General features: G+C 63.3%; 112 protein-coding genes and 2 pseudogenes (2 of these 114 only partly in view). 61 read left to right on the top strand and 53 right to left on the bottom strand.

Annotation, left to right across the window (positions count from 1 at the left end; translation table 11 throughout):
* On the top strand, positions 1-1,654 hold the 3' portion of the coding sequence (locus WDS16_RS11540; protein WP_338892789.1) for an acyl-CoA dehydrogenase family protein. It extends 68 nt beyond the left edge of the window; 1,654 of the gene's 1,722 nt are visible here — the last part of the coding sequence; its start codon lies off the left edge, out of view; its stop codon occupies positions 1,652-1,654.
* On the opposite strand, the gene WDS16_RS11535 is transcribed toward WDS16_RS11540, so the two are convergent.
* Positions 1,651-2,247 carry a TetR/AcrR family transcriptional regulator gene (locus WDS16_RS11535; RefSeq protein ID WP_338892788.1) on the bottom strand — a complete coding sequence of 199 codons (597 nt, stop codon included), beginning with the start codon at positions 2,245-2,247 and terminating at the stop codon, positions 1,651-1,653. The genes WDS16_RS11540 and WDS16_RS11535 overlap by 4 nt on opposite strands.
* 92 nt (positions 2,248-2,339) lie before the next feature.
* Here WDS16_RS11535 and WDS16_RS11530 point away from each other — a divergent pair, with 92 nt between their 5' ends.
* On the top strand, positions 2,340-3,836 hold the full coding sequence (locus WDS16_RS11530) for a DHA2 family efflux MFS transporter permease subunit (RefSeq protein WP_338892787.1): 1,497 nt from the start codon (positions 2,340-2,342) through the stop codon (positions 3,834-3,836).
* Here WDS16_RS11530 and WDS16_RS11525 read toward each other — a convergent pair.
* Both WDS16_RS11525 and WDS16_RS11520 read right to left on the bottom strand, forming a co-directional pair.
* Complete coding sequence (locus WDS16_RS11525; protein ID WP_338892786.1) at positions 3,751-4,191, bottom strand: ferritin-like domain-containing protein; 441 nt, start codon at positions 4,189-4,191, stop codon at positions 3,751-3,753. The genes WDS16_RS11530 and WDS16_RS11525 overlap by 86 nt on opposite strands.
* A complete protein-coding gene (locus tag WDS16_RS11520) occupies positions 4,188-4,688 on the bottom strand; it encodes a hypothetical protein (protein WP_338892785.1) in 501 nt (166 codons plus the stop codon). The genes WDS16_RS11525 and WDS16_RS11520 overlap by 4 nt, the downstream gene beginning before the upstream one ends.
* 134 nt (positions 4,689-4,822) lie before the next feature.
* Here WDS16_RS11520 and rimP point away from each other — a divergent pair, with 134 nt between their 5' ends.
* The 8 genes from rimP (at position 4,823) to WDS16_RS11480 (ending at position 13,023) form a co-directional block, all read left to right on the top strand.
* Positions 4,823-5,398, top strand: a complete 576-nt coding sequence (rimP, locus tag WDS16_RS11515) for a ribosome maturation factor RimP (protein WP_338892784.1) — start codon at positions 4,823-4,825, stop codon at positions 5,396-5,398.
* A complete protein-coding gene (gene nusA / locus WDS16_RS11510; protein WP_338892783.1) occupies positions 5,395-6,405 on the top strand; it encodes a transcription termination factor NusA in 1,011 nt (336 codons plus the stop codon). Before rimP ends, nusA begins: the two co-directional genes overlap by 4 nt.
* A 7-nt stretch (positions 6,406-6,412) precedes the next feature.
* Positions 6,413-6,817 (top strand): YlxR family protein, encoded by a 405-nt coding sequence (locus WDS16_RS11505; protein ID WP_422395780.1) that lies wholly within the window; start codon positions 6,413-6,415, stop codon positions 6,815-6,817.
* A gap of 98 nt (positions 6,818-6,915) precedes the next feature.
* Positions 6,916-9,810: a translation initiation factor IF-2 gene (gene infB, locus WDS16_RS11500; protein WP_338892782.1), complete on the top strand. Its 2,895-nt coding sequence runs from the start codon at positions 6,916-6,918 to the stop codon at positions 9,808-9,810.
* Between the two features lie 125 nt (positions 9,811-9,935).
* Positions 9,936-10,226: a DUF503 domain-containing protein gene (locus tag WDS16_RS11495; protein ID WP_068375593.1), complete on the top strand. Its 291-nt coding sequence runs from the start codon at positions 9,936-9,938 to the stop codon at positions 10,224-10,226.
* Between the two features lie 32 nt (positions 10,227-10,258).
* Positions 10,259-10,726, top strand: coding sequence for a 30S ribosome-binding factor RbfA (gene rbfA / locus WDS16_RS11490; RefSeq protein ID WP_068375595.1), 468 nt, complete (start codon positions 10,259-10,261; stop codon positions 10,724-10,726).
* 13 nt (positions 10,727-10,739) lie between these two features.
* Positions 10,740-11,690, top strand: a complete 951-nt coding sequence (locus WDS16_RS11485; protein WP_338893358.1) for a bifunctional oligoribonuclease/PAP phosphatase NrnA — start codon at positions 10,740-10,742, stop codon at positions 11,688-11,690.
* Positions 11,677-13,023 carry an MATE family efflux transporter gene (locus WDS16_RS11480; RefSeq protein WP_338892780.1) on the top strand — a complete coding sequence of 449 codons (1,347 nt, stop codon included), beginning with the start codon at positions 11,677-11,679 and terminating at the stop codon, positions 13,021-13,023. The genes WDS16_RS11485 and WDS16_RS11480 overlap by 14 nt, the downstream gene beginning before the upstream one ends.
* Here the strand turns inward: WDS16_RS11480 and WDS16_RS11475 are convergent.
* Genes WDS16_RS11475 through WDS16_RS11455 form a run of 5 tightly spaced genes read right to left on the bottom strand, consistent with a single transcriptional unit; the run spans position 13,005 to position 16,247 of the window.
* Positions 13,005-14,102, bottom strand: a complete 1,098-nt coding sequence (locus tag WDS16_RS11475; protein WP_338892779.1) for a sulfate/molybdate ABC transporter ATP-binding protein — start codon at positions 14,100-14,102, stop codon at positions 13,005-13,007. The two genes, WDS16_RS11480 and WDS16_RS11475, sit on opposite strands and share 19 nt — an antisense overlap.
* Entirely contained in the window at positions 14,099-14,857 is a 759-nt protein-coding gene (locus WDS16_RS11470; RefSeq protein WP_338893356.1) for an ABC transporter permease, read from the bottom strand. The genes WDS16_RS11475 and WDS16_RS11470 overlap by 4 nt, the downstream gene beginning before the upstream one ends.
* A gap of 20 nt (positions 14,858-14,877) precedes the next feature.
* The gene (gene modA, locus WDS16_RS11465; RefSeq protein WP_422395779.1) at positions 14,878-15,642 is read right to left on the bottom strand and encodes a molybdate ABC transporter substrate-binding protein; all 765 of its coding nucleotides are present in this window, start codon (positions 15,640-15,642) and stop codon (positions 14,878-14,880) included.
* Positions 15,639-16,043: a TOBE domain-containing protein gene (locus WDS16_RS11460; RefSeq protein WP_338892778.1), complete on the bottom strand. Its 405-nt coding sequence runs from the start codon at positions 16,041-16,043 to the stop codon at positions 15,639-15,641. The genes modA and WDS16_RS11460 overlap by 4 nt, the downstream gene beginning before the upstream one ends.
* 33 nt (positions 16,044-16,076) lie before the next feature.
* A complete protein-coding gene (locus WDS16_RS11455; protein WP_338892777.1) occupies positions 16,077-16,247 on the bottom strand; it encodes a hypothetical protein in 171 nt (56 codons plus the stop codon).
* Between the two features lie 95 nt (positions 16,248-16,342).
* Here WDS16_RS11455 and WDS16_RS11450 point away from each other — a divergent pair, with 95 nt between their 5' ends.
* The 3 genes from WDS16_RS11450 to truB are packed head-to-tail and all read left to right on the top strand — an operon-like array spanning position 16,343 to position 18,878.
* On the top strand, positions 16,343-17,266 hold the full coding sequence (locus tag WDS16_RS11450) for a metallophosphoesterase (RefSeq protein ID WP_338892776.1): 924 nt from the start codon (positions 16,343-16,345) through the stop codon (positions 17,264-17,266).
* Positions 17,263-17,925, top strand: a complete 663-nt coding sequence (gene npt, locus WDS16_RS11445) for a 4'-phosphopantetheinyl transferase Npt (protein ID WP_338892775.1) — start codon at positions 17,263-17,265, stop codon at positions 17,923-17,925. The genes WDS16_RS11450 and npt overlap by 4 nt, the downstream gene beginning before the upstream one ends.
* 26 nt (positions 17,926-17,951) lie before the next feature.
* Positions 17,952-18,878: a tRNA pseudouridine(55) synthase TruB gene (gene truB, locus WDS16_RS11440; protein WP_338892774.1), complete on the top strand. Its 927-nt coding sequence runs from the start codon at positions 17,952-17,954 to the stop codon at positions 18,876-18,878.
* Here truB and WDS16_RS11435 read toward each other — a convergent pair whose 3' ends face one another.
* Genes WDS16_RS11435 through WDS16_RS11420 form a run of 4 tightly spaced genes read right to left on the bottom strand, consistent with a single transcriptional unit; the run spans position 18,879 to position 22,181 of the window.
* Positions 18,879-19,586, bottom strand: coding sequence for a metal-dependent transcriptional regulator (locus WDS16_RS11435; protein ID WP_338892773.1), 708 nt, complete (start codon positions 19,584-19,586; stop codon positions 18,879-18,881).
* A gap of 53 nt (positions 19,587-19,639) precedes the next feature.
* Positions 19,640-20,455: a metal ABC transporter permease gene (locus WDS16_RS11430; protein ID WP_422395826.1), complete on the bottom strand. Its 816-nt coding sequence runs from the start codon at positions 20,453-20,455 to the stop codon at positions 19,640-19,642.
* A 47-nt stretch (positions 20,456-20,502) separates the two neighbouring features.
* On the bottom strand, positions 20,503-21,252 hold the full coding sequence (locus WDS16_RS11425) for a metal ABC transporter ATP-binding protein (RefSeq protein WP_422395778.1): 750 nt from the start codon (positions 21,250-21,252) through the stop codon (positions 20,503-20,505).
* On the bottom strand, positions 21,249-22,181 hold the full coding sequence (locus WDS16_RS11420) for a metal ABC transporter substrate-binding protein (protein WP_338892771.1): 933 nt from the start codon (positions 22,179-22,181) through the stop codon (positions 21,249-21,251). Before WDS16_RS11420 ends, WDS16_RS11425 begins: the two co-directional genes overlap by 4 nt.
* 102 nt (positions 22,182-22,283) lie before the next feature.
* Between WDS16_RS11420 and WDS16_RS11415 the strand changes: the two genes are divergently transcribed.
* The 5 genes from WDS16_RS11415 to WDS16_RS11395 all read left to right on the top strand — a co-directional run bounded on the left by WDS16_RS11415 (position 22,284) and on the right by WDS16_RS11395 (position 28,161).
* Positions 22,284-23,252, top strand: a complete 969-nt coding sequence (locus WDS16_RS11415; RefSeq protein WP_338892770.1) for a bifunctional riboflavin kinase/FAD synthetase — start codon at positions 22,284-22,286, stop codon at positions 23,250-23,252.
* 87 nt (positions 23,253-23,339) lie between these two features.
* On the top strand, positions 23,340-23,609 hold the full coding sequence (gene rpsO, locus WDS16_RS11410; protein WP_068375622.1) for a 30S ribosomal protein S15: 270 nt from the start codon (positions 23,340-23,342) through the stop codon (positions 23,607-23,609).
* A gap of 198 nt (positions 23,610-23,807) precedes the next feature.
* A complete protein-coding gene (locus WDS16_RS11405) occupies positions 23,808-26,072 on the top strand; it encodes a polyribonucleotide nucleotidyltransferase (protein WP_338892769.1) in 2,265 nt (754 codons plus the stop codon).
* 19 nt (positions 26,073-26,091) lie between these two features.
* Complete coding sequence (locus WDS16_RS11400; RefSeq protein WP_338892768.1) at positions 26,092-27,426, top strand: pitrilysin family protein; 1,335 nt, start codon at positions 26,092-26,094, stop codon at positions 27,424-27,426.
* Between the two features lie 63 nt (positions 27,427-27,489).
* Positions 27,490-28,161: a lysophospholipid acyltransferase family protein gene (locus WDS16_RS11395; RefSeq protein ID WP_338892767.1), complete on the top strand. Its 672-nt coding sequence runs from the start codon at positions 27,490-27,492 to the stop codon at positions 28,159-28,161.
* On the opposite strand, the gene WDS16_RS11390 is transcribed toward WDS16_RS11395, so the two are convergent.
* The 18 genes from WDS16_RS11390 to WDS16_RS11305 all read right to left on the bottom strand — a co-directional run bounded on the left by WDS16_RS11390 (position 28,162) and on the right by WDS16_RS11305 (position 46,153).
* A complete protein-coding gene (locus WDS16_RS11390; RefSeq protein WP_338892766.1) occupies positions 28,162-28,905 on the bottom strand; it encodes a polyprenol monophosphomannose synthase in 744 nt (247 codons plus the stop codon).
* Between the two features lie 89 nt (positions 28,906-28,994).
* Positions 28,995-29,183 (bottom strand): hypothetical protein, encoded by a 189-nt coding sequence (locus tag WDS16_RS11385; protein WP_338892764.1) that lies wholly within the window; start codon positions 29,181-29,183, stop codon positions 28,995-28,997.
* 17 nt (positions 29,184-29,200) lie between these two features.
* Entirely contained in the window at positions 29,201-30,289 is a 1,089-nt protein-coding gene (locus WDS16_RS11380; protein WP_338892763.1) for a GGDEF domain-containing protein, read from the bottom strand.
* 121 nt (positions 30,290-30,410) lie between these two features.
* On the bottom strand, positions 30,411-31,967 hold the full coding sequence (gene nuoN, locus WDS16_RS11375; RefSeq protein ID WP_338893350.1) for an NADH-quinone oxidoreductase subunit NuoN: 1,557 nt from the start codon (positions 31,965-31,967) through the stop codon (positions 30,411-30,413).
* Positions 31,967-33,466: an NADH-quinone oxidoreductase subunit M gene (locus WDS16_RS11370; RefSeq protein WP_338892762.1), complete on the bottom strand. Its 1,500-nt coding sequence runs from the start codon at positions 33,464-33,466 to the stop codon at positions 31,967-31,969. Before WDS16_RS11370 ends, nuoN begins: the two co-directional genes overlap by 1 nt.
* Positions 33,460-35,340: an NADH-quinone oxidoreductase subunit L gene (gene nuoL / locus WDS16_RS11365; protein ID WP_338892761.1), complete on the bottom strand. Its 1,881-nt coding sequence runs from the start codon at positions 35,338-35,340 to the stop codon at positions 33,460-33,462. The genes WDS16_RS11370 and nuoL overlap by 7 nt, the downstream gene beginning before the upstream one ends.
* 1 nt (position 35,341) lies before the next feature.
* Positions 35,342-35,641 carry an NADH-quinone oxidoreductase subunit NuoK gene (gene nuoK / locus WDS16_RS11360; protein ID WP_068375643.1) on the bottom strand — a complete coding sequence of 100 codons (300 nt, stop codon included), beginning with the start codon at positions 35,639-35,641 and terminating at the stop codon, positions 35,342-35,344.
* Positions 35,638-36,357 (bottom strand): NADH-quinone oxidoreductase subunit J, encoded by a 720-nt coding sequence (locus tag WDS16_RS11355; protein WP_338892760.1) that lies wholly within the window; start codon positions 36,355-36,357, stop codon positions 35,638-35,640. The genes nuoK and WDS16_RS11355 overlap by 4 nt, the downstream gene beginning before the upstream one ends.
* Positions 36,354-36,857, bottom strand: coding sequence for an NADH-quinone oxidoreductase subunit NuoI (nuoI, locus tag WDS16_RS11350; protein ID WP_338892759.1), 504 nt, complete (start codon positions 36,855-36,857; stop codon positions 36,354-36,356). Before nuoI ends, WDS16_RS11355 begins: the two co-directional genes overlap by 4 nt.
* The gene (gene nuoH / locus WDS16_RS11345; RefSeq protein ID WP_338892758.1) at positions 36,850-38,097 is read right to left on the bottom strand and encodes an NADH-quinone oxidoreductase subunit NuoH; all 1,248 of its coding nucleotides are present in this window, start codon (positions 38,095-38,097) and stop codon (positions 36,850-36,852) included. Before nuoH ends, nuoI begins: the two co-directional genes overlap by 8 nt.
* Complete coding sequence (locus tag WDS16_RS11340; protein WP_338892757.1) at positions 38,094-40,445, bottom strand: NADH-quinone oxidoreductase subunit G; 2,352 nt, start codon at positions 40,443-40,445, stop codon at positions 38,094-38,096. The genes nuoH and WDS16_RS11340 overlap by 4 nt, the downstream gene beginning before the upstream one ends.
* Positions 40,442-41,755 (bottom strand): NADH-quinone oxidoreductase subunit NuoF, encoded by a 1,314-nt coding sequence (gene nuoF / locus WDS16_RS11335; protein WP_338892756.1) that lies wholly within the window; start codon positions 41,753-41,755, stop codon positions 40,442-40,444. Before nuoF ends, WDS16_RS11340 begins: the two co-directional genes overlap by 4 nt.
* 18 nt (positions 41,756-41,773) lie before the next feature.
* Positions 41,774-42,601 carry an NADH-quinone oxidoreductase subunit NuoE gene (gene nuoE / locus WDS16_RS11330; RefSeq protein ID WP_338892755.1) on the bottom strand — a complete coding sequence of 276 codons (828 nt, stop codon included), beginning with the start codon at positions 42,599-42,601 and terminating at the stop codon, positions 41,774-41,776.
* Positions 42,598-43,914: an NADH dehydrogenase (quinone) subunit D gene (gene nuoD, locus WDS16_RS11325; protein WP_338892754.1), complete on the bottom strand. Its 1,317-nt coding sequence runs from the start codon at positions 43,912-43,914 to the stop codon at positions 42,598-42,600. The genes nuoE and nuoD overlap by 4 nt, the downstream gene beginning before the upstream one ends.
* Positions 43,914-44,546: an NADH-quinone oxidoreductase subunit C gene (locus WDS16_RS11320; protein ID WP_338893348.1), complete on the bottom strand. Its 633-nt coding sequence runs from the start codon at positions 44,544-44,546 to the stop codon at positions 43,914-43,916. Before WDS16_RS11320 ends, nuoD begins: the two co-directional genes overlap by 1 nt.
* A gap of 17 nt (positions 44,547-44,563) precedes the next feature.
* Positions 44,564-45,118 (bottom strand): NuoB/complex I 20 kDa subunit family protein, encoded by a 555-nt coding sequence (locus tag WDS16_RS11315; RefSeq protein WP_068375664.1) that lies wholly within the window; start codon positions 45,116-45,118, stop codon positions 44,564-44,566.
* A gap of 57 nt (positions 45,119-45,175) precedes the next feature.
* Positions 45,176-45,535 (bottom strand): NADH-quinone oxidoreductase subunit A, encoded by a 360-nt coding sequence (locus WDS16_RS11310; RefSeq protein ID WP_338892753.1) that lies wholly within the window; start codon positions 45,533-45,535, stop codon positions 45,176-45,178.
* Between the two features lie 210 nt (positions 45,536-45,745).
* Positions 45,746-46,153: a hypothetical protein gene (locus tag WDS16_RS11305; RefSeq protein ID WP_338892752.1), complete on the bottom strand. Its 408-nt coding sequence runs from the start codon at positions 46,151-46,153 to the stop codon at positions 45,746-45,748.
* Between the two features lie 303 nt (positions 46,154-46,456).
* Between WDS16_RS11305 and WDS16_RS11300 the strand changes: the two genes are divergently transcribed.
* Positions 46,457-46,636 (top strand): hypothetical protein, encoded by a 180-nt coding sequence (locus WDS16_RS11300; protein WP_068375691.1) that lies wholly within the window; start codon positions 46,457-46,459, stop codon positions 46,634-46,636.
* 2 nt (positions 46,637-46,638) lie between these two features.
* On the opposite strand, the gene WDS16_RS11295 is transcribed toward WDS16_RS11300, so the two are convergent.
* Positions 46,639-47,181, bottom strand: a complete 543-nt coding sequence (locus WDS16_RS11295) for a dihydrofolate reductase family protein (RefSeq protein ID WP_338892751.1) — start codon at positions 47,179-47,181, stop codon at positions 46,639-46,641.
* 90 nt (positions 47,182-47,271) lie between these two features.
* Between WDS16_RS11295 and WDS16_RS11290 the strand changes: the two genes are divergently transcribed.
* The 6 genes from WDS16_RS11290 to WDS16_RS11265 are packed head-to-tail and all read left to right on the top strand — an operon-like array spanning position 47,272 to position 57,596.
* Positions 47,272-48,801, top strand: a complete 1,530-nt coding sequence (locus WDS16_RS11290; RefSeq protein ID WP_422395777.1) for an aldehyde dehydrogenase family protein — start codon at positions 47,272-47,274, stop codon at positions 48,799-48,801.
* A gap of 38 nt (positions 48,802-48,839) precedes the next feature.
* Positions 48,840-50,360: an APC family permease gene (locus WDS16_RS11285; protein ID WP_338892750.1), complete on the top strand. Its 1,521-nt coding sequence runs from the start codon at positions 48,840-48,842 to the stop codon at positions 50,358-50,360.
* The gene (locus WDS16_RS11280) at positions 50,357-51,910 is read left to right on the top strand and encodes a GMC family oxidoreductase (protein WP_338892749.1); all 1,554 of its coding nucleotides are present in this window, start codon (positions 50,357-50,359) and stop codon (positions 51,908-51,910) included. Before WDS16_RS11285 ends, WDS16_RS11280 begins: the two co-directional genes overlap by 4 nt.
* Positions 51,894-53,777 carry a putative nucleotidyltransferase substrate binding domain-containing protein gene (locus WDS16_RS11275; RefSeq protein WP_338892748.1) on the top strand — a complete coding sequence of 628 codons (1,884 nt, stop codon included), beginning with the start codon at positions 51,894-51,896 and terminating at the stop codon, positions 53,775-53,777. The genes WDS16_RS11280 and WDS16_RS11275 overlap by 17 nt, the downstream gene beginning before the upstream one ends.
* A 24-nt stretch (positions 53,778-53,801) precedes the next feature.
* Positions 53,802-56,468 (top strand): MGH1-like glycoside hydrolase domain-containing protein, encoded by a 2,667-nt coding sequence (locus WDS16_RS11270; protein WP_338892747.1) that lies wholly within the window; start codon positions 53,802-53,804, stop codon positions 56,466-56,468.
* Positions 56,469-56,492: 24 nt separating this feature from the next.
* On the top strand, positions 56,493-57,596 hold the full coding sequence (locus WDS16_RS11265) for an alcohol dehydrogenase catalytic domain-containing protein (protein ID WP_338892746.1): 1,104 nt from the start codon (positions 56,493-56,495) through the stop codon (positions 57,594-57,596).
* Here WDS16_RS11265 and WDS16_RS11260 read toward each other — a convergent pair.
* From WDS16_RS11260 to WDS16_RS11250, 3 genes are read right to left on the bottom strand one after another with little or no spacing between them, the layout of a single operon-like run.
* On the bottom strand, positions 57,586-57,912 hold the full coding sequence (locus WDS16_RS11260) for a hypothetical protein (protein WP_338892745.1): 327 nt from the start codon (positions 57,910-57,912) through the stop codon (positions 57,586-57,588). The two genes, WDS16_RS11265 and WDS16_RS11260, sit on opposite strands and share 11 nt — an antisense overlap.
* Complete coding sequence (locus tag WDS16_RS11255) at positions 57,909-58,736, bottom strand: DUF692 domain-containing protein (RefSeq protein ID WP_338892744.1); 828 nt, start codon at positions 58,734-58,736, stop codon at positions 57,909-57,911. The genes WDS16_RS11260 and WDS16_RS11255 overlap by 4 nt, the downstream gene beginning before the upstream one ends.
* Positions 58,733-59,587 (bottom strand): TIGR04222 domain-containing membrane protein, encoded by an 855-nt coding sequence (locus WDS16_RS11250; RefSeq protein ID WP_338892743.1) that lies wholly within the window; start codon positions 59,585-59,587, stop codon positions 58,733-58,735. The genes WDS16_RS11255 and WDS16_RS11250 overlap by 4 nt, the downstream gene beginning before the upstream one ends.
* A gap of 184 nt (positions 59,588-59,771) precedes the next feature.
* Here WDS16_RS11250 and dapB point away from each other — a divergent pair, with 184 nt between their 5' ends.
* From dapB to zwf, 6 genes are read left to right on the top strand one after another with little or no spacing between them, the layout of a single operon-like run.
* Positions 59,772-60,530, top strand: coding sequence for a 4-hydroxy-tetrahydrodipicolinate reductase (dapB, locus tag WDS16_RS11245; RefSeq protein WP_338892742.1), 759 nt, complete (start codon positions 59,772-59,774; stop codon positions 60,528-60,530).
* 7 nt (positions 60,531-60,537) lie between these two features.
* Entirely contained in the window at positions 60,538-60,999 is a 462-nt protein-coding gene (locus WDS16_RS11240; protein ID WP_338892741.1) for a hypothetical protein, read from the top strand.
* Between the two features lie 2 nt (positions 61,000-61,001).
* Entirely contained in the window at positions 61,002-61,451 is a 450-nt protein-coding gene (locus WDS16_RS11235) for a flavodoxin (protein WP_338892740.1), read from the top strand.
* A 14-nt stretch (positions 61,452-61,465) separates the two neighbouring features.
* Positions 61,466-62,389, top strand: coding sequence for an alpha/beta hydrolase (locus tag WDS16_RS11230; RefSeq protein WP_338892739.1), 924 nt, complete (start codon positions 61,466-61,468; stop codon positions 62,387-62,389).
* Positions 62,377-63,597, top strand: a complete 1,221-nt coding sequence (locus WDS16_RS11225) for a winged helix-turn-helix domain-containing protein (RefSeq protein ID WP_338892738.1) — start codon at positions 62,377-62,379, stop codon at positions 63,595-63,597. Before WDS16_RS11230 ends, WDS16_RS11225 begins: the two co-directional genes overlap by 13 nt.
* Positions 63,598-63,650: 53 nt before the next feature.
* Entirely contained in the window at positions 63,651-65,105 is a 1,455-nt protein-coding gene (zwf, locus tag WDS16_RS11220) for a glucose-6-phosphate dehydrogenase (RefSeq protein WP_338892737.1), read from the top strand.
* A 1-nt stretch (position 65,106) separates the two neighbouring features.
* Here the strand turns inward: zwf and WDS16_RS11215 are convergent, their stop codons facing one another.
* A complete protein-coding gene (locus tag WDS16_RS11215; protein ID WP_338892736.1) occupies positions 65,107-65,574 on the bottom strand; it encodes a hypothetical protein in 468 nt (155 codons plus the stop codon).
* Positions 65,575-65,672: 98 nt separating this feature from the next.
* Between WDS16_RS11215 and thyX the strand changes: the two genes are divergently transcribed.
* Genes thyX through WDS16_RS11200 form a run of 3 tightly spaced genes read left to right on the top strand, consistent with a single transcriptional unit; the run spans position 65,673 to position 69,200 of the window.
* Complete coding sequence (thyX, locus tag WDS16_RS11210) at positions 65,673-66,425, top strand: FAD-dependent thymidylate synthase (RefSeq protein ID WP_338892735.1); 753 nt, start codon at positions 65,673-65,675, stop codon at positions 66,423-66,425.
* Positions 66,426-66,468: 43 nt separating this feature from the next.
* Positions 66,469-67,377: a 4-hydroxy-tetrahydrodipicolinate synthase gene (dapA, locus tag WDS16_RS11205; RefSeq protein ID WP_338892734.1), complete on the top strand. Its 909-nt coding sequence runs from the start codon at positions 66,469-66,471 to the stop codon at positions 67,375-67,377.
* Entirely contained in the window at positions 67,374-69,200 is a 1,827-nt protein-coding gene (locus WDS16_RS11200; protein ID WP_338892733.1) for a ribonuclease J, read from the top strand. The genes dapA and WDS16_RS11200 overlap by 4 nt, the downstream gene beginning before the upstream one ends.
* Positions 69,201-69,235: 35 nt before the next feature.
* Here the strand turns inward: WDS16_RS11200 and WDS16_RS11195 are convergent, their stop codons facing one another.
* Positions 69,236-70,015 (bottom strand): sulfite exporter TauE/SafE family protein, encoded by a 780-nt coding sequence (locus WDS16_RS11195; RefSeq protein WP_338892732.1) that lies wholly within the window; start codon positions 70,013-70,015, stop codon positions 69,236-69,238.
* Positions 70,016-70,076: 61 nt separating this feature from the next.
* On the opposite strand from WDS16_RS11195, the gene WDS16_RS11190 reads away from it, so the two are divergent.
* Positions 70,077-70,700 carry a TIGR03085 family metal-binding protein gene (locus WDS16_RS11190; RefSeq protein ID WP_338892731.1) on the top strand — a complete coding sequence of 208 codons (624 nt, stop codon included), beginning with the start codon at positions 70,077-70,079 and terminating at the stop codon, positions 70,698-70,700.
* A gap of 46 nt (positions 70,701-70,746) precedes the next feature.
* Here WDS16_RS11190 and WDS16_RS11185 read toward each other — a convergent pair whose 3' ends face one another.
* Entirely contained in the window at positions 70,747-71,082 is a 336-nt protein-coding gene (locus WDS16_RS11185) for a hypothetical protein (protein ID WP_338893648.1), read from the bottom strand.
* On the opposite strand from WDS16_RS11185, the gene WDS16_RS11180 reads away from it, so the two are divergent.
* The 3 genes and pseudogenes from WDS16_RS11180 to WDS16_RS11165 all read left to right on the top strand — a co-directional run bounded on the left by WDS16_RS11180 (position 70,988) and on the right by WDS16_RS11165 (position 76,132).
* A complete protein-coding gene (locus tag WDS16_RS11180) occupies positions 70,988-73,423 on the top strand; it encodes an FtsK/SpoIIIE family DNA translocase (RefSeq protein WP_338892730.1) in 2,436 nt (811 codons plus the stop codon). The genes WDS16_RS11185 and WDS16_RS11180 overlap by 95 nt on opposite strands.
* Positions 73,424-73,672: 249 nt before the next feature.
* Positions 73,673-75,084: pseudogene (locus WDS16_RS11175) on the top strand (hemolysin family protein).
* A pseudogene (locus WDS16_RS11165) lies at positions 75,084-76,132 on the top strand (CNNM domain-containing protein). Before WDS16_RS11175 ends, WDS16_RS11165 begins: the two co-directional pseudogenes overlap by 1 nt.
* A gap of 39 nt (positions 76,133-76,171) precedes the next feature.
* On the opposite strand, the gene WDS16_RS11160 reads toward WDS16_RS11165, so the two are convergent.
* Positions 76,172-76,453, bottom strand: coding sequence for a YciI family protein (locus WDS16_RS11160; protein WP_338892727.1), 282 nt, complete (start codon positions 76,451-76,453; stop codon positions 76,172-76,174).
* A 48-nt stretch (positions 76,454-76,501) separates the two neighbouring features.
* Positions 76,502-76,990, bottom strand: a complete 489-nt coding sequence (locus WDS16_RS11155) for an amino-acid N-acetyltransferase (protein ID WP_422395825.1) — start codon at positions 76,988-76,990, stop codon at positions 76,502-76,504.
* 182 nt (positions 76,991-77,172) lie between these two features.
* Here WDS16_RS11155 and pgsA point away from each other — a divergent pair, with 182 nt between their 5' ends.
* The 5 genes from pgsA to WDS16_RS11130 all read left to right on the top strand — a co-directional run bounded on the left by pgsA (position 77,173) and on the right by WDS16_RS11130 (position 80,511).
* Positions 77,173-77,811, top strand: coding sequence for a CDP-diacylglycerol--glycerol-3-phosphate 3-phosphatidyltransferase (pgsA, locus tag WDS16_RS11150; protein WP_338892725.1), 639 nt, complete (start codon positions 77,173-77,175; stop codon positions 77,809-77,811).
* A 219-nt stretch (positions 77,812-78,030) separates the two neighbouring features.
* A complete protein-coding gene (locus WDS16_RS11145; protein WP_338892724.1) occupies positions 78,031-78,387 on the top strand; it encodes a helix-turn-helix domain-containing protein in 357 nt (118 codons plus the stop codon).
* A gap of 136 nt (positions 78,388-78,523) precedes the next feature.
* Entirely contained in the window at positions 78,524-79,339 is an 816-nt protein-coding gene (locus WDS16_RS11140) for a PspA/IM30 family protein (RefSeq protein ID WP_338892723.1), read from the top strand.
* Positions 79,340-79,387: 48 nt separating this feature from the next.
* Positions 79,388-80,179 (top strand): phage shock envelope stress response protein PspM, encoded by a 792-nt coding sequence (pspM, locus tag WDS16_RS11135; protein WP_338892722.1) that lies wholly within the window; start codon positions 79,388-79,390, stop codon positions 80,177-80,179.
* Positions 80,180-80,337: 158 nt separating this feature from the next.
* Positions 80,338-80,511 carry a hypothetical protein gene (locus tag WDS16_RS11130; protein WP_338892721.1) on the top strand — a complete coding sequence of 58 codons (174 nt, stop codon included), beginning with the start codon at positions 80,338-80,340 and terminating at the stop codon, positions 80,509-80,511.
* A 4-nt stretch (positions 80,512-80,515) separates the two neighbouring features.
* On the opposite strand, the gene WDS16_RS11125 is transcribed toward WDS16_RS11130, so the two are convergent.
* Both WDS16_RS11125 and WDS16_RS11120 read right to left on the bottom strand, forming a co-directional pair.
* A complete protein-coding gene (locus WDS16_RS11125; protein WP_338892720.1) occupies positions 80,516-81,406 on the bottom strand; it encodes a diacylglycerol kinase in 891 nt (296 codons plus the stop codon).
* The gene (locus tag WDS16_RS11120; protein ID WP_338893345.1) at positions 81,403-82,956 is read right to left on the bottom strand and encodes an FAD-binding oxidoreductase; all 1,554 of its coding nucleotides are present in this window, start codon (positions 82,954-82,956) and stop codon (positions 81,403-81,405) included. The genes WDS16_RS11125 and WDS16_RS11120 overlap by 4 nt, the downstream gene beginning before the upstream one ends.
* 120 nt (positions 82,957-83,076) lie before the next feature.
* On the opposite strand from WDS16_RS11120, the gene WDS16_RS11115 reads away from it, so the two are divergent.
* The 6 genes from WDS16_RS11115 (at position 83,077) to WDS16_RS11090 (ending at position 88,407) form a co-directional block, all read left to right on the top strand.
* Positions 83,077-83,664, top strand: coding sequence for a helix-turn-helix domain-containing protein (locus WDS16_RS11115; protein ID WP_338892719.1), 588 nt, complete (start codon positions 83,077-83,079; stop codon positions 83,662-83,664).
* Positions 83,664-85,229 (top strand): glycerol-3-phosphate dehydrogenase/oxidase, encoded by a 1,566-nt coding sequence (locus WDS16_RS11110; protein WP_338892718.1) that lies wholly within the window; start codon positions 83,664-83,666, stop codon positions 85,227-85,229. The genes WDS16_RS11115 and WDS16_RS11110 overlap by 1 nt, the downstream gene beginning before the upstream one ends.
* 22 nt (positions 85,230-85,251) lie before the next feature.
* Positions 85,252-86,400: a nucleotide disphospho-sugar-binding domain-containing protein gene (locus WDS16_RS11105; protein ID WP_338892717.1), complete on the top strand. Its 1,149-nt coding sequence runs from the start codon at positions 85,252-85,254 to the stop codon at positions 86,398-86,400.
* Positions 86,400-86,594, top strand: a complete 195-nt coding sequence (locus WDS16_RS11100) for a DUF3046 domain-containing protein (RefSeq protein ID WP_338892716.1) — start codon at positions 86,400-86,402, stop codon at positions 86,592-86,594. The genes WDS16_RS11105 and WDS16_RS11100 overlap by 1 nt, the downstream gene beginning before the upstream one ends.
* A gap of 201 nt (positions 86,595-86,795) precedes the next feature.
* Positions 86,796-87,833, top strand: coding sequence for a recombinase RecA (gene recA, locus WDS16_RS11095; protein WP_338892715.1), 1,038 nt, complete (start codon positions 86,796-86,798; stop codon positions 87,831-87,833).
* Between the two features lie 16 nt (positions 87,834-87,849).
* Entirely contained in the window at positions 87,850-88,407 is a 558-nt protein-coding gene (locus tag WDS16_RS11090; protein ID WP_338892714.1) for a regulatory protein RecX, read from the top strand.
* 38 nt (positions 88,408-88,445) lie between these two features.
* Here WDS16_RS11090 and WDS16_RS11085 read toward each other — a convergent pair whose 3' ends face one another.
* The 5 genes from WDS16_RS11085 to WDS16_RS11065 all read right to left on the bottom strand — a co-directional run bounded on the left by WDS16_RS11085 (position 88,446) and on the right by WDS16_RS11065 (position 93,290).
* Positions 88,446-89,666 carry an IS110 family transposase gene (locus WDS16_RS11085; protein WP_338886216.1) on the bottom strand — a complete coding sequence of 407 codons (1,221 nt, stop codon included), beginning with the start codon at positions 89,664-89,666 and terminating at the stop codon, positions 88,446-88,448.
* Positions 89,667-90,001: 335 nt separating this feature from the next.
* A complete protein-coding gene (locus WDS16_RS11080; protein WP_338892713.1) occupies positions 90,002-90,883 on the bottom strand; it encodes an amino acid ABC transporter permease in 882 nt (293 codons plus the stop codon).
* Positions 90,883-91,560 carry an amino acid ABC transporter permease gene (locus WDS16_RS11075; RefSeq protein ID WP_338892712.1) on the bottom strand — a complete coding sequence of 226 codons (678 nt, stop codon included), beginning with the start codon at positions 91,558-91,560 and terminating at the stop codon, positions 90,883-90,885. The genes WDS16_RS11080 and WDS16_RS11075 overlap by 1 nt, the downstream gene beginning before the upstream one ends.
* A 75-nt stretch (positions 91,561-91,635) precedes the next feature.
* Positions 91,636-92,463, bottom strand: coding sequence for a glutamate ABC transporter substrate-binding protein (locus WDS16_RS11070; RefSeq protein ID WP_338892711.1), 828 nt, complete (start codon positions 92,461-92,463; stop codon positions 91,636-91,638).
* A gap of 98 nt (positions 92,464-92,561) precedes the next feature.
* A complete protein-coding gene (locus WDS16_RS11065) occupies positions 92,562-93,290 on the bottom strand; it encodes an amino acid ABC transporter ATP-binding protein (RefSeq protein ID WP_338893343.1) in 729 nt (242 codons plus the stop codon).
* A gap of 207 nt (positions 93,291-93,497) precedes the next feature.
* Here WDS16_RS11065 and miaB point away from each other — a divergent pair, with 207 nt between their 5' ends.
* Both miaB and WDS16_RS11055 read left to right on the top strand, forming a co-directional pair.
* Positions 93,498-95,015 (top strand): tRNA (N6-isopentenyl adenosine(37)-C2)-methylthiotransferase MiaB, encoded by a 1,518-nt coding sequence (gene miaB / locus WDS16_RS11060; RefSeq protein WP_338892710.1) that lies wholly within the window; start codon positions 93,498-93,500, stop codon positions 95,013-95,015.
* On the top strand, positions 95,012-95,614 hold the full coding sequence (locus WDS16_RS11055) for a hypothetical protein (RefSeq protein WP_338892709.1): 603 nt from the start codon (positions 95,012-95,014) through the stop codon (positions 95,612-95,614). The genes miaB and WDS16_RS11055 overlap by 4 nt, the downstream gene beginning before the upstream one ends.
* Before the next feature lie 19 nt (positions 95,615-95,633).
* Here the strand turns inward: WDS16_RS11055 and WDS16_RS11050 are convergent, their stop codons facing one another.
* Positions 95,634-97,016 carry a DUF349 domain-containing protein gene (locus tag WDS16_RS11050; RefSeq protein ID WP_338892708.1) on the bottom strand — a complete coding sequence of 461 codons (1,383 nt, stop codon included), beginning with the start codon at positions 97,014-97,016 and terminating at the stop codon, positions 95,634-95,636.
* 153 nt (positions 97,017-97,169) lie between these two features.
* On the opposite strand from WDS16_RS11050, the gene WDS16_RS11045 reads away from it, so the two are divergent.
* The 5 genes from WDS16_RS11045 (at position 97,170) to WDS16_RS11025 (ending at position 102,363) form a co-directional block, all read left to right on the top strand.
* A complete protein-coding gene (locus WDS16_RS11045) occupies positions 97,170-97,889 on the top strand; it encodes a class III extradiol dioxygenase subunit B-like domain-containing protein (RefSeq protein WP_338892707.1) in 720 nt (239 codons plus the stop codon).
* A complete protein-coding gene (gene miaA, locus WDS16_RS11040) occupies positions 97,871-98,794 on the top strand; it encodes a tRNA (adenosine(37)-N6)-dimethylallyltransferase MiaA (RefSeq protein WP_338892706.1) in 924 nt (307 codons plus the stop codon). Before WDS16_RS11045 ends, miaA begins: the two co-directional genes overlap by 19 nt.
* A 39-nt stretch (positions 98,795-98,833) precedes the next feature.
* The gene (gene dapF / locus WDS16_RS11035) at positions 98,834-99,703 is read left to right on the top strand and encodes a diaminopimelate epimerase (RefSeq protein WP_338892705.1); all 870 of its coding nucleotides are present in this window, start codon (positions 98,834-98,836) and stop codon (positions 99,701-99,703) included.
* 195 nt (positions 99,704-99,898) lie between these two features.
* Positions 99,899-101,338 (top strand): GTPase HflX, encoded by a 1,440-nt coding sequence (gene hflX, locus WDS16_RS11030; protein WP_338893341.1) that lies wholly within the window; start codon positions 99,899-99,901, stop codon positions 101,336-101,338.
* Between the two features lie 5 nt (positions 101,339-101,343).
* Positions 101,344-102,363, top strand: a complete 1,020-nt coding sequence (locus tag WDS16_RS11025; protein WP_338892704.1) for a hypothetical protein — start codon at positions 101,344-101,346, stop codon at positions 102,361-102,363.
* A gap of 10 nt (positions 102,364-102,373) precedes the next feature.
* On the opposite strand, the gene WDS16_RS11020 is transcribed toward WDS16_RS11025, so the two are convergent.
* Genes WDS16_RS11020 through WDS16_RS11005 form a run of 4 tightly spaced genes read right to left on the bottom strand, consistent with a single transcriptional unit; the run spans position 102,374 to position 106,521 of the window.
* On the bottom strand, positions 102,374-102,631 hold the full coding sequence (locus tag WDS16_RS11020) for an HPr family phosphocarrier protein (protein ID WP_068375808.1): 258 nt from the start codon (positions 102,629-102,631) through the stop codon (positions 102,374-102,376).
* A 46-nt stretch (positions 102,632-102,677) separates the two neighbouring features.
* Positions 102,678-104,747: a fructose-specific PTS transporter subunit EIIC gene (locus tag WDS16_RS11015; protein WP_338892703.1), complete on the bottom strand. Its 2,070-nt coding sequence runs from the start codon at positions 104,745-104,747 to the stop codon at positions 102,678-102,680.
* Positions 104,748-104,755: 8 nt separating this feature from the next.
* A complete protein-coding gene (locus WDS16_RS11010) occupies positions 104,756-105,760 on the bottom strand; it encodes a 1-phosphofructokinase family hexose kinase (RefSeq protein WP_338892702.1) in 1,005 nt (334 codons plus the stop codon).
* The gene (locus tag WDS16_RS11005; RefSeq protein WP_338892701.1) at positions 105,757-106,521 is read right to left on the bottom strand and encodes a DeoR/GlpR family DNA-binding transcription regulator; all 765 of its coding nucleotides are present in this window, start codon (positions 106,519-106,521) and stop codon (positions 105,757-105,759) included. Before WDS16_RS11005 ends, WDS16_RS11010 begins: the two co-directional genes overlap by 4 nt.
* Before the next feature lie 154 nt (positions 106,522-106,675).
* Here WDS16_RS11005 and ptsP point away from each other — a divergent pair, with 154 nt between their 5' ends.
* The 3 genes from ptsP to WDS16_RS10990 all read left to right on the top strand — a co-directional run bounded on the left by ptsP (position 106,676) and on the right by WDS16_RS10990 (position 110,960).
* Positions 106,676-108,385 carry a phosphoenolpyruvate--protein phosphotransferase gene (gene ptsP, locus WDS16_RS11000; RefSeq protein ID WP_338892700.1) on the top strand — a complete coding sequence of 570 codons (1,710 nt, stop codon included), beginning with the start codon at positions 106,676-106,678 and terminating at the stop codon, positions 108,383-108,385.
* 57 nt (positions 108,386-108,442) lie between these two features.
* Positions 108,443-109,708 carry a uracil-xanthine permease family protein gene (locus tag WDS16_RS10995; protein WP_338892699.1) on the top strand — a complete coding sequence of 422 codons (1,266 nt, stop codon included), beginning with the start codon at positions 108,443-108,445 and terminating at the stop codon, positions 109,706-109,708.
* Positions 109,709-109,817: 109 nt separating this feature from the next.
* Positions 109,818-110,960 (top strand): acyl-CoA dehydrogenase family protein, encoded by a 1,143-nt coding sequence (locus tag WDS16_RS10990; RefSeq protein ID WP_338893339.1) that lies wholly within the window; start codon positions 109,818-109,820, stop codon positions 110,958-110,960.
* A gap of 61 nt (positions 110,961-111,021) precedes the next feature.
* On the opposite strand, the gene lexA is transcribed toward WDS16_RS10990, so the two are convergent.
* Positions 111,022-111,786, bottom strand: coding sequence for a transcriptional repressor LexA (lexA, locus tag WDS16_RS10985; protein WP_338892698.1), 765 nt, complete (start codon positions 111,784-111,786; stop codon positions 111,022-111,024).
* Positions 111,787-112,059: 273 nt separating this feature from the next.
* Here lexA and WDS16_RS10980 point away from each other — a divergent pair, with 273 nt between their 5' ends.
* Together WDS16_RS10980 and nrdR are read left to right on the top strand one after the other, a co-directional pair.
* Complete coding sequence (locus WDS16_RS10980; protein ID WP_338892697.1) at positions 112,060-112,422, top strand: hypothetical protein; 363 nt, start codon at positions 112,060-112,062, stop codon at positions 112,420-112,422.
* Between the two features lie 156 nt (positions 112,423-112,578).
* Entirely contained in the window at positions 112,579-113,043 is a 465-nt protein-coding gene (gene nrdR / locus WDS16_RS10975) for a transcriptional regulator NrdR (protein ID WP_068375850.1), read from the top strand.
* An 11-nt stretch (positions 113,044-113,054) separates the two neighbouring features.
* Here nrdR and hrpA read toward each other — a convergent pair whose 3' ends face one another.
* On the bottom strand, positions 113,055-115,343 hold the 3' portion of the coding sequence (gene hrpA, locus WDS16_RS10970) for an ATP-dependent RNA helicase HrpA (RefSeq protein ID WP_338892696.1). The gene runs 1,611 nt beyond the window's last position; only the last 2,289 of its 3,900 coding nucleotides appear in the window; the start codon falls outside the window, past its right edge; it ends in the stop codon at positions 113,055-113,057.

Here is a 115,343-nt window from a genome sequence, read left to right as displayed (position 1 = left end):
GCAGTTGCGCGCGCTGATCGATTGGTTCGAAGGTCGTGGCAAGGCGCGGTTGCTCGCCGACGATCTGGGCGCAGTCTGGACCAGTGACTTTCTCGATTTCGTCGCTAAGGAGAAGTTGTTCGCGAACTTCTGCACTCCTGCCGCGTACTCCGATGGCGATCCGAACAAGCGCTGGGATGCATTCCGTAATGCGGCTCTGAGCGAGATACTCGGGTTCTACGGGTTGTCCTACTGGTATGCCTGGCAGGTCACCGTTCTCGGTCTCGGACCGATCTGGATGAGCGCGAACGACGCGGCAAAGTCCCGCGCGGCCCGTCTGCTGGACGAGGGCGGTGTCGCGGCGTTCGGGTTGTCCGAGCGGGCACACGGTGCCGACGTCTACTCCACCGACATGGTGCTCGAGCCGACGGGCGAGAGTGACGTCGAGTTCACCGCAGCGGGGGAGAAGTACTACATCGGCAACGGCAACATCGCCGGTATGGTGTCGGTCTTCGGTCGGCGTAGCGACATGGACGGTTCACCGGCCTATGTCTTCTTCGCCGCAGACAGCGGTCACGAGAAGTACTCGTTGCGAGACAATGTCGTCCACGGTCAGATGTTCGTCAGCACGTTCGTGTTGGAGGACTACCCGGTTCGCGCCGAGGATATTCTGCATTCCGGCGCGGACGCGTTCTCGGCGGCGCTGAACACCGTAAACGTCGGGAAATTCAATCTGTGCACCGGATCCATCGGAATCGCCGAGCACGGGTTCCACGAGGCGATCACGCACGCGCACAACAGAATCTTGTACGGAAATCGCGTGACCGACTTTCCGCATGTACGCGCAAGCTTCGTAGATGCCTACGCACGCTTGATCGCGATGAAACTGTTCAGCGCGCGGGCTCTGGATTACTTCCGAGCTGCAGGCCCCGACGACCGCCGCTATCTGCTCTTCAATCCGATGACGAAGGCCAAGGTGACCTCGGAGGGTGAGATCGTGGTGCGGACTCTGCACGATGTGATTGCTGCCAAGGGATACGAGAAGGACACATACTTCCGCGAAGCGGCCCAATTGATCGGGACGCTGCCGAAGCTCGAGGGCACCGTCCACGTCAATGTCGCGCTGATGCTGAAGTTCATGCCCGCGTACATGTTCACGCCCGTCGACTTTCCCGCGGTCTCGACGCACGACGACGCTTCCGACGACTCGTTCTTCTTCGCTCAGGGTCCGGCTCGTGGGGCAGGAAAAGTGCGTTTCCATGATTGGGCGCCGATGTACGAGAAGTACTCCGGCGTTCCGAACGTCGCGCGCTTCTACGAACAGGCGCTGGCCTTCAAACAGTTTCTCGCGGATGCGGCACCCGACGAGGGGCAGCAGAAGGACCTCGACTTCCTGCTGAACGTCGGGCACCTGTTCTCGTTGGTGGTCTACGGGCATCTGATCCTCGAGAGCGCGGACGCGGTGTCCACCGAGGTGCTGGATCAGATCTTCGACTTCCAGATTCGCGACTTCTCGGCGTATGCCGTTGCGTTGCACGGCAAGCCGTCCTCGACCGAGGATCAGCAGTCGTGGGCGCTGGGTGCAATTCGCAAACCCGTCGTCGACAGAGGGCGGTTCGATGCCGTGTGGGCGGAGGTCCTCGGTTACGACGGTGCGTACGAGATGAATCCCTAGGGCGCGTTCTTCAGCTGGTCCAGGTCCGAACCGAATGCGCAGATCGCCAGTTCGCCGAGTGCGGGGTCGTCTTCGGCGAACTGGGGTGCCTGCATGGCGAGAAGGCAATTCAGTAGCATGCCGTTGGCGATGAAGTCGCGGGCTTCATCGGGCGTGCAGCCAGTGCTGTCCTTGATCTGGGTGTAGATGGCGGCCATACCTGCGCGGCCCTGTGCTCCGATCTCGGGAGTGCTCCCTGCCGTGAACCCGTGCATCATCACCAACAGCAAGTCCTGGTCGGCGACGAGTTCGGTGTAGGCCCCGCCGAGTGCTGCCCATACGTCGCCGTCCGGATACGGTCCGGTTCCGTTCAGCACGGCGTCGAAGGCCTCCATGATTCCGTCGATGGCTCGTTGAAACGCCAGTCTGAACAGCTCGCTCTTGGTGCCGAACATGCGCACGACGTAGGGCTGTGACACGCCTGCCTCTTTGGCCACGGCGTCCGTGCTGGTGCCGGCGTACCCGCCCTTGGCGAATGCGCGGGTGGCCGCGTCGAGCACCAGCTCACGACGGTCGGATGCGTCCATGCGGGTGGTCTTCGTCGGAGCTGCCATGTTGACAGGTTATCAGTCGATAACTAGCGTCTGTCGCGTAAGTAATCATTCGATGCTTACTAAAGAAGTTGCTTCACGCGAAAGGATCGACGATGGCCGCTACCGCCGAAACCCAGCACTCACCGTCACGCACTGTCCCCATCTGGGTTGGGATCGTCGCGGCCTCGCTACCGATGTTCATGGCAACCCTCGACAACCTGGTGATGACGAGCGCGTTGCCGGTGATTCAGGCCGATCTGTCGGCGTCGGTCGGCGAACTTCAATGGTTCCTCAACGCGTACACCTTAAGTTTCGCGACCCTGATGCTCGCGGCAGCTACGTTGGGCGATCGGTGGGGTAGGCGAAACGTCTTCCTCGGCGGCATAGCGATCTTCACCCTCGCCTCCATTGCTTCGGCTCTGGCGACCACCCCTGCTCTACTGATCGCCGCGCGGGCAATTCAAGGCGCCGGCGCAGCGGCGATCATGCCACTGTCACTCACGCTCCTTGCCGGTGTTGTTCCAGCCGCGAAACGTGCTCTGGCCATCGGAATTTGGGGAGGGGTATCCGGACTCGGGGTCGCGCTGGGTCCTGTGGTCGGCGGCGCGGTCGTCGACGGCATCTCCTGGGAGGCAATTTTCTGGATCAACGTGCCGGTCGCCCTCATCGCCGTGCCGCTCGCACTCGTCACGTTGAAGGAATCGTTCGGCCGCAGGCAACCTCTCGACTATCTCGGGATCGTGCTCGCGGGCGTGAGCGTCTTCCTACTCGTCTGGGCCGTCGTCCACGGCAACGATGATGGTTGGGCCTCCAGTACGGTGCTGTTGTCGTTCTTGGTGTCGGCGCTCGCGTTGGTGGGCTTCGTCCTTCGGCAACGGCGTGGCGCGTTCCCCGTCGTGCCACTGAGGCTGTTCCGCTCGCGCAGTTTCTCGATCGCGAACATCATCGGTGTCACCTTCACGCTCGGAATGTTCGGTGCTGTCTTCCTCCTGTCTCAGTACCTGCAGATCGTCATGGGGTATTCCCCGTTCCAAGCGGGACTGCGCACTTTGCCGTGGACGGCGGCGCCGATGATCGTGGCGCCGCTCGCAGGTCTCCTCGCGCCGAGGCTCGGTCTTCGCGCACTGCTCGTGGGTGGACTCACGCTGCAGGCCGGGGCGCTGGTCTGGATGGCCGCCATTCTGCAACCCGGGACGTCCTACGCGAGCATGGTCCCCGCTCTGGCGATGGCCGGCATCGGAATGGGGCTGACCTTCGCGCCATCTGCAACTGCGGTACTCACCGACATGGCCGAGGTCGATCACGCTACGGCGAGCAGTACCAACTCCACCATCCGCGAGATCGGTGTCGCGCTCGGAATTGCGGTTCTGACGGCGGTGTTCCTCGGTGCGGGAGGCTCGTTGACACCGACCGGCTACACCGATGCGCTTGCACCGGCGCTCCTCGTCGGCGCAGGAGCGGTCGCGGTGGGAATTCTCGCCGCGCTGTTCATGCCGTCAGGGACCACAGCTGCCCAGGAAACGATCAGGGCTGGCCGGGAAACGGAGTCGAGGACGGAACCACTCCCAGGATCTCTCGCCAGTTCGCCAGTCGCAGCGCAGCTTCCGTGAGTGCAGTGATTCCGGTCTCTCTGGTGGGGCCGGACTTACTGCGTTCGATCACAGACCGCCATGCGATCGAGGTGTCCACCTCCGCTTGCGCGGCCAACTGAGCCGCAGTGATCGGATCGGTGACCGGGAAAGGCGTCGTATAGGCGGTGGCAGGTGGGGGTGCGGTGACACTTGCCGCCTTCAGGGCATCGATCGTCGCGTCCCGCCGGGCCCGGTGCGCTGCGGCGTTGACCGCAACGAGATCGGCCCGCGCTGGATTCGAGAATGCCCCGACGATTCCGTACGCGAACACGGCGGCGTACTCCGAGTGCAGTGCGTCGACCAGAGCTTGCTGCTCCTCTCCGAGTTCGTTCATGCCAGTACTACGATCGACTGAACGGTGCACGCGGCGCTGATCGAGCCGAGAAGCCCGGCTCGATATCCCGACTCGTTCCGGGCCGAGTCCGCTGCGCTGCGCCCCGATTCGGACAAGCCGGTCAACAACTCCTCCAACGTCGGCGGTGGGACCTGCGTAGTTGTAGTCGTAGACGGGGTGGACGGGGGGATGCTCTCGCCGCCCGAGACGCGGTCGATCTCCGCGGCCAACGAATCGGCGTGTGCGCTTCGCTCGGACTGAATCACCGAGAGTTCGTTCACGCGTTCGGGAAGGATCGCGATCAACGCTGCCGCCATGTCCGCGTCCTTGCGGGCTCGCCGAAGGTGCGTCGTCAGAGTGTCGACCGTCGCAGCAGTGTCCTCGCCGGAAGAGCATCCGGCGGTCGTGACGAGACCGACGGTCGCGAGCGCTGCGCCCGCCGCAAGCCGGATCGCCGAGCGGCGACTGAGGGAAGGGGCGATTGCGGACGTCGGCACGTTCACATGGTGCCAGGTACGCCCTCGGCCATGCGCACCCGCACCTGGTCACGGACGCGTCTCGATGGCGCTAGGCTGTACGTTCACCGTCTGACGATGATTCGCCCACAACTTCACGAGGAGTGCACACCGCGATGCCTGTTCCGTCCAAGGAGAGGGTCATCGCGCTCCTGTCCGATCTGATTCATGCTCAGGGCTTCGACCTCGAGGACGTCAACGTCGTGTCTGCGGGCAAGCACAGCGCTGTTCGGATCATGGTCGATCGCGAGCAGGGCATCGATTTGGACACTCTGCCGATTCTCAGTCGTGAGATCTCGGAGGTGTTCGACGCCGTGTCGGACTTCGGCGAAGCGCCGTACACGCTCGAGGTCACCACTCCTGGTATCGACCGACCGTTGACGGAAGAGCGGCATTGGCGCCGTGCTCGGGGCCGGTCGGTGCGTATCGAGTTGGCCGAGGAAAAGTTCGACGGGCGAATCGGGGTACTCGACGGCGGTGTCGTGACCATTGTCACGCGCACGAAGGGCGTTCTGGCCACTCGGGCTGTCGAACTCTCCAGCGTCGTCAAGGCTGTTGTACAAGTAGAGTTCTCGCGGCCCAAGGTCGAAGAGATGGAGTTGGCGGGCGGCGTCGTGGACGGTCGGCCTGCGCCTGCGGACTCCGATGAGATCGTGAATGTGGAAGCACCGGAAGAAGGGTCCGACAAGTGAATATCGACATTGCTGCGCTGCGTGCGATCGAGGCCGAAAAGGGCGTCTCGATCGACACTGTCATCTCGACGATTCAAACTGCACTGCTGACCGCGTACCGGCACACCGAGGGCCATCAGCAGCACGCGTGGATCGATGTCGATCGTAAGAGCGGTTCGGTCAAGGTTATGGCCAAAGAGATCGACGAGGACGGCAACACCATCTCGGAGTGGGACGACACTCCGGAAGGATTCGGTCGTATCGCCGCGACGACAGCGCGTCAGGTCATCTTGCAGCGCTTGCGTGACGCCGAGCACGAGCGTTCCTTCGGTGAGTACTCCACTCACGAAGGTGAGATCGTCAACGGGGTCATCCAGCGCGATACCAGGGCCAATGCCAAAGGCACCGTCATCGTCCGCATCGGCAGTGAAGCCAACGGGGCGGACGGTCTGCTTCCGCCGGCCGAGCAGGTTCCGGGCGAAAGCTACGAGCACGGCGAGAGAATCAAGTGCTACGTCGTCGGAGTCGCGCGTGGTCAGCGTGGGCCGCAGATCACGCTGTCCCGCACGCACCCGAACCTCGTTCGGAAGCTGTTCGCACTCGAAGTGCCCGAGATCGCCGACGGGTCGGTGGAGATCATCGCTGTCGCCCGTGAATCGGGCCATCGCTCCAAGATCGCCGTGTTTTCCACCGTCTCCGGTCTCAATGCCAAAGGTGCGTGCATCGGACCCATGGGACAGCGCGTGCGCAACGTCATGAGCGAGCTCGCGGGGGAGAAGATCGACATCATCGACTTCGACGAGGACCCGGCGACGTTCGTCGGGAATGCGCTGTCGCCGTCGAAGGTTGTGTCTGTGACGGTCGTCGACGCAGCTGCCCGCGCAGCTCGCGTCATCGTCCCGGATTACCAGCTGTCCCTGGCGATCGGCAAGGAGGGCCAGAACGCCCGGTTGGCTGCTCGGCTGACCGGTTGGCGGATCGATATCCGAAGCGACGCGGCCGCGGCACCCGAGTCCACCAGCGGGTAAGTGCAGAATGCGGAGTTCGGAGCAATACAGCGGTAGAGTAGGAGTTGGTTCGGAATTGAACTCCATGCCCCGCAGTCATGTGAGCACCGGTTCGACGCCTATACGTCTACCGGTGCGAACTTGTGTCGGGTGCAAGGAGAAAGCTCCGACCGCCGATCTGCTGCGTGTCGTGGTCAGTCGTTCGGGCGGTGAACCGCAATCTTTCGATTGCATCGTCGTCCCGGATGCCGAGCACCGACTTCCTGGTCGAGGCGCATGGTTGCACCTCGATCGGACTTGTCTCCACAACGCGGAGCGGCGCCGAGCCTTCGGCAGAGCACTACGAGTACCTGGAGCGATCGACATTTCCGCAGTCGACGCCTTCGTAGAGCGCAGAGTTCTACCCGACGAGAAGAACAGGCAACAGCACTGATGAGCACACCGTGAAGCACCGACGATGAACGTCCATCGGAATTAACCCGAGGTCGTGCAGGCACCAATGCCTCGCTCGGCCTCTCAGTGAGGAGAGCAGTGGCAGGCAAGGCCCGCGTGCACGAGTTGGCAAAAGAACTCGGTGTCACCAGTAAGGAACTACTCGCACGGCTCAAAGAGCAAGGCGAGTTCGTCAAATCAGCGTCGTCCACCGTCGAGGCGCCGGTAGCGCGTCGTCTACGTGAATCATTCCCGTCCGAGAAGTCGGACTCGCCGTCCGAGAACGGCAGCGCGAACGCGAGCGCACCCAAGCCGAGTACAGGCGCCAAGCCTGGCGGTCCGCGTCCGGGCCCCAAGCCTGCTGCGCGTCCGACGCCCGCAGCTGTGGAACCCGAAGTTCCGGCAACCCCGGTACCAGCAGCTCCGGCACCAGCAACGCCGGCACCAGCAGCTCCGTCCCCCGCCGCACCGGTAGAACCGGCTGCTCCAGCGGCCGCGACCCCGTCTCCGGCTCAGCCGACACCGGCTCAGCAGGCACCGGTCGCCGCAGAGACGGAATCGGCACCTGCCGGACCGAAGCCGGGCGCACCGGGACCGAAGCCAGGCCCCAAGGCGCCTCGGGTCGGTAACAACCCGTACTCCTCGGCGCCAGTGGAGCGTCCGGCTCCACGCCCGGCTCCAGGCAGTCCCCGCCCCGGCGGCGGACGGCCGACTCCTGGTCAGGGCGGAGCTCGTCCGGCCGCAGCGCAGGGCGGAAGCCGCCCAGCTCCCGGACAGGGCGGTCCCCGTCCGGCTCCGGGCCAGGGTGGACCTCGTCCGAGCCCCGGTTCTATGCCTCCCCGTCCGAATCCAGGTGCAATGCCGACACGTTCGGCACGACCGAGTCCGGCAGCAGGGGGCCGCCCCGGTCGTCCAGGTGGCGCGCCAGGTGGACGTCCGGGTGGCGGCGCAGGCGGTGGCGGATACCGCGGCGGCGGCGCACCGGGTGCGCCCGGTGGTGCTCCCGCAGGTGGTGCTCCCGCAGGTGGCTTCCGCGGTCGTCCAGGTGGCGGTGGCCGTCCCGGTCAGCGCGGAGCGGCTGCAGGCGCATTCGGTCGTCCGGGTGGAGCTGTCCGCCGTGGACGCAAGTCGAAGCGAGCGAAACGCGCCGAGTACGAAAGCATGCAGGCTCCGGCAGTCGGCGGCGTCAGGTTGCCTCGCGGCAACGGTGAGACCATCCGTCTCGCTCGCGGCGCATCGCTGTCGGACTTCGCGGACAAGATCGACGCGAACCCCGCAGCGCTCGTGCAGGCCCTGTTCAACCTCGGCGAGATGGTGACGGCGACTCAGTCGGTCAACGACGAGACGCTCGAACTGCTCGGCGGCGAAATGAACTACGTCGTCCAGGTCGTCAGCCCCGAGGACGAGGATCGCGAACTTCTCGACAGCTTCGACCTCACCTACGGCGAGGATGCGGGTGGCGAGGACGATCTCGAGCAGCGTCCGCCGGTCGTCACGGTCATGGGTCACGTCGACCACGGCAAGACGCGACTGCTGGACTCGATCCGTAATACCGCTGTTCGCGAAGGTGAAGCCGGTGGTATCACGCAGCACATCGGTGCCTACCAGGTGCTGACCGAGCTCGAAGGCAACGAGCGTCTCGTGACGTTCATCGACACCCCCGGTCACGAGGCCTTCACGGCCATGCGTGCTCGTGGTGCCAAGGCCACGGATCTCGCGATCCTGGTCGTCGCTGCCGACGACGGCGTCATGCCTCAGACGGTGGAAGCGATCAACCACGCGCAGGCAGCAGATGTGCCCATCGTGGTCGCGGTCAACAAGATCGACAAGGAAGGCGCGAACCCGGACAAGATCCGTCAGCAGCTGACCGAGTACGGCCTGGTTGCCGAGGAGTACGGCGGCGACACCATGTTCGTCGAGATCTCCGCCAAGCAGGGCACCAATATCGATGCCCTTCTCGAAGCGGTGCTGTTGACTGCAGATGCGTCGCTCGACCTGCGTGCGAACCCGGACATGGATGCTCAGGGTGTCGCCATCGAGGCACACCTCGACCGTGGACGCGGACCGGTTGCCACGGTCCTCATCGCCCGCGGAACGCTCCGCGTCGGTGACTCGATCGTGGCGGGAGACGCGTACGGACGCGTTCGCCGCATGGTCGACGAGCACGGCGAAGACGTCACCGAAGCGCTGCCGTCACGTCCCGTCCAGGTCATCGGTTTCACATCGGTTCCAGGTGCAGGCGACAACCTCCTGGTTGTCGACGAGGACCGAATCGCCCGTCAGATCGCGGATCGACGAAATGCACGCAAGCGCAACGCGCTCGCAGCGAAGAGTCGCAAGCGCATCAGCCTGGACGATCTCGATGCAGCTCTGAAGGAGACTTCGCAGCTCAACTTGATCCTCAAGGGTGACAACTCGGGAACCGTCGAGGCGCTGGAAGAGGCCTTGCTGGGTATCGAGATCGACGACGAGGTCGAGTTGCGCGTCATCGACCGCGGAGTCGGTGGCGTCACGGAGACCAACGTCAACCTGGCGTCGGCGTCGAATGCGATCATCATCGGCTTCAACGTTCGTGCGGAGGGCAAGGCCACCGAGCTTGCCAACCGCGAAGGCGTGGACATCCGGTACTACTCGGTTATCTACCAGGCGATCGACGAGATCGAGAAGGCCCTCAAGGGCATGCTCAAGCCCGTCTACGAAGAGGTTGCTCTCGGCCAGGCCGAGATCCGCGCGCTGTTCCGTTCGTCCAAGGTCGGAAACATCGCAGGTTGCCTGGTCACCTCCGGTACGATCCGTCGCAATGCCAAGGCACGACTGTTGCGTGACAGCACAGTGGTCGCCGAGACCGTCACGATCTCCTCGCTTCGCCGCGAGAAGGACGATGCGGTAGAGGTACGCGAGGGTTATGAGTGTGGTCTCACGGTGACGTACTCGGACATCAAGGTCGGCGATGTCATCGAGGCGTACGAACTGCGTGAGAAGCCGCGCGACTAGCACGTGCTCGGCTGTGGTGGATCAAGGGGAGTGACACTGCACTGATTCGAACGAGGCCCGGCGGCGGTACTGATCGGTACCGCCGCCGGCATCGTTGGGGTCTAACCGATTCGAAGGATGGCCGCGTGTACCTGGGTGCTCTCGAGCTGGACGTGTTGTTGGGGGATGTCCGTTCGCTCGCCGACAAGCGTTCGACGGTGTTGCCGGTTCTGTCGGAGCTGCAACGGTTCGGAGTGTCGGCAGCGGAGACGGGGGAACGAGATCGGTTTCGACGTTCGTTGTTCGGCATCGCGGCCGTCGGCTCCGATGTCGAAGGTCTGCACGACAAGCTGGACGAATGCGAGCGACATGTCGCCGAGCGTCACGATCTGGAATTGTTGGCAGTCAGAAGAAGAATTTTCGGTCCCGAGGACTGACTCGGCACCGCGTGTGAGGAGCGTGAAAGTTCATGGTGGATCAGGCAAGAGCTCGTAGGCTCTCGAAGCGAATTGCCGCCATCGTTGCGACGGCCATCGACCACGAGATCAAAGATCCGCGGCTGGCGTTCGTGACGATCACCGACTGCAAGGTCACGGCCGACTTGCACGATGCGACGATCTATTACACGGTTATGGGCGAGGATCTCGACACCCCTCCCGATCTTCAAGCCGCGTCCGCAGGTCTCGAGAAGGCCAAGGGTGTACTGAGGTCGAAGGTGGGTGCAGGAACGGGCGTCAGGTTCACCCCGACGTTGACGTTCATGACGGACACGGTCCCCGATACCGCGCGTCACATGGAAGAGCTGCTGGAGCGGGCTCGACAGGCTGACAGCGAAGTCGCACGGGTGGCTGCCTCGGCCAAGCCCGCGGGCGACCCCGACCCATACAAAGCTCCACGCGAGTCCGTCGAGGATTCCGAGTCCACCGACGTGGACTGATCGAGTGGACGACATGTTCGCTTCTGCGATCTCGCTGCTCGAGACTGCGCGGAGTGCGACGGTGCTGTGCCACGTGCAGCCGGACGCCGACACGATCGGCAGCGGTCTTGCGATCGGAACGGTATTGGCTCGGCGTGGCGTCGAGGTGCAGGTTGCATTTGCAAGTCCCAGTGAGCTTCCCGAGTCGATGAACGAACTGCCCGGCCGTGACATGCTTACTGCGCCCGAGGACGTTCGGTCTCGAGTCGATCTGGTCGTCACGGTCGACGCGGGTAGTCGTGGCCGACTGGGTGCGCTGGCCGACCGAATCGACATGGCCGACGCCTGTCTGGTAATCGACCACCACCGGTCCAACACGAGATTCGGCACGCTGAACGTGGTCGACGACGGTGCGGAGTCCACGACGGCTGTCATTACGCGCCTGCTCGACGCGTGGAACGTTGCCGTCGATACTGACCTGGCGCACTGTCTGTTCGCCGGCCTCGTCACCGACACCGGATCATTCCGATGGGTTCGTCCGGGGTCACACCTGCTTGCCGAGCGGCTTCTTGCGACCGGCATCGACGGTGCCGCGATCGCGCGCAAACTGCTCGACAATCACCCGTTCGGATGGCTTCCGATGCTCGGTTCCGTTCTCGGTTCCGCCGCTCTCGTACAGGATGCGGTCGGTGGTCTCGGCCTCGTGTACGCGGTAATTCTGCGTGAAAATTCCGAGGGTATGCGATCCGAGGAGATCGAGAGCGTCATCGACATCGTTCGGACGACGTCCGAGGCCGAGGTGGCTGCCGTTTTCAAACAGCAATCCGGTGACGAGTGGACCGTGTCGCTGAGGTCGAAGACCGCAGTGGACGTCTCGACAGTGGCTGCGACGCTCGGGGGCGGCGGCCACCGCAACGCGGCGGGGTTCACAGCACACGGTGCGAAGACCGATGTGATCGACTTGCTGGTCGATGCGCTCGGCTGAGACGAGCGCAGCCGGAGATGCATCACCGCGTCGCATTCTCGGTCTCGCGCTGCCCGCCCTCGGCGTGTTGGCAGCCGAGCCGATCTACTTGCTATTCGACGCCGCTGTCGTCGGACGTCTCGGTGCCCTACCTCTTGCGGGTCTGGCGGTAGGCGGCCTCGTTCTTGCGCAGGTGAGTACTCTGACGTTTCTCTCCTACGGCACGACGGCGAGAGCCGCTCGTTTGCACGGGGCAGGGCGTGATCGAGACGCGGTCGGGGAGGGCGTCCAGGCGACCTGGCTCGCGCTGGCACTCGGTCTGATCATCGTCGGTGTGATGCAAGTGCTGTGCGTACCGATTCTCTCGGCCATCGGCGGCGGTGGTGAGATCACGACCGAGGCCACCACGTGGTTGAGGGTGGCGATACTCGGCGTGCCGTTCATCCTCGTGTCGCTCGCGGGCAACGGTTGGATGCGAGGACTTCAAGACACCGCACGGCCACTCCGTTTCGTGCTTGCGGGGCTTGGCCTGTCAGCGATTCTGTGCCCGGTGCTGGTCCACGGTCTGCTGGGTGTCCCGCATCTCGGCCTGGTCGGCTCGGCCGTTGCGAACGTCCTCGGGCAAGCCGTGGCCGGTGGGTTCTTCGTGGTCGCGATCATTCGCGCAGGAGTGCCGCTGCGTCCGTCGTGGTCGATCATGCGAGCGCAGTTGATACTCGGCCGAGACCTGATCATTCGAACGCTTGCTTTCCAAGCATGCTTCTTGTCGGCCGCCGCGGTGGCGTCGCGATTCGGTGCAGCGTCGGTCGCCGCCAATCAGGTCGTCCTGCACATGTGGAATCTCGTTGCGCTCACTCTCGACTCGTTGGCGATCGCAGCGCAGTCACTGGTCGGCGCAGCTCTCGGCCGAGCTGACGCGAGCGGCGCGACTCGGCTCGGGTGGCGTCTGACCGTCTGGTCCACGGTGTTCGCGATCGCACTTGCAGCGCTGTTCGCGGCCGGTTACACCGTAATTCCGGGGCTGTTCACAACGGACCTCTCGGTTGTTGCGGCGATGCACTCCATCTGGTGGATTTTCGTGGCGATCGTTCCGATCGCGGGAGTGGTGTTCGCACTCGATGGGGTGTTGCTCGGAGCGGGGGATGCCGCGTTCCTGCGCACGGCGACGCTGGGGTGCGCACTGATCGGCTTCCTGCCATCGATCTGGATGGCGCTGGCGTTCGACTGGGGTGTGCGCGGAATTTGGGTCGGGCTGAGCATCTTCGTGATTCTTCGCATGATCACCGTCGTCGTGCGGATGATGTCCGGCCGCTGGGCGCTGGTGGGTGCGGACATTCAGCGCGTCGCGGAGTGAAGCGCTACTTCTTGACTCTTCACGACGAAGAAGACGGTTAGACCGGGTTCGAGGTCGAGTTCGGCAACGGCGGCGGGCGTGACGTCCGCTGCGATTCCGGGACTCCCATCCGGATGCTGATCCGCCCTGATACGGACTGTTGCACCGTGGACGTCCATCGATGCGATGGTCACCGGAAAGACGTTGCGCGGGCTGGCGTGTGGCGGTTCGAGGTGCACCGCGACGGCGGCGGGTGCGAAGACCGCGACACCGCTGCCGGCGCTGTCGATTCCGCCTAGCCTCGAAACGGTTAGCCCCGACACGGTCAGCCCCCAGGACGTGCTCAGCGAATCGGCGCCGTCCATGGTTCCCGATAGGAGGTTGACGCCCGCGATCCGTGCAGCGAAGGCGCTGCGGGGAGCCGTGAGTACCTCGGTGGTCGGGCCGCGCTCTACGATCCGTCCACTCTCGACGACCACAACGGTGTCCGCAAGTGCCAACGCGTCGAGCAGGTCGTGAGTGACGATGACGGCCGTCCGTCGTTGTTCGCGCAGGACCCTCCGCAGCACGCGTCGAAGGGCAGGTGCGGTGTCGACGTCGAGGGCCGACATCGGCTCGTCGAGGAGGAGGACCCGAGGATTGGCTGCCAGGGCACGTGCGACGGCGACGCGCTGCGCTTGGCCCCCGGAGAGTTCACCTGGCTTGCGCCCGGCGAGTTCGATCGCGTCGACGGACTCGAGCCATGTGCGGGCTCTGAAGTGTGCTTCGCGTTTGCGCAGGCCGCGACTGCGGGGACCGAAAGCGACGTTCGCTTCGACAGAGAGGTGCGGAAACAGAAGGGCGTTCTGCGTCAGGCTTGCGACCCCACGGGCATGGACAGGGACGAAGGTTCCTTTGTCGGTGTCGGTGTCGGTGACGACGTCGTCTCCGAGCAGTACGCGTCCGGTGTCGGGTCGGATCAATCCTGCGATCACGGACAGCAAGGTCGACTTTCCTGCGCCGTTGGGCCCGAGAACTGCCACGACTTCGCCGTCGGCGCAGTCGAACTCGAAGGACACGTCACGACCGATGACGTCGGCAGTGAGCGATATCGAACTCACAGTGCACCCGCCACACGCCGACCGCGAGCAGCGACGACGACTATGGCCGCCACGACGATGAGCAACAGCGACAGTGCGACGGCCGCGTCGGCGTCGGTCTCCCGCTGAAGGTAGATCTCCAGCGGGAGGGTCCGAGTCACCCCTTCGAGCGAACCAGCGAAGGTCAGGGTCGCGCCGAACTCACCGAGAGCGCGTGCGAAGGCGAGGACCGATCCTGACACGAGGCCGGGCAAGACGAGTGGAATGGTGACACGTCGAAGTACGGTGGTGGGACGAGCGCCCAGCGTGGACGCGACCGTTTCGTATTCGCTACCGGAACTGCGCAGTGCCCCTTCGAGACTGACGACGAGAAACGGCAGTGAAACGAATGTCTGGGCGAGTACCACCGCCGTGGTGGAGAACGCAATGGATAGTCCCCATCCCTCGAGATATTCACCGAGAAGACCGAGCCGGCCGAACGTGTACAGCAAGGCGATACCACCCACCACCGGTGGCAAGACAAGGGGCAGCAGAACGAGAGCTCGCAGTATCGACAACCCGGGAAAGTCAGTGCGGGACAACACCATAGCCATCGGTACGCCGAGGATTACGCACAACAAGGTGCTCGTTGCCGCGGTTCTCAGGCTGAGTATCAGGGCAGTGCGCGAGGACTCGGACGTCACGAGCGGAACGAAGTTCGTCCAGTCGATCTTCAGCAGGATCGCGAGAAGTGGCGTGAGAACGAACAACGCGCCCAGTGCTGCGGGAACGAACATCCACCTCGGGAGTGCAGGCCTCACGGAGCCGCGAACCCGGCTTCGATCAGTACTTGCCGGCCGGTCGGGCCGGTGAGCAGTGCTTCGAATGCCGACGCCGCGGCAACATTTCGACTGCTCTTCAGAACAGCAATGGGATAGGTGTTGACGGCTTCTCGGGCTTCGGGGAAGTCGACGGTCGTCACCTGGTCGCCGGCGCCTGCTGCATCGGTGACGTAGACCAGGCCCGCATCTGCCTGCCCCGACGTGACCTTGCCCAGGACGTCGGTCACCGAAGCCTCCTCGCTGACCGCCGGAACTGTGGTGCCGGTTGCTTTCTCGAGAGTGGCGGTGGCGTTGCCGCACGGAACCTGTGGTGCGCAGACCACCGTCAGGATGTCGGGGTCGGCCAGGTCGGCGAACGACGCCACGTCCTTGGGATTGCCGGGCGCGGTGACGATCGTGAGGGTGTTTTTCGCGAAGTTCACGGGCTCGCCATCGACGAGGTTCGCCTCGACAGCCTTGGTCATGTTGATGGTGTCCGCCGAAGCGAAGACGTCTGCCGGTGCGCCCTGCGCAAGCGCAGTGACGAGGTCCGAGGACCCGGCGAAGTTGAATTCCACGGTCACTGCGGGATTCTGGGCCTCGAACGTCTCACCCAGCTCTGTGAACGTCGATTTCAGCGATGCAGCTGCAAAGACGGTGATGGTGTCCGTCGCGGAGCCGGCGCCTTCGGAATTGCCACATCCCGCCAGCAGGATGACAGCTGCGCCGAGGACGAGAAGACTGATCGGTGTTCGCGTCACGAGGCCGTTGCTTCGACGATGACGGTGGTTGCTTTGACGACGGCGACCGAAATCTTCCCCGGCTCCAGACCGAGGTGTCGTACCGATTCGGTGCTCATGAGCGAGACGACAGTGAAGGGTCCACACTGCATCTCGACCTCGCTCATGACGGTGTCCGAAGTCACTTTCGTGATCAGTCCGACGAAACGGTTGCGGGCCGAACTGCCGGTCCCGGTCGGATCCGGTGGTGGTGTTGCGTGCTGACGGGCAAACCGAGCCAGTTCGGCGCCGTCGATGACCTTGCGTCCCGCGTCGTCCTTCTGTGCGGGCAGTGCACCGCTGTCGATCCATCGACGGACGGTGTCGTCACTGACCCCGAGTAGTTCTGCAGCGTCTTTGACGCGAATCCGTGGATGCGGCACAAATCAAATAATAAACCAGCAAATGCGTAGGTTCTAGCGGTTTCGACGAGAAATGACTGCACGGGCCAGGAAGTGGGCGGCTGCCAGCGCCACGGCGCAGACGACTGCAGTGATCGCGAAGCCTGCCACGAAGTTGTCGGAGGCGATTCCCGCTAGAAACGCAGCCATCACGGAGAGCAGCACACCTGCTGGAAGAATTCCCATGGCCCGATTGTCGCACCGTCAGGAATCGCAGGAGACAATGAAGCGTTGGTAGTGATTCGGAACCCACACACACGCAATCGGAAGGACTGTGGCCTGTGACAGCCAAGCTCTGGGCAGTCAGTGACATCCACGTAGGTCACCGCGGCAATCGTCCGGTCACCGAGGATATTCACCCCGAATCGCCTGAAGACTGGCTTATCGTTGCCGGCGACGTCTCCGAGAAGACCGACGACATCAAATGGGCCCTCCAGTTGTTGCGCAGCAGGTTCGCGAAAGTGATCTGGGTGCCCGGCAACCACGAGCTGTGGACTACCGCCAAGGATCCCGTACAGATTCATGGTGTCGCGCGGTACGAGTACCTGGTGAACCTCTGTCGTGAGATCGACGTGGTGACGCCGGAGGATCCTTATCTCGTGTGGGAAGGCCAAGGTGGCCCAGCCACCCTCGTGCCGATGTTCCTGCTGTACGACTATTCGTTCCTGCCGCGAGGTGCGCTCGACAAAGAACACGGTCTGAAAATCGCACGAGACAAGAATGTGGTCGCAACGGATGAGTTCCTGCTCTCTCCGCAACCCTTCGCGACGCGAGATGCGTGGTGCCGCGCGAGAATATCGGCCACCGAGGAGCGACTCGACGGCCTCGACCTGTCGATCCCGACGGTCCTGATCAATCACTTTCCGATGGTTCGCCAGCCGACAGACGTCCTGTTCTACCCGGAATTCGCGCTGTGGTGCGGTTCGACGCTGACGGCCGATTGGCACACCCGCTACAACGCAGTGTGTTCGGTGTACGGGCACCTCCATATTCCGCGCACCACGTATTACGACGGTGTGCGCTTCGAAGAGGTTTCCGTCGGCTATCCCCGCGAGTGGAAGCGTCGTGGTTTGCCCAGCAACGTACTTCGTCAGATACTCCCGGTGCCCGAGTACCCCGAGGGAACGCTGAACAAGTGGGGCGGGCACTTCACCGTCACGCCCGAGATGGAAGCCGAGGTCGAGAAGATGAGGGCAAACAAGTGATCGAGTCGATCCTGCCGAACGGCGTCGTCGCTGCGGAGCTCTTCGAGGATCCTCCTGGCCTTCAGCCGCATCCGCTGGAAGCACCTCTCGTCGCCAAAGCAGTCGACAAGCGCAAGCGTGAATTCACCTCGGCTCGGCACTGCGCGCGCGTGGCGATGGACAAACTCGGGGTCGAGCCGGCTCCGATCATGAGGGGCAAGTCCGGCGCCCCTCAGTGGCCGAAGGGCGTCGTCGGCTCGTTGACCCATTGCGACGGCTATCGCGGCGCAGTCCTCGGATACGCACTGCAAGTGCGGTCCGTGGGTATCGACGCCGAACCACACGGGCCGCTGCCCGACGGCGTTCTGGACGCCGTGAGTCTGCAAGCCGAACGCGAGTGGCTCGGCACGACCGATTCCGGCATGCACTGGGACCGTTTGTTGTTCTGTGCCAAGGAAGCGACCTACAAGGCGTGGGAGCCGCTCACCGGCCGCTGGCTCGGGTTCGAGGATGCCCACATCACGTTCGAGCGGACGTCGACGGGAAGCGAATTCTCCGGCACATTCCACTCGAAACTTCTGGTGCCTGGACACACCGAATCGGGCGCTCCGTTGTCCTCGTTCGACGGTCGTTGGCTGATCTCCGATGGGCTGATCGTCACGGCGATTGCAGTGATGTGATTCCCCGCCTGGCAGAATGATCACTCGTGTCTGCACGCGGAAAATTGTCCTCCGGCCTCGTCGGCGCCGGGTTGTTGATCGTGGACAAGGGTCCCGGGGTGACGAGCCACGACGTCGTGGCCTCGTGTCGCAAGTTGTTGGGCACCCGGAAGGTCGGGCATGCCGGGACTCTCGACCCGATGGCCACGGGGGTTCTCGTCCTCGGCATCGAACGAGCGACGAAGATGTTGGGTCTGCTGGCGCTGACCACCAAGGCGTACACCGCAACCATTCGGCTCGGCCGAACCACGTCGACGGACGACGCAGAGGGCGAGACCGTCGCGGACGCCTCGGCAACGGCGCTCGAGGACGCGGACATTGCCCGGCAGGTCGCGCTGCTCACGGGCGATATCGAGCAGGTTCCCTCCAGCGTCAGTGCCATCAAAGTGGACGGACAGCGCGCACACAAGCTGGTGCGCGCCGGCGAGGAGTTCACGATCCCGGCGCGACGGGTGAGCGTCACTCGCTTCGACGTGCTTGCTCGGCGTGACGTCCCCGGCACCGGGTTCGTCGACCTCGATGTCGAGGTCGAGTGTTCGTCCGGCACCTACGTACGTGCGCTCGCTCGCGATCTCGGCGCCGCGCTCGAGGTCGGCGGCCACCTGACGGTATTGCGCCGCACGCGTGTCGGGCCGTTCACACTCGAGCACGCGCGGACGCTCGAGCAACTTGCGGATGCACCCGGTGTCAGTCTCGACATCGACGAGGCGGCTCGCACCGCGTTTCCGCACCGGCAGGTCGACGCGGAGGAAGCCGAAGCGATCAGTCAGGGACGGTGGCTCGATCCGATCGGGCTTGCTGGGGTGTATGCGGCAATCGACCCGACCGGCCACACCATTGCGCTGCTCCAGGAGAAGGGGAAGCGGGCGAGTTCGGTCATGGTGGTCCGACCGGCGACACTGCGAGGTCTGTAGCTACGCGGGAATCATCCAGATGGCTTCGGCAGCGCGTTGGCCGAGGTCGATCGAGTTACGTTCGCCGTGCCCGAGCTCGATGGCCACCGTGCCGGCGTAATCGCGCCGCTCGACGACCGTGATCGACAGGTCGAGCGAGATCCCGACGGAGTCGAAATACCTGAGCATTGCGGGATCGGAGTCGGAGATGCGCGCAACCCGTCCGCACTGACCGTCGGTGTAGTCGCTGAGGCGAGTCGCCTCGGGTGAGGAGATCGCGCCGTCGACGGAGGGGATCGGGTCGCCGTGTGGATCCCGTTCCGGGAAACCGAGTTTCGCGTCGATGCGCGACATCATGAGGTCGGAGACGGCGTGCTCGAGTATCTCTGCTTCGTCGTGAACCTCGTCCCATCCATAACCGAGTTCGCGCACCAGATACGTTTCGATGAGCCGGTGTCGGCGAACCATGGCGATAGCTGCGGCACGCCCGCGATCGGTGAGAGAGATCGCCCCGTACCGCGCATGATCGACCATTCCCTGATCGGCGAGCTTTCGAATCGCCTCGGACACGGTCGAGGCGGAGACACCGATGCGCTCGGACAGCATCTTGGTGCTGACCGAATCCTCGCTCCACTCGCTGGCAGTCCAGATGACCTTCAGATAGTCCTGCGCGACAGCCGACAGCTGCACTTCGTCGGCAGTGGACGGGTCCTCGGTACGTTCAACCACGCAATGGAGCTTAGGCAATCCATCCAGAAATGACACGTCAGCGTGCTCGACGCTCACACGGCGGCGGCCTCGCGGCGTCGAAGTGCGCGCGTCACTATGCCCTGCGTCGGACTGAACAGGTACGCAAGCGTGAACACCGATCCCTGTGCAAGTACGACGGTTCCGCCCGAGGACACGTCGAGATAGAAGCTGACGTAGATCCCGACCACCGCGCAGCCGACGCCGATAGCCGGTGCCAGTAGGAGCATGCGCCTGAAACTCTGGGTGAGCAGATACGCCGTCGCACCGGGTGTGATGAGCATCGCGACGACCAGAATGACTCCAACTGCTTGCAGTGCGACCACCGTCGTCAGTGCCAAGAGTGTCAGCATCAGCCCGGACAGGAATGTCGGGGAGATACCGACTGCTCGCGCCTGCGTGCGATCGAACGCGAACAACGTGAAATCTCGTCGTTTGACGATCATGACCACGAACGCAAGTCCGCCCAATACGACGACCTGCCACATGTCGCTCTGCGATACGCCGAGCAGATTTCCGAACAGGATGTGATTGAGGTCGATCTGACTGGGGAACTTCGAGATGAGTACCACGCCGAGTGCGAACAACGTAGTGAAGACAACCCCGATGGCCGCATCCTCCTTGACCTGGGTGGTGTTGCGCACGACTCCGATGGCGCCGACCGCGACGAGTGCGAACAGCAACGCTCCGATGGCGAACGGAGCGCCGAGCAAGTAGGACAGAGCGACGCCCGGCAGGACCGCGTGCGAGACGGCGTCGCCCATCAGGGACCAGCCGATCAGCACGAGCCAGCAACTCAGAACCGCGCACACGATGGATGCGACGATCGTGACGAGCAGGGCACGTTGCATGAAGGTGTATTGCAACGGCTCGACGAAGAAATCTACGAGATACACGGTCAGCTCGCTTCCGAGGTGCGCAGGGGGTCGACGCCGAAGGCCATCGCGAGATTTTCCGGACGTAGTACGTCCTGTGGCGTGCCATTCATCAGCACTCGTTGCTGCAGTAGCACGGCTTCGTCACACAGGTCGGGCAGAGCATGCAAGTCGTGCGTGGACACCAGGACCGAAGCGCCTGCTGCGGTCAGTTCACGGAGCAATCTCGTGATGGTGGCCTCGGTCCGCTTGTCGACGCCCGCAAACGGCTCGTCGAGCAGAAGCAGTGACGCCTCCTGCGCGATCGCGCGCGCCACGAACGCGCGTTTGCGTTGTCCGCCGGACAACTGACCGATCTGGCGACCGGCCAGTTCGGTCAGATCGACCCGTTCGATCGCTGCGGCGACTGCCTCGCGGTCCACGGCGCGGGGGGTGCGCATCCAGTTCTGTTTGCCGTAGCGCCCCATCATCACCACCTCGCGGACGCTGACCGGGAAGGTCCAGTCGACCGATTCGCTCTGCGGGACGTAACTTACGGTCCCGTCCTTGCGTGCTTTGGACGGGAGTCCGCCGAAGATGCTGATCGATCCGGTGTCCGGCCGAACGACGCCCATGATCGCTTTGAACAGGGTGGATTTGCCGGAGCCGTTCATGCCGACAAGACCGCATACCCGGCCGGGTTCGAGTGTGAGCGAGGCGTCGATGAGGGCGGTGACGTCGCGGTAGGCGACGCTGACTCCGGATACGTGCAGGGCTGGTGTCATCTCGTTCATTCCGGCTTTCCCAATAGAGCGTCGGTAATGGTGCGGGCGTCGTAGGTCAGAAGGTCGAGATAGGTCGGAACTGGTCCACCTTCCTCGCTCAGTGAATCCACGAATAGCTTTCCGCCGAACAGGGCGCCGGTGTCCTCGGCGACCTGAAGTTGGGCCTTGTCCGACACGGTGGACTCGCAGAACACCGCCGGTACGTCGTTGTCTTCGACGAAGTCGATCGCCGCGACGACTTGCTTGGGAGTGCCCTCCTGCTCGGCATTGACCGGCCAGAGGTACATCTCCTGCAGGTCGAAATCCCGAGCCAGATAACTGAATGCGCCTTCGCACGACACGAGTGCACGCTGGTTCGGCGGCAGCTTGTCCAGATCGGTCTTCAACTCGGCGCTCACGGCGCGGATTCGAGTCTTGTAGTTCTCCGCATTGGCGCGGTAGTCCACCTCGTGGTCGGGATCGAGGCGAACGAACGCCGCGGCGATGTTGTCGACGTAGGTCTCCGCCACGACCGGTGACATCCAGGCGTGCGGATTGGTCTTGCCCGCGTAGGCGTCCCCACGAATGAACACCGGGTCCACGTTCTCGCTGACGACGGCGTGTGGGGCCGGGACGCGTTCGACGAACTTCTCGAACCAGGCCTCGAGGCCGAGGCCGTTGTCGAGGATGAGGTCCGCCTGCTCAGCGGTGCGGAGATCTCCGGGAGTGGGCTCGTAGCCGTGGATCTCGGCTCCGGCCTTGGTGATCGATTGAACCGTCATGTGCTCACCCGCGACATTGCGTGCCATATCTGCCAGGACCGTGAAGGTGGTGAGAACGAGAGGCTTGGATTCGTCGATCTGTCCGACATCGTCCTCTCCGACCGCACGAGCGCACCCGCTCGACGCAGCGACGCACACGAGCATTACTGCGACGATGCGAAAAAATAAGTTCGGCACACCGAAATATTGGCAGACCGTTCGAAGGTTTGTCCACAGGTGTTTGCCGAGACACACCGATCCGGAAGTGACCGCTCGAGGTGTGGGCCGTAGGCTTCGCTTGTGCTGAGATGGCGAGGTCTCGACGATGTACCTGCCGACTGGGGTCGCTGCGTTCTCACGATCGGCGTATTCGATGGCGTGCACCGCGGTCATGCCCAGCTGATCACCCGGGCGGTGACCTCGGCTCGGGAACGTGGGGTGCCGAGTGTGCTGATGACATTCGATCCGCATCCCATGGAAGTAGTCCGTCCGGGAAGCCATCCGGCGCAACTGACTACGCTCACCCGCCGGGCGGAGTTGGCCGAGGAACTCGGCATCGATGTCTTCTGTGTGATGCCGTTCACGCCCGAGCTCATGAAGCTGACACCCGAGCGCTACGTGCACGAAATTCTGGTGGAGCGGCTTCACGTGGCAGAGGTGGTCGTGGGGGAGAACTTCACCTATGGCAAGAAAGCGCTCGGCAACGTCGCCCTGCTGCGCAAGATCGGTGAAAGATCAGGGTTCGCAGTGGACGGTGTCAACCTTCTCGCCGAGCATGCGGTGACGTTCTCGTCGACCTACATTCGTTCGTGTGTCGACGCGGGTGACGTCGCCGCCGCCGCTGCAGCTCTCGGGCGCCCACATCGGGTCGAGGGAGTCGTGGTTCACGGTGACGGCCGTGGTCGACAGCTGGGATATCCCACAGCCAACGTCGCTCCGCCGATGTACTCCGCCATTCCTGCAGACGGCGTGTACGCCGCGTGGTTCACCGTGCTCGGCCCTGGACCGATCATGGGTACGGTCACTCCGGGTGAGCGGCACCGCGCCGCAGTGTCGGTCGGGACCAATCCGACGTTCTCCGGGCGGACTCGCACTGTGGAGGCGTTCGTTCTGGACAGCGACGGCGACCTGTACGGCCAGCATGTGGCCGTGGACTTCGTCGAGCGCCTACGCGGTATGGAGAAGTTCGACTCGATCGACGACTTGGTCGAAGAGATGGGCAGGGACTCCGAACGGGCACGCGCAGTCCTGTCCCGGCAACCCTCCTGATAGGCTGTCTCTTCGGTGCACGCTGCGGTCCGTGGTGGCTGCACCGCTTTCCTTTCCCGCGGACGTCAGTGATCAGGAGTAGTACCAGTGGCATTGACCACCGAACAGAAGAAGACCGTTCTCGGCGAGTACGGCTTGCACCCGACCGACACCGGTTCACCCGAGGCTCAGGTCGCGATGCTCACCAAGCGCATCGTCGATCTCACGGAGCACCTCAAGAAGCACAAGCACGACCACCACTCCCGCCGCGGCCTCCTGCTGCTGGTCGGACGTCGTCGTCGCCTGCTGAAGTACATCGCCAAGGTCGACGTCACGCGGTACCGTTCGCTCATCGAGCGTCTGGGACTGCGTCGCTAGTTTCCAAGTTCGAAATATGCAGTAGCCAACGAGGCAGTGCTTAGACTGTTCCTCGTTGGCTTTCTGTGTTTGCAACGCCAGCAGGACATCGCGAGCACATGGGTGCTCGCGCATCGCCGTGCCCACCCGACGCTGTCGCAGTGTCGGTCGTAAGTGCTGGTTCGGGCACGGCAAAGACGAGAGGACGAGAAGAAGAGTATGACGGAAACAACAACGATAGAAGCCGAAGAGGGCGTCTACGAAGCCACCGCCGTGATCGACAACGGCACCTACGGCAAGCGCAGCATCCGTTTCGAGACCGGCCGCCTCGCGCAGCAGGCCGCCGGCGCAGTCGCTGCCTACCTCGACGAAGACACCATGCTCCTGTCGGCCACGACGGCCGGCAAGCACCCCCGTGAAGGATTCGACTTCTTCCCACTGACGGTCGACGTCGAAGAGCGGATGTACGCCGCGGGACGCATTCCCGGATCGTTCTTCCGCCGTGAAGGCCGTCCGTCCACCGACGCCATCCTCACCTGCCGCCTCATCGACCGGCCGCTGCGCCCGACGTTCGTCGACGGACTGCGCAACGAGATCCAGGTCGTCATCACGGTCCTGAGCCTCAACCCCGCCGATCTGTACGACGTCGTCGCGATCAACGCGGCCTCTGCCTCGACGCAGATCGCCGGCCTGCCGTTCTCCGGCCCGATCGGTGGCGTTCGCGTCGCGCTGATCGACAAGCAGTGGGTCGCGTTCCCGACCAACGAGCAGCTCGAAAAGGCTGCGTTCAACATGGTCGTCGCCGGCCGCATCGTCTCCGGATCCGGTGCCGACGCAGACGTCGCCATCATGATGGTCGAGGCCGAGGCAACCGAGAACGTCATCGAGCTCATCGAGGGTGGCGCAACAGCTCCCAACGAGTCCATCGTCGCCGAAGGACTCGAAGCATCGAAGCCGTTCATCGCAGCGCTGTGCACCGCACAGCAGGAACTGGCCGCCAAGGCCGCAAAGCCCACCGGCGACTACCCGGTCTTCCCGGCATACCAGACCGACGTGTTCGACGCCGTCGAGAGTGCCGCGAAGATCCCGCTGAACGAGGCACTGACGATCGCGGGCAAGGCCGAGCGTGAGGCCAAGCTCGACGAGGTCAAGGCTCAGGTCCTCGCCTCGGTCGGCGACAGCTTCGTCGGCCGCGAGAAGGAGATCGGTGCCGCATTCCGCGCACTGACCAAGAAGTCGGTTCGCCAGCGCATCCTCACTGATCACTTCCGCATCGACGGCCGCGGCATCACCGACATCCGTTCGCTGTCCGCCGAGGTTGCGATCATTCCGCGGACACACGGATCGGCTCTGTTCGAGCGCGGCGAGACCCAGATCCTGGGCGTCACCACGCTGGACATGGTGAAGATGGCGCAGCAGGTCGACTCGCTCGGGCCCGAGACGTCCAAGCGTTACATGCATCATTACAACTTCCCGCCGTACTCCACCGGTGAGACCGGTCGCGTCGGTTCGCCCAAGCGTCGCGAGATCGGCCACGGCGCGCTCGCTGAGCGCGCTCTGTTGCCGGTTCTGCCGAGCCAGGCAGAGTTCCCGTACGCCATCCGCCAGGTTTCGGAGGCGCTCAGCTCCAACGGTTCGACGTCGATGGGCTCGGTCTGTGCTTCGACTCTGTCGCTGCTCAACGCCGGTGTGCCGCTGCGCGCGCCGGTGGCGGGCATCGCCATGGGTCTCGTGTCCGACGAGGTCGACGGCGAAACCCGCTACGTCGCTCTGACCGACATCCTCGGCGCTGAGGATGCGTTCGGTGACATGGACTTCAAGGTCGCGGGCACGAAGGACTTCGTCACGGCTCTGCAGCTCGACACCAAGCTCGACGGCATTCCTTCCAAGGTGCTCGCCGGTGCGCTGGCGCAGGCAAAGGACGCTCGCGCCACGATCCTCGAGGTCATGGCCGAGGCCATCGACACCCCGGACGAGATGAGCCCCTACGCTCCTCGCGTCACCGCGATCAAGGTGCCCGTCGACAAGATCGGCGAGGTCATCGGGCCCAAGGGCAAGATGATCAACTCCATCACCGAGCAGACCGGTGCCAACATCTCGATCGAAGATGACGGCACGGTCTACGTCGGTGCAGCGGACGGCCCGTCCGCACAGGCCGCGATCGACATGATCAACGCCATCGCCAACCCGCAGCTGCCGAAGGTCGGCGAGCGTTTCCTGGGAACCGTTGTCAAGACAACGGCTTTCGGTGCATTCGTCTCGCTGCTCCCGGGCCGCGACGGACTGGTGCACATCTCCAAGCTCGGTAACGGCAAGCGCATCAACAAGGTCGAGGACGTCGTGAGCGTCGGATCCAAGTTGCGCGTCGAGATCGCCGATATCGACAACCGGGGCAAGATCAGCCTCGTCCCTGTCGAGGACGACTCTGCCGCTGCGCCAGTGGAGGCTCCGGCCGACGTTCCTGTCGAGGCAAACGCTGAGTAACACGACTCGCGGCAGAACGGTGCGTCCCTATGGGACGTACCGTTCTGCCGTTTCGGATCCCGCCGGGCAGAACCTCGGCGTTCGGCGTACAACTCTGCCTGGTGGTCTTCGCGTCGTCACCGAGTTCGTACCTGGAGTTCGGTCCGCGTCGGTGGGCGTCTGGGTAGCAGTGGGCTCCCGTGACGAGGGGCCGAGTGTGGCAGGCGCCGCGCACTTTCTCGAGCATCTCCTGTTCAAGTCGACGCCGACGCGAAGCGCACTCGAAATCGCTCAGGTCATGGACGGTGTCGGTGGCGAGTTGAACGCCTTCACGTCCAAGGAAAGTACGTGCTTCTACGCACACGTCTTGGACGATGACGTCGAATTGGCCATCGACCTGGTCAGCGACGTGGTTCTGCGTGGTCGGTGCCGGTCTGCCGATGTCGATGTCGAGCGTCAGGTAGTGCTCGAGGAAATCTCGATGCGTGACGACGACCCCGAGGATCTTCTGGGCGATCTGTTCCTCGAAGCCATGTTCGGCGACCATCCAGTCGGCAGGCCCGTCATCGGCACGGTCGAATCGATCGAATCGATGACACGTGCTCAGCTTCGCTCGTTTCACAGCCGTCGCTACACCCCAGATCGGATGGTCGTGGCGGTCGCAGGCAATGTGGACCACCGACGGACCGTCGCACTGGTCAAACGAGCCTTCGCGCAGCATCTGCACAAGGGCGTGCACCCGGTGCCGCGCCGTGAAGGCGCTGTGCGGCTGCGTGATCGTCCGGAACTTCGGTTCATCCGTCGCGACAGCGAGCAAGCTCATCTGGCCCTAGGCGTCCGCGCGTTCGGGAGGCACGAGGGGCATCGGTGGGCTCTGTCGATCCTCAACGCGGCGGTCGGTGGGGGACTGTCGTCGCGGTTGTTCCAGGAGATCCGTGAGGAGCGCGGGTTGGCCTATTCGGTGTACTCCTCGGTGGACACGTTCGCCGATTCCGGCGCGTTCTCGGTGTACGCGGGATGTCAGCCGGAGAACTTGGCCGAAGTGACCACCGTGATACGGGAGGTCCTGGCTCAGGTCGCTTCCGACGGCATCACCGACGACGAGTGCGCGCGAGCGAAGGGTTCGCTTCGCGGGGGGCTCGTTCTCGGGCTCGAGGACTCGGGTTCGCGAATGAACCGTATCGGCCGGAGCGAACTCAACTATGCCAACCACCGGGATATCTCCGACACGCTGTCTCGAATCGATCAGGTGACGGTCGAGGAGGTGCGGGACGTGGCGAGGGTGCTGCTGACTCGCCAATTCGGCGCAGCCGTCGTCGGTCCGTACAAGAACGTCCGCCAGTTGCCGGCGTCGGTCAAGTCGATCGTAGGTTGAGGGCCCGGGCGACTACAGTTGAAGAGACTTGCGCCATACATCTCTTCAAGAGTGGGGTTCCACATGTGGTACTGGATATTCAAGTACGTGCTCATCGGACCCATACTCCGCGTTCTGGGAAGGCCTCGGGTCGAAGGTGCTCACCATCTACCGGAATCTGGGCCCATCGTCTTGGCCGGCAATCATCTGACCGTGGTCGATTCGTTCTTCCTGGTTCTCGTTGTCAAGCGCCGGATCAGGTTCGTGGCGAAGAGCGAGTACTTCGAAGGCGGAGGAATCAAAGGGCGGTTCATTCGCTGGTTCTACACCAGCGCCGGCCAGGTTCCGGTGGACAGATCCGGCGGTGGCGCCGGAGACGCAGCATTGGATGCGGCGCGAAAGATACTGGCCGACAACGGGATCTGGGCAATCTATCCCGAGGGAACCCGGTCGCCTGACGGTCGGCTCTACAAGGGCAAGACCGGAATGGCGCGGGTCGCCCTCGAATCAGGGGCACCGGTTGTGCCGGTTGTGATGTTCGGTACCGAGAAGTTCAACCCGGTCGGCACTCGCATGTGGCGTCCGGCGAAGATCGTCGTCAGATTCGGTCCAGCGCTCGACTTCTCACGTTACCGCGAGTTGTCCGCGCATCACGCGGTCGTACGGTCGGCAACGGACCAGGTCATGTCAGCCCTGATGGATCTGTCCGGGCAAGAGTACGTCGACACCTACGCTGCAAAGGCGAAGGCGGCCTGATCAGCCTTTGCGGCTCATCAACAACTTCCACGGCACGAGTGCCGATTCGAGTTGGACGGACAAGCTCATCTTCGACTCGCCATCGTTGCGTTCCTCGAAGCGAATCGGCACCTCGGCGATCTCGAGACCCTGGCGGACCGTTCGGTAGTTCATCTCGACCTGGAATGCGTAGCCGTTGCTCTCGACCGAGGTGACGTCGATAGCGCGCAGCGTGGAGGCATGCCACGCCTTGAAGCCCGCAGTCGCATCCTTGACCTTCAGTCGAAGAATCGTGTTGACGTAGAAGTTGGCCCAGGCGGAGAGAGCCTTCCGATGCCAGGGCCAGTCGCTCGCCACTGCGCCACCCGGTACGTAGCGGGATCCGAGCACCACAGCGGCGTCGGTCTCGCTGAGGGTCCGGATCATCAACGGAATGACGTCGGCGGGATGCGAAAGGTCGGCGTCCATCTGCACGACGATGTCGGCACCGTCGGACAGAGCGCGGGTCATCCCCGCTACGTACGCCCGGCCGAGGCCGTTCTTCTCGGTGCGGTGTAGCACGCTCACCGGCGGAGTCGAACCTGATTCCGCCATCTCGTCGGCGATTTTTCCGGTGCCGTCCGGAGAGTTGTCGTCCACGACGAGAACATGGAGGTTCTCCAGTTTCAAGTCTGCGAGCATGCCCACGAGCTTGGGGAGGTTCTCGCGTTCGTTGTACGTGGGTACGACAACGGTCGTCTTCGGAGCGCCGCTGGGATAAGTCACGCTCGTATGATCCGTGATCGGGGTAGCTAGAACCAAATAACGGACATCTCGGCCGTGGCCGGTTCAGTGTTTTCCCAGCTCGAAGCGGCCTAGCTCGGAGGCGGTGTTGTGCAGGTCACACTACTGGAGGTCGATTCGTACGGTGACTGGCCCTCCGGTGGGCCCAACAGGTGGCGCACGAGGAGGGTGGCGAGTGCGGCCAGAACGGCTACGACGACGATCACGGCGACAACTGACAGAATTCTCTTCGGACCTCCGAAGAGTTCGTTCGAACTCATTCCTCCATCATGGGCCATCACGACGTGAAACGTACCTCGTCGTCAGTGTTGTCGATCACCACGGAGTTGCCGCCGCGGCGCTTGGCCTCGTACATCGCTGCATCCGCGCTGTCGAGCAGCTCGCCGAGCAGAGCGCTGATCGGCTGAGACACCACGCTTCGATAGTGAATACCGATGCTCGTCGTCGTGTGTCCGGCTGTATTGCACTCGGGGATTTGTTGCCTGAGTTGCTCGGCAGCGATCGAAGCCTTGTCGAGGGAATCGGTAGTCACGACGACGAATTCCTCGCCGCCGGTCCGTGCAGTGATTGCGGGCGCGGGGAAGAACCGGTTCAAGGTTTCTGCCGTTCCCCGAAGCACGTCATCGCCGAAGCTGTGTCCGAAGTTGTCGTTGACCGACTTGAAGTTGTCGAGGTCGGCGACGAGTACCGCAATGGTCGATACATCGTCGAACAGCGAGTCGACCGCAGATTCGAGCCCACGACGGTTACGAAGTCCGGTCAACGGATCGAAATGCGCAACGACGGCGTCCCGCCTGAGGAACGTCAGATATGCCTGCGTCAGGACCGGCGAGGTGACGAGGACCATCACGAGAACGATGAGGTACGCCGTGCTCTGGCCGGCCGGAACATCGGTGTACAGCAGCGATTGGGCGTAAAGGACGCCGCAGGTTGCCAACGCCCACACTTGGTGAGCCACGAACACAGTCGTGTTGTGGAAACCCGCGAGGTAGTTGCCCACGACACCGAGAAGTGCCGCGCACAGCATCGCGACCTGCGGATCTTCGAGAGCAATCAGCACGCTTGTGACGCCGACTTCCGCGTACGCGATGAACATGAGTGAGCCCCGGTACGTGGGCCAAGGGCGACAAACCCACCTGAACCCGACGACGACGGTGCTGAGGGCAAAGACTCCGACGACTGCGGGCGGCAGCCAGCCCGGTGACAGGACGGGAGTGATGAGCGCAAGCACGCAGACGAGGCCGTAGGCCCAACAGCACACGCCTATTGCGACCTTTGTTCGGCGGAGTATTGGATGTGACTGGGCATACGCGACGTTCCACGTGTAATCGGTCGGCTGCGACCACCACTCGCGCAACGCGTTCATCGATGGGCCTCTGCACTCCCCGAGCGAAGTGATACGCGGTAGTTCGATAGTCCATTGAACCAGAGGGGGAGACTGTTCGGTCGGGAAGCCTATGATCGGATCGGCTACGAACCCGGCATCGTCAACGGACGAACACAGCCGCGCTCTCCGCCATGCTCAGTAGTGGTTGCGGAAACACACCGAACGCGACAGTCGTGAGCACGCCGAGGCCGATGGCGAGGGACGTTGCGGGCCCGGGGGCGACGACGGTAGGGCTGTCGTCGGCGTCCGAGAAGAACATCAGCACGACGACACGCACGTAGAAGACAGCGGCGATCGCGCTGCTCAGCACGCCGACGATGACGAGAGGGGTAGCGCCGTTCTCGGCTGCCGCCTGGAATACGGCGAGCTTCCCGATGAATCCGCCCGTCAGCGGTATTCCGGCGAAGGAAAGCAGAATCAACGCGAATGCGGCGGCGATCACGGGTGATCGGCGTCCGATCCCGGCCCAGCGCGCAAGCTCGGTTACTTCGCCGTCGTCGTCGCGCACCACGGTCACGATCGCGAACGCGGATACCGTGGTGAACCCGTATACGAACAGGTAGAACAGGATTGCAGCAAGGCCCTGGGTGTCGAAGGCGATGAGTCCGGTGAGTATGAACCCCGCGTGCGTGATCGAGGAGTAAGCGAGCATGCGTTTGATGTCGGTCTGAGTGACAGCGAGGACGGCACCGATCAGCATCGTGACGATGGCAACCGCCCACAATGCCGGGCGCCAGTCGTCTCGCAGTCCGGGCAGGGCCACGTAGAACAGGCGCACCATTGCTCCGAAGGCGGCGATCTTCGTTGCGGCGGCCATGAACGCAGTGATCGGCGTCGGCGCGCCCTGATAGACATCGGGAATCCAGGAGTGGAACGGAATGGCCCCGACTTTGAACAACAGGCCGACACCGACGAGCGCAGTGCCCAGGACGGCAAGTACGTCGTTGCCTGAACCGATCGCGATGGCGTCGCCGATGGCACCGAACTCGAGCGTGCCCGCATACCCGTAGAGCATCGCGGTGCCGAAGAGGAAGAACGCCGACGAGAATGCGCCGAGGAGGAAGTACTTCATCGCAGCTTCCTGCGACAAAAGGCGGCGCCGTCGTGCCAGTCCGCACAGCAGGTAGAGCGGCAGAGAGAACACTTCCAGCGCGACGAACATCGTCAGAAGGTCGTTCGAAGCGGGAAAGAGGAGAAGTCCGCCGAGCGCGAACATCGTCAGGGGAAACACTTCGGTCAGTGCTGCCCCCGCCTGTGATGCTTGGCGCTCAGCGAGGCTGCCGGGGACGGCCGACGCCTGGGGCGCAAAGGCATCGGCATGCGTTCTCTCCAGCGAGCGCTCTCCGACCATCAGCAGCGATGGCACTGCGACGAGCAGCAGCGTTCCCTGCAGAAACAACGTCGGTTTGTCGATGGCCACTGCGCCCATGGCGGCGCGTGTTCCCGGCGATCCGGACTCGGCCACGGCAACTGCCACTACTGCCGCGAGCGCGCCGACGGTTCCGCCGAGGGCGAGTGTCATCTGGAGTCGGTAGCGAATCGAGGACGGCGCGAACGCTTCGACCAACACTCCGATCAGCCCGACAGCGAACACGATCAGCATCGGTGACAACAGTCCGTACTCGATACTCGGCGCGGTGAGGATGCCGTCGTTCATCATGGGCCTCCGGTCTCGACTGCGGTGATCGTCGTCTCCACAGCGGGTGAGACGATGTCCAGCAGGGGCTTGGGGTAGACACCGAGAATGATCAGCAGTGCGATCAACGGCGCCATGACCGCAAGCTCACGCGGAACGAGGTCTTTCATGCCGTCGTTCTCGGCGCGCCGTGGGCCCGTCATCACTCGTTGGTAGAGCCACAGAACATAGATCGCCGACAGTACGAGCGCGGACGATGCCACTACCGCCGCGACGTGGTACTTCGCGAATGTCCCTATCAGCACCAGGAATTCGCTGACGAACGGTGCCAGGCCGGGTAGCGAGAGTGTAGCGAGACCGGCGACGAGAAAAGTGCCGGCGAGAACGGGCGCAACCTTTTGAACGCCGCCGTAGTGCGCGATGACGCGGGTGCCTCGGCGAGACACCAGGAAGCCGGCCACCAGGAAGAGTGCAGCGGTCGAGATTCCGTGGTTCACCATGTACAGCGCCGAACCTGCCTGACCCTGGCTCGTCATGGCGAAGATGCCGAGGATGATGAATCCGAAATGCGAGATGGATGTATACGCGATCAGTCTCATGACGTCGGTCTGCGCGATCGCGAGAACAGCGCCGTAGACGATGCCGACCACGGCGAGCGTGACGATCACCGGCGCGAAGTATCGCGAGGACTCCGGGAACAGTTGCAGACAGTATCGGAGCATGGCGAACGTTCCGACCTTGTCGACCACCGCCATCATCAGGACCGCGGTGGCGGGCGTCGACTCGACAGCGGCATCGGGAAGCCACGAATGGAACGGCCACAGTGGCGCTTTGACGGCGAATGCGAACATGAAGCCCAGGAACAGCGCATTGAGTACGCCTGGACTGACATCGAGTCCTTCGTTCGCTGCCATGACTGATATCTCCCGGAACGAGAAGGTTCCGACGACGACGTACAACCCGATCACGGCAGCGAGCATGACCAGTCCGCCTACGAGGTTGTAGAGCAGGAACTTCACCGCAGCTGCGGCTCGCCCTGGGCCACCGAATCCGCCGATCAGGAAATACATCGGAATGAGCATCGCTTCGAAGAACACGTAGAACAGCAGTACGTCGAGAGCGCAGAAAGACATCAGCACCATCGACTCGACGATCAGTATCGACGCGACGTACACGTGTGCCGACTCGCCCAATCGTGGATCGTTCCATCCGGCCACCAGTAGCAGCGGAAGGAGCACAGCGGTCAGCAGAACGAGAACCAATGCAATGCCGTCGACGCCGAGTTCGTATCGTGCTCCGAAAGATTCTATCCACCAGTGTGATTCGACGAACTGATAGTTCTCCCCGCCGGGATCGAACTGCACGACGAGGACGATCGCGACGGCGAGCGTCACCAGCGACGCAGACAGTGCGCAGGTCTTTGCGAGCTGGGGCCGTGACCGCGGAGTCACGAGCGTCAGCACAGCGCCGATCACCGGCAACAACCAGAGCGTCGTCAACCACGGAAAGTCGGTCACCACACCATCACCGCCAACATCATGGCGAGGACGACAGCCGTACCCGCGAGCATCGTGAGTGCGTACGAGCGCACGTAACCCGTCTGTAGCCTCCGGATTCGTATGGACAAGCCGGCGAGACCCGTCGTCACACCCCGAGTGACACCTGAAACGGCGATCTCGTCGAATCGTTCGGTTGCGCGGGTCAGCTTCACCCCTGGTCGCATCAGCACAGCTTCGTTCACGGCGTCACCGTAGAGATCTGCTCGTGCTGCCGATGTGAGAGCCGACACCGATTCGGGCGCGAGCGCGGGTACCGGAGTGCGCGCATATCGGTTGTACGCGAACGCAACTCCGATGGCGACGACGGAGAGCGCCAGTACCGTCACCACCCACGCGGGAATTGCGTGTGCCTCCTCGGCCTCACCGACCACAGGCTCCAGCCAGTGCGTCAATGATCCACCGAGAGTGAACAATGCTCCCGCGGCAACCGAACCGACAGCGAGAACCATCATCGGCCCGGTCATGATCGAGGGCGATTCGTGTGGATGCGCACCGGATTCCCACCGCGGCGTACCGAAGAAGGTCATCAGCATCACACGCGTCATGTAGAACGCGGTGAGTCCGGCACCGGCCAATGTGATGACACCGAGCGCGGCACCCTGCAAGCCTCCCGCACCGAATGCGACCTCGATGATCTTGTCCTTGGCAAAGAAGCCCGAAAACGGTGGTACGCCGATGATCGCCAGATAGCCGAGCCCGAACGTCACGAAGGTGATCGGCATTGCGGTTCTCAGCCCGCCGTACTTGCGCATGTCGACTTCGTCGTTCATACCGTGCATCACCGATCCAGCCCCGAGGAAGAGCCCCGCCTTGAAGAAACCGTGCGCGAGCAGCAGCATGATTGCGAACGTGTATCCAGCGGGGCCGAGCCCGGCAGCGAGGACCATGTAGCCGATCTGGCTCATCGTCGATGCAGCGAGTGCTTTCTTGATGTCGTCCTTGGCGCAGCCGATGATTGCGCCGAACAGGAGGGTGACCGCGCCGACGATCACGACGGCCGTCTGCGCCGCTGGAGCTGCCTCGAAGATCGGACCGGATCGCACGATCAGGTAGACGCCGGCGGTGACCATGGTGGCGGCGTGGATGAGCGCTGAGACTGGCGTCGGTCCCTCCATGGCGTCGCCGAGCCAGCTCTGCAGGGGAACCTGCGCCGACTTACCGCATGCAGCAAGCAGGAGAACGAATCCGAGGGCGGTGAGCGTGCCGGTAGAGGCACTGTCCACCCCTGCGAAGACGTCGGTGAAGGACACACTCCCGAAGTTCGCGAACATGATCATCAGCGCGATCATCAGTCCGATATCACCGACACGATTGACGACGAACGCCTTCTTCGCGGCAGTGGCGGCGGACGGCTTGTGCTGCCAGAACCCGATGAGCAGGTACGAGGCGAGGCCGACACCCTCCCACCCGACATACAAGCCGAGGAAATTGTCGGCGGTAACCAGCAGGAGCATTGCTGCGAGAAACAGATTGAGATACGCGAAGAATTTGCGCCGATCGGGATCGGTGGACATGTACCCGATCGCGTACACATGGATCAATGTGCCTACACCGGTGATCAGTAGTACGAAACACATCGATAGCTGGTCGAGTCGAAAACCGAAGTCCACTTGCAGCTCGGAGACGGGAACCCAGCTGTACAGGGTGTCCGACACTGCGCGGTCGTCGGCGTTACGAGAGAGCATGTCGAGGAACAGCATCACCGCGAATGCGAAAGCTGCTCCCGACATCACTGTGCCGAGGATGTGGCCGAAGCGATCGGATCGCCGGCCGGCGAGGAGCAGCACTACGGCCCCGACGAGCGGCAGTCCGGGGAGAATCCAGATGGCGTTCATGTCAGTTCTTCAGCAGGTTGGCGTCGTCGACGGAAGCCGAACGGCGAGTACGGAAGATGGTCATGATGATGGCAAGGCCAACAACGACTTCGGCTGCCGCAACCACCATCGTGAAGAACGCGAACACTTGTCCTTCCAGGTTTCCGTGCATGCGGGCGAACGTCACGAATGCGAGGTTCGCCGCGTTGAGCATCAGCTCGATGCACATGAACACAACGATGGCGTTGCGGCGAAGTAGAACCCCGGCCGCGCCGATCGAGAACAGAAGTACCGACAGATAGAGATAGTTCTCCGGATTCACATCTCACCGTCCCGATGTCCTCGGTGCATCGGATTCACCGACAGTTCCGACGGTGACCCGTCGGGCAGGCGTGCAGGCCAATCGACGGCGTTGTGGCGTGCGTACACGCCGGGACTCGGCATCGGGGTGACGTGAGTGCCGTCCTTGAAGCGTTGTATCGACAACTCACGCTGGCCCTGTCGTTCCTCGAACCGTTCACGGTGGGCCAGAACCATTGCCCCGACTGTCGCGATGATGAGCAGTGCGCCGGTGAGCTCGAACGCCCACAAGTACTTGATGAAGATGAGTTCGGCTAGGCCTTCGACGTTTCCGCCTGCGTTCGCCTCGTCGAGACCGACGAACTCCGGTCGGCCGGACTGGACCGATGCGTTGCCGATTGCTCCGATGACGACTAGACCGAATCCGATCCCGGCGGCAATAGCTGCGGACCGCTGGCCTTTCAGGGTCTCCGTGAGCGAATCCGCGGAATCGACACCGACGAGCATCAGCACGAACAAGAACAGCATCATGACTGCACCCGTATAGACCACGACCTGCACGACGCCGAGGAAAACGGCACCCTGCGCAATGTAGAAGACCGCGAGGATGATCATGGTGACCGCGAGGAACAGTGCCGAGTAGACAGCCTTCGTCGCGCAGACCATTGCGACGGCCCCGATCACGGCAAGCCCGCCGAGTAGCCAGAACTGGACTGCCTCGGCCGTCGAGGTGGTCACTGGACCGTTCCTCGGTAGTAGTCCGCGGCCGTTGCATTCTCGGCCATGTCGTGTGGCGCGGGTTCCATGCCGGGTTCGAGCGGAGCGAGTAACCGGTCCTTCTCGTAGATGAGGTCGGCGCGGTTGTCGTCGGCGAGTTCGTATTCGTTGGTCATCGTCAGTGCGCGTGTCGGGCACGCCTCGATGCACAATCCACAGCCGATGCACCGGAGGTAGTTGATCTGATAGACCTGGCCGTATCGCTCACCTGGGGAGTAGCGCTCCTCCTCGGTGTTGTCTGCGCCCTCGACGTAGATGGCATCGGCAGGGCATGCCCAGGCGCACAGTTCGCAGCCGATGCACTTCTCCAGGCCGTCGGCGTATCGATTGAGCTGGTGTCGCCCGTGATACCGCGCGGCCGTCGGCGTCTTCTCTTCCGGGTAGTTCTCGGTGACCGGCTTCTTGAACATCGTCGCGAACGTGACCCCGAAACCTGCTACTGGGCCTAGAAATTCAGGCATCGCTGCGCTCCTTCTCGGGTTTCGGTGCGGTTTGGCCAGGAAGCGGCGGGACTGGGAACCCGCCCGCCATCGGATCGAAGGGTTGGCGCTCGGTCGGCGGGCCGTCCGGGTCGCGTTCACGGTGAAGTCGACGCCATGCGAGGGCCCCAACCAGCAGTGCGACGAGTGCGCTGACCACTACCAGCGCCACGGCGAGCGAACCGTATCCCTCGATGCGGAAGGCACGCACAGTGGCGACGAGAACGATCCACACCAGGGATACCGGGATGAGCACCTTCCATCCCAGGTTCATGAACTGGTCGTAGCGCAGACGGGGGAGTGTCGCCCGCAACCAGATGAACACGAACAAGAAGACCCACACCTTGAGCGTGAACCACAGGACCGGCCACCACCCGGCATTGGCGCCCTCCCACAGGCTGATCGGGAACGGTGCGTGCCAACCGCCGAGGAACAGCGTCGTAGCCAGCGCCGACACCGTCACCATGTTGACGTATTCCGCGAGCATGAACATCGCGAAATTCAGCGACGAATACTCGGTGTGGAAGCCTCCGACCAATTCGCCCTCGGCCTCGGGGAGGTCGAAAGGTGCGCGGTTGGTTTCGCCGACCATCGAGGTCAGATAGATCAAGAACGACGGGAACAGAAGGAAGATGTACCAGGTACTCGACTGTGCAGCAACGATTCCCGACGTGGACATGGTCCCCGCATGCAGGAACACCGCAACGAACGAGAGTCCCATCGCGATTTCGTACGAGATCACCTGCGCGGTGGAGCGGAGGCCACCCAGTAGCGGGTAGGTCGAGCCCGACGCCCATCCTGCCAGCACGATTCCGTACACCCCGACCGAGGTGACCGCCAGGATATACAGCACACCGACGGGAAAGTCGGTCAGCTGCAGTGGAGTTCGCTGGCCGAAGATCGACACCTCGGGACCGAAGGGAATCACCGCGAATGCCATGAACGCGGGAACTGCTGCGATCACTGGTGCAAGAAGATAGATCGGTTTGTCGACTCCCTTGGGGACGATGCCCTCTTTCAGAGCCAGCTTCACGCCGTCGGCGAGGCTCTGCAGGATCCCGGCCGGACCGACTCGATTGGGGCCGACGCGCATCTGCATCCGAGCCATCACTTTGCGCTCGGCAAGAATCGCGACAAGTGGTGTCAAGATGAGAAAGACGAAGATCGCGACCGCTTTGCCGACGACGAGCCACCATGGATCGGTGCCGAAGCCGGGAATCACGACTCCACTCCTGTGATACGGACTACTCCGCCGTTGCCGACGCCGAGTGCGGCGTTCACTTCGGAGCCGGGCGATCGAAGCGGTAACCACACCACGCGGTCGGGAAGATCGGTGATCGTCAACGGCAACGTTATCGAGCCTCTGTCCGACGTCACCGTTACCCAGTCGCCGTCCGACACGCCGATCTCGAGGGCGGTCGCGTCGGAAAGCCGGACAACCGGAGTGCGCGCCGTACCTGCGAGGTGCGGTTCACCGTCCTGCATACGCCCGGAATCGAGCAGCATCCGCCAGGTCGCGAGCCGTGCTTCACCTGCTGCAGGTGTCGGGACCTGCTCGGACGGCCATGTCGGGACCGTAGTTCCGGCGCCGCTCCAGGTCGGGAGTGAGGCGATCTCGTCCTGTGCCGACGTCACGTCGGGAAGTCCGATGGGGCGACCCATGTCGGCGGCGAGCGCATGAAGCACGCGACCGTCTGGCAACGAGCGCGTACCGTGCACCGCCGAATCGAAGGATCGTGGACGTCCCTCCCAGTCGACGAACGTCCCCGCCTTCTCCGTCACCGGTGCGACGGGAAACACGACGTCCGCGCGATCGGTGATTCCGCTGTGCCGCAATTCGAGGCTGACGACGAACGATGCGCTGTCGATTGCAGCGGCCGCTCCAGCAGGATCGGGAAGATCGGCGAGTTCGACGCCGCCGATGATGAGCGCGGACCCTGACCGTGCGGCCTCGAGAATCTCCGACGTGCCGAGACCATCGGCAACAGGGAGGGAGTCGATGTGCCAGTGATTCTCGAGTTCGGCCCGCGCGTCGGGGTCCGAGACCGGTCGCCCACCTGGCAGCAGGTTCGGCAGTGCTCCTACGTCGAGCGCGCCGCGGTCGCCGGCTCGGCGAGGAATCCACGCGACTTGCGCACCGAACTTCGCTGCCGATCGCGCGACTGCAGAGTATCCGCCCGGCGTCTCGGCAAGGCGTTCGCCGACGAGGATTACTGTGCCCGGTTCGAGGTCCGTCAGCTCGTCGAGGACCGCGGCTTCGCCGGTCGGAACACACCGAAGCAGTGCGGCACCGAGTTTGGTGACGCCGGGAGATGCCCACGGGGCGATGGCAAGGACCTTCTGGCCCCTCGTACGGACGGCCTTGCGGAGTCTCAGGAAGACGATCGGAGACTCTTCTTCGGGCTCGAAGCCGACCAGAACCACCGTCGGAGCGTGTTCCAGGCTGTTGTAGGTGACGTCCATGTTGCGACCGGCTACGCACGAGGCAAGAAACTCTGCCTCCTCTGCGCTGTGTGCCCGAGCTCGAAAGTCGATGTTGTTGCTGTTCAGCGCAACTCGTGCGAACTTGGAGTATGCATATGCGTCTTCCAGCGTCGAGCGCCCACCGACCAGGACGCCGACGTCAGATCCCGCAGCCTTCAGGCCGTCGGCAGCGAAAGCTATTGCCTCGGACCAGGACGCCGGCTCGAGCGATCCATCCTCAGTCCGGACGAGGGGGGTATCGAGTCGGTCGCGTTCGGTGATGTACGCGAACGCCCAGCGTCCCTTGTCACAGTTCCACTCCTCGTTGACCGCTGGGTCGTCTCCGGCCAGCCTGCGCAGTACTTTTCCGCGACGGTGATCGGTGCGTTGGGCGCACCCACTCGCGCAGTGCTCGCAGGCGCTCGGCGTCGAGACGAGGTCGTACGGACGGGCGCGGAATCGATACGCCGCGCCCGTCAGTGCGCCGACCGGGCATATCTGGACGGTGTTTCCGGAGAAGTACGATTCGAAGGGCTCGTTTTCGTAGATTCCCACCTGCTGCAAAGCGCCACGTTCGATCAACTCGATGAACGGGTCCCCGGCGATCTGTTGCGAGAAGCGTGTGCACCGGGCGCACAGCACGCAGCGTTCACGATCGAGGAGAACCTCCGAAGACAGCGGAACAGGCTTCGGGTACGTGCGCTTGACGTCGGTGAAGCGTGTATCCGATCGCCCCGATGACATCGCCTGGTTCTGCAGGGGGCATTCACCGCCCTTGTCGCATACCGGACAGTCCAACGGATGATTGATCAGCAGAAGCTCCATGACGCCGTCCTGTGCTTTGGCGGCGACCGGGGAACTGACCTGGGTGTGAATCACCATGCCGTCGGTCACCGTCGTCGTACACGACGCCAATGGCTTGCGCTGACCCTCTACTTCGACCAGGCACTGCCTGCACGCGCCGACCGGATCGAGAAGGGGATGATCGCAGAAACGGGGAATCTGGACACCGCTCAGTTCGGCGGCTCTGATCACCAGCGTCCCGGGCGGGACCTGGAGCTCGTTGCCGTCGATACTGACGGTCACCGTCTGGGCTTCGACACTCATGAGGTCAGCTCTCCCGCCATCAGTGTGGCGCGGTGTGGATCGAACGGGCACGGCGCGCCGATGTGTTCGAGGTATTCGTCGCGAAAGTACTTCAGCGACGACGTGATCGGACTGACGGCGCCGTCGCCCAGTGCACAGAACGACTTACCGAGAATGCTGTCGGCGATGTCGAGGAGGGTGTCGAGATCCGCTTCGGTGCCGCGGCCTGTTTCGAGCCGCTCGTAGATCTGGACGAGCCAGTAGGTGCCTTCGCGGCACGGCGTGCACTTGCCACAGGACTCGTGTGCGTAGAACTCTGTCCATCTGCGCACCGCTCGGACGACGCAGGTGGTGTCGTCGAATATCTGAAGTGCCTTGGTTCCAAGCATCGACCCTGCCGCGGCGACGCCCTCGTAGTCGAGCGGCACATCGAGGTGTTCCTCGGTGAAGATCGGGGTCGACGAGCCACCTGGAGTCCAGAACTTGAGGGAATGACCTGCCCGGACACCGCCCGCGTACTCCAGCAGTTCTCTCAGCGTGATGCCGAGCGGCGCCTCGTACTGACCGGGTGTTGTGACGTGCCCGGACAACGAGTACAGCGTGAAACCGGGCGACTTCTCGCTACCCATCGAGCGGAACCAATCGACTCCGTTGCGCAGTATTGCCGGAACACTCGCTATGGACTCGACATTGTTGACCACCGTCGGACAGGCGTAGAGCCCAGCGACGGCTGGAAACGGAGGCCGTAGACGTGGTTGTCCTCGGCGGCCTTCGAGTGAGTCCAGTAGAGCTGTTTCCTCGCCGCAGATGTAGGCGCCCGCACCTGCATGGACGACGACGTCGAGATCGAACCCGCTACCCATGATGTCCGTGCCGAGGTAGCCCGCGGCATATGCGTCGGCGACGGCAGCCTGTATGCGGCGCAGTACCGGAACAACTTCCCCGCGGACATAGATGTACGCGCGATGCGCTCGAATCGCGTACGCGGCGATGATGATTCCTTCGAGAAGTACCTGGGGGGTGGCGAGCAGGAGCGGCATGTCCTTGCAGGTTCCCGGCTCGGACTCGTCGGCATTGACCACCAGGTAGTGCGGCTTGTCCCCGCCTTTCTTGTCACCAACCTGTGGGATGAAGCTCCACTTCATGCCGGTCGGGAAGCCTGCTCCGCCGCGACCGCGGAGCCCAGCGTCTTTCACGAGCGCGATGACATCGTCCTTGGGCATGTCGAAGGCGCGCCGTAGTCCCTCGTAACCCCCGTGACGTTCGTATGTTTCGAGGGTCCACGATTCGGGATCGTCCCAATAGCTGCTCAACACCGGAGTCAATGGCACGTCAGTGTCCCTTCCACGTCAGTGTCCCTTCTCCGGCGGAACCGATTCCCCGGGTGCGGGTGCTGGCTTGTCCTTCGTGAATGCCGCCGCATTGGCCGCTTCCGACCCGATGGGAGCCTCGCCGCTGTCCCTGGGTTCCGATTCCGCGGGCGCCGACATTCCCGCTCGACGTGCGACGCGGAGTCCTGCGAGAGTCGGTGCCCCCGCAGTTCCACCGGCTTGGACGGCGCCGAGACGGTCGTCGGGGAAGCCAGCGAGAATACGTTCGGTCTCTCTGAAGGTGCACAGGGACGCGCCGCGGGTGGGAACGACCTCGTCGTCCGAGCGCAGCGAATCGATCAGGTTCCGAGCAGATTCCGGGGTCTGGTTGTCGAAGAACTCCCAGTTGACCATCACTACGGGTGCGTAATCGCACGCCGCATTGCATTCGATGTGCGTCAGCGTCACCGTGTCGTCGGACGGCCCGAGATGTTCGCGCAGCGATTCGAGAATGGCGTCTCCGCCCATGATCGCGCACAACGTATTGGTGCACACCCCGACCAGATAGTCCTGGGTCGGTTCACGTCGGTACATGGAGTAGAACGTGGACACTGCGGTGACCTCGGCCCCGGTCAGACCCAGTATCCGCGCACAGAACTCGATTCCTGTCGGGGAGACGTACCCGTCCTCGGATTGGACGAGATGAAGCAGCGGCAGGAGGGCGGAGCGCGCCATCTGCGGGTCGGGTGCATCGGGCGGGGAGTAGCGCGCGATGATCTCGGCGGCGTCCTTCTCGAGTCGCGCGCGGACGCTGTCCGGGTACGGGGCAGGACGGGTACCGAGTCGAAGATAGACCTTCTCGCTCATCGATCGACTCCGCCCATGACGGGGTCGATACTGGCGACTGCGGCAATGACGTCGGCGACCATTCCACCTTCGCACGTGGCCGCCACGGCTTGGAGATTGGTGAACGACGGGTCTCGGTAATGCACCCGAAAAGGTCGTGTACCGCCGTCGCTGACCATGTGGACCCCAAGCTCCCCACGCGGAGATTCCACTGCGATGTAGACCTGCCCCGCCGGCACTCGGAACCCCTCGGTCACCAGTTTGAAGTGGTGGATGAGCGACTCCATCGAGGTGTCCATGATGTCGCGGACATGCTCCTTCGAATTCCCCATGCCGTCGGGACCAACCGAGAGATCGGCGGGCCACGCAATCTTCTTGTCGTCGACCATCACTGGCCCCGGACGGAGCCTGTCGAGGCACTGTTCGACGATCTTCAGTGATTCCTTCATCTCCGCGACGCGGATGACGTAGCGCCCATATGCGTCGCAACCGGTGTCGGTGCAAACGTCGAATTCGTAGTTCTCGTAGCCACAGTAGGGTTCAGACACGCGAAGGTCGTGCGGAAGACCAGTGGATCGGAGCATCGGTCCGGTGATACCGAGCGCCATGCATCCGGTCAGGTCGAGGTAGCCGATTCCCTTGGTGCGCGCCTTCCAGATTCGATTGTCGTCCAACAGATTCGACATGTCGCGAAGTCTGCCTGGAAGGGTCGTCAGAAGCTCACGGATCTTCTCGACAGCGCCGTCGGGTAAATCCTGAGCCAACCCGCCCGGACGGATGTAGGCGTGATTCATACGCAAACCGGTGATCGTTTCGAACACGTCGAGTATCAGTTCGCGCTCGCGGAACCCGAAGAGCATCGCAGTCACTGCTCCCAGTTCCATGCCGCCGGTAGCCAGTGCGACGAGGTGCGAGGAGATGCGGTTGAGTTCCATCAGCAATACGCGTACGACGCTCGCACGTTCCGGAATATCGTCCGTGATGTCGAGGAGCTTCTCTACACCCAGGCAGTACGCGGTTTCGTTGAAGAACGGCGACAGGTAGTCCATCCGCGTGACGAACGTGACGCCCTGGGTCCAGTTACGGAATTCGAGATTCTTCTCGATGCCAGTGTGCAAGTATCCGATTCCACATCTGGCCTCGGTGACGGTCTCGGCTTCGATCTCGAGGATGAGGCGGAGCACGCCGTGTGTCGAGGGGTGCTGGGGCCCCATGTTGACGACGATTCGCTCCTCGGACGACGCCGCAGACGATTCGGCTGCGGCCGTCACGATGTCCTCCCAATCCTGCCCGGATACCGTGAACGACTTTTCGTGGCCCGCTGTGTCGGTCATCAGTTGTACTCCCGCCGTTGATCTGGTGGAGGAATGCTGGCGCCCTTGTATTCGACAGGGATTCCACCCAGTGGATAGTCCTTGCGCTGGGGATGACCGATCCAATCGTCCGGCATCTGGATGCGTGTCAGCGACGGATGGCCGTCGAACTGGATGCCGAAAAAGTCGTAGGTCTCACGTTCGTGCCAGTCGTTGGTCGGGTAGATGCCGACGAGGCTGGGAATGTGCGGATCGGACTCGGGGACCGATACTTCCAGCCGCACTCGCCGGTTGTGCGTGATCGACAGAAGCGGATACGACGCATGCAGTTCGCGACCTGTGTTCTGCGGGTAGTGGACACCGTTGACGCCGAGACACATCTCGAACCGAAGTGCGGGTTCGTTCCGGAGATGTGTCGCGACCTGTAGTAGATGTTCCCGCCGCACGTGCAACGTCATTTCGCCGCGGAACACGACGGCGGATTCGATTGCATCGTCGAATGCTGTGTCGGCCGCTGCGAGTGTTCTTGTGAGTTCGTCTGCGATGGAGTCGAAATAGCTCCCGTACGGCCGGTCCGAAGTGCCCTGGGCAAGAACTGGGACGACCAATCGACCGTAACCCGATGTGTCGCCGGAACCACGGACGCCGAACATCCCGCGTCGATCGACAGTCACCGCAGCAAACCTTTCAGCTCGATCGTCGGCCTCGATTGCAACGCAGCCTCTTCGGCGGCGCGAGCGACCTTCTCGCGATCGGCGCCTAGGGGCATCTCCTGAATCTTCTCGTGCAGCTTCAGAATTGCGTCGAGAAGCATCTCGGGGCGAGGCGGACAACCCGGCAAGTAGATATCGACTGGCACCACGTGGTCTACGCCTTGAACGATGGCGTAGTTGTTGAACATACCGCCGGACGAAGCGCATACCCCCATCGCCAGAACCCATTTCGGCTCCGCCATCTGGTCGTATATCTGACGGAGAACCGGTGCCATCTTTTGGCTGACTCGTCCTGCGACGATCATCAGGTCGGCCTGCCTGGGTGACGCCCGGAAGGCCTCCATTCCGAACCGCGCGATGTCGAACCTGCCGGAGCTGGTAGCCATCATCTCGATGGCACAGCACGCCAGTCCGAAGGTGGCAGGCCACAGCGAGCCCTTGCGGACATAGCCGGCAAGACCTTCCACTGTGCTCAGCAGAAAGCCGCTCGGCAACTTCTCCTCGAGACCCATGTCAGACCCTTCTCGTTGTATGCGGCTCGTTGCATGCGGCGTCGGTAGCGGCGGGATCTAGTCCCAGCTCAGTCCGCCGCGTCGCCACTCGTAGGCGTAGGCAACCGCGGCACTGACGATGAACATCATCATGGCGAGTAGTCCGAAGACCCCGAGCGCATCGAAGTGCACCGCCCAGGGATAGAGAAATACGATCTCGATGTCGAAAATGATGAACAGCATCGCGGTGAGGTAGAACTTCACCGGGTATCGCCCGGCGCCCATGGGTTGTGCCGTAGGTTCGATGCCGCACTCGTAGGCATCGAGCTTTGCACGGTTGTAGCGCTTGGGGCCGATGACTGCTGCGATGACGACGGATACGAGGGCGAAGGCGACTGCGACAGCGCCGAGGACGAAAACGGGGATGTACTCGTTCAACCTGTTCAGCCTCTCCGTACCTGCCTCGTGAGCATCTGGGGAGCTCCGTCGGCCAAGAGGTCCTTAGCCGAGAGAAAAATGTGAGCTGAAACACAGCCTACCGGTGTGATGCCCCGACTTGTCTCGGTTTTCGGCCTGCGAGGTTGGCGTGTCGGCAATAAAGTTGATCTTGCACCGAGCGTGGGGCACTGCGCCGGTCGAACGGTGGAATCACTTGCGACCGATGGAATTCGATCGGTTCGACAGCAGGTCGGTGACGGCGCGGGTGAGGACGAATGGATCGATGGGGTGCGACACGGCAGCCTCCGCCCCGGACCAATCGGCGAGCCATCGGTCGTCGGGCCTGCCGGTGAGTACGACAAGAGGAGGGCAGTGCTCGATTTCGTCCTTCAACTGCTTCGCGACGCCCATCCCTCCTGCTGGTGTGGCCTCGCCGTCGAGGATCGCGAGGTCGATTCCGCCTGCATCGAGATAGTGCACCACCATGGGCTCGCTTGCGACCTCGAGGTACTCGAATGCAGGCAGTCTGGAGTCGGGTTGTGTGCCGATCGCAGTCGTCACCGCGGTACGCGTGTTGGAGTTGCTGGCGTAGACGAGGATGCGCAGCGAGGCGGTCACGCATGCGATGCTACGTCCGAATTTTTGGCGCGGCAGTTGTTTCGACCAACGGAACCCCGTGTATCGCAGGGCGCCCGGGGTCCGGAGAGTCCCGGTTTGCGCGTCGACGCTGGGACGGGCCGGTGTGAAGTGCCGGACGGCCGCGATGATGTCCAGCTCGAGCGGTACCGCGCGTTCCATCCGTAGTCGATGTGTAACGAATCGGGCCGTACAATTGATTTAGCCTTCAACTCCGGTGCAGTCCTCGACCCCCGACTGGGGACTGCACCGGAGTCCGACTATCGACGGCACTCGGAGGAAACCATGCGAGATCACCCGGCAGTCCAGTTTCCGCGCGGCAGCGGACCGGGCGAGGATGTGCTCACCGACTTCGGTGTCAGTCGTCCGGCGTTCGTGGGGCGGCTTCGCGAAATCATGATGAACAATCCGCCCGTGGGACTGGATGACGTCGATGTTGCCAGACTTCTCGCTGCGTGCTCCTGACCTCACTTGATTCCGTAGGTCACTATCGCGTTCCCCGCGCTGGTGACCCGCGATGCCTGCAGCTCCAGCCTTGTCAGTGGATCCTGCGGCTCGAACAGTCGTCGGCCGGATCCCACGATCACCGGGTGGGTCATCAATGTCAGCGAGTCGAGGAGCCCGGCGAAGAATAGGCTTCGAACAATCGAGATTCCTGCACACACCGCGATCTCGCCGCCCTCGGTGTCCTTCATCGCGGCGATGAACTGATGGACGTCGCCGGGGATAAGCGACGCGTTCTCCCACTCCAAAGCGCCCGTCAGCGTCGTGGAAGCTACATGTTTGGAGACCCCGTTGATGAATGGGCCGAACCCGTCGTCGTTCGCACTCGGCCAATACTGCGACCAGTCCTGGTAGCCGACGCGACCGAGTACGACCGCGTCCACACGGGCCATCATGGCGCCGAGTTCCTCGCTCATCTCGGGGTCGAAACTATCGAACTGCCACTCGTTCGGAGCTTCGACCACTCCGTCGACGGAATGAAAGAGCCCAGCTGTCACTTTTCTCATGCCCAATTCGACCCGTGACATTCGGAAAACTCATCGCGGGCTTACGGTTGATCACGAAATCTTCCGGTCAGCAGCGAGTAGGAGTGCCACGTGTCCACCTCCGGCAGCACAGCAATCGAACCAGGAAACCTGCGGCCATCGCTGCTGATCGACGGAGAATGGGGCGGAGCTTCCGATGGGGGCACCCGTGAGGTCATAGACCCGGCCACTGGGCGGGTGGTGGTCGTTGTGGACGAAGCGACCCCGGACGATGCCCGACGAGCTGTCGCGACCGCGAGGAGAACGTTCGACGAGGGTGCGTGGGCTTCGACGCCCGTATCGGACCGAACTGCACTGCTGTCGAAGATCGCAGACCTTCTGCAGCGCGACAAAGAGCAGCTCGCGCGAATCGAGACCCTCGACACCGGAAAAACACTGGCCGAGAGTCGAATCGACATCGACGATGTCACATCCGTATTCCGCTACTACGCCGAGCTGGCCGCGGTGCACGTAGACCGACTGGTCGATGTCGGACGTCCCGAGATCATCAGTCGCGTCGTGTACGAACCCATCGGTGTCTGCGTGATGATCGCCCCGTGGAACTATCCGCTGCTGCAGATCTCGTGGAAGATCGCGCCCGCCCTCGCGGCTGGTTGCACCATGGTTCTCAAGCCCAGCGAGGTCACCCCGCTGAGCACCATCGCGTTTGCCAAGCTCGCCGAGGAAGCCGGTGTGCCCCCCGGGGTCCTGAGCCTCGTGCAGGGGAGCGGCGCGGTGCTCGGCGAAGCGCTGACTGCGAACCCGGAGGTCGATTTCATTTCCTTCACCGGCGGATTGGCGACCGGACGAACGATCCTTGCCGCAGCTGCCGCCAACGTCACGAAGGTGGCCGTCGAACTCGGCGGGAAGAATCCGCACATCGTCTTCGCCGATGCCGTCGCAGATCCCACGGACTTCGACAATTCGGTCGACCACGTGCTCACCGGTGTGTTCCTGCACTCCGGCCAGGTGTGTTCGGCAGGAACTCGCCTCATCGTCGAAGAGTCGATTGCCGACCGGTTCGTCGAGGCGATCGCCGAGCGTGCACGCGGAATAAAGATGGGATCGGGACTGGACGACTCCAGCGAAACCGGACCGCTCGTGTCGCACGCGCAGCGCACCAAGATCGAAGGATTCGTCGCCCTCGGCATCGAAGAAGGCGCCGAGCTTGTAGTAGGTGGCACGAGGCCGGAGGATCCTCGCCTCGCCGATGGAAGCTTCTTCCTGCCGACGATCTTCGACAAATGCGACCGCTCCATGAAAATCGTGCAAGAGGAGACGTTCGGCCCCATACTCACTGTTGAACGTTTCAGAACCGAGGAGGAAGCCCTGCGACTCGGAAACGACACGAACTACGGTCTCGCTGCAGGTGTCCGAACTTCGGACAGCGCGCGAGGCGAGCGGCTTGTGCGCGGACTGCGTCACGGAACGGTGTGGCTCAACGATTTCGGCATCTACACAGCCGGTGCGGAGTGGGGTGGATTCAAGCGTTCGGGTAACGGTCGGGAGTTAGGTCCGTCCGGATTGTCCGAATATCAAGAAGCAAAGCATATTTGGTACAACACTTCGCCGGCGGCGGCGGGATGGTTCCACAATCGATAGGTTCCTCGATTTCTGCCAGACGAAAGGCAGTACGGGCAATGACACTGAATTCCGACAGCGGTATGGACGATTTCGGCTACAAGGAATCGCTCGACCGAAGCTTGGGGAAGTTCGCGAGCTTCGCCGCCGGCGTCAGCTACATCTCGATTCTCACCGGTACCTTCCAGCTGTTCTACTTCGGTTTCGGTACCGCAGGGCCGGCCTATCTCTGGTCATGGCCGATGGTGTTCCTCGGTCAACTCTGTGTCGCACTGTGTTTCATGGAGCTGGCGGCGAAGTATCCGGTCGCCGGGTCGGTGTACAACTGGGCAAAGCTGCTCGGGCGACGGATCGTGGGATGGTCTGCCGGATGGCTGATGTTGACCGCCTCGATCGTCACGCTGTCGGCGGTCGTGCTCGCGCTGCAACTGAACCTCCCTCGAATCTGGAGCGGATTTCAGATCGTCGGCGACGGCAGCGGTGACAACGATTTCGCGACCAACGCCGTCTTGTTGGGCGCGATCATGATCGCTATCACCACGACCATCAACGCTCTCGGTGTCAAATTGATGGCAATGATCAACAGCGCAGGCGTGTTCATCGAACTCATTGCCGCAGTGCTGATCGCCCTGATTCTGGCCGCGAACATCACCCGAGGTCCCGAAGTCTTCTTCTCCACCAACGGATACGGTGCGGGCGAAAGCGGAGGCTTTCTCTCGGCATTTCTGGTGGCCTCGCTCGCGTCCGGGTACGTTATGTACGGCTTCGACACAGCGTCGTCACTCGGCGAGGAGACCGTGGAACCGCGACGGACCGCGCCCAAAGCAATTCTGCGGGCCATCTTGGCGTCTTTCGTGATCGGTGGTGCCATCCTGGTGTTCGCGGTCATGGCTGCGCCCGATCTCGGCGATCCGTCCCTCGGTACACCCGAGGGCAGTCTGCAGTCCATCGTCGAGGCGGTCATGTGGGGCCCACTCGGCACGATATTTCTGATCTGCATCGTCATCGCGGTGATCGTCTGCTCGCTGGCGGTCCATACTGCTGCCATCCGGCTGACATTCGCGATGGCACGCGACAATGCACTCCCGTTCGGCGAGAGTCTGGCGAGGGTCAACCCCAAGACTCAAACTCCGGTGGTTCCGGCGATCACGATCGGCGTGCTCGCGATCGCGATCCTCGTAGTCAACGTCGGGCAACCTCAGATCTTCACGGTGCTCACCTCGATCGCAATCATCATGATCTACCTCGCCTACCTGATGGTGACCGGACCACTGCTCGTCAAGCGGCTCAAAGGTGAATGGCCACCGAAGGATCTGAAGCCGGGTGGCTACTTCACCATGGGCAGGTGGGGAATGCTGGTCAACATCGTCGCCGTCGTGTGGGGTTCGGCAATGGCTCTGAATCTGGCGTGGCCACGTGTGGAGGTCTACGGCAGCCCCTGGTACAACACCTTCGGCGCGTTCGTCTACATCGGTGCAATTCTTCTGCTCGGTCTGGCCTGGTACGGGATCAAAGGGCGCCACCACATCGGTACGTTGGTTTCACACGCATCCACCGGCGACGACAGGAGCCGTACTTGAGCGACACAGCGTTCGACTACGTCATAGCGGGCGGCGGAACGGCCGGGTGCGTCCTCGCTGCGAGATTGAGCGAGGACCCCTCCGTCACGGTCTGTCTCGTCGAAGCCGGTCCGTCCGACGTCGGCGACGACGCCGTCCTCGAACTATCCGAATGGATGCATCTACTCGACTCCGGCTACGACTGGGACTATCCGGTCGAGCCGCAGGAGCGCGGAAACAGCTTCATGCGGCATGCCCGCGCAAAAGTCCTGGGCGGATGCTCGTCGCACAATTCCTGTATCGCGTTCCATCCACCGGCCGAAACCCTCGACGACTGGGAAGCAGCGGGAGCAACCGGGTGGGGTTCGAAGGACGTTCTTCCGCTGGTTGCACGCGTGGAGAACAACGACACTGGACGTGGCCACGACGGTCCGGTTCGTCTGAGGGACGTTCCGCCCGAGGATCCCTGCGGCGCAGCGGTTCTGGAGTCCGCTGCGCGGGTAGGTCTGCCGACCGTTCAGTTCAATCGGGGTAGCACCGTGCTCGATGGTGCGGGGTGGTTCCAGATCAACGCCGGCGAGGACGGCAAGCGAATGTCCACCTCGCACGCGTACCTGCACCCCATCCTGGACTCGCGGCCCAACCTCGAAGTTCGGACCCACTGCTGGATCAGTGAAATTCTGATCGACGACGTACTCACTGCAACGGGCGTGAAGTACCAGCGACCGGATCTCACGGGGTACGATACGGTGTCCGCACGTCGTGAAGTGATCGTCACAGCCGGTGCGATCGACACTCCTAAGTTGCTGATGCTGTCCGGGATCGGCCCGGCGGCTCAGTTGCAGGCCATGGGCATCACGGTCCGAGTCGACTCTCCCGGAGTGGGGGAGAACCTCGACGATCACGTCGAGGGCCTGGTGTTCTGGGACGCATCGCGTCCGATGGTGACGACGTCGTCGCAGTGGTGGGAGATCGGTGTGTTCGCGAGGACGACTCCGGACCTGAACTATCCAGATGTGATGATGCACTACGGTAGCGTGCCGTTCGACATGAACACCCTTCGTTGGGGCTATCCGACAACCGACAACGGATTCTGCCTGACGCCGAATGTCACTCAGGGCCGCTCGCGTGGAACGGTTCGACTGCGCAGCCGCGACTTTCGTGACCGCGCACGGGTCGATCCCCGCTACTTCACCGATACGGAAGGCCACGATGACGCGGTCATGCTCGCGGGGCTGAAGTTGGCGCGGACAATTGCGGCCGAGGACCCGTTGGCTTCGTGGATCGACAGAGAACTGGCGCCTGGCCCCGAAGCAGTGACCGACGACGACCTCCTCGACTACGTGCACAAGACCCACAACACGGTCTACCATCCTGCCGGCACTGCCCGAATGGGTTCCCTCAGTGATTCTCTGGCAGTTCTCGATCCAGGCCTGAGAGTCAAGGGCGTTCGCAATCTGCGCGTCGTCGACGCATCCGCGATGCCGAAGCTACCTCCGGTCAACCCCAATATCACCGTCATGACGATGGCGGAGAAGTGCGCAGATCTCGTTCGTGGACGACACAGCTGAATTCCTCCGTCGGTTTCCGCCGTTCCAGTCCGCGACGCCGGGTGAACTGGCGGAACTGGCAAGCAATGCTGTCCGATTCGAGTTCTCCACCGGAGCAACGATTCTCGACGTCGATATGCGCGATGTGGATTCGGTGTGGGTGGTGTGCAGCGGTCGGGTGGTGATTCTTCACCCCGAGGACTCAGCCCTGACGGCAGTGCCGATCGATGCGATCGACGTCGGCGGTGTCTTCGGTTTCTCGGCAATGCTGTCCGGAGCAGCATTCGGATTCGTGGCTCGAACGACCGAACCGAGCTCCCTGATCCAGTTGCCGGGCGCTCTGATGCGTCCGCTGTTCTCCAACCCTGCGGGTCTGAAATTTCTCGCCGACGCAGTCTCGACCGCCAACGCTCAGGTCGGCGGACCGACGGATCGGAGTACGAAACGTACCGTCGGCGAACTCCTGTCGGGTCCGCCGGTTCTCGTGGATCCTGAAATGGGGGTGCGTGACGCCGTCCAGCGGATGACCGACAGCGGGAGCTCGTGCGTGGTCATACCGCTACCGGACGGCTCGCACGGAATATTCACCGATCGCGATCTGCGGATTCGAGTGGTCGCTGCGGGGATCAGCGTCGACACCCCGATCCGGGTAGTCATGACTGCACCTGCCGAGACTGTCACCGCAGATCGCCTGGCTGCAACGGTTCTCGTGGACATGCTCGACCGAGGAATGCGGCACATGCCGGTGCTGTCGACTCGAGGTGAAGTACTCGGGGTCGTCGAGGACAGTGAACTGCATGCGGCATCGACCCGCCGCAGCTTCGTGCTGAGGCGGTCGGTTGCGCTTGCGTCCGACTCGGACGAACTCGCGCTGGCCGCGCGCAGAATCCCAGGTCTCGCAGTAGACCTGTTCCGCGGCGGAACCGAAGCCACCGCGGTCAGCGCCATCCTGTCCGTCGTCATCGACAGCGTCGTACGTCGCGCTCTCGAGCTCGAGTGGAGCGCGAATCCTTCTGTTCCGCGCACCGAGATGGCATGGTTGACGCTAGGAAGCGTCGCGCGGCGCGAGGCGATGCCGTCGTCCGACGTCGACAGTGCGCTGTCCTGGTCCGATCTCCTTCCTGACCCACTCGGCGGTGAACGGACGAGGGATACAGCCCTGATGGATCTGGCGTCGGGCGTGCATCGCATTCTGACTGCGTGTGGTCTACCCGCCGATTCCAACGGTGCGCTCGCCAGTTCTCCGAGGTTCGCTCGATCGGCCAGCCAATGGCGTACCGCGGCACAACACTGGCTCAGCAATCCGTTCGGCGATCGTGCGAACCCTGCCGGGGACTCCGGCCTGATCATGTCCTCGCTGCTCGTCGACGGGCGAGTCGTCTGGGGGAACCGGGAGCTGCACACGGTGCCGCAGGTGTACCGGACACTCGCCGAGGATCATCCCGAGGCGCTCCGGCTTCAACTTCGTGATGCGCTCGCCGGCCGCGCGCGACTTCGGTCACTGCGCGACGTGTTGGCGCGACGCGGAGGCACGTTCGACCTCAAATCACACGCGATCACACCCATCGTCAACCTCGCCAGGTGGGGCGGGTTGTCCGTCGGACTTGCCTCCGCGTCGACTCCTGCCCGGTTGGCGGCTGCGTCGGGCAACGGGTTACTGGCCGATCGTGACGTTAAGATTCTGACCGAGGTGTTCGATCTCCTGCAGCGACTACGGCTCGGGCATCAGATCGATCAGGTCGAAGCGGGTGTGCCGCCCGGGGATGTTCTCGTGATGGCGGAGCTTTCGGCCATCGAACGAAGTCTGCTCGGTGATGGCGTTCGTGAGATCGCGGCAGTGCAGCGACGCGTTGGATACCTGGCCAGCAACGTCGGCGTGCGTCCGTGACCCGGAGATAGCAGACTGGTGCCCGTGACCGACGACGACAGTCCCTCCACCGTTGAACATTCGCGCCTTGCCGAATCGCCGGGAGTCAGCGGCCCGTGGCGGCAGTGGGGGCCGTATCTCGCCGGTCGTCAATGGGGCACTGTGCGTGAGGACTATTCAGCGGACGGCGATGCCTGGCAGTCTTTTCCATTCGATCAATCGCACGCGCGCGCGTACCGCTGGGGAGAAGACGGATTGGGTGGAATCAGCGATCGTTTCGGTTTCCTCAATTTTGCGTTCGCGCTGTGGAATCGCAAGGATCCGATCCTGAAGGAGCGGCTCTTCGGGCTCACCAACGGTGAGGGCAATCACGGTGAGGACGCCAAGGAGTACTGGTGGGTCGTCGACGGCACTCCCACCCACAGCTGGATGCAGTGGCTCTATCGCTACCCGCACGCGGAGTACCCTTACCAGCAGCTTCGTGACGAGAACGCCCAACGCGGGCGTGACGAACGCGAGTACGAACTCGCCGATACCGGGATTCTCGCGGAGAACCGATTCTTCGACGTGCAGGTGACGTACGCCAAGGCCTCGCCCGACGACATCTGCATCGTCATCTCGATCACCAACCACGGTCCCGAGGCCGAGTCGGTGGACCTGCTGCCGCACCTGTGGTTGCGCAACACGTGGGCGTGGGGACGCGACGACCGGGCGGGAATCCTGAAGGAGGTCGTGCCACCGGACCTTCAGGCCGGCGGCATACGCGCTGTCGAGGCCGAGCACGGGTTCTTGGGAAGGTACTACCTCAGTGCGGAGGGGCACCCCGAAGTTCTGTTCTGCGACAACGAGACCAACGCCGCCGAGCTGTGGGGCCAGGAGAACCGCACGCCGTTCAGCAAGGACGGAATCGGACATCGCGTCGTAAATGGGGACGAGAGCGCCGTCAATCCAGACAAGACCGGAACCAAGTCGGCATTCTGGTTCGGCTTCGACGATATCGCTCCCGGAGCTACGGTCGAAGTCAAACTTCGCCTGTCCACCAACGCTCCTGACGAGCAGACTTTCGGCCGTGGTTTCGACGCCGTCGTCGCCGATCGCCGTACCGAGGCCGACGAGTTCTACGGAAAGATAATCGGCGCTGATCTGGACGAGCAGGATCGTCACGTCGCTCGGCGAGCCTATGCCGGTCTGCTGTGGACCAAGCAGCTCTACCGGTACGACGTCGATCAATGGCTCGACGGCGATCGAGTAGGCGAGCCTGCACCCGAGTCTCGCCGAGCCAAAGGTGGACGCAACACGCATTGGCGGCACTTGGCGCTTGCAGACGTGATCTCGATGCCCGACGAGTGGGAGTATCCCTGGTTCGCCGCATGGGACCTGGCATTCCACACGATTCCGCTGGCACACGTCGATCCGGACTTCGCCAAGGAGCAGCTCGTGCTCATGTGCCGCGAATGGTCCATGCACCCCAACGGTCAACTGCCCGCGTACGAATGGGAGTTCGGCGACGTCAACCCGCCGGTGCACGCGTGGGCGGCGTGGCACGTCTACCGCATCGACGGCTATCGTGACCGCGACTTCTTGGTCCGCGTGTTCACGAAACTGCTGCTCAATTTTGCGTGGTGGGTCAATCGAAAGGACTCCGAGGGTTCGAATATTTTCGAGGGCGGATTCCTGGGAATGGACAACATCGGACTGTTCAACAGATCCGCGCCGCTGCCCCCTGGTTTCCGGTTGGAGCAGTCCGATGCAACGAGCTGGATGGCGTTCTACTGCCAGCAGATGTTCAAGATCTCGCTGGAACTTGCCCGGCACGACAGCGCGTGGGACGACGTCGCAACCAAGTTCTTCGCCCACTTCCTGTCGATCGCCAAGGCGGTGAAGTCGTTCGGTTCGCAACATATTTCGCTGTGGCACGAGGAGGACGGTTTCTTCTACGACGTGCTCGTGCCTCCGGAAGGGGACGCGGTACCGCTTCGGGTGCGTTCGATGGTTGGATTGCTGCCGATCCTCGGGGCGACCGAGATTCCGTCGTGGGTCGAGGACGAATGCCCCGATCTGACAGCACGATTGCGATGGCTCCAACGTCGTCGGCCCGAGATGATCAGTCCGTTGCTGGCGCGTAAGGACGGCAGCGAAGTGAGGGTGTTGCTGTCGCTGGTCGAACCCGAGCGGCTGAAGCGAGTTCTGTCGCGAATGTTCGATTCCGAAGAGTTCTTGTCACAGTACGGAATTCGTTCGTTGTCCGCTTCGTACCGGGACGGGGTGACCTACGACATCGATGGGCGTAGCCTCTCGATCGAGTACGAGCCGGGGGAATCCCGGACCGGGATGTTCGGCGGAAACTCGAACTGGCGCGGCCCGATCTGGTTCCCGGTCAACGTTCTGCTCGCCGACAAACTGCGTGCATACGGTCGCCACTACGGCACGTCGTTCACGATCGAGATCCCGACCGGCTCCGGCAACCACTGCACGTTGACCGATGCCGCCGACCTCATCGACAACGGTCTGGCTTCGCTGTTTCGTCCGGTGAACGGTAAACGGCCTGCCGATGGTGACCGGATCGAATCCAGTGACGATCCACTGTGGAGCATGCACCCGACCTTCAACGAGTACTTCGACGGTGACACCGGTGAAGGCCTCGGCGCTTCCCACCAGACGGGATGGACAGGACTGGTTGCGCACCTGCTCCGGCCGCGGCTACCGCTGTGAGGCGGCTCACCTAGAGTGGGGCTCATGAAGATCCGCGGCGCAGTACTCGAGGAAATCGGACGATCACGGCCCTTCGCCGAATCACAGCCCATCTCGATCTCCGAGCTGGAGCTCGCACCGCCAGGAGTCGGCGAAGTCCTCGTCCGTATCGAGGCCGCAGGACTGTGCCATTCGGACCTGTCCGTCGTCGACGGAAACAGGGTCCGGCCGGTGCCGATGTTGCTCGGTCACGAAGCTGCCGGGCGCGTCGAGTCCGTTGGCGACGGCGTCGACGACCTGCCGATCGGAACACGGGTGGTGATGACCTTCCTACCGCGCTGCGGTGACTGCGCGGGATGCCGGACGGACGGTCAGATGCCGTGCATTCCCGGCAGTGCCGCCAACAATGCGGGAACGCTGCTCGACGGCGGTGCCAGGCTGGTCCGCGATGGTACCGAGGTCAAGCATCATCTCGGGGTCTCCGGATTTGCGACTCACGCGGTGGTCAGTCGCAAGTCCGTCGTGGCAGTCGACGACGACATTCCAGCCGACGTTGCTGCTGTGCTCGGCTGCGCGGTTCTCACCGGTGGGGGAGCCGTACTCAACGCGGGCCGGCCCAGGCCTGGGCAGTCGATCATGGTGATCGGTCTCGGCGGCGTCGGGATGGCGTCCGTTTTGACGGCAGTGTCCGTCGGGGCAGGGGAAGTCATCGGCGTCGACGGCGTCGCGGACAAACTCGCCACTGCTCGGGAACTCGGTGCGAGCCAAACCTATTCGCCGGCCGAGCGTGAAGAGCTGGGAATCAGGGCGGACATCGTCATCGAAGCTGCCGGAAATGCGCGAGCGTTCGAAGCGGCCGTGGCCGCGACCGCACCCGGTGGAACGACTATCACCGTCGGACTCCCGTCGCCGGACGCCAGGTCGTCGATTTCGCCGCTCGGCCTCGTCGCGGAAGCGCGTACCATCATCGGGAGTTACCTCGGTTCCGCGGTACCGGCACGGGATATCCCGAAGTACGCCCAGATGTGGCGTGAGGGAAGGCTTCCGGTGGAGAAGCTGATCAGTTCGCGCATAGGACTCGACGACATCAATCGTGGGATGGACGAACTGGCGGACGGCAATGCGATCCGTCAGATAATTACCTTCTGAGCGCGATGAACCTCCACCACCGGCGCGCGGGTCGAGGGAGGGCGTCGATCGAGTACAGGTAGTCGAGGAATTCTCGAGCTTCCTGTGCCGAGTTGCTGCGTGGGTGACTTCTTTCCCAAGTGACGAACAGTGAACCGAACCGATCACCCAGCATCGACGCTTCGATCGGGAGATGGCGGGCAACCGCTCCGGCACGCTTTCTTACCAGGGCAGTGGACGCGACGGACAGTGCGTCGGAATCGAAGCCGATCGGCAACGGACCACCCGCAACGAGGGCACGAACGAGTTCGCTCTGACGGCTCCCGAGATCGCTCACGACCGTACCCATTCTGTGCTGGTCGCAACGGGTTCCATGCACGCGGCGTCGGCGATCGCATCCAGCTCGGCCAGGAGTTCGGCCGCAGGTGGGTAGTGGCCGTCACGCTCGAGCATGACGGCAGGTCGACGCCCCGAGTGTGTCAGTTCGCGGAGCAACTCCACGACCTCGCTCGGCACCGGATCGGTGTGGGTGTCGTGATAGACACCGTCGCGAATGCTCCCACCGGCGATGTGACAGTATGCGATTCGATCCAACGGCAATCGCTGCAGCTCGGTCCACGGATCCCTCCCGCGATTGAGGGCATTGGCATAGACGTTGGCGATGTCGAGAACCAACGCAACGCCGGTGCGGTCGATCAGCTCGGCAAGGAATTCTCCCTCGGTCAGCTCGTCGTCCGGCCAATCGAACAGGGCGGCAATATTTTCCATTGCCAATGGCACGGGTAGACCGTCTCCGGTGATCGCAATGTTTCGGGCCAGTGCGTCCAAGGCCTCGTACGTGCGCGGTACGGGGAGCAGATGCCCGGCCTCGATGCTGCCTGCTCTCACGAAGGCGATGTGCTCGCTGACGAGAGGGGCATCGAGGAGCGTCGCAACCCGTGCGAGATTCTCGACCCGCCGGCCGTCCACTGTCTCGTCGCTGCCCAACGACAGCGAGACACCGTGCGGAACAATCGGCAGGTCCAGCTCGGTCAGCGCCGTCGGTGCGACGGTTCCGACGGATTCTGCGATTACCTCACAGAAGCCAAGACCATCCAACTGGGCGATGATACCTGCGATCTCGGGTCGCCAGCCGATTCCAAGTCCGCTCAGTGCAGTCATCCGCCGCACCCCCCTCCGCAGCCGCCTCCGCCGCCTCCGCAGCCGCCGCTGCCTCCATCGCCGCCGCTGCCTCCGTCGCTGCTCAATCCCGCCGCGCTCGCCAACCCCGGATCGATCAACAGCAGTGCGGATCCGGCAAACAAGGCGGTGGAAACGCCGGCCATGCGTGGTCCGTATGCGGCGAATGCAGGTCGGGCGCTCGGCGCCAGGTAGTCGTGAGTTCCGGACAGTGTCCGGACCGCTGCTCGTCCAGCGCTCGTACGACCGTCGGAGTAATGCAGTACGGTCGCGGCGATCAGGACGCCGAGGACTGCCAATACCAGGAACAAGACCGGCTTGCCCAACGCGATCCCGAAAACGATTCGAGCGATTCCGATATTTGCAAGGACGATGAGCGGGACGATGTTGATAGTCAGACTTCGCGACCACGATGGCGGTGCACATAACCCGCCGTGGACCAACGACTGCCGCAGCGCGGCTGTCTCCGATGCCAAGTGGCGTGCGAAAGTCCTTCGCTGCCCGGACGCGGTGGCCAGCGCGAGTTTCTTGTGCACGGCCCGGGTGAACGGGTCGAACGTGGAATCGCTGTACGGAAGCGTCCGCACAACGTCACCGCTCGCCGTGATGATGCCGGCGGTGCGGAGGATCGCCAGTGACGCCGCGATCGCCCGGCCCGGCCCGCCTGCCAGCATCCCCAACTCGGGCGGCGTCAGGCGCTCTGCGGATACCGTAGGTGAGGGATTCGGGCTGAACAAGATGCGGTACGCGACCGCCACGACCACGAGAGCGAGCCCGGTGACGACGTAGAGCTTCCAGAACACGTCCGACGGAATTCCCCAGGTGTCGGTCATCCCCACGCCTCCTCCCCAACAAGGTTGTCTGCCAACTGATGTCAGTATCAGGGTGATTGGCGAAAAAGCGAGATGAGGAGATTCATCGTCACCTATCCGTTACCGGCGTACCGCGCTTTCCGGGTAGGTCAGTAGGCTTCGAGGTGCACGAAGTGTCGAGAAGTTGTCAGAGCGGAGCAGCGAAGTGAGTTCAGCAGCACCTATCCGAGTCGGCGTCCTGGGTGCCCGCGGCAAGGTGGGTCAGGCCATCTGTGCTGCCGTCGACGCGGCCACGGATCTGGACCTCGTCGCCACCGTCGACCAAGGCGATCCCATGTCGTCTTTCGTCGACGCGGAGACTCAGGTGGTAGTCGATTTCACCCATCCCGACGTCGTGATGGACAACCTCGAATTTTTGGTCGGGCACGGAATTCACGCCGTCGTCGGAACCACGGGTTTCGACGAGCAACGACTCGACACTGTCCGGTCCTGGCTGGCAGCGACCCCGGACACCGGCGTTCTCATCGCGCCCAACTTCGCCATCGGTGCGGTTCTGAGTATGCGGTTCGCCGAGCAGGCCGCACGGTTCTTCGATTCGGTCGAGGTCATCGAGCTGCATCATCCGAACAAGGCGGACGCGCCTTCGGGTACCGCGTACCGCACGGCGCAACTCATTGCCAAGGCTCGTGAAAAGGCAGGCGTAGGTCCGTCGCCCGATGCCACGACGGCCGAATTCGACGGAGCTCGCGGTGCCGAGGTCGACGGAGTGCGCGTGCACTCGATCCGCCTCGCCGGACTCGTCGCACATCAGGAGGTCCTCCTGGGCACGCTGGGAGAGACGCTGACGATTCGTCACGACTCGCTCGACCGGACGTCGTTCGCGCCGGGAGTTCTCCTCGGGGTACGCGAAATCGCCGCGCGACCCGGTCTGACCGTCGGACTCGATCCGTTCCTCGACCTGTAACCCGGCCATGAACAAAGCAACGAAGGTTCTGCTCGTCATCGGCGTGATGGTGCTGATTCTCGGGTTCTACTTCTATCTTCTCGGGACCCGCGGAGTCTCGCTGATCCAGACCGGTGGCGCGGTGAACATCGGACTCGGGATCGGTGTCATTCTCCTTCCGATCATCGGCGTCTGGATTGTCGGTGCCACGCTGAAGGCCGGGTTCGAGCACCAACATCTCGCGCAACGGATCAGTGAGGAGCATCTCGAGCTGGACGTGTCCGAGTTGCCACGTATGCCGTCGGGGAGAATTTCACGCGATGCAGCGGACGAGATGTTTCAGCAGGTCAAGGCCGAGTGGGAGAAGGACCCGGACAACTGGCGCAACTCCTACCGCCTGGCGAGGGCGTACGACTACGCGGGAGACCGCGGTCGTGCCCGCGAAACGATGAAGCGAGCGGTCGCACTCGAACGCGAGGACGCCGCCTGACGATGTCCACCCTCCTCGTCGTTCACCACACGCCGTCGCCGCCGACACACGAGCTGCTGGAGGCTGTGTTGGCGGGCGCGGCGGATCCTGATATCGAGGGCGTGAGCGTGCGCTGTGTACCTGCTCTCGGCGCGACCGTGCCCGATGTCCTGGGCGCGGACGGATACCTGTTCGGGACGTCGGCGAATTTCGGCTATATGAGCGGCGCGCTGAAGCACTTCTTCGACACGACCTACTACCCGTGTCTGGGCGCCGTTGCCGGACGTCCCTACGGGGTGTGGGTGCACGGCAACAACGACACAGTCGGCGCCGTCTCCGCCGTCCGGAAAATTGCGACCGGTTGGGGGCTGGAGCTGGCCGCGGAGGCTCTCGAGCTCACGAAGGTGAACAAGGCCGCCAGGGATTCCTGCTACGAACTCGGAGGGACCCTCGCCGCGACGCTGATGGGCTGACTATCGTCGCTTTCATGACCGACCGCTATGCGAGTTTTCTTCCTGCGGAATATCGAACTGAAACACAACCGATTTCGACGACCTGGAAGTGGCGCGACACCGAGGTTCACGTCGCCCGCGCCGGCACCGGAGAGGCGCCTGCCCGGGTGCTGGCCATCCACGGAGCGGGCGGGCATTCCGGTGCCCTGTGGCCGTTCGCCGCGTTGGCCGCAACCAGGGGAGCCGATGTGCTGTTTCCGGATATGCCGCTGTACGGGCGAACGGTCGTGGCCGACCCCGGCCGGGTGCGCTACCAGGACTGGGTCGACATGCTCTGCGACCTCGTTGTCGCTGAGCGGCAGCATGATTCGAGGCCGTTGATACTCTTCGGTGCAAGCATGGGCGGAATGCTTGCCTACGAAGTTGCCGCACGCACGGGCGAAGTCGCGGACGTGGTTGCGACGTGCTTGCTCGACCCCTCGGATCCAGCCGCACGCTCGGCGGCTGCCCGCTACAGCGTCATCGGGGGACCGGCTCCTACGTTGCTGAAGATCGGTGCCTCGATGCTGGGCAGGGTCCGGGTACCGGTGCGGTGGTTGATGGACATCGACAAGATGAGTCTCGACCCGGCACTGTCCAGAACCTGCGCCACGGATCCACTCGGCGGCGGGGTGTCGGTACCGCTCGGATTTCTCAGTAGTTTCATGTCCTTTCGGCACACGCGCCCCGAGAACTACTCGGGACCGAAGGTCACGCTCGCGCATCCTGCGGAGGATCGCTGGACACCACCGGAAATCAGTATTCGGTTCTTGAATCGAATCGCCGGCCAGAAGACTCTCGTCCTGCTGGAGGGATGCGGACACTTCCCGATCGAGGAGCCGGGGTTGTCGCAGCTCGTCGCGACGATGGAAGAAATCGCCCGCACCCACGGATGGAACCCTGACGCATGCGCGAGATGACCTCGGCGATGGCCAGACGCACCGCGCTGGCAGCTCAGGGATTGGCGTCTGCGCACCCGGTGACCGAGCGGGGCGCGTCGACGCGAGCTGTGCACAAGGTGATCGGCAACAACCGTCTGCTGCAAATCGACTCGGTATCCGTGCTCGTTCGCGCGCACTATGCTCCCGTGTTCAGCCGGGTCGGTTCCTACGACCGTGGCGTGATCGACGCCGCAGCGTGGACCGATACGGCTCGAAAGCCGCGCACACTCGTCGAATACTGGGCGCACGAGGCGGCGCTCATCCCCGTCGAAGACTGGCCGTTGATGCGCTGGCGGATGGAGCTGTACCAACATGGGCGGTGGAGTGGAGCCAAGACGGTGCTCGAACGTAGCCCCACTCTCGTCGACGATGTTCTCGACGTGATTGCCGACCGTGGACCGTCCAGTGCCGGTGAGATCGAGCGTGCCCTCGAGACACCTCGCCCTGGGCGCAAGGGTCCGTGGTGGGATCGCAGCGACGTGAAGATCGTCTGCGAGCAGCTCTTCGCGGCGGGTGTCGTGTCGGTCGCCACGCGTGCCGCGTTCGTCCGGCACTACGACTTGACCGAACGGGTCGTTCCCTCCCACATCCTGTCGCAGCGGATCGACGAGGCCGATGCCGTACGAACCCTGGTGGCTCACTCTGCGCTCGCCTTGGGTGTAGGCACCGAGCCGGATCTGCGTGACTACTATCGTCTTTCGTCGAAGCAAACGAAGACCGCGATCTCCGAGCTGGTGGAGGCTGGAACCCTCGAGCAGGTCGCCGTCAAGGACTGGGGCGCTCCCGCGTATCTGCACACAGACGCGCGCACGCCCCGGTCGGTCAGAGGCGCTGCCCTGCTGTGTCCGTTCGATCCGATGATCTTCTTTCGCCCGCGCGTCGAGCGGATCTTCGGTTTTCATTACCGCATCGAGATCTACACCCCACAGCACAAACGGGTGCACGGCTACTACGTGTTCCCATTTTTACTCGACGGCGAGCTGGTGGCGAGGGTGGACCTGAAGGGGGATCGGGCACGGTCCGAACTCCAGGTCCTCGGCGCGTTCGTGGAGGGTGAGCGTGATGCTTCGGTTATCGCCGACCGGCTTGCGCCGGTGCTTCGCGAATTGGCGGGGTGGCTCGAACTGGAGACGATCACGGTCGGTGAGCGAGGCGATCTCGTCTCCGCATTGGCGGTCGCAATGTGAACGATCCACGCTTCGGTCAGCATGAGGAGCCCATCGGTGCCACTATTTCAGATGTGACAACGCCTGCGTCTGCGCAATCGAGTGAACTGCCACCTCAGGTCGTGGTGCTGTTCGGTGCCACCGGTGACCTGGCCCGAAGAAAACTGCTGTCCGGGATGATGCACCTGGCACTGTCCGATCTGGCGCCGCGGATACGCGTCGTCGGAACGTCGCTCGAGGAGATGACGAGCGACGAGTTCCGTCAGATGGCACTCGAAGCCATCGACGAGTTCTCCACGCGCAAGGTGTCGGAGGAGCAGTGGCGACAGTTCGCCGGCAAGCTCAGCTACGTATCGCAGAAGGCCGGTCCTGCGGCTCTCGGTGAAGCTGTCGCGCGTGCGGAGATCGAACTCGGACCCGGTACGAGACGACTTCACTATCTGTCCGTACCGCCGAAAGCTGCTCTGGCAGTTGTCGAAATGCTCGGTGCTGCCGACCTGGTGAAGCGGTCACGCATCATCATGGAAAAGCCGTTCGGCACCGATCTTGCGAGCGCAATCGCGCTCAACGCCAAGGTCCACGAGACGTTCGACGAAGACCAGATCTTCCGCATCGATCACTTTCTCGGCAAGGAACCGGCTCAGAACATTCTGGCGTTCCGGTTCGCGAACGGCCTGTTCGAGCCGATCTGGAATCGCAACTTCATCGACCACATCCAGATCGACATTCCGGAGAAGCTGACGTTGGACGGACGAGCCAACTTCTACGAATCGACCGGTGCTTTCAAGGACATGGTCGTCACGCACCTTTTTCAGGTGCTCGCGTTCATGGCCATGGAGCCACCCACCGCACTCGAGCCTCGGGCGATCAGCGAAGAGAAGAACAAGGTGTTCCGCTCGATGCTCCCCATCGACCCACGGAAGGTGGTGCGCGGGCAGTACGCCGGATACCGGTCCGAGCCGGGGGTAGCCCCGGATTCGGAGACGGATACATTCGTCGCTCTCCGGTGCGAGATCGACAACTGGCGGTGGGCTGGCGTGCCGTTCTACCTTCGGACCGGTAAGAGGCTGGCCGAGGGCCAGCGCATCATTTCCATCGCGTTCAGGGAGCCGCCCAAGAGCATGTTCCCTGCCGGTTCGGGCGTCGGTGCCCAAGGGCCCGACCATCTGACCTTCGATCTGGCCGACGCATCGAAGGTGTCGCTGTCGTTCTACGGAAAGCGTCCGGGACCAGGCATGCGGCTGGACAAATTGAGCATGCAGTTCGGGATCCATGAAACCGAGCGAGTGTCCGACGTCCTCGAAGCGTACGAGCGCTTGATTCTCGACGCCATGCACGGCGATCACACTCTGTTCACCACAGCCGAGGGCATCGAGCGGTTGTGGGAAGTATCGGCACCGCTGCTGGCGGACCCGCCGCCGGTGCGTCAGTACACGCCCGGTTCATGGGGTCCCAACGCCATTCACCAGCTGATCGCACCGCATGCGTGGCGGTTGCCGTTCGAGCGGGCATGGCGCGAGAAGAAGTAGCTCAATAGGGACGTTCCTTGCGCATCTGATCGCGAAGGGCTCCCTGAACTGCCTGCGAGAGCCACGAATTGAGCGACACACCGTTCATCGACGCGGCCTCCTCGGCGCGCTCCTTGACGTGCTCGACCATGCGGAGTGTGACGCGTCGCATCTCACCGGTGACGTCGTCCATCGTGGGGTAGTCCTCTGCTCCGCCCGGCTGGTCGCCGTCGGGCGCAGTTTGGGCGGCGTGCTCGGTGACGTCGGCAACAGCATCCGTTCCGGCAAGCCGAAGATGAACCGTGTGTCCGTCCAGCTGCTCCGAAATCTCGTCGGCGAAGTCCGAGAGCGCCTGCAGCAACATCAATCTCGCCGACGCTTGCGCTGCAGCCCCGAGGCTGTCTGCTGTCTTTCTCGTGTGATCGTCGCCCAGGGCGGCTGCAGCGAGTAGGTCTGCCCGCAGCGCGGAGGTGTACTTGTCGAGTTCCATGACGTCAGTGTGGCGTCATTGATGGCGTCACGCAAGACGTCGGAGTGACGCACGCATAGAGTGCGGGGAGATTTCAGCAGGTCGAGCGGAGGACAAGAGTGTCGAACACGGTGTCACTGAAGGTGCAGTTGGTCGCCAAGACCGACTTCGTCTCGCCACAGGACATTCCCTGGGAGACGGATGCCGACGGTGGCCAAGCTCTCGTCGAATTCGCCGGGCGAGCCTGCTACCAAAGCTGGTCGAAGCCGAATCCACGAACGGCCACGAATGCGTCGTACCTTCGGCATCTTCTCGACGTCGGACACCTGTCGGTGCTCGAACATGCGTCGGTCAGCTTCTACATCAGCGGCATCTCGCGTTCGTGCACCCATGAGCTGATCCGGCACCGCCACTTCTCCTACTCGCAGCTCTCACAGCGTTTCGTGCCCGAACGCGACGCCAAGGTGATCGTTCCTCCAGCGATCGAGGGAAACCTGGAGCTGGAGGCGCTGTTCGCCAAGGCCACAGACGCTAGCCGCGATGCCTACATCGAGCTGCTCAACGCTCTCGAGCACACACTCGACGGTGTCACCAACGCAGCCCTTCGGGGCAAGCAAGCCCGCCAGGCCGCGCGGTCGGTGCTGCCGAACGCGACCGAGACCAAGGTCGTCGTCACCGGCAACTACCGCGCGTGGCGTCATTTCGTGTCGATGCGAGCGTCCGAACACGCCGACATCGAGATTCGTCGCGTGGCCGTCGAGTGTCTGCGCCAGTTGGCGGTAGTCGCGCCCGATGTATTCGGCGACTACGAAATTTCCGCTCTGTCCGACGGTTCGGAAGTGGCGCACAGTCCATTCGTCACCGAGGTATGACCGCGGGGCCGAGGTCTCACAGCACCGGGTAACCTTTCTGACCATGACATACGGTGACGTCGCTCCTCCAAGTCAGCAGCCGTTCGGCACGGTGCTCACGGCGATGGTGACGCCGTTCACCGCCGATGGCAAGCTCGACATCGACGCGGGAGTTCGGCTCGCTCACCACTTGGTCGAGCAGGGTCATGACGGGCTGGTTCTTGCAGGGACCACCGGCGAGTCTCCCACCACCACCGAAAACGAGAAGCTCGAACTGATGCGCGCGGTCATCGCGGCCGTCGGACACCGAGCCCGAATAATCGCAGGTGCCGGAAGCAACGACACCGCCCATAGCGTCGAACTGGCTCGTGACGCTGCCCGCGCGGGCGCGCATGGACTGCTCGTGGTCACGCCGTACTACTCGCGACCCCCGCAAGCCGGTCTGTACGCGCATTTCACCGCCGTCGCCGACGCGACCGACCTTCCTGTCATGCTCTACGACATTCCGCCGAGATCGGTCGTCCCCATCGAGACCGAGACGCTGCGCAGGCTCGCCGACCACCCGCGCATCCTCGCGGTCAAGGACGCGAAGGGCGATTTGAACGCGGGCGCCGAGCTCATCGCGACGACCGGACTGCAGTTCTTTTCCGGGGACGATCCGCTGAACCTGCCGTGGTTGTCCGTCGGTGCCACCGGTTTCGTCAGCGTCATCGGACACCTCGTACCTGCTCGTCTGCGCGAACTCCACACGGCGTTCATGACGGGCGACATCGCGCGCGCTCAGGCGATCAACGTCAGTCTCATCCCCGTCACCAGGTCGGTAGCCCGCCTCGGTGGCGTCAGTGCGTCCAAGGCGGGGCTACGCCTCATCGGATTCGACGTCGGTGAACCCAGACTTCCCCAGGTGCCACCGAGCATCGACCAAATCGAATTGCTCGCAGCCGACCTGCGAGCAGCAGGAGTCCTTGTATGAGTAGACCAGCACGATCACGCGGCCGCGCTACCCGAAGTGCAGGCCCACCGGCCGACAAACCCGCACAGACTTCGAAGCCCGTCGTACAGAATTCCGCGCGTACGCAACGCCCGGATACCCGCACAGAGTTCGATCCGACAGACAGGCTCGGCACTCCGCCGAAGGCCCCTTTCAAGGGTCTGCGAATCGTAGCTCTCGGCGGAATCGGCGAAATCGGCCGAAACATGACGGTTTTCGAGCACCAGGGCAAGCTCTTGATCGTCGACTGCGGCGTGCTGTTTCCCGAGGACCAGCAACCTGGCGTCGACTTGATCCTTCCCGACTTTCGGCACATCGAGAACCGGATGGGAGACGTCGAGGCCGTCGTTCTCACTCACGGCCACGAGGATCACATCGGCGCTGTCCCGTTCCTGTTGCGTCTACGGCCGGACCTCCCGGTCATCGGCTCGAAGTTCACCCTTGCACTCGTGGCGGCAAAGTGTCGCGAGCATCGCCTGCGGCCCAACCTGGTCGAGGTCATCGAGGGCCAGAAGACGACTCATGGGCCGTTCGAGTGCGAGTATTTCGCTGTCAACCACTCGATTCCGGACGCGCTCGCAATCGCGATCCGGACCGAAGCAGGCCTCACGCTGCACACCGGTGACATCAAGCTCGATCAACTGCCGCTCGACGGCCGCCTCACCGACCTCGCGGGCTTCTCGCGACTTGGCGACGAGGGCGTCGACCTCTTCCTCGTCGACTCCACGAACGCCGAGGTACCCGGGTTCGTCACGCCCGAGCGCGAGATCGGTGGAGTCCTCGACACCGTCATCGGCAAGGCGAAGCAGCGTGTCATCGTCGCGTCCTTCGCGAGCCATGTTCACCGCATCCAGCAGGTCATCGACGTCGCGGAGAGATACAACCGGCGCGTGGCGTTCGTTGGACGATCCATGGTCCGGAACATGCAGATCGCGCAGGATCTGGGATACCTCCGTGTGCCCGCGGGTCTCGAGGTCAATGTCGATACTGCGGCGACGCTGCCGGACGACCGACTGGTATTGATCTCCACCGGTTCGCAGGGCGAACCGCTGTCCGCCCTGTCCCGGATGGCTCGCGGCGAACACCGTCAGATCAACATCAAGGCAAACGATCTGGTGGTTTTGGCGTCGTCGCTCATTCCCGGCAACGAGAACTCGGTGTTCGCTGTCGTCAACGGACTCGCCAAGCGAGGTGCGACCGTCGTCACCCAGCAGAACGCGAAGGTGCACGTCTCCGGACACGCGTCCGCAGGTGAACTCCTGTACTTGTACAACGCGGTGAGACCCACCAACGCAATGCCGGTGCACGGCGAATGGCGTCATCTTCGAGCGAATGCCGCGCTGGCGAAGGCCACGGGCGTTGCCGAGGACCGCGTCGTTCTGGCCGAGGACGGCGTCGTCGTCGACATGGTCGACGGGCTGGCACGCATCGTCGGCCAGGTACCGGTCGGGCACGTCTATGTCGATGGGCTCTCCGTCGGCGATGTCGGTGACTCGACGCTGTCCGACCGCTTGGTCCTGGGCGAGGGCGGCTTCATCGCCATCACCGTTGCCGTGGATTCCGCGACCGGCCGGGCAGTTGCGGCTCCTGAGGTCTCCGGCCGCGGTTTCTCCGACGATCCTGCGGCGCTCAAGGAAGCCGGTCAGTTGGTCGAGGCAGAACTGCAGCGATTGGCATCGGACGGAGTCACCGACACCCATCGGATCGCGCAAGCAGTTCGTCGTGTCGTCGGCCGCTGGGTTGCCGACAAGTACCGGCGCAAGCCGATGATCGTGCCGACCGTGATGGCGGTCGGACACAAGTAGGTGTGTCCTGCTGGCCTGATTCGGCGAACCCCGTGTCAGGCCAGTAGTCGCCACAGGCCGATCAGGCCGATGACGACGATGGTGATCCGTAGGGCCCACGGCGACAGTCTTCTGCCGTAACGAGCGCCGACCGAACCGCCGACCAAAGATCCGGCAGCGATCAATCCTGCAGCTGCCCAGCTGATGTCGTGGAACGCGACGATCGTGAAGGTCGCTGCAGCAACCACGTTCACGATGAGCGACAGCAGGTTCTTGGCCGCATTCATACGCTGCATCGAGTCCGGAAGCAGCACTCCCATGACGCCGATCAGCAGGATTCCTTGTGCTGCAGTGAAATAACCGCCGTATACACCGACTGCGAACGTTCCGATCGTCAGCAAGGTCAGTTTTGTTCGACTGATGTGGTCGACAGCAACACCCGCCGCTTCCGAACGTCGCTTGGCCCAGACCTGGATTCGCGGCTGCAAGACGACGAGTATGAGCGCGCCGATCAACAGGAACGGAACCACCATCGAGAAGACCGACTCGGGGAGGTGACGAAGCAGCCAGGCGCCGAGGAGAGCGCCGACGAAGGACGCCGGCATCTGCCACTTCAGTCGTGACCATTGGCCGCGCAGTTCCTTGCGGTAGCCCCAGGTTCCGGACACACTGCCCGCGACGAGTCCGATGGCATTGGACATCGTCGCGATGACTGGGGGATATCCGAAGGCGACCAGAGTCGGAAACGTGATGAGAGTTCCCGACCCGACGACGGCATTGATGGCGCCTGCACCGAAGCCTGCAACGAGAATGACGAGAATTTCGGAGATCGGCACCGATCCGAGATTACGGAAGGCGGCAGGCGCCGCGTGCGCGGGGCACGTACCGTGGATCGATGTGACCCTTGCACAGGACGAACGCGCACAACTGGTACTCACCCTCACCGCGGTGGGGGAGACCGCTCCGACATTGTGCGGAGACTGGACCGCCAAAGACCTCGCTGCGCATCTTGTAGTCAGGGAACGCCGGTTGGATGCAGCGCCGGGCATTCTGCTGCCCTTGCTGGCTGGATACACCGAGAAGGTGCAGAACGCGGTCGCGACCACACCGTACGACGAACTCGTCGCAGCGATTGCCGGCGGCCCGCCGATCTGGTCGCCCTTCAAACTCCTCGATCCGTTGATCAACGTCGGCGAAATGTTCGTTCATCACGAGGACCTGCGCAGGGCTCGGCCGGAATGGTCATCGCGGGTGCTCTCGGTCGAGATGGAGAACCGACTGTGGTCGATCGCCGGGATGATCGGTCGGCGTGCCTACCGCGGATCGCCCGTCGGGGTGGTGTTGCAGACCCCGGACGGCCGGACGACAACGGTGCGGAAGGCGGGCGTCAGGCAGGTCGTTCTGGCAGGGAAGCCGTCGGAGCTTCTCTTGCACGCATTCGGACGAAGCGCCGTCGACCTGGATCCGTCGGGCGATCCAGATGGCGTCGACGCTGTTCAGAGCCTCGACCGCAGCTTTTGACGCCCTGTTACTCGTGTTGCGGATGGTTTTGAAGGTGCCATTGCGACTAACCTGAGGGAATGGCAGGAAAGACCAGCACCCGAAGTTCGACCTCGCGTGCTTCGGGGGGATCGAGTAAGTCTTCCGGAGGGCGAACCGCACGCACGGTGACCACGCCGAAGAAGCCGACTGCGCCCCGCAAGGCTCCTGCGCGCAGCGGTGCATCGAGCCGGGCAGGATCGACCCGTCCGGCGTCGAGCCGCGCGGGGTCCGCTCGGCGGCCCGCGAAGAAGAAGACCGGCAGTGTCATGTCCGCGGTCGGCCGCGGAGTGTCGTCCACATGGTCGATGGCGGCAAAGGGTGTCGGCGCGACCACACGGACCGTGAGCAAGGCCAAGGACATCGAGCACGGTCACCGGCGCGACGGGATTGCGCTCGGGCTCATCGCCGTCAGCGTCATCGTCGCCGCAGCGGTGTGGTTCAGTGCCGGAGGTCCAGTCGGCGAATGGATCGAGATCGCGGTGCGTGCTGTGGTCGGCGACGCCGGATACCTCGTCCCCGTTCTCGGTGTGGCGCTGGCAGTCGTTCTGATGCGGTCGGAGCCCAATCCAGAGATCCGGCCTCGCCTCGTCCTCGGGTCGATCCTGGTCGCGTTGCCGGTGCTCGGTCTGTGGCACATGGCAGCAGGCTTCCCGGGGGACGCAGACGGGCGTGCCACCGGCGGTGGTTTCGTCGGCTATGTCGCGGGCGGGCCGATCGCTGATGGCGTGACGGTCTGGTTGGCAGTTCCTCTTCTTCTGATGGCCGGTCTGTTCGGCGTCTTGTTGTTGACCGGCACGACGGTGCGTGACATTCCGGACCGACTCCGCGCGTTGTTCGGAACCGACAGCCGCGGCGACGAATACGGCGACTACGATCCGGAAGACTACGGTTCGGAATTCGGCGAGGACGCGTACGGCGACTACGACGCCGACACTTTCGATGCTGACGGCTACCCCGTACACGGCGCAGGTGCGGATCCATACGACAACTACCCGACCGAGGAGTACATCCCGGTCAAGAAGCCCCGGGCGCGCAAGAGCTCGCCGGTCGAAGAGCCCACCGAGGTCATCGCTGCTGCTCCCGCACCTGCCGACGTGGCACCGGCGCCCGCTCCGCCGCGCCCGAAGCCCAAGCCGATCGTCAAGGCGGCTGAGCCCAAGGCCGCAGCAGAAGAAGAGAAGATCGTCGTCGACCGGGTGGTCGACGGTGACTACACGTTGCCTTCGCTGTCACTGCTGATCGACGGGGATCCGCCCAAGACTCGCAGCCAAGCGAACGACGCGATGATCGAGGCTATTTCCGAAGTCCTCGACCAGTTCAAGATCGATGCCGCAGTCACCGGGTTCACCCGTGGGCCGACCGTGACGCGCTACGAGGTCGAGTTGGGGCCGGGCGTCAAGGTCGAGAAGATCACCGCTCTTGCGCGCAACATCGCGTATGCCGTCGCGACGGACAACGTCCGTCTGCTCGCTCCGATTCCGGGCAAGTCCGCGGTCGGTATCGAGGTGCCCAACTCCGACCGCGAGATGGTCCGCCTCGCCGACGTATTGACTGCCCCGTCGACCAGGAAGGATCATCACCCCCTCGTCATCGGCCTCGGCAAGGACATCGAAGGCGACTTCGTCAGCGCCAACCTCGCGAAGATGCCGCACCTCCTGGTTGCCGGTTCCACCGGTTCCGGCAAGTCCAGTTTCGTGAACTCCATGCTCGTTTCGTTGCTCGCACGCGCGACGCCGGACGAAGTGCGGATGATCCTGATCGACCCCAAGATGGTCGAGCTGACGCCCTACGAGGGCATTCCGCACCTGATCACACCCATCATCACGCAGCCGAAGAAGGCGGCGGCGGCGCTGGCGTGGCTCGTGGAGGAAATGGAACAGCGCTACCAGGACATGCAGATCAACAAGGTCCGGCACGTCGACGACTTCAACAAGAAGGTCCGATCCGGCGAGATCACCGCGCCACTCGGAAGTGAACGCGTCTACCGTCCATACCCGTACATCCTTGCAATCGTCGACGAGCTCGCCGACCTGATGATGACGGCCCCACGCGACGTCGAGGACGCGATCGTCCGCATCACCCAGAAAGCGCGAGCGGCGGGAATCCACCTCGTCCTCGCGACGCAGCGTCCATCGGTAGACGTCGTGACCGGTCTGATCAAGACGAACGTGCCATCGCGTCTGGCGTTCGCGACGTCCTCCCTGACCGACTCGCGCGTCATTCTCGACCAGGGCGGCGCGGAGAAGCTGATCGGTATGGGCGATGCGTTGTTCCTGCCCATGGGGGCGGGTAAGCCGACCCGGTTGCAGGGTGCGTTCATCACCGACGAGGAGATCTCGGCTGTCGTCGATTTCGCCAAGAACCAGGCGGAACCTGACTACAACGAGACGGTCACTGCGGCCAAAGCGTCGGAGAAGAAGGACGTCGATCCGGATATCGGCGACGATCTCGACGTGCTTCTGCAAGCTGTCGAACTCGTCGTCTCGAGTCAGTTCGGATCGACGTCGATGCTGCAGCGGAAGCTTCGCGTCGGCTTCGCCAAAGCCGGCAGGCTGATGGATCTGATGGAGAACCGAGGGGTAGTGGGGCCGAGCGAAGGTTCCAAGGCGCGCGAGGTGCTGATCAAGCCCGACGAACTGGACGGGCTGCTGTGGTCGATCCGCGGCGGTGATCCGGACGAGGCTCCGTCGGACGACGAGTAGCGCGGCTCGCATGCCTGTGCGTGAACAGGACTATGTGGGCCACCCAGGACGCGAAAGTAGGGAATAATCGGTACCAGGCCATTGCCCCGTTGTTGACGAGTGTGGAGTGTGAGAAGCCCTGATGGGTAGATCCTCCGACAGACCCGGGCCGTCGGACGAGGCTGCTCGCGTCGGGTGTCGGGGGTCGCCTGCTGTGCGGGTTTTCGGCGACGGTGCCGGCCGGTGTCCTGAGATGAGGAGACCGGCGCGATGATCATGGCGTTCGTCGTGTTGTTGCTGGGAATCATCGTCATCCTGGCTATCATCACCGCGAACGGTTACTTTGTAGCGCAAGAGTTTTCGTTCATGTCGGTCGATCGCGTCAAGCTCGAGACGCGCGCCGAAGCTGGTGATGCGTCGGCGCAGCGGGCATTGAAGGTGACGCGGCGGACCTCGTTCATGCTGTCGGGTGCCCAACTAGGTATCACCGTCACCGGTCTGCTCGTGGGCTACGTCGCCGAGCCCTTGGTCGGAGAGTCGCTGGGTACGCTGCTGGGTGGGATAGGGTGCCGACGCCGGTGAGCGTGTCGATCGGAACCGTTCTCGCTCTGGTCGTGGCGACCGTGGTCCAGATGATTTTCGGTGAGCTGTACCCGAAGAACCTGGCCATTGCCAGCCCCGAGCGGATGGCGCGCGGCCTCGCGCGATCTACATCGATCTACCTCACGGTGTTCGGCTGGTTGATCGTGGTGTTCGACCAGTCGGCCAACGTGTTGCTCAAGATGCTCGGCGTCAAACCGGTCCACGATCTCGACACCACAGCAACAGTGCAGGACCTTGAGCGAATCGTCGCGGACGCCCGGGACAGCGGCGATCTTCCGGAACGACTGTCGGTGCTCATCGATCGCATACTGGACTTCCCGGATCGGACGGTAGAGCACGCGATGATTCCGCGGGCACTGACGAACGTAGTTTCACCCGGTACCGGTGTCGGTGACGTGCGCGCGCTCATGGCCAAGGGTCACACGCGGTACCCGGTGGTCTCCGAAGGCCACGAACCCCTCGGTGTCATCGAGCTGGCCGACCTGCTGCGTCATCGAGTCGATGCCGACACGGTGGTCGAGGACCTCATGCGGCCGCCGCTGGTTCTTCCCTCTCTGATGTCCTTGCCGGATGCGTTGGCCAACCTGAGCCGGGCTCGTACTCAACTCGCGTGTGTCGTCGACGAATACGGCGGGTTCGCCGGAGTGCTGACCGTGGAGGATCTGTCGGAGGAATTGGTCGGCGAGCTCACCGACGAACATGATGTCGAGCCGGTCTCCGCCATCGCAGCAGATGAAGACAACACGTGGCGGATCGATGGCGATCTACACATCGACGAGGTCGAGCGGTCGCTCGGACTTCGACTTCCTCAGGGTGACTACGAAACTATTGCCGGTCTTGCGATATTCGCTACCGGTGCACTGCCGCACGTCGGACAGAGTGTGCGTATCGAGCTACCCATGGACCCCCGCGAACTGGTGACCGATCACCCGCGGCGGCGAGCCCTTGACATCGAGGTGCTCGAACTCTCGCGTCATGTTCCCAGCGAGCTCGTCGTGCGTCTGATCGACCTCGATGAGGATCCCACGCCGCCCCCTGACGGCATCCGCGCCGAGACCGGCAAGTCGAGGGAGAAGTGATGGGAAACGCTGTGCTCTTGGTGGCGGTCACAGCTGCGTTGATCGTGCTCAGTGGATTCTTTGTCGTCATCGAATTCGCCTTGCTCGGGTCTCGTCCGCATCGTCTCGAAGTGGAGGCGACGACCAGCCGGTCCGCCCGCGCGGCACTGCGAGGCGTCCACGAGCTGACGCTCATGCTCGCAGGTGCCCAGCTGGGAATCACCGCGTGCACGTTCGCGCTCGGGGCGGTGACCAAGCCTGCCGTCGATGCATGGCTCGGCCCAGCCTCACCTCGTGGGGTGCGCCGGCCCAGTTGGCAGGCAGTGCAGCTTTCGTCCTGTCGTTGCTACTGGTGACGTTCCTGCATCTGGTCATTGGCGAAATGGCCCCGAAGTCATGGGCTATCGCACATCCGGAGTTCGCGGCGAAGCTCATCGGACTGCCATCTCGGGCATTCATCTGGGTGTTCCGACCATTGCTGAGATGGGTCAACGCCATGGCCAATAGGCTTGTCGCGGCCAGTGGGGTCACGCCCGTCGAGCGGGCCGCGGTGGGAGGCCAGGATGTCGACACCATTCGTCATCTCGTCGAGCGTTCTGCCTCGGTAGGTGCCCTGGACGCGTCGTTTCGCACACAGCTGTCCGAAGTTCTCGAACTCGAGCACTTGACGGTGGGCTCCCTGGTCGCTGCGGATACTCCTGTGACGGCCGCGCCGTCCGACGCCACCGTCGCTGATGTACAGGAGGCGGCAGCGCGCACCGACCACATGCGCATCCTCCTGCTCGATTCCGCATTCGAGGTTCCTGAGGTGGTGCATGTGCGGGACACCCTGCTCGTCTCGGCCCAGACGCCGGCCCGCACGGTGTCTAGACCCGCTCTGACTTTCGACACCGGGACACCGGTATACGAAGCACTGGCGCTCGCCAGGGAGCACAGCGAACAGCTCGCCGCGATCATGGACGACGGCCGCTTCATCGGAGTTCTCACCATCGCCGACATCCTCCGGCATGTTCTCCCGCAGCAAATTGATCCGGCCGACAGCGCGGAGGAGCCTGCGAATCGTCGGTGACGAAACCCGGTAAATGTCGATAATCGCCGGAGTGGGGGCCTACGCGAACGCGCCCATGACCGGCTTCCATTCGGTGATCGTGGATGTCTCCACGAGGTTCTCGATCGCGAACGGGTCCTGTGCGAACAATTGCTGCACAGACTCGAGGTCGTTGCCCTCCGCGATGATGAGGGCGCCGCTTCCCTCGACGTACGGGCCGCTCGAGACCAATACCTTCTGCTCCAGCAGATCCGCGAGCCATGCCCGGTGGGTCGCACGGTGGGTGTCTCGCCCGTCCGTGGTGGTGGGGGAGTACGTGTAGTGGACGGCGAACAGTGCCATGTAGCTCTTCTTCTTTCGCTATTTTCAAACGTGGACGGGTAAATCCTGTCAGAACGACAGCAGCATCCTGGTATTACCAAGCGTGTTCGGCTTGACGTAGCTGAGGTCGAGGAATTCGGCGACACCGGTGTCGTACGATCTGCACATTTCGGCGTAGACCTCGGCCGTGACCGGTGTCCCTTCTATTTCCACGAAACCGTGGCGTGCGAAGAAGTCGACCTCGAAGGTGAGCACGAATAGCTTCTGCAGCGCCAGTTCGCGGGCTACCTGGACCAGCTTGTCCACGATGAGATGTCCTGCGCCATGACCCTTGGCGGATGGATCGACTGCAACTGTGCGTACCTCACCGAGGTCGGCCCACAATACGTGTAGCGCACCGCAACCGAGAACCGTCCCAGCGCGCTCGGCGACCCAGAACTCCTGGACTGCCTCGTACAGAGTGACCAGATTCTTCTCCAGGAGAATTTTGCCCGCGTAGATGTCGATCAGACGCTTGATCTCGGGGATATCGGAGGTGCGCGCTCGTCGGACTACCAATTCGTCGCCGCCGTGTGTAGATCTTGTGCTGTTCGAAGTCGGTTCCGAAGCGCCGTCGACGTCGTGTCGACTCGCCCGGTTCGGCGCAGAAGTCATGGGGTGAACAGTAGTCAACCGGTGAACGGATATTCTTCTGGTGTGTCCGTTACTCCACGCGCCGTCCACGTACCGGGACACCACGTATGACCGACGGAGTGCCGCCGCCACGAGTGCCACCGACCGCGGGGCTCCCGCACGGTAACTCGGTGACCGGACGCACCGAGGACGTGCCGATCCTCAACATCGCCAACGTCCTGACCGTCCTGCGGATCGCCCTCGTTCCGGTCTTCCTCGTTGTGCTGTTCGTCGGGGACGGCCACGACACGCGGTGGCGTATAGGTGCGACCGTGGTCTTTGCTGTCGCCGCCATCACCGATCGCATCGATGGGCAGTTGGCCCGCAAGTACGGCCTGGTGACCGAATTCGGCAAGATGGCCGACCCGATTGCGGACAAAGCGCTGATCGGTGCGGCATTGATCGGACTCTCGATACTCGGAGACCTCGCATGGTGGGTGACCATCGTCATCGCGGCACGTGAAATCGGGATCACCCTGGTTCGCTTCGCGGTGCTGAGACACGGCGTCATACCTGCAGGCCGGGGCGGCAAGGTGAAAACGCTCGTTCAGAGTTTTGCGATCGGATTCTATCTGTTCCCGCTACCCGATGAAGTGCGGTTCGCGTCGGTCACGCTGATGGGATTGGCCGTCTTCCTGACGGTGTACACCGGCCTCGACTACATCGTGCAAGCGATTCGACTGCGGCGTGGCGCGCCGTCGGGCTGACCGGCGTGGCCGGTCCCGACGCGCAGGGCGGACAGGAGGGATACAGTCCGAGAGGTCGTGTCGTTGTTGCTACGACGGGTGAAGCAGAGCAGGGCGGTATAGGGTCGGGAACCAATCCAGCCGCGTCCTTCGTTGTAGCTGCAGATGGTCGAAGTGGAAGAATAGATCAAGAACAGTTCACCGCTTTCGGACGGACTGATTCGAACGAGGAGGAGCGAGATGGCGCTGCTATTGCGTGAAGCACTCGGCGACAGCCTGCGGCGCACTCGCGTTGCACAGAGCCGGACACTGCGCGAAGTCTCCAACACGGCGCGTGTCAGCCTCGGCTACCTTTCCGAGGTCGAACGAGGACGAAAGGAAGCATCGAGCGAGCTTCTCGCGGCGATCTGCGATGCGCTCGCAGTTCCCCTTGCAGATGTGATGAGCGATGTCAGCGTGTCCCTGTCCGAGTGGGCAGTCGCCTCGCGAGCAGCCGAAGCGGAAGCCACGGCCAGCGCCGAAGAAGCGTCGCCTCGTATCTCCGGTGAGACCAGAGTGGTAATTCCTGCGCCTGCGCGGGCTCTCGCTGCTGCGTGAGCTCCAGCGACACGAACTCCAACCGCTAGGGTGAAATCAATACGCACGGCAAACCGACCAGACCAGTATTCTCGTGGCACGGGCAGCACCCCCAACGCGCGATACACGGCGCTCAAGATGGAGGCAGGATCAACCCATGGCTAATCCTTTCGTCAAGGCCTGGAAGTACATGATGGCGCTCTTCAATTCCAAAATCGACGAGAAGGCCGACCCCAAGGTTCAGATTCAGCAGGCGATCGAAGACGCGCAGCGCCAGCACCAGGCACTGTCTCAGCAGGCCGCGTCGGTGATCGGCAACCAGCGGCAGCTGGAAATGAAGCTGAGCCGGCAGCTCGACGAGGTCGAGAAGCTCAATGCAAACGCACGGCAGGCAGTGACTCTCGCCGACCAGGCTGCGGCAGCAGGCGACGTCGACAAGGCCACCCAATACACGAACGCCGCCGAGGCGTTCGCTGCGCAGCTCGTGACCGCCGAGCAGGGCGTCGAGGACTTGAAAGTTCTGCACGATCAGTCCCTGCAGGCCGCGTCGCAGGCAAAGAAAGCAGTCGAGCAGAACGCGATGGCCCTGCAGGCAAAGGTCGCCGAACGCACGAAGCTGCTCAGCCAGCTCGAACAAGCGAAGATGCAGGAAAAGGTCAGCGAGTCGTTGCGGTCGATGGACAGCACACTGTCTGCACCTGGCAACACTCCGAGCCTGGACGCCGTTCGCGACAAGATCGAGCGTCGCTACGCGGATGCACTCGGTTCCGCCGAGCTTGCGCAGAACACGGTGTCCGGACGCATGATGGAGGTGCAGCAGGCATCGGTACAGATGGCCGGGCACAGTAGGCTCGAGCAGATTCGGGCCTCGATGGCAGGCGATTCGTTGCCGTCGGGTAACTCGGCCTCCGCGGCCAAGCCGTCCATCGCGAAGTCGCCGAACGCGACCCCCGAGCCCCCGGCACAGAACTAGTCGAACGTGACCAGGAAACAGCATGGCCGACCACGAACGTGGTCGGCCATGCCCGTATCCGAGTCGGTGTCCGTAGTGCGCGGCGCTGCGGACACTGCTCGTCGTACCGTGGAGTCGGCGGTCCAAGCGGTAGGGCGTTGGAACGACCCACGACAGAAGCACATTCGCCGCATTCGTCGCGCCAGACGCCGTGGTACCTGGTTGGGTGGTGCGTCCGGCGTCTCGGCGGCGTCCACTGCTGGACTTGCGGTGGCGTCGGCGCCGGAGTGGACGATGATCGTGAGCGGCGGCGGTGCTGCCGTGTTCGCGGTTCCTGCCGTCTTGGCGCTCGGTCGCTACCGGCGTTTGAAAGCTCAGCCGATGCCTACCGCCAGGCCAGCCAAGACCGTACTGCCGCACCGATCCTCTGCGGCGTTCGAGCCGATGTCTCGTCTGGCGGGTGCGCAGCTGAGTCTGTACGAGCTCGCCGGAATCCTGATGCGGTCGGAGTTCGTCGACCCGGCGGAAGTAGCGGAGACCGCGGAGGTGGCCGGCAGTGCTGCTCACGCGTTGACGGACATGGCCGCCGATGTCGTCGCCATGGAGCGTGCTGCGGAGGGAAGCGCTCGCGCAGCGGGTCATCTCGCAACGACAATCGCCGCCGCCGCAGTCGAATTGGACAACGGCGTCGATCAGTACGAGGAACTGGTGGCAGCTGCAGCGCGCTTGACCAGTCCCAACGGACTACCGTCCAGCGCAGTCGCAGGGCGCAAAGCCGAGTTGATCTCGGCAACGGACCGCCTGGAAGGGTGGGCGAGTGCGCTCGCGGAGTTGGCTGCGATCAGAAGTCGGCATCTCTGAAGTTCGGGATCTCGGAAGTTCGGGATCTCTGAAGTTCGGGATCTCTGAAGTTCGGCGGCTCAGGGTGTTCCCCCATCTTTCCCTGAACTCCGTGCCGGATCGGTGATTCGACCGTCCTTGCGTGCCAGGATCGAATCACACAAGGAAAGGGAAACACTATGTTCTGGAAAATTCTCGGCGTAATCGTCCTGGTCTGGCTCGCCTTCGCAGTGCTGGGCACAGTGATCAAGGGACTGTTCTGGGTTGCGGTGGCCGGCGCGATCGTCTTTGGAATCTACTGGCTGTTCAAGGCGATTACTGCGGGCTCGGACCGCGATCTGACGAAGCTCTGAGGCGTCACTGTCCGAGCCTGGACGCCGACCCCACCAGCACGTCGACGGCGTGGGGCACGACTTCCGCGCACACGGGTAGCGGTGGGAACCGTTCACCGTCCGCGTAGGCGACCATCCCCGGGGCCGTCAGAGTCACTCGTGTTGCGCGATAGGTATCGACCTCGGGCAAGGTGATGTGAGTTCCCTTGTACAGAGTGGGGAAGAGTCTGACCAATCGGGTTCTACTCGACGCCCGTACGACTGTGACGTCGAGTAGACCGTCGTCGGCACGCGCGCCGGGGCAGATTGCCATTCCGCCGCCGTAGGTAGGACCATTTCCGACGGTCACCAGTGTGGCGTCGACGTCGAAGGACAGATCGTCGAGTTCGAGTCGGTAGGGAATGGGCCGAAACCTACTCAGTTCCAACAGCATCGCAATGTTGTAACGCAACGGCCCCCTCGGCCAGCGCAGTCTGTTCGCGCGTTCGGTCACCAGGCTGTCGAATCCGCTGGAAAGAACGGTGGCGAACCATCTGCCGTCGACCCGTCCGAGATCCATGGTTCGAATTCTGCCTTCGCCGACGATGTCGGCCGCCGCAGCTGGATCACCGAGTGGCACGCCGAGAAGGCGAGCGAAGTCGTTGCCCGTTCCTGCGGGTGCTACCGCAAGTGGTGTTGCAGTCGTGGCTACGGCTTGCAGCGCCAGGTTGACCAGTCCATCACCTCCGACGGCTACGAGCGCGTCCGTTCCGGCGCGAACGGCTCGCTTGGTCGATTCGAGCGCATCGCCGGGTGTTCGGCCCTCGATGGTGACGACGCGTCTACCACGTTCGCGAAGCCGCGCGACCACGACTTCCGATACCCGAGCTGCACGTCCGTTCCCGGCAGTGGGGTTCGTCAGGACGGTGATGGTCACGGGATCAGTTTGCCAGGGTTCAGCACACTTGCAGGGTCGAGCGCCACCTTCATCGCACGCAGCAGTGTCGCCCCGACTGTTCCTACCTCGGATTTCATGTACGGGAGGTGATCTCGTCCGACCGCGTGGTGGTGTGTGAGCGTCGCGCCGAGATCCATCATCGCTCGGGTGGCGGCATCCTTGGCTGTTCGCCACTGAGTCGACGGGTCTTCGGCAGTGGCGCAGACTACCGTGAAGTACAGCGATGCACCTGTTGGATAGACATGCGAGATGTGGCTCATCACGATCGGTGGGGTCCCCGCCTCGGTCAGCACTCCGACGAGTGCCGACGAGATTGTTGCCCGAACCGACGCCAGCGCTGCCCAGCTTGTCGCAGTTTCCAGCGTCTCCGCGAGCGCACCTGCGTCGAGTAGCGCGTCGCGAAGGTACGGCGCATCGAAGCGCTCGTGTTCCCAGCGCCGGGCGCTCTCGGGACTGCGAACGTCACCGCCGCGTGCGGTGACGACGCCGTCGGCCATGTGTGCGCGGGCCTCCACCTGCGCCCTCGTGCCCTCGAACGTGGCGACGGCGATGCAACCACCGTCCTTCGATCCGTTGACTGCGGTCTCGGCCTCGTCCGACAATCTCATGACAGTCGGTCTACCGGTCATCGCTGCCAGATCCCGGAATGCCGCTGAGCCGCTGACGAAGTCGGGGAACCACCAAGATCGGTACTCGGTGCATTCGGGCATCGGGTGCACACGGACGGTGACCGAGGTGATGATTCCCAGGGTTCCTTCCGAGCCGAGGAAGACCTGGCGTAGGTCCGGGCCCGCGGCAGATGCGGATGCGCGTCCGCACACGGTGATACCGATCGGCGTCACGACGGTCATCGACTCGACCATGTCGTCGAAACGGCCGTAGCCCGCGGATGCCTGGCCGGAGGACCGTGTGGCTGCGAACCCTCCGATACTGGCGAACGCGAAGGATTGTGGGTAGTGGCCGAGCGAGAGCCCGTGCGAGGCGAGCATCTGCTCCGCTTCTGGGCCGGTGACGCCCGCTTGCAGCGTCGCCGTCCGTGACACTTCGTCGAGTGCCGTCATCGCCTTCATGCGGCGTGTACTGATGGTGATCACCGTGTCGAACCACTCGCGTACCGGATCCACCCCGCCGACGACGCTGGTTCCACCGCCGAACGGAACGACAGCGATGGATTCGTCGCTGCAGTACCGAAGAAGAGCGTGGACCTCTTCTTCGTTCGCGGGGAACACGACGGCGTCAGGAGCGAACTGGAGCGTTCCGGAGCGTCGCGCGAGAAGATCGAGTGTGCTCTTGCCGCCTAGAAAGTGGACCCGCACAGCGTCTTCGGTCGACACGTGGGCAGCGCCGAGTATCGCCTCCAATGCGTGGCGACGCTCGACGGACAGTCGAGAACGCGTCAGCCTCACCGAATTCTGCGATGAATCCGCGCGAGGATGGGGCGAGATGCCGAGGGCAGTGCGAAGAAGGGACTCGACTTCGACGCTCAGCGCACGACGATTCTCCGGGATCCCCCACGCATCCCACGACATGACGGGCAGCTCGCCCGGAGGCAGTTCCTGCATGATCTATAGTGTTACATACCTTGCATGTTTGTAACATGCCCTGGGTAAAGACGAGCTAAACCGGGTCTATCGAACGAGGTGTCCACAGTGAGCGAGCAATCGACTGCGGTGTCGACCGTCGAGGATCAGGTGCTCGACGCCGCGCGTGCGTGCATTCTCGAATACGGTGTCAGGCGCACGACACTGGCGGAGATCGCCCGTCGCGCTCAGGTGAGTCGCCCCACGGTGTACCGCAGGTGGGCCGACACGCGTGCGGTGGTGTCCAGCCTCCTTACTCGCGAGATCGGTTCGGTTATACCGACATTCGGTGTCGACAGCCAAATTCGGACTCAGCTGTTCTCCGCTACGGCCGAGGTGGCTAACAGCATCCGTACGCATCCGCTGTTCGTGAAGATACTCGAGTCGGATCCGGACATTCTGTCCACCTATATCCTGCATCGTCTCGGAACGAGTCAGTCGGCGATCATCGACACCCTTGCGCCGATGTTGTCGATGGGTCAGCAGGATTCGTCGATTCGTGACGGCGACCCCATGCGTATGGCCACCGTCGTGCTGCTGATGGTCCAATCCGCTGTCCAATCGGCCGACATGGTTTCCTCCCGGATCTCCGGTGACGATCTCGTTGCGGAGATCGCGTACGCAGTCGATGCGTACCTGCGCCCGCCCGGTCTGTGATGACCGGGGCCTGGACGCCGCGGACACGGGATTCCGGGCTGAACGAGTTCAGGCGTCGGCGTGAGGCGGAGTCGGTATGGCAGGGGGACACTGTCGACGTTCTCGTCGTCGGTGGCGGTGTCACCGGCGCAGGTATCGCCCTCGACGCTGCGTCGAGGGGGTTGAAGGTCGTCCTCGTCGAGAAGCACGATCTGGCCTTCGGCACCAGCAGATGGAGTTCCAAACTCGTCCACGGTGGACTGCGCTACCTCGCATCGGGTCAGTTCGCCATCGCCCGTGACAGCGCCGTGGAACGCGGGATCCTGATGACTCGGACCGCGCCGCACCTCGTCCGACCCTTGGCGCAGATAGTGCCGCTGCACGCCTCGATGTCGACGGCAGGCGAGGCGGTGCTTCGCGCGGGGCTGGCGATGGGTGATGTTCTGCGGAGCATGGCCGGTACACCGGTATCGATTCTGCCCGCTGCCCGGCGAGTCGGTGTTGGCGCCGTGGCGGCCGCTGCTCCGACGGTGCTGCGCGAGGGTCTTCGAGGCGGCGCACAGTCGTGGGACGGCCAGCTCGTCGACGATGCACGCCTCGTCGTTGCGATCGCACGCACGGCGGCGTTGTACGGCGCGTTCATCCTGACCGGTGTCAGTGCATCCGACGTCGACCGCACCTCGGCGATTCTTCGCGACGAAGCGACGGGCGACACGACGCGAGTGCGCGCCAAGGTGGTGATCAACGCAACCGGTGTGTGGGCGGGAGAGATCGATCCACGGATCGCGTTGCGTCCCAGTCGAGGTACGCACTTGGTGTTCGACGCAGCGGCGTTCGGGGGACTGACATGTTCGTTGGCCATCCCTGTTCCGGGGGAGCGCTCTCGGTTCGTGTTCGCGTTGCCGGCACCACTGAATCGTGTGTATGTCGGTCTCACGGACGAGTCGGAGGAGGGCCCCATACCGGATGTTCCGGTCCCGACAGAGCCGGAGATCGAGTTCCTCCTGAACGTCCTTGCGACGGCGGTGTCTCCGGCACTGACTCGTGCCGACGTCATCGGTACGTTCGCCGGACTGCGGCCGCTGCTCGGCTCGGGTGAAGGACCATCCGCCGACGTGTCGAGGAGGCATGCGGTGCTGGCCGACGGTGACGGGCCGATAAGTGTGGTCGGCGGAAAACTGACGACGTACCGACTGATGGCTCGACACGCTGTCGATGCGGCACTCGACGCCGTCGGGCTCGCCGCGCAGACCTCGCGTACGGAGTCCATTCCGCTCGTGGGCGCAGCGACCGCATCCGAACTCGCCGCGGTACCGGCCTCGGCGACGCTCGTACGCCGGTACGGCACCGAGGCGCGGATCGTTCACAGGCTTGCGGACACTCTGTCGGACGGATTGGTCCCTATCGCCGAGGGGATCGAGGTTTGTGCGGCCGAACTGGTGTTCTCGGTTCGCTATGAAGGTGCTCGAACCGTGGGTGACCTGCTCGACCGACGAACGAGGATCGGCCTCGTGCGAACCGATCGCGACCGAACCCTGTCCGCAGCGGAATCCATCCTTCGCGACCACCTGGACTCCGGCGAGTGAAAACTGTGGCACGCTGAGCTGCGTGCGAGTAGTGGTAGTGGCCGGACCCGATCCAGGGCATGCGTTTCCCGCGATCGCTCTGTGCCTGAAGTTCGCCGCGGTCGGAGACGAGCCCGTACTGTTCACCGGCACCCGATGGGTCGACGCCGCGTGTGCAACCGGAATCGACACCCGTCCGCTCAAGGGGCTCACGCCGCGCCCGGAAGACGACGACATGGACGCCGGACAACGTATTCATTCGAGAGCGGCGTTCATCGCCACCGAACTTCTCCCCGATCTGAAGAGTGTGGATGCAGATCTCGTGGTCTCCGACATCCTTACCGCGGGAGGTGGTCTGGCCGCGGAGAAGCTCGGACTGCCCTGGGTGGAACTGTCTCCTCATCCGCTGTACGCCCCGTCGAAAGGGTTGCCGCCCATCGGAAGTGGGCTGGCACCCGGCTCCGGAATTCGAGGACGGCTCCGCGATACCTTGATGCGGAAGGCGACCGGCCGGTCGATTGCACAGGGGCGAGCACAACGCAGTGCCGCCCGGGTCGGTATCGGGCTGCCCGCAGAGGGTCCAGGTCCCTCCGCACGATTGATCGCCACAATCCCTGCGCTCGAGGTGCCGCGTCCGGACTGGCCGTCGGAGGCGCATCTTGTGGGGCCGCTGCACTGGGAGCCGACCGAGGAAACTCTGGCGGTGCCTCCTGGTGACGGTCCAGTGGTGATGGTCGCGCCGTCGACCGCATTCACCGGTGCCGAGGGGATGCTGGAGATGACACTTCGAGGACTCGACGGAAGCGGTGCCAGAGTGGTGGCGTCGATGCTCGACGAACCACCGGCGGTGTTGCCGAGTTGGGCGGCCGCCGGGCTCGGGAGACAGGACGAGCTTCTGAGTCGGGCCGATGTGGTCGTCTGTGGAAGCGGGCATGGACTGCTGTCGAAGTCGCTGATACACGGCGTTCCGCTAGTGGCCGTCCCCGGTGGCGGTGACCAGTGGGAACTGGCCAATCGTGCCGCGCGGCAAGGAAGTGCCGTGGTGGTTCGCCCGCCGAGTCCCGAGTCGATCGGTGATGCGGTCCGGAGAGTACTGAAGGATCCGTCATATACGCAGGCTGCGTCCGTCGCCGAAGCAGGCTCCGGCGACGTCGAGGATCCGGTTGAGGTGTGTCGCGGTACGGTTGGGTAGTGCGCTTGACTGAATTCCGTGAACTGCTCGTGGACGAGTTCGGACAGATGCGGGGGGACTCCATCCTCGTCGATCACGTCATTACCAGTCTCGACGGAAATACGGGCGCCGAGGCGATCGAAGCAGGTGTGGATCCTCGCGACGTGTGGCGCGCCCTCTGCAAGGAGTTCGATGTGCCCCGCTCTCGATGGTGACGAAAGTTTCGGCGTGTCGGCGCGTCGGGTGATGTAATCGAACACGTGTTCCCCTATGCTGAACTCATTCGGCTGGACTGCGGTCTGGAGGAAGAGCGGAGTGCGCATCGACGAGAGAGAACAACTTGTCGGTGCCTGGCTCTACCGTTACCGACAACACAGATCAGCGCCAGGCTGAACGAGACACACTAGGAGATCACGATGGCTGCATACGATCGCGACAAAGCGCTCGATCTCGCACTTGCGCAGATCGACAAGAACTTCGGCAAGGGATCGGTGATGCGTCTCGGCGACGAGGTTCGTCAGCCGATTGCTGTCATTCCCACCGGTTCCATTGCGCTGGACGTCGCGCTCGGTATCGGTGGTTTGCCTCGTGGACGTGTCATCGAGGTCTACGGCCCGGAATCCTCGGGGAAAACGACGGTCGCGCTCCATGCCGTTGCCAGTGCGCAGCGCGCAGGCGGCATCGCCGCCTTCATCGATGCCGAGCACGCCCTCGACCCCGATTACGCCCAGAAGCTCGGCGTCGACACCGATGCGCTGCTGGTCTCGCAGCCCGACACCGGTGAGCAGGCGCTGGAAATCGCAGACATGCTCATCCGCTCGGGGGCCCTCGACATTCTGGTCATCGACTCGGTGGCGGCTCTCGTGCCGCGCGCCGAGATCGAGGGCGAGATGGGTGACAGTCACGTCGGCCTGCAGGCTCGTCTGATGAGCCAGGCGCTGCGTAAGATGACCGGTGCCATGAGCAACTCCGGCACCACGGTGATCTTCATCAACCAGCTGCGTGAAAAGATCGGTGTCATGTTCGGCTCGCCCGAAACAACAACGGGTGGTAAAGCTCTCAAGTTCTACGCGTCCGTTCGCCTGGATATCCGGCGTATCGAGACGCTCAAGGACGGTACCGACGCTATCGGCAACCGCACGCGCGTCAAGGTCGTCAAGAACAAGGTTGCGCCTCCGTTCAAGCAGGCAGAATTCGACATCATCTACGGCAAGGGCATCAGCCGAGAAGGTTCGTTGATCGACATGGGCGTGGAGCACGGCTTCATCCGAAAGTCAGGTTCCTGGTTCACGTACGACGGTGATCAGCTCGGCCAGGGCAAAGAGAACGCCCGTAAGTTCATGCTCGAAAACCCGGATGTACGTGACGAGATCGAAAAGAAGATCATGGAAAAGTTGCAGATCGGTGCCGACGTGACGGCTACCGAAGACGCGGCCGCACCTGTCGAGTTCTAGTCAGGGGTAGCTGTTCGTGGAACCGGAACCGGAACCCGAAGGTGGCGGCACCGAAGCACAGGCGAAGGATGCCTGTCTTCGGTTGCTGACCGACCGCGCTCGAAGCCGGCACGAGCTCGAGACGCGGCTGGCCAAAAAGGGCTTCACGCCCACTGTCACCGCCGCGGTACTGGACAAGCTGGCAGCCGCCAAGCTTGTCGATGACGGTGCATTCGCAGAGCAGTGGGTGCGTTCTCGCCACGTCTATGCGGGGAAAGGCAAGCAAGCGCTGAGCCGCGAACTCCGACACAAAGGCGTGAGCATCGAAGACTCCTCGGCGGCGCTCGAACAAATCGATTCCGAGGACGAGCGTCGGCGTGCAACCGAGTTGGTGCGTAAGAAGTGCCGAACGCTGTCCCTGCCCGACGCCGATGCTCCCGATGCTCGCGCGGAGCGCGACAAGACAGTGCGAAAGCTGGTAGGAATGCTCGCCCGCCGTGGATACCCGCAGGGAATGGCATTTGCAGTGGTCAAGACCGAACTGGACAGGCTAGGCGCCGACACCGAAGACTTCGACGGTGACCGTTTCGGGTGATCGTCCACCCGAGTTAGACATCCCAGGGCCGTAATTTGTCAAGCGGCGGTGGGTTGTTGTTCAGTTCGGTGTGCCCAGGCGATGTGTTCGTCGTATTTGGTGCGATGTCGTAGGCAGCCGTGCAGTAGTCCGACGAGTCGGTTGGCGAGCGCGCGGAGTGCTTGGTGGTGGAGGTCCCCGGCGGTGCGGTGTTGGTCGTAGAACGCGCGAGCTCCCGGGCTTTGGCTTATGGCGCAGAATGCCCATTGGTCGATTGCGTCGTAGAGCCGCCGGTTGCGCACGTGCCTGGACAGAACGGCCCGTTTTTTGCCGGACGCGATCGTCAGCGGTGACGTTCCGGCGTAATTTTTGCGAGACTTGGCGGTGGTGTACCGGTTGACGTCGTCACCGAATTCACCGAGCACCCGGGCGCCGAGGATGACACCGAGTCCTGGCAGGGAGAGGTAGATGTCGGCGTCCGGGTGTGCTTCAAAATGGCGTGCGAGTTCGGCTTCGAGGTCGCCGATCTGACGGTTCAGTTCCGCGATCAGCGCTACCGCCGAGCGGGTGGTGGCCGCGAATGCAGCCGCAACGGGCGGCGGTGCTGCGAGGTGCTCGGTGCGTAGCGCAGCTTGGATCTCTGCAGCTCGTGATTCGATATTGCGTTGCCGCCCTGCCCTTTTCAGTATCGCTCGGATGCTCGCTGCACTCAGGTGTGCCGCTTCGGCGGGCGAGGCGGCACGCGAGAGGACGGCGACCGCGTCGCGGTGGTGGAGACTGTTGAATGCTTCGAGTGCGGCGGGGTAGTACTCGAGGAGCGCTGAGCGCAGTGCATTGATTTGTCGGTTGCGGGACCAGATCAGGTTCTGGTGCCCGCGGGCCAACACCTTGATCGCGGCGGCGTCTGCGGTGTCACCGGCGATGGTGCGGTGGTTGTGTCGGTCGGTGCGCACCAGGTCGGCCAAGAGTTTGGCGTCACCGGCGTCGGATTTCGCACCCGAGAGGTGGTGGCGGTCTCGGTAGCGTGCGGCGGCGAGCGGGTTGATCGCGTAGACGGTGTATCCAGCTGCGAGCAGAGCCGATACCCACATGCCTCGGTCGGTTTCGATGCCGACGACGACGTCGGCAGGTTCGCGGGCATGGGAGGCCACCACGTCGTGAAACCCGCTGATGCCTGCCAGACCTTCGGGTAATCGGCGGGACGCCAAACGTTTTCCGTCGGCGTTCATCACGTGGATGTCGTGGTGGTCTTCGGCCCAGTCGTCTCCTACGAAAATCACGGGCAGTTCTCCTCACGTCCGTTTCGGTCACTGGCGGTGAGCCTCGAGGGATCCGGACGGCGACCTAATGGATCAGTGCTCGACTGGCACGACACCCCATCAGCGTTCTGGGAACCCTCGCCGGCCGGTGGGGCCACGATCTAACCTTAGGAGTCGATCTTCTCTCCGGGGCCATATAGTGATCACCCACCAGCGGCTCGGTGATCAGCTTTCTCCGACTAACTTCGCTACTGTCGAAGACTCGCCGATCAAGTCCCATTAGGTTCGTCGTCGAATACACGAGGCCCGCAACACCTTCACGGTGTTGCGGGCCTCGTTTCGTATCCCCATCTCGACTATGCGGCTCCGGCCGGTCCTCCGCCGAAGTCCTGTGCGGGCACTACCGTTCCACCGGTCTTGCGCTTCTTCTGACGCATACGTCCTTCGACGACCGTCGCCAGCTTGGTGAGCAGCGAGTTGATGACGATCATGATGACCGCAACGATGATGAGCGAAGGCAGGTAGTTGCCGTAGAACGCGCCGACTTGCTGACCGGCGCGAACAACTTCGACGTACCCGATCAGATAACCGAGCGCCGAGTCCTTCAGGGCGACCACCATCTGCGAAATGATCGCTGGCAGCATCGCGGTGACGGCCTGCGGCAGCAACACGATCCGCATGACCTGGCCTTTGCGCATGCCCAGCGCAGATGCAGCCTCGGTCTGCCCCTTCGGCAGCGAATTGACGCCGGCACGAACGATTTCGGCGATGACTGATCCGTTGTACAGAGTCAGACCGGTCACGACCGCAGCGAGTGCAAGGTAGCGGACCTTGAAGACTTCGTATTCGGCGTACACCGCGTACAGGAAGATCATCAGGATCAGCACGGGGACTGCGCGGAACAACTCCACGAAGACACCGCTGACCGCTCGCACCGCCCGATGTTCGGACAACCTGCCGATGCCCAGAATCGCCCCGAGTACCAGAGCGAACACGATGGACAGTGCAGCGGCTACCAGTGTTCCCTGGATGCCGGGAAGAAGATACGTCGTCCACGTGCTGGACGTGACGAACGGCTCCCATTTCGCTGCTGTCAGCTGGCCCTTGGAATCGAGAGCCAGATAGATGAGGAAGGCGATTCCGAGGGAGATCAGAAGGACCACACCGGAAAGGACTCGATATCGCGCCTTGGCTTTCGGGCCAGGAACGTCGTAGAGAACGGCTACGGCGTTACTCATCACTTCACCGCCAATCGCTTGCTGAGGTACCCGAACAACAGTCCGGTCGGAAGCGTCAGGATGACGAAGCCGAGGGCGAAGAGTCCACCGACAGCGAAGATTGCCGCCTCGTTCTCGATCATCGTCTTCATCAGCAGTGACGCTTCGGCCACACCGATGACCGACGCGATGGTGGTGTTCTTGGTCAACGCGATCAACACACTTCCCAGTGGACCGATCACTGCACGGAATGCCTGGGGGAGTACGACGATCGTGATGTTCTGGGTGAAGGTCATGCCGAGAGATCTACCGGCTTCGGCTTGCCCGACCGGGACGGTATTGATACCGGACCGGAGCGACTCGGCCACGAACGAGGCGGTGTAGACGCTCAAACCAAGGATGGCAAGCCGAAAGTTGTTGTCGGCGAGAAACGTCGGCGAGTCATCCGGAGCAAGAGCGACACCCATCGTCTGGTAGAGACCGAACGAGGTGAAGAGAATGATCAGTGTCAGTGGTGTATTACGGAAGACAGTGACATATGCGGTAGCGATCGCGCGTGCGACCGGAATCGGTGACACACGCATCGCCGCGATGATCGTACCGATGATCAGTGCGCCGATCGCGGACAGAACCGTCAGTTTTATCGTCATGATGAACGCGTCGACGAGTTGATCGCCGTACTTGCTCAATAGGTTCAAGGTAGGGTGTCCAATCGGCTGGAGCGGGCCGGTCACGCCGGGTGCACTCGGTGCACCCGACGTGGGGGCGAAGCGTCAGTAGCGGTCGACGACGGGCTCGGCAGGCAGCTGGTAGCCGGAAGCGCCGACGGTCTCGTTGAAGGCCTCTTCCCATGCACCGCTGGCGACCATTTCCTCGATGGCGTCGTTGATCTGGTTCCGGCCGTCGGTGTCGTCCTTGGCGAGACCGATTCCGTAGTTCTCTGTGGTGAACGGCTCGCCGACCACCTTCAGCTCGCCCGGGTACTGAGCGGCGTAACCGGCAAGGATGATGTCATCGGTCGTGACGGCGTCGATTGCACCGTTTCGGAGGGACTCGACGCACGCCGAGTAAGTATCGAACGGCTGAAGCTGGACGTCGGGGTACTCTTCGGCGATCTTCTGTGCCGGGGTCGAGCCGGTGACCGAGCACAGCTTCTTGCCTGCGAGGGTGTCGGGTCCGGTGATGTCGGTGTTGCCATCGGCGACCAGAAGCGACTGTCCTGCAACGAAGTACGGTCCGGCGAATCCGACCTTTTCCTTGCGGGCGTCGGTGATCGAGTAAGTGGCGACGATGTAGTCGACCTCACCGTTCTCGATGAGAGTCTCGCGCTGCGCGGACGGTGCTTCCTTGAACTCGATGTTCTCCTCGGAAACTCCGAGCTGGCCCGCTACGTACTTGGCGACCTCGACGTCGAAACCACTGAAGGTGCCGTCAGGATTGCGCAACCCGAGGCCGGGCTGGTCGTACTTGATTCCGACGATGAGCTTGCCGCCCTCGGAGCTCGAGGAGACGCTTCGTTCCTCGTTGCCGCCACATGCGGTGGCGACTACGGCCAGTGCGGCGAGTCCGGCTGCGATGCGGAGCGGGCGATTGATTCTCACTGGTAGTTCCTCCATGTTGTTACTGCGATGTTGTTTCTGCGAAGAATGCTGCTTGGAAAAGCGGTTCCGGGGAATAGTGCGTGGGTCCGGCTGTCGATTCAGTGACCGAGGATCTTGCCCAGGAAGTCCTTGGCGCGATCGGATTCGGGTGATGTGAAGAACGTGTCGGGATCGGTGTCCTCGACCACGGCCCCGTCGGCCATGAAGATGACGCGGTCGCCTGCCTTGCGGGCAAAGCCCATCTCGTGGGTGACCACGAGCATTGTCATACCTTCTTTGGCCAGCGAGGTCATGACGTCGAGCACCTCGTTGACCATCTCCGGGTCGAGGGCCGATGTCGGCTCGTCGAACAGCATCACCTTGGGGTTCATGGCCAACGATCGAGCGATGGCAACGCGCTGTTGCTGTCCACCCGAGAGCTGCGCTGGGTACTTGTCGGCCTGGTTGGCGATGCCCACCCGTTCGAGAAGCGCCTGTGCCGACTTGCGGACCTCGTCCTTCTTGAGCTTGCGTACCTTTTGCGGTGCAAGCATCACGTTTTCGAGGATCGTCTTGTGCGCGAACAGGTTGAAGGACTGGAAGACCATGCCGACGTCGGCGCGAAGCGCCGCCAGGGCCTTTCCTTCAGCGGGAAGTACTGATCCGTCGACTTCGATGGTTCCCGAGTCGATCGGTTCCAAGCGGTTGATCGTGCGGCAGAGCGTCGACTTTCCCGACCCGGATGGACCGACAACGATGACGACCTGCCCAGCGGGTACGTCCAGATTGATGTCCTTGAGGACGTGCAGATCACCGAAATGCTTGTCTACCGATTTCAGGGAGATCATGTGGGGTCGATCGGCAAGAGCACCGGAAGCCGGCGCGTCGGTGGCGTGCGTCATAGGGCAGAACCCTATTCGTAGTTTGGTTGTCGGCAGCGCTTTTCACCCGACAATTCGGATTATGTAATGGAAACTTTACTGATGGTCGGTATCGGCCCAGGGCGGGGCGGATCCCGGGCGTGGCGTGTGCTGGCCGGGCCGTACCCTGGGGAGGTGGAAACGAGTGACCTGACTACCCAGAGAAGCTACGAGGTTCGAACGCACGGTTGCCAGATGAACGTGCACGACTCGGAGCGGCTGGCTGGTCTACTCGAGGAAGCCGGCTACATCCCTGCCTCGAGCGGCACCGATGCGGACCTGGTTGTGTTCAACACCTGCGCGGTGCGCGAAAATGCGGACAACAAGCTCTACGGCAACCTGGGGATGCTGCGACCGGCGAAGACACGCAATCCGCGTATGCAGATCGCCGTCGGAGGATGTCTCGCACAGAAGGACCGCGACACGGTCGTGAAAAAGGCGCCATGGGTCGATGTGGTGTTCGGCACGCACAACATCGGATCGCTGCCGACTCTGCTCGAGCGCGCGCGCCACAACGACGAAGCCCAGGTCGAGATCCTGGAGTCGCTCGAGGCCTTTCCGTCGACATTGCCGGCGAAACGCGAATCACCGTACGCCGGGTGGGTGTCCATCTCGGTCGGCTGCAATAACACCTGCACTTTCTGCATCGTGCCTGCACTGCGTGGCAAGGAGATCGACCGTCGACCGGCCGACATCCTGGCCGAGGTCCAGGCTCTGGTCGACCAAGGTGTCCTCGAAGTCACTCTTCTCGGCCAGAACGTCAACGCATACGGGGCATCGTTCGCGGACCCGGAGCTGCCACGCGATCGAGGAGCATTCGCGTCGCTGCTGAAAGCGTGCGGCGCGATCGACGGTCTCGAGCGAGTGCGGTTCACTTCGCCGCACCCAGCGGAGTTCACCGACGACGTCATCGAAGCGATGGCGACAACGCCGAACATCTGCCCGACACTGCACATGCCGCTGCAGTCGGGCTCCGACCGCATTCTGAAGTCAATGCGCCGCTCGTACCGCCAGAGCAAGTTCCTCGGCATCATCGACAAGGTCCGTCTCGCGATGCCGGACGCTGCGATCACGACCGACATCATCGTCGGTTTTCCCGGGGAAACCGAGGAAGACTTCGAGCAGACTCTCGAGGTGATGCGGCGCGCGAAGTTCGCGAACGCGTACACCTTCCAGTACTCGAAGCGGCCGGGTACTCCTGCCGCGGACATGGACGACCAGGTGCCCAAGGAAGTTGTTCAGGAACGGTACAACCGGCTGATCGCGCTCCAGGAGGAGATCGTCCTCGACGCGAACCGCGCTCTGATCGGGACCGACGTCGAAATCCTGGTGGCGACGGGTGAGGGACGCAAGAATGCAGCGACTCACCGCAAGAGCGGGCGAGCGCGTGACGGACGCCTCGTGCACTTCCGTGCCGAAGAACATCAGCTGGCCGCCATCAGACCCGGTGACATCGTCACCACCACTATCACGGCGGCAGCGCCCTACCACCTCATCGCCGATGCCGGGGTCGCGTCGCACCGCCGTACGTCTGCCGGTGACGCATTCGAGCGTGGAACAGTGCCGAAAACGGCTCCCATCGGTGTCGGGTTGGGTTTGCCGTCCGTCGGCGCGCCCGCCCCGCTGCCCGAAACGACAGGATGCACGGTATGACTCCCGAGACCCCAGACCACCAGATCCCAGACCACCAGGCGCCCGATTACGACCGGGCCGAGAAGACCATCGACTCGGAGATCGATCCCGGCGTGCGCGCGGTGGTCGTCGCTGTTCTGGTGATGTTGTTGCTCCTGACTCTCGCCCTGCCGCACACCGGTTCGGTCAGTGGTTTCGATGTCCTGTCCGGCAACGACGCCGCGTTGGCCGACGCGATTGCGCTGCCGTCGCGGGTCTTCGTGTGGTTGGTGACGGCGTTCGCCGTGGTCGCATCGGTGCTTGCGCTCGTGACCAGAATTTGGGCGCTGGCCTGGATTGCGCTCGCAGGATCTGCGATTGCATCGGTCTTCGGGATGCTGTCGATCTGGTCGAGGCAGACGCTGCCCGCGGATTCCACGGCGAGCGGCCCTGGCATCGGTTTGGTGCTCGGCTGGATCCTGGTAGTGGCGCTCACATTCCAATGGCTCAAAGCGGTATGGAACAAGACCACCGCGCAGTTGGACGCTCAGGAACGTCGACGGGCGGCGTCAGCCGAGGCGGAACAAGACTCGCGGTGGGCCGGACCTGTCCTAGGCCGACCCACCGACCGCAAGCCCTGATCTCTACAACTCCCGTTCTCTACAATTCCTCGACAGCCCCTTCGGCTGCCTCGGCCCATTCCCGCCACTGCTGAGCCTGTTCGAGAGCGCGCTTGGCGTCCTTGTCTTTGCCTGCTGCTGTCGCCTTCGCTGCCTGCTCCTCGAATTGGGCTACGCGCTCACGGAACTGAGCGGCGCGGGCCAGAGCTTCGGGGTCCGTACGCCGCCACTGGGCGTCGACCGCTTCGGACACTGACTTCTCGATCGCGCGCAGTCTGCCTTCCAACTCCTGCATCTTGTCGCGCGGAACCTTGCCTTGTGCGTCCCACTTCTCCTGGAGATCGCGCAGTGCCGAGCGGGCAGCGTCGAGGTTGTTTCTCGGATCGATGTTGCCGTACTTCGCGAGGAGTTCTTCCTTGGCGACGGCGTTTGCCTCGAACTCGGCATCGCGTTCGGATGCAGCGGCGTTGCGTGCTGCAAAGAACACGTCTTGGGCGGCCTTGAAGTTCTTCCAGAGTGCGTCGTCGGCGTCCCGTGGCGCTCTACCAGCGGCTTTCCATTCGGTAAGCAGGTCGCGGAACGCTGCTGCCGTCGGACCCCAGTCCGTGGACGCCGAGAGGGCCTCGGCCTGGGTCACCAGCTCTTCCTTGCGTGTCTTTGCGGCACCTCGTTCCCGGTCGAGGTCGGCGAAGTGAGCACCGCGGCGACGGTTGAAGTTCTCTCGGGCTTTGGAATATCTCTTCCACAGAGCGTCGTCCACTTTCCGGTCGACACCGCGGATGGTCTTCCATTCGTCGAGTATTTCGCGAAGTCGATCGCCAGCGTGCTTCCACTGCGTCGACTCGCTGCCGATCTGCTCGGCTTCCGCTGCCAGCTCTTCCTTCCGAGCCGTATGTGCGGCCCGCTCGAGTTCCTTCTCCTGCCGCGCAACCGCCGCGGCCGCATCCGAGTGCTCGATGACGAGCCGAAGCCGCTCGGCAAGCGAGTCGATGTCACCGATGACCGCCGCCGTGGGCAGCGTCTCGGCGAGTGCAACAGCTGCGGCCTTGGTCTTCTTGGCATCGCCGGAGCCAGCGGTGAGACGGGCTTCGAGCAGCGCGATCTCGGTGGAAAGGTCGTCGAACCGTCGCCCGAAGTGCGCAAGACCTTCGGCGGCATCGCCTGCTTGCCATGAACCGATCTGCCGTTCGCCGTCGGCGGTGATGACCCAGGCGGTCCCGTCATCGTCCACGCGACCGAACTTGCTCGGATCGCTGGGCGGCGCAAGTGCGGCCGTGACCGTTCCCACATGAGTCGACACCGGATGAGGTTTGGCCACAGGGCGGGCGGACCCGCCGGGCTTCGAGCCGCCGGGTTTCGGGCCACCGGGTTTTGGAGCTGCGGGCTTCGGTGCTCCGGTGTTGGTGTCGTTGGGATCGGTCATTGTTCCTCATCTCTGCCGCGCGTCACGGCTGCCGTTAACTCGGTGTCGACCGATCGAACCATTCAAACAGGTGTAGCCGGACTAGGTGTGCTCGTCTGCTGATTCTTACCTGGTGTGTCGGCTGCGATCGCTCGACCGGCTAGCGTTGGTGTTGTGTTTCGTGCTGTGGCCCTGGTGCCGTCCCCGCCCCTTCTGGTGCCCGAATTGACCGGTGGCGGCGCCGCCGAAGCCTCTGACGTACGGGCCGCGTCGCTGGAGGCCGCCAGGTTCCTCGCCGCAGCGGCGGACTTGTGGGTGGCGGTCGGTGTCGGCGACCGCCGAAGCCGTATCGCGCCGACCTTGTCCGGCACGTTTGCAGGTTACGGTGTGGACGTCGCTGTCGCTTTGTCGCCCCGAGCGAGCGCTTCGGACCCCGAACTTCCACTGGCCGCTCTGATCGCAGGCTGGCTGCGGGGACAGACAGCGCCCGGCATCGTCGTCGACGTCCGGCTCGTCGAACAGACGGCGGAGGAGACCGAGTGCCGTCGCCTCGGACGCGAACTGCGAGAGGAAATGGACAGCGACGGGCGAGTGTGGGGACTGCTGGTCATCGGAGACGGCGCAACCACGTTGACGGAAAAGGCCCCGGGGTCCTTCGACTCCCGGGCGGCGCACGTGCAAGCCCAGATCGACGACGCGTTGGCCACGGCCGATCTGGAGACACTGGCCACGCTGGACCGGCGACTGTGTCACGACGTCGGTGCTCGATCCGTCGCGGCCTGGCAGACGCTCGCCGGCGTTGTGGGCACCGATCGGCTCGACACCCGAACGCTGTACCGAGGCGCTCCGTTCGGAGTGGGCTACTTCGTCGGAACATGGGATGTACTTCGGTGACGGAGATCAGGCCGATCGCGGTCGTTGGTCCGACCGCCACCGGAAAGTCCGATCTGGGACTCGACCTCGCGGAACGCCTCGACGGGGAAATCGTCAATATCGACGCCATGCAGCAGTACCGCGGCATGGACATCGGCACCGCCAAACTCACACCGGCGGAGCGGCGGGGGATTCCACACCACCGACTCGACGTCCTCGACGTGACCGAGACCGCGACGGTTGCTCGATACCAGCACGCCGCAGTAGCCGATGTCGAGGACATTCAGGCGCGAGGGAAGGTGCCGATCATCGTCGGCGGTTCGATGATGTACGTCCAATCTCTGCTGGACGAGTGGGCATTCCCGGCTACCGATCCGGTTGTCCGAGCGCGCTGGGAAGCGGTTCTCGCCGAGGGCGGAACCGATGCAGTGCACCGGGCTCTGCAGCAGCGAGACCCCGATGCCGCAGCATCGATCCTGCCTACGGACGGGCGGCGCATGGTTCGAGCGCTCGAAGTCGTCGAGCTCACGGGGGCGCCGTTCGCGGCATCGGCGCCGACCATCGGAGAGCCACGGTGGGCCACACGCATGTTGGGCGTCGATCGCGACACCGTCGCGTTGGACGAGCGCATCGCGCGTCGGACGGAATCCATGTTCACAGGCGGCCTCGTCGACGAAGTCCGCACCCTGGTCGACCTTGGATTGCGAGAGGGAGTCACCGCCTCACGTGCCATCGGATATGCGCAGGTGCTCGACGTTCTCGATGGCACGTGTGACCTGGACTACGCACAGGAACGCACGTTCATCGGCACCAGGCGGTACGTGCGGCGCCAGCGTTCGTGGTTCCGCCGGGACCCTCGTGTGCACTGGCTCGACGGCGCCGATCCGGCGCTGCTGAATTCGGCGCTGTCCACACTGCACGACTAGCTGCGCTCTCAGTCGAGGTCTGACCGTAGAATTCACAGAATGCACTTCGCAAAAGGCCACGGAACGCAGAACGACTTCGTCGTCCTGCACGATCCGGACGTGAAGATCGAACTTCTTCGCCCACGCGTGGCGGCTCTGTGCGATCGCCGACGCGGGCTCGGTGCCGACGGCGTCCTTCGCGTCGCGCGGGCAGGTGCTTTGCGCGATGCCGGAGTTCTCGACCGGCTGCCTGCCGATGTCGGCGCCGAGGACTGGTTCATGGACTACCGCAACGGCGATGGCAGCATCGCCGAGATGTGTGGCAACGGCGTTCGTGTGTTCGCGCACTACCTTCGGGTGGCCGGGCTGGAGACCGAGGATCGGTTCGTTGTCGGCTCACGGGCAGGAGCCCGTCCTGTGATCGTGCACAAGTTCGACGACACCACCGCCGATGTCACCGTCTCGATGGGTGATGTGCACCTGATGGGTGCCAGCTCGACCACGCTCGCGGGGAGACGCTTCGAAGGGGTCGGTATCGACGTCGGAAATCCGCATCTGGCATGCGTCGATCCGTCGGTCGACAGCGCATCGTTGCGCGCTCTCGACCTGTCCGCGGCGCCCGAGCTCGACTCCGATTTCTTCACCGCCGGTGCCAACGTCGAAATTCTGACGAGGTTGCAGTTCGGTCGGGTGGATATGCGTGTGTTCGAGCGCGGCGTCGGTGAGACCCGGTCGTGTGGAACCGGCACGGTGGCTGCTGCTGCGGCAGCACTGTCGTACGAGGGACAGGACTCGGGGCAGGTCGTCGTCGGGGTGCCGGGCGGTGAGGTCACCGTGTCCATCGACGATTCGGGTGCCACATTGCGTGGCCCCTCGGTGCTGGTGGCGACCGGCACGATCGGCGACGACTGGTGGCGCGAACTCGCCTGAGACAAAACCTACGTGCGCACGCTGGGCTTTTCGTGGATCATGGAAGGCGACGGAACAAGACAACCAGGAATCGTGTGATTCCCACATCGAAGGATTGACGAGATAACGGATTCAGAACGACAGGATTCAGCAGCCGACGAGACTGCCAGCGGCTCCGCGTGGACGCGCGAGGAATCCGAAGCGTGGTCGAGGCGCATTGCCCGATCACCCATCGCCGCATCGAACGTCGACGAGGACTCGAACCCGTCATCGGGTGACATGCAGCTAGAGGAGCGGACTGCTCTGCGGCGCGTCGCCGGGCTGTCCACCGAGCTCGCCGACGTCACCGAGGTCGAATACCGCCAGCTCCGGCTCGAGAGAGTAGTTCTCGTCGGTGTCTGGACCTCCGGCACCGCCGCACAGGTCGAGAGCAGCATGGCCGAACTCGCCGCTCTTGCCGAGACGGCAGGATCGGAAGTCCTCGACGCGCTCGTGCAGCGTCGAGACAAGCCTGATTCAGCGACCTACATCGGATCCGGCAAGGCACACGAGCTGCGAGACGTGGTGCTGGCGACCGGTGCCGATACCGTCGTCTGCGACGGCGAACTCACGCCTGCCCAGCTCAATGCGCTGGAAAAGGTCGTCAAGGTCAAGGTCATCGACCGGACGGCGTTGATCCTCGACATCTTCGCCCAGCACGCGACGTCTCGCGAGGGCAAGGCGCAGGTCGCATTCGCTCAGATGGAATACATGCTTCCCCGGCTGCGCGGGTGGGGCGAGTCGATGTCGCGTCAGGCAGGTGGCCGTGCTGGAAGTAACGGCGGTGTCGGCCTCCGTGGCCCTGGTGAGACGAAGATCGAGACCGATCGTCGGCGCATTCGCGAGCGGATGGCCAAGCTCCGCCGCGAGATCAAGGGAATGAAGCAGGCTCGGGACACCAAGCGCGAACGACGCATGGAGAGCACCGTCCCGTCCATCGCGATCGTGGGATACACGAATGCCGGTAAGTCCAGTCTGCTCAATGCGCTCACCGGATCAGGTGTTCTCGTACAGAACGCATTGTTCGCAACGCTCGATCCGACATCGCGCAAGTCCACGCTGGAGGATGGGCGCGCCGTCGTGCTGACCGACACCGTCGGGTTCGTCCGACATCTACCGACGCAGCTGGTCGAGGCGTTTCGTTCGACTCTGGAAGAGGTCACCGACGCGGACCTTCTGCTTCACGTCGTCGATGGGTCCGATCCGCTGCCGACCGACCAGATCAAGGCAGTACGTGAGGTCATTGCCGATGTGGTCAAGGAACGGGATTCGGCGATGCCGCCCGAGCTGATCGTCGTGAACAAGATCGATGCGGCGGATCCGGTTCAGCTGACCCAGCTTCGTGGGTTGCTGCCGGGTGCACGTTTCGTATCTGCTCGTACCGGCGAGGGCATCGATGAACTTCGCGATCACCTCGGCGATATCCTCGCCTGGCCGGAGTCCGAGGTCGACGTGCTCGTGCCGTACACCCGAGGTGACTTGGTGGCTCGAATACACACCGAGGGCAAGATCTCGAAGTCGTCTCACGAGGCGGATGGCACGCGCGTGGAAGCGCGGGTCCCGACGGCGCTCGCGTCGGTTCTGACGGATTTCGCCTACGAGACTGCGCCTGCCTGAATTCGATGCGTTCGTTCGTCGTAGCCGGGATGCTCGGTGTATTGATGCTGGTACCCGCGGTCGCTGCCGCCGATGATCGACCTGATGTACGTCAGGAACAGTTCGACACCTACTGCACGCCGACCGATCCGGCTTTGGACGAGCTCTCCGGCCTCACCTTCACCGATGGCGTGCTGTACGCGATCGGCGACAGCGGAACCGATCATCGAGTTGCGGTTCTCGACGAGAGTTGCGCGGTGACCCGGTGGATCGATGTCCCCGTCGATCCGTACGACGTGGAGGATCTCGCGTCGCACGACGGACAGCTGTGGCTGGCCGACGTCGGCGACAATCTGCGTCGCCGGGATACGGTGGCGCTGACCCGGATCGACCCTGCCACCGGGGAAGGCGAGCTGTATCGACTCGTCTACCCGGACGGTCCTCACGACGCGGAGACTCTCCTGATCGAGCCCGGAGGGCGTCCGGTCATCGTGACGAAGGAGCCGTCGGGAGGCAGCGGTGTGTACGTGCCCGAGAGTGATGCAACGGTGAGTGAACTGCCCTCGCCAGGGCCGACGGCGCTGACCAAGGTCGGTGACCTGCCGTTCGAAGGGACCGATACTCCGGGCGGCCCGCCCTTCATCACCGGCTCGATGCTGGCAACGGGCGGCGCCGTCAGCACCGACGGAACCACCGTCGCGGTACGCACCTACAACGACGTGTACCTGTTTTCCGTCGCCGACGGAGACTTCGTTCAGGCCGTGCAGGGTGATCCGATCGTCGTTGCGCTCCCCGCTCAACCGCAGGGAGAGGCTGTCGCCTTCGACAACGACGGCGCACTCCTGGTCGCTTCCGAAGCTGCCGGCGGGCAGCTGCCGCCGATCGAGAGATTGGTCGGAGCAACATCGTTGGTGTCGCCGCCACCGGCGCCGGCTCCGACCGAGACGTCATCGGGTGGACGATGGACGTTCGGTGCGTTGGCCGGCGCCGGGGTGCTGGTGTTCGCGTCGATCCTCTACACGTTCGGACGTGCCCGAAAGCAGTAGCCGAGCGACGTCAGGCGTCGAGGTCCGATGCCACCAGCGCCGCGATCTTGTCCAGGGTCGCTTGGTCTTCGCTTTCGACGGTGACCTCGGTTCCCTTGGTGGCGCCGAGGGTCATGATCATCAGAGCGGAGCCGGCATCCACCGGCTCTTCGCCGTCGACGGCGAGTGTGACATCGACGCCGGCGTCTGCAACGGCTTCCGAGATGACAGCGGCCGGACGAGCGTGCAGGCCGATAGCTGATCCGACGGTGACTGTGGTGCTTGGCATTTCTCTGCTCCTAGGTGATATGTGAAGAGATCAGGTGGTGGCTGGATCAGGCGGTGACGAGATCGGGGTCGAGTGCTTCGTCGGTGGGAGCGTTCTTACCCTTGACGAACTGCTTTGCGAACACGACCAGGAAGGCCGAGAGTAGCGTTCCCGCAACGAGCGCGACCAGGAACCACAGGAACTTTCCGATGGCGAAGAAGACGATCAGGCCTCCATGCGGAGCGCTGAGGGTCACGTCGGTTGCCATGATGAGCGCGCCGGTCAACGCCCCGCCCGCCATCATCGACGGGATGACCCGCAGTGGGTCTGCGGCGGCGAACGGAATTGCGCCTTCGGAGATGAACGCGGCGCCCAGGAACCAAGCGGCCTTTCCGTTTTCACGTTCTGCTTCGGTGAAGAGCCTGGGACGCACGAGCGAGGCCAGTGCCATGGCGAGCGGAGGAACCATTCCGGCGGCCATGACGGCGGCCATGATTCGGAGCGAGGCGACGTCGGTGACCGACAGCCCGGCCGTGGCGAACGCGTACGCGGCCTTGTTCACCGGTCCGCCGAGGTCGAAGCACATCATGAGTCCGAGGATGATGCCGAGGATGATGATCGATGTTCCGCTGAGTCCGTTGAGCCAGTCGGTAAGTCCGTTGGTGATGGCGGCGAGAGGCTTGCCGAGTACGAGGAACATCAGGCCACCGACGATCAGAGTGGCGAACAGCGGGATGATGACGACCGGCATGAGTCCACGGAGAACAGCGGGGATCTTCCACTTGCTGATCCACAGAGCGACGAAACCAGCGATCAGACCACCGACGAGGCCGCCGATGAACCCGGCGCCCACGAGCACTGCGACAGCACCTGCGGTGAAGCCTGGTGCCAAACCTGGTCTGTCGGCGATGGCGTACGAGATGTAGCCCGCCAACGCGGGAACCAGGAAACTGAACGACAGCGCGCCGATCTGGAACAGGACTGCTCCGAGATAAGCCCGCATACCGCCGTCGGGTAGCGCGGTGATCGAGTTGTTGATGACGATTTCTTCGGCGTTGCTGGAGATCTCGTAGCCGCCGACGAGGAAGCCGAGAGCGATGAGCAGACCGCCCGCCGCGACGAACGGGATCATGTAACTGACGCCTGTAAGCAGGATCTGACGAATTCGCGTGCCCCACCCGAGTTCGCCTGCACTCGAAGAGCTTCCGCCCGCAGCAGCTGCGGTGCCGGACACCCGTGCGGCGTTCGGGTCGTTCGATGCGCGCAGAGCCTCGGTGACCATGACGTCGGGCTCGTTGATGGCGCGCTTGACGCCGGAGGAGATGACCGGCTTTCCGGCGAACCGTTCTTTGCCCTTCACACCGACGTCGGTGGCGAAGATGACGGCTTCGGCACTGGCGATCAATGCGGGGTCGAGGGGAGTGCTTCCACTGGAGCCTTGCGTCTCGACGTGGACCGTGACGCCTGCGCGTTCACCGGCGGCGACGAGCGAGTCGGCAGCCATGTACGTGTGCGCGATGCCCGTGGGGCAGGCCGTGACGGCCACGATGTGCTTCAGTGCATCGTCTACAGCAGCATCGTCGACAGCGGCCTCGTGTGCTGCTTCGGTTGCTGCCGGTTTCGCTGCGGAGGCCGATGCGGCCGGAACAGCGTGCTTGGCTTTCGGAGCCGGGTTGATGACACCGTCGACCAGGGCCACGACGTCGGCCGCGCTCGGAGCTTCGCGGAGAGCGGTCACGAACTCCGGCTTGACCAGCGCACGAGCGAGGCTCGAGAGGAGCTTCATGTGCGCGGATCCTGCGCCCGCCGGAGCGGCGATGAGGAAGACAAGATCGGCGGGGCCGTCGGGAGCTCCGAAGTCGACCTTCGGATTCAGTCGAGCGAATCCTAGAGATGCCGATACGACGGCCTCGGCACGGCAGTGGGGAATGGCGATGCCGCCCGGCAGGCCGGTTGCTGATTGGGCCTCGCGGGCGAGTGCCGCGTCGCGCAGCGGACCTGCGTCGGTGGCACGGCCTGCCGTGGCGAGGAGTTCGGAGAGTCGGGAGATGACAGCATCTTTGGACTCACCGAGATCCGCATCGAGGAGGATGAGCTCCTCCGCGATGATCGCGGGATCGTTGGTCGGTGTGGACATGACTGCTCCTAGGAGAGTGTCGAGGATCGGGGAGTGGTGGACGGAATGACGTGTAGATCGAGTGCTCGTACCGCTACGGATTCGGGATGTGCCTGGTCGGGGGTGGGAAGGGTGGTGCCGGGTAGAGCGGTCGCAGCTGTGCCGTATGCGACGGCGCGGCGGATTCGGTCCTCGGGTGCACTCCGTTCGATGTCGGCGAGTATGTAGCCGGCGAGCGAGGAGTCACCTGCGCCGACGGTGCTGATCGCGTCGATCTTCGGAGGCGTCGCGAACCAAGCCCCCTCGCCGGTGACCAGAACGGCGCCTGCGCTCCCCAGGGTTGCCAGAACTGCTCCGACTCCGCGTGTAAGCAGAATGCGACTTGCATCGACTGCAGCAGTCGGATCACCCGCTGCGGCAGCACGTTCGAGCTCGTCACCGTCGACTCCGGTGAGCTGCGCGAGTTCCTCGGAGTTCGGCTTGATCAGGTCCGGTGCGGACGCGGGAAACGACGCCGCGAGGGCGAGCAAGGGTGCGTCGGACGTATCGACGGCGACCTTGCACGGCGTCGCCCGCAGAGCCGTCACCAGTTCGGCGTACCAATCGACGGGGGCGCCGGGGGGAAGGGAACCGGACAGAACGACCCATGTCGCGTCCCGGCCGAGATCGACGATCGCAGCGAACAACGCAGCACGAGTCACGTCGCTGAGCTCGGGGCCCGGCTCGTTGATCTTGGTAGTCGTGCCGCCAGGTTCACTGACGGTGATGTTGGTGCGGGCAAGCGCAGCCGTCGGAACGGCGCAGTAGCGAACTCCCTTCGTCGTCAAGGCCTCCAGCAGTGGATCGTGCTCGGCGGCAGGCAGTACCGCCATCGCCTGAACTCCGGACGCCGTCAGTACCCGTGCGACGTTGACGCCCTTGCCCCCGGGGTCGCTGTCCGCGCCGCGTGCTCGGTGCACACCGCCGCGAACCATCTCGGAATCGAGCATCACGGTGCGGTCGATGCTCGGGTTGGCCGTCAGTGTGACGATCATGCGATCACCACCTCGATTCCGTTGTCGGTCAAACTCTTGTGGTCTGTTTCGTCTATGTCCGAATCGGTGACGAGGACGTCGATGTTGTCCACGTGCGCGAAGCTCACGAGATGCTCGCGGCCGATCTTGGACGAGTCCGCCAGCACCACGACGTGATTGGCGCTGCCAACCATGGCTCGCTTGACTGCGGCCTCGTCACTGTCGGGAGTCGACAAGCCATGGCCGACGCTGAGCGCGTTCGTCCCGATGAATGCCACGTCCACGTGCAGCCATGCGAGTGCCGTCAGTGCTTCCTCCCCGACTGCGGCCTGCGTCGTGCCGCGAACTCGACCGCCCAGCATGCGTAGGTTGACGCCACCGAACAGTGCGAGGCGCGCGGCGATGGGAACCGAGTTGGTGATGACGGTGAGTTCTCGATCGCCGAGCAGAGCTGCGAGTCGACCTGTGGTCGTTCCCGCATCGAGTACTGCGCTGCCTCCGGATGGCGGCAGATAGTCGAGAGCCGCGGCGGCGATGGCGTCCTTCTGCTCGGCGCGAATGTATTCGCGCTCGCCGACGCCGGGTTCGGTGACTGTCAGTGCCGAAGCCGGCACCGCGCCGCCGTGCACGCGACGTACGACGCCGAGCCGGTCGAGAACAGCGAGATCTCGACGAACCGTTTCGGTAGTCACGCCGTAGGACGCAGACAAGTCGGCCACGGAGACCCGCCCACAGGAAGTGATGAGTTCCGCAATAGACCGCTGCCGTTCTTCTGCGTACACCTGCGCCTCCCGTCTGAACTATGTTGGTTTATGTTGTTTTACGCCCGTATCTGTTGACATGTCAAGAGCAAAGAGTAATCTCAGTCACAACAGTTCGATTTCAGTCGGAGGATCACAGTCCGGCTGACATCACATTCGAGTTCCAGGAGGACGCATGACGGGATCGCTACGAGCGGAGACACAGGGGACCGGGACGCCGCTGTCGGGTGCTTCGATGCTGCACGGCACCCCTGTCGTACCTGGCATCGGCTTCGGCCCGGTCATCAGACCAGGCCGCCGTCCCGACGTACCGGTCGACACCACGGTCGTCGACGAGGCTGCGCGTGGCACCGAACTGGAACGGTTCAGGGAGGCGGCGTCGGTGGTTGCAGGCCGTCTCCGCGGCCGGGCAGAGCTTGCCACCGGCGCGGCGTCCGAAGTGCTGTCGGCGAACGCTGCGATGGCGCAGGACCGCGGATGGCTCAAGGCGGCGGAGAAGCTGATCTCCGCCGGCACTCCGGCAACGTCTGCGACGGATGCTGCCACCGAGAAGTTCGCAGCTATGTTCCAGAAACTGGGCGGTCTGATGGCCGAGCGCGTGACGGACCTGCGCGACATTCGCGACCGTGTGATCGCCGAGATTCTCGGAGTCCCCGAACCAGGTGTGCCGACACCGACCGTTCCATCGGTGTTGTTCGCCGACGATCTCGCTCCGGCCGACACTGCAGGCCTCGATGCGACCCTCGTCGTCGGGCTCGCGACGTCGTTGGGCGGACCGACGAGTCATACTGCGATCATCGCCCGTCAGTTGGGGATACCGTGCGTTGTTGCCGTAGCGGGCCTCGACGACGTGCAGGAGGGAACGTCGGCGGTCGTCGACGGAATCACCGGGGACATCGTTCTCGAGCCGGACGCCGTACTTGCTGCGGACGCCGTAGAGACAGACCGTGCCGAATTGGATCGCGTCTCTCGGTGGACCGGTCAGGGGTCGACGTCCGACGGTCATGCAGTCGACATTCTCGCCAACGTCCAGGACGGTGCCGGTGCGCGAGCCGCCCGCAAGACCGCGGCCGCCGGAATTGGACTGTTCCGCACCGAACTGTGCTTCCTCGACCGAGATGTCGAGCCGACCGTCGACGAGCAGGCCGAGATCTACGGGCAGGTTCTCGAGGCATTCGACGGACACAAGGTCGTCGTCCGCACCCTCGATGCAGGATCGGACAAGCCGCTTCGGTTCGCCAACCATGCCGACGAGGCAAACCCAGCGTTGGGGATCCGCGGTATCCGAATTGCAGAGCAGGACAGAGGAATTCTGTACCGCCAGCTCGACGGCATCGCCGCTGCCGCTGCAGCGACCGGATCGTCTCCATGGGTGATGGCGCCCATGATCGCTACCGCGGCGGAAGCCGCAGCGTTCGCCGCCGATGCGCGAGCCCGCGGTTTGAAGCCCGGCGTCATGATCGAGATTCCAGCCGCGGCGCTTCTCGCCGAGCACATCCTCGAGCATGTCGACTTCTTGTCGATCGGCACGAACGACCTCGCGCAGTACACGATGGCGGCCGACCGGATGTCCTCGCAGCTCGCATCGTTGACCGATCCTTGGCAACCCGCCGTCATAGCGCTCGTCGCTCACACCGCCAAGGCGGGTGCCGCAGCAGGAAAGCCGGTTGGAGTATGCGGCGAGGCAGCTGCAGATCCGCTGTTGGCGTGCGTTCTCGTCGGTCTCGGCGTCACGTCCCTGTCGGCGGCCTCGGCGGCGGTGGCTCATGTCGGAGCGAAGTTGTCCTCGGTGACGCTGGCACAGTGCATCGACGCTGCGGCCGCCGCATTGAAGACGGACAGTTCCACGGCAGCGCGTGCTGCCGCTGCTGCTGTATTGAACTGACTGCTGTATCGAACTGGCTGCATTGCGGATTCGGCTTCGCACTAGGATCGCTTCCTTGTGAGTCGAAATTTCGGATGGACCCTGCACGGGGACGGTAGAACGCCCTCTGCGGGCGCAGTGGTTGCACCCGACGAGCGGTTGACTTGGCCGCGCACCATCGGGATCGGTATGCAGCACGTCATCGCGATGTTCGGTGCGACCCTGCTCGTTCCGACGGTTACCGGGTTCCCGGTCACCACCACGTTGCTGTTCTCGGGCATCGGAACCGCGCTCTTCCTGATCATTACGCGCGGCCGAATTCCGAGCTATCTCGGCTCCTCGTTCGCGTTCATCGCGCCGTTGAGTGCCGCGCAGGCAGATGGTCCGGCAGCACAGCTCGGCGCTGTGATGTCCGTCGGAATCGTGCTCGCAGCTGTGGGTTTCATCGTGAAGTTCGCCGGCGGCCGAGTCATCGAAGCCGTCATGCCGCCCGTCGTCACAGGCGCAGTCGTGGTGCTCATCGGACTCAATCTGGCTCCTGCGGCAACCTCGTCCTTCGAGGCTCAGCCGCTGGTTGCAGTCGTCACGTTGCTCGCGATTGTGGTGGCGACCGTTGCTGGTCCCGGTTTGGTCGGGCGCCTCGGAATCCTCGTCGGCGTCATCCTCGGTTGGATCTTCGCCGCCGTGATCGGACAGATCGACCCGGCCAAGCTCGACGCGATGCGCGCGGCCTCCTGGGTCGGGATTCCGGAGTTCCGCGGCCCGACGTTCGAACTGTCTGTCGTACTCATCGCATTGCCGGTGGTGATAGTCCTCGTTGCCGAGAACGTCGGTCACGTCAAGGCCGTCTCGGCGATGACCGGCAAGTCACTCGACGACCTCGCCGGCGACGCACTCATCGCCGACGGTCTGGCGACGACACTCGCCGGTGCCGCAGGCGGATCGGGTACGACCACCTACGCCGAGAACATCGGTGTCATGGCGGCCACGAGGGTCTACTCGACCGCCGCGTACTGGGTCGCTGCTGCAACTGCCATCGTGCTGGCCTTCTCGCCGAAGTTCGGTGCCCTGGTATTCACCGTGCCCGACGGGGTCATCGGCGGAGCAACCCTGGTTCTCTACGGACTGATCGGCTTGCTGGGTGTACGTATCTGGACCGACAGCAAGGTGGACTTCACCGATCCGGTGAACCTCACCGTCGTCGCTGCCGCGTTGGTGGCAGGGATCGGCGACCTGACGCTGACGATCGGTTCGGTCGAACTCGGCGGAATCGCCTGGGGTTCGGTCGGAATTCTCGTGGGGTATCCAGTGATGCGCGCCCTGAACCGTCGAACTGCTCGCTAGTTCGGTCACCGATCACGCACGGCTCGGTCATCGACCAGGTCCGCGGGGTGGTCGTAGGGTTCTCCTAATGCCAGTTTTCGTACTGGACAGCATCGAAGGAGTGAATCTAGTGGACCGCACACTGTTCGAACCGGAGCACGATCTCTTCCGCGAGTCGTACCGCAAATTCCTCGACCAGCATGTCGCTCCGAATCACGCGCGGTGGGAGGAGCAGAACATCGTCGACCGCGACGTCTGGGTCGAAGCAGGTAAGCAGGGATTCCTCGGAACCGCAGTGCCAGAGGAGTTCGGCGGCGGCGGGGTCAAGGACTTTCGCTACAACGCCATCCTCACCGAGGAAACTACCCGCGGCGGGTACAGCGGGATCGGGTTCACACTTCACAACGACGTCGTCGCGCCGTACCTGATCGATCTGTCGAACGACGAGCAGAAGCAGCGATGGCTACCCGGGTTCTGCTCGGGCGAATTGATCACGGCGATCGCCATGACGGAACCTGGCACCGGTAGCGACCTTCAGGGCATCAAGACTCGTGCGGTGCGCGACGGCGACGAGTGGGTCCTCAACGGCTCCAAGACTTTCATCACCAACGGTATCAATGCCGATCTCATCATCGTCGTCGCATGTACCGACCCCGAGAAGGGCGCGCAGGGCTTCAGCCTCCTCGTCGTCGAGCGCGACATGCCTGGCTTCGAGCGAGGTCGCAATCTCGACAAGATCGGCATGAAAGCGCAAGATACCGCCGAACTCAGCTTCACCGACGTTCGAGTTCCTGCTGCGAACCTACTCGGCGACGAGGGCATGGGGTTCATCTACCTGATGCAGAATCTGCCTCAGGAGCGGCTGTCGATTGCGGTGGTCGCCGCGGCAGCGATGGAGTCTGCACTGGACATGACGATCCAGTACTGCCGAGACCGTAAGGCTTTCGGAAAGTCGATCGGCAAGTTCCAGAACACACGGTTCGTCCTCGCAGAACTCGCGACGGAGACCACGGCCACCAGAATCATGGTCGACAAGTTCATCGAACTGCTCAACGCCGGAACGCTCACAGTCCAGGAAGCCGCCATGGCGAAATGGTGGACGACAGAGAACCAGGTCCGGCTCATCGATAGGTGCCTGCAGTTGCACGGTGGGTACGGCTACATGAAAGAATACCCGATCGCCAAGGCGTACATGGATTCTCGTGTGCAGACGATCTACGGCGGTACAACCGAAATCATGAAGGAGATCATCGGTCGAGGACTCGATCTGTAACCTTCGATCAATACGAGAACGGCCCGCAACTCCTCTGGTTGCGGGCCGTTCTCGTATCGGGTCAGAGCTTGCGCATCACCGTTACGACTTTGCCGAGAATGGCAGCGTCGTTGCCCGGAATCGGCTCGAACAGTGGGTTGTGCGGCATCAGCCACACATCGCCCTTGCTGCGCTTGAAGGTCTTCACCGTGGCTTCGCCGTCGATCATCGCGGCCACGATGTCGCCGTTGTCGGCTACGCTCTGCTGCCGGACGACCACCCAATCGCCGTCGCAGATCGCTGCGTCGATCATCGACTCGCCGACGACTTTGAGCAGAAACAGCGAACCCTGCCCGACGAGCTCGCGGGGGAGTGGAAACACATCCTCCACCGCTTCCTCGGCGAGGATCGGTCCGCCGGCTGCGATTCTTCCCAACACCGGTACGAAGGTCGGCGTCGGAAGCTGATCTCCGTCCGGGGCCGAGCCGTCGGCCACAGCTGCCGCGTGGTCGGCCTGTACCTCGTCGAGTCCTCGGACGTCCACAGCTCGCGGACGATTCGGATCCCGACGAAGAAATCCTTTGCGTTCCAGCGTGCGGAGCTGGTGTGCGACCGACGAGGTCGAGGTCAGACCCACCGCGTCGCCGATCTCACGAATACTGGGTGGATATCCACGCTCGGTGACCGACGCCCGAATGACTTCGAGGACCTTGCGCTGACGTTCGGTCAGGCCGGCGTTGATATCGGTGCCTTCGCCCTCGAATGCTTTCGCGGTCGGGACAGCGGCCGGTTTTCCTGCCGACTTGGTCGTCGACTTCGCCGACCCTGACGAGGTCTCGTCCTTCATTCGTGGGTCCTCCTGGTCGTACGCGCGTTCGTCGCGGTCTCGACAATGTGTAGCGGATGAAAATTTCGACCGCCTGAACGCGTGGGGTGGATGTGACGTGTGGTTTCTGACACGAATCTAGCCCGAAAATGCCTCGTGATCAAACATCTGTTCGATCCGTGTCGCGTTTTCTGCTGACTTTGTCGGAGTCGCGTGATAGAACTTCGAACAAGCGTTCATCGAACGCCTGATCGAATAACGGGTTCGATCGCGTTCGACACCACGGAGGTTCCGATGACTATCTTGACCGACCACCGCCTCTTGACCGACCACCGCCTCTTGACCGATCACCGCACCCAGGTTGCTGCGCCTGTGCGCAACAGACGCCGCGCGACGCACGAGCGTCGGCGCTACGTTCTCGGCGCTGCCCCACAGGGCGGTTCACACGGGTCGTCCGGTGCCTGCGTGGACCGGGCACACCGTGACGAGAAGATCTCGTGGACAGCAATGGTGGTAGGCGTCCTGGTTACTGCGCTGGTGATTCTGGGATTCGTCGCAGTGGCGAATCTTCGCGCGGCCTCGATCGACTCGGCATCCACTCCTGCTGTAAACACAGTCGAACAGGGTCAGCTGCTTACCGTTCCTGCTTTGCCGTAGTCGACGTTCATGGCAACTCAGACGGTCGCTCCGTCGCGCCAGGCGCCTCGCTTGCTGGGCGATCGAGTTGCCTACGTGACGCTCCGAGTATCCTCGAAGCCTGCACCTCTCGGGAGTGATCGGGGAGCGTGCGACGGCTACGACGGAGGCGCACACATGCATTGCCCGTTCTGCAGGCATCCGGACTCTCGCGTGGTGGATTCGCGTGAAGCCGACGAGGGGCAGGCAATCCGTCGACGGCGATCGTGTCCGGAATGCGGCCGCCGATTCACCACCGTCGAAACGGCGGTGCTTGCAGTCGTCAAGCGTAGCGGCGTTACCGAACCTTTCTCACGGGACAAGGTCGTCAAAGGTGTCCGGCGGGCGTGCCAGGGCCGCGACGTGGACAACGATGCGTTGAACCTTTTGTCCCAGCAGGTCGAAGACGCAGTTCGCGCCTCAGGTTCCGCTGAGATCCCCAGCCACGAGGTGGGTTTGGCAATCCTCGGTCCGTTGCGGGATCTCGACGAGGTCGCATACCTCAGGTTCGCGTCGGTGTACCGATCCTTCAGTTCGGCCGAAGACTTCGAGAAGGAAATCCAAGACCTTCGTGCGCACCGCGAGTCGTCCTCGGTCGACTAGTTTCGCCGAGCTCAGTTCCGGCCAGCAGCATCGATAGCCTTGAGTACTCGTTTCTCCGAGACCGGGTAGGCCGTGCGAATGCTCTGGGCGAACAGCCCGACTCGCAGTTCCTCGATCATCCAGAAGATGTCGAGAACGGGCTTGGTGTGAAGTCGCGACTCCGGCAGCGATTTCAGCAACCGGTCGTAGGCTTCGTACACCCGGTCCAGAACATCCATGCCTGCATCGTCCCGCCCGGCGCTGCTCGGTAGGGCGTTCAGTCGGACAGATGCGGCGTTCAGGTAGCGCGGAATTTCCGCAAGGTGTGCCGAGCCGAATTCGAATACGAACCCGTCGAAGACCAGCCCGGCGAGTTGCTCGCGCACATCGTCGGCAGCGTCACCCTGCGTCGTGTCCAGTATCGCGCGTAGCCCGAGTGCTTCGACAAGGATCGGTCGAACGAGGGCAAGGATTCTCGACGTGCGGTCGGTGATCTCGGCATTGACGGCTCTGGACAGTGCTGCGAACTTCTCCGGAGATCGAACCGGTCCGCCATGTGCGTCCATCGACTCGTCGGCGGCGCTCGCACGGCAGTCCTCGAGTAGATCGTCGAGGCTGCCGTACGGGTTCTGTCCCAGCGCCAGACGCTCACGGGTCGGAATGCCCGCGATCAGAGCTTTCGTTCCGCGCGGCGCCGATTGGAGCAGGAGCGCACGGGTGCCGTCGCGCATCGCGGCACGTTGACTGGCAGGTGTGCTCAGAACGCGTACTGCGATGCCCCCGTTCTCCTTCACCAGTGCCGGATAACCTGTGACCGTCTGTCCGCCGACAGATTTGGTGACTGTCTCGTCGAGCGTGCCGAGGCTCGACGAGGTCCATGCCAACGCCGGCGCACGTTCGGCGCCGCCGACTGCGCTGGCCACCTCGCGTGTGACTCTGGGCGCGAGCGCTTTCCGCAGCTCGACGAGATCCTTGGCTGATCCGAGTATTTGTCCGTCCGTGTCCACTGCAACGAACGTCATCTTCAGGTGCGCGGGTAGTCCGTCGAGGTCGAAGTCGCTCGGGTCTATTCGGCACGAGCCGAGGCGCGACAGTTCGCGGGCCAGCGCGGTCGTCACCGGTTCGGAGCGTGGTGTCATCGCTGCCAGAGCTGCGGCGGCGAAGTCCGGTGCAGGGACGACGTTGCGGCGTTGAGCCTTGGGTAGCAACTTGATCAGCGTCGACACGAGCTCCGATCGCATGCCTGGCACGAGCCAATCGAAGCCGACCGGTTGAACTTGGGCGAGGAGCGCGATCGGAATCCGAGCGGTCACACCGTCGGCGGCCGCACCCGGTTCGAACTGATAGGCGAGCGGGAACTGGATGTCGCCCTGACGCCACGCGTCGGGGTAGTCGCCCCCGAGTACCGACGCGGCATCGGGGTTGACGACGGTGGCCGCCGTGAAGTCGAGCAGATCGGGCTTGGTGCGTCTGGTCTTCTTCCACCAAGTGTCGAAGTGGCGCGCCGACACTGCCTCCGCGCCGATGCGAGCATCGTAGAAGTCGAACAGGGCGTCGTCGTCGACCACGATATCGCGTCGTCGCGCCCGGTTCTCGAGCTCGCCGACGTCGTCGAGCAACTCGCGATTGCGGTGGAAGAATGGGTGTTGAGTCTTCCACTCGCCCTGCACGAGAGCATGTCTGATGAACAGTTCACGCGAGGCTTCGGCGTCGATGGTGTGATAGTTCGCGGGCCGTCCGGTGACGAGCGGAATGCCGTAGAGGGTGACCCGTTCGTATGCCATGGCCGATTGGCGTTTGACGGACCAGTGAGGTTCCGAGTAGGTGCGCTTGACCAGATGCGGTGCAAGGCGTTCCGCCCATTCCGGTTCGATTCTGGCTGCCATCCGTCCCCAGAGCCGGCCGGTCTCGACCAGTTCTGCTGCCATCACCCAGCGCGGCGGCTTCTTGAACAGTCCGGATCCAGGGAACACCGCGAAATGAGTCCCACGGGCTCCGAGAAATTCACGTTTGTCTCCCTCTCGCAGCCCGATGTGAGAGAGCAAGCCGGACAGCAGAGCCTGGTGCAGCGCGACCGGCGTAGTCGGCGAGTCCGGAATCGTCCAGCCCAATCCGCGTGTGATCTGGCGGAGCTGACCGTGCAGGTCCTGCCATTCGCGAATGCGGAGGTAGTGCAGATATTCGTTGCGACACATTCGGCGGAATTGGTTGGACGAGAGGTCGTTGCGCTGCTCGCGCAGGTACTTCCACAGCTCTACGTAGGCCAGGAAGTCCGAGTTCTCGACGGCGAACCGGGCGTGCTTCTCGTCCGCAGCCTGCTG

This window comes from Rhodococcus sovatensis, assembly GCF_037327425.1.
Taxonomy (GTDB): Bacteria; Actinomycetota; Actinomycetes; order Mycobacteriales; family Mycobacteriaceae; genus Rhodococcoides; species Rhodococcoides sovatense.
This window is presented reverse-complemented; position numbering and strand designations above follow the sequence as displayed.

Bases quoted from the DNA above. Each gene is read 5' to 3' on its own strand.
- WDS16_RS10980 (WP_338892697.1), top strand. From the start codon at position 112,060: ATGACTATCTTGACCGACCACCGCCTCTTGACCGACCACCGCCTCTTG.
- WDS16_RS11250 (WP_338892743.1), bottom strand. From the start codon at position 59,587: ATGACCGACACCTGGGGAATTCCGTCGGACGTGTTCTGGAAGCTCTAC.
- WDS16_RS11050 (WP_338892708.1), bottom strand. From the start codon at position 97,016: ATGACCGATCCCAACGACACCAACACCGGAGCACCGAAGCCCGCAGCT.
- WDS16_RS11395 (WP_338892767.1), top strand. From the start codon at position 27,490: ATGTGGTACTGGATATTCAAGTACGTGCTCATCGGACCCATACTCCGC.
- dapF (WP_338892705.1), top strand. From the start codon at position 98,834: ATGCACTTCGCAAAAGGCCACGGAACGCAGAACGACTTCGTCGTCCTG.
- nuoE (WP_338892755.1), bottom strand. From the start codon at position 42,601: ATGAGCGAGAAGGTCTATCTTCGACTCGGTACCCGTCCTGCCCCGTAC.
- nuoL (WP_338892761.1), bottom strand. From the start codon at position 35,340: ATGAACGCCATCTGGATTCTCCCCGGACTGCCGCTCGTCGGGGCCGTA.
- WDS16_RS11225 (WP_338892738.1), top strand. From the start codon at position 62,377: ATGCGCGAGATGACCTCGGCGATGGCCAGACGCACCGCGCTGGCAGCT.
- rbfA (WP_068375595.1), top strand. From the start codon at position 10,259: ATGGTGGATCAGGCAAGAGCTCGTAGGCTCTCGAAGCGAATTGCCGCC.
- WDS16_RS11130 (WP_338892721.1), top strand. From the start codon at position 80,338: ATGTTCTGGAAAATTCTCGGCGTAATCGTCCTGGTCTGGCTCGCCTTC.
- nuoN (WP_338893350.1), bottom strand. From the start codon at position 31,967: ATGAACGACGGCATCCTCACCGCGCCGAGTATCGAGTACGGACTGTTG.
- WDS16_RS11200 (WP_338892733.1), top strand. From the start codon at position 67,374: ATGAGTAGACCAGCACGATCACGCGGCCGCGCTACCCGAAGTGCAGGC.
- WDS16_RS11185 (WP_338893648.1), bottom strand. From the start codon at position 71,082: ATGTCCTTGGCCTTGCTCACGGTCCGTGTGGTCGCGCCGACACCCTTT.
- WDS16_RS11285 (WP_338892750.1), top strand. From the start codon at position 48,840: ATGACACTGAATTCCGACAGCGGTATGGACGATTTCGGCTACAAGGAA.
- WDS16_RS11300 (WP_068375691.1), top strand. From the start codon at position 46,457: ATGCGAGATCACCCGGCAGTCCAGTTTCCGCGCGGCAGCGGACCGGGC.
- WDS16_RS11535 (WP_338892788.1), bottom strand. From the start codon at position 2,247: ATGGCAGCTCCGACGAAGACCACCCGCATGGACGCATCCGACCGTCGT.
- WDS16_RS11315 (WP_068375664.1), bottom strand. From the start codon at position 45,118: ATGGGTCTCGAGGAGAAGTTGCCGAGCGGCTTTCTGCTGAGCACAGTG.
- recA (WP_338892715.1), top strand. From the start codon at position 86,796: ATGGCTGCATACGATCGCGACAAAGCGCTCGATCTCGCACTTGCGCAG.
- WDS16_RS11485 (WP_338893358.1), top strand. From the start codon at position 10,740: ATGTTCGCTTCTGCGATCTCGCTGCTCGAGACTGCGCGGAGTGCGACG.
- WDS16_RS11265 (WP_338892746.1), top strand. From the start codon at position 56,493: ATGAAGATCCGCGGCGCAGTACTCGAGGAAATCGGACGATCACGGCCC.
- WDS16_RS11010 (WP_338892702.1), bottom strand. From the start codon at position 105,760: ATGATCGTCACACTGACGGCCAACCCGAGCATCGACCGCACCGTGATG.
- nrdR (WP_068375850.1), top strand. From the start codon at position 112,579: ATGCATTGCCCGTTCTGCAGGCATCCGGACTCTCGCGTGGTGGATTCG.
- pgsA (WP_338892725.1), top strand. From the start codon at position 77,173: ATGACCGACGGAGTGCCGCCGCCACGAGTGCCACCGACCGCGGGGCTC.
- WDS16_RS11455 (WP_338892777.1), bottom strand. From the start codon at position 16,247: ATGGGAATTCTTCCAGCAGGTGTGCTGCTCTCCGTGATGGCTGCGTTT.
- WDS16_RS11480 (WP_338892780.1), top strand. From the start codon at position 11,677: ATGCGCTCGGCTGAGACGAGCGCAGCCGGAGATGCATCACCGCGTCGC.
- WDS16_RS11240 (WP_338892741.1), top strand. From the start codon at position 60,538: ATGAACAAAGCAACGAAGGTTCTGCTCGTCATCGGCGTGATGGTGCTG.
- WDS16_RS11525 (WP_338892786.1), bottom strand. From the start codon at position 4,191: ATGAACGAACTCGGAGAGGAGCAGCAAGCTCTGGTCGACGCACTGCAC.
- WDS16_RS11235 (WP_338892740.1), top strand. From the start codon at position 61,002: ATGTCCACCCTCCTCGTCGTTCACCACACGCCGTCGCCGCCGACACAC.
- WDS16_RS11505 (WP_422395780.1), top strand. From the start codon at position 6,413: ATGCGGAGTTCGGAGCAATACAGCGGTAGAGTAGGAGTTGGTTCGGAA.
- nuoI (WP_338892759.1), bottom strand. From the start codon at position 36,857: ATGCCTGAATTTCTAGGCCCAGTAGCAGGTTTCGGGGTCACGTTCGCG.
- WDS16_RS11470 (WP_338893356.1), bottom strand. From the start codon at position 14,857: ATGTTCGTTCCCGCAGCACTGGGCGCGTTGTTCGTTCTCACGCCACTT.
- WDS16_RS11020 (WP_068375808.1), bottom strand. From the start codon at position 102,631: ATGCCAAGCACCACAGTCACCGTCGGATCAGCTATCGGCCTGCACGCT.
- WDS16_RS11215 (WP_338892736.1), bottom strand. From the start codon at position 65,574: ATGGAACTCGACAAGTACACCTCCGCGCTGCGGGCAGACCTACTCGCT.
- lexA (WP_338892698.1), bottom strand. From the start codon at position 111,786: ATGAAGGACGAGACCTCGTCAGGGTCGGCGAAGTCGACGACCAAGTCG.
- WDS16_RS11385 (WP_338892764.1), bottom strand. From the start codon at position 29,183: ATGAGTTCGAACGAACTCTTCGGAGGTCCGAAGAGAATTCTGTCAGTT.
- WDS16_RS11055 (WP_338892709.1), top strand. From the start codon at position 95,012: ATGACTCCCGAGACCCCAGACCACCAGATCCCAGACCACCAGGCGCCC.
- WDS16_RS11340 (WP_338892757.1), bottom strand. From the start codon at position 40,445: ATGAGTGTCGAAGCCCAGACGGTGACCGTCAGTATCGACGGCAACGAG.
- WDS16_RS11405 (WP_338892769.1), top strand. From the start codon at position 23,808: ATGACGGAAACAACAACGATAGAAGCCGAAGAGGGCGTCTACGAAGCC.
- nuoD (WP_338892754.1), bottom strand. From the start codon at position 43,914: ATGACCGACACAGCGGGCCACGAAAAGTCGTTCACGGTATCCGGGCAG.
- WDS16_RS11425 (WP_422395778.1), bottom strand. From the start codon at position 21,252: ATGAACGAGATGACACCAGCCCTGCACGTATCCGGAGTCAGCGTCGCC.
- WDS16_RS11160 (WP_338892727.1), bottom strand. From the start codon at position 76,453: ATGGCACTGTTCGCCGTCCACTACACGTACTCCCCCACCACCACGGAC.
- dapA (WP_338892734.1), top strand. From the start codon at position 66,469: ATGACATACGGTGACGTCGCTCCTCCAAGTCAGCAGCCGTTCGGCACG.
- WDS16_RS11430 (WP_422395826.1), bottom strand. From the start codon at position 20,455: ATGCAACGTGCCCTGCTCGTCACGATCGTCGCATCCATCGTGTGCGCG.
- WDS16_RS11145 (WP_338892724.1), top strand. From the start codon at position 78,031: ATGGCGCTGCTATTGCGTGAAGCACTCGGCGACAGCCTGCGGCGCACT.
- WDS16_RS11120 (WP_338893345.1), bottom strand. From the start codon at position 82,956: ATGTCGTGGGATGCGTGGGGGATCCCGGAGAATCGTCGTGCGCTGAGC.
- ptsP (WP_338892700.1), top strand. From the start codon at position 106,676: ATGACGGGATCGCTACGAGCGGAGACACAGGGGACCGGGACGCCGCTG.
- WDS16_RS11025 (WP_338892704.1), top strand. From the start codon at position 101,344: ATGCGTTCGTTCGTCGTAGCCGGGATGCTCGGTGTATTGATGCTGGTA.
- WDS16_RS11295 (WP_338892751.1), bottom strand. From the start codon at position 47,181: ATGAGAAAAGTGACAGCTGGGCTCTTTCATTCCGTCGACGGAGTGGTC.
- rimP (WP_338892784.1), top strand. From the start codon at position 4,823: ATGCCTGTTCCGTCCAAGGAGAGGGTCATCGCGCTCCTGTCCGATCTG.
- miaA (WP_338892706.1), top strand. From the start codon at position 97,871: ATGGGATGTACTTCGGTGACGGAGATCAGGCCGATCGCGGTCGTTGGT.
- WDS16_RS11015 (WP_338892703.1), bottom strand. From the start codon at position 104,747: ATGTCCACACCGACCAACGATCCCGCGATCATCGCGGAGGAGCTCATC.
- WDS16_RS11255 (WP_338892744.1), bottom strand. From the start codon at position 58,736: ATGACTGCACTGAGCGGACTTGGAATCGGCTGGCGACCCGAGATCGCA.
- pspM (WP_338892722.1), top strand. From the start codon at position 79,388: ATGCCCGTATCCGAGTCGGTGTCCGTAGTGCGCGGCGCTGCGGACACT.
- WDS16_RS11230 (WP_338892739.1), top strand. From the start codon at position 61,466: ATGACCGACCGCTATGCGAGTTTTCTTCCTGCGGAATATCGAACTGAA.
- WDS16_RS11530 (WP_338892787.1), top strand. From the start codon at position 2,340: ATGGCCGCTACCGCCGAAACCCAGCACTCACCGTCACGCACTGTCCCC.
- WDS16_RS11065 (WP_338893343.1), bottom strand. From the start codon at position 93,290: ATGATCTCCCTGAAATCGGTAGACAAGCATTTCGGTGATCTGCACGTC.
- WDS16_RS11110 (WP_338892718.1), top strand. From the start codon at position 83,664: ATGACCGGGGCCTGGACGCCGCGGACACGGGATTCCGGGCTGAACGAG.
- WDS16_RS11380 (WP_338892763.1), bottom strand. From the start codon at position 30,289: ATGAACGCGTTGCGCGAGTGGTGGTCGCAGCCGACCGATTACACGTGG.
- WDS16_RS11180 (WP_338892730.1), top strand. From the start codon at position 70,988: ATGTCCGCGGTCGGCCGCGGAGTGTCGTCCACATGGTCGATGGCGGCA.
- WDS16_RS11320 (WP_338893348.1), bottom strand. From the start codon at position 44,546: ATGTTCGGCGTCCGTGGTTCCGGCGACACATCGGGTTACGGTCGATTG.
- WDS16_RS11080 (WP_338892713.1), bottom strand. From the start codon at position 90,883: ATGAGTAACGCCGTAGCCGTTCTCTACGACGTTCCTGGCCCGAAAGCC.
- WDS16_RS11140 (WP_338892723.1), top strand. From the start codon at position 78,524: ATGGCTAATCCTTTCGTCAAGGCCTGGAAGTACATGATGGCGCTCTTC.